Genomic DNA, 113,897 nt, shown 5'->3' on the forward strand with positions numbered 1-113,897 from the left:
CCTCCTGCGCTCAGGGGGTGGCGGGGTTACTGGCCGTCGCGGGGGACCTGCGAGGCGGCGTCGCGGCCGGTCACGGGGTAGGGGCCCGTCATGCCCTCACGGAGGCGGGCGGCAGCCAGGATGCGGTCGCGCTGCAGGTGCCACCCGAGCATCAACAGAGGGATGATCACGACGAGCGACATGACCGTGAACGACCCGATCGGCCAGTCGATCGCCATCAGGACGACGACCGCGGCCAGGAAGGCCAGCGTCAGGTAGCTCGTGACCGGCGCCCCCGGCAGCCGGAACGAGGGCTCCTTGGCCTTGCCCTGCTTCGCCCACTGACGCAGTCGCATCTGGCAGAGGATGATCGTGCCCCACGCCGTCAGGATGCCCAGAGACGCGATGTTCAACACGATCTCGAACGCCGTGTTCGCCCCCACGATCGCGTTCAGCACGACGCCCAGCAGGGTGATGCTCGCGGTCAAAAGGATGCCGCCGAACGGCACCCCGCCCTTCGACATCTTCGTCGTGAACTTCGGGGCCGAGCCGTTCATGCCCATCGAGTGCAATACGCGGCCGGTCGAGTACAGCCCGGCGTTCAGGCTCGACAGCGCGGCCGTCACGACCACGAAGTTCATGATCGACCCCGCGACGTCGCCCACCTCGGGGCTGCCGATGCTGCCGAAGAACGTGACGAACGGGCTCTCGCCCGCCTTGTAGGCCGTGTACGGCAGCAGGAGCGAGAGCAGCACCAGCGACCCGACGTAGAAGACCGCGATACGGATGATGACCGTGTTGATCGCGCGCGGCACGACCTTCTCGGGGTTCTGGGTCTCGCCCGACGCCGTGCCCACCAGCTCGATCGCGGCATAGGCGAAGACGACGCCCTGCACCACGATCACGGCCGGCAGCAGGCCGTTCGGCAGGATGCCCGACGACGCCACGAGGCCCCAGCCGGTGTCGACCGCGGCACCGTCGTGCGTCACGGGGAACGCCGCCGCGAGCCACACGACGCCGACCACGAGGAACACCACGAGAGCGGCGACCTTGATGATCGCGAACCAGAACTCCATCTCGCCGAAGACCTTCACGGCCAGCAGGTTGACCGAGAGCACCACGGCGAGGGCCACCAGGGCCAGCAGCCAGTCGGGTGCTGCGGTGAACGCGGACCAGTAGTGCAGGTACAGGGCGACCGCGGTGACGTCGACGATGGCCGTCATCGCCCAGTTCAGGAAGTACATCCACCCGGCCGCGTAGGCGAACTTCTCGCCGAAGAACTCGCGGGCGTACGAGACGAACGACCCCGAGGAGGGGCGGTGCAGCACCAGCTCGCCGAGGGCACGCAGGATGAAGAACGCGAAGACGCCACAGATCGCGAACACGATCGCGAGAGCCGGACCGGCCGAGGCCAGTCGACCGCCGGCACCGAGGAAGAGCCCCGTGCCGATCGCCCCGCCGATGGCGATCATCTGCAGCTGACGCGGCTTGAGCCCGTGCTGGAAACCCTCTTGCTCGTGCGAGAAGTCTTGCGGGAGGTGCGTCTCGGTGGAGGCGTCGCCGCCCCCGTTCGTGGGACTCGTCATCGGTCGACCGTAGCCCCTATCGCTTTCGCCCGCATCACCGCCGCGAGACGGGCGAACCCCCAGGAGGCGCGGTGCCGATTCACATGCGGGTAACGAATGGGTGACGATCACCAGGCCCACAGGCATGGGCGACACGCCGGGACACAGGGTGGCCGGGGTACACCCGCGGCGCCGTCGGGCCGGTTCGCAATTCGGATGGACGACGGATGTCGGCTACGGTCGTGGAGGCCCGGGAGATCGGGCCCGTCATCATCAGGACGCGCCGACCGATGGTCCGATCAGTTCGGGTTCCGGTCGTCGTACGGTCTGGTGGCGCGAGGGTCCGGTCCCATGACCGACCCGGCGGAGGACAGGTTCGCCCCGTGGTTCCACGGTGGGCTTGAGCCGACACGGTCCGCACGCGTCGTCGACCCGTTCGCCCGACCCGATCGCCGCCGACGGCGAACCGGCCCGAGCGGCCGGTGCCCCCTCGGCGCGCCTGGAGACACCTGTGACCACTACGCCTGCCGTGCGTGCCCGGAACCTGTACAAGGTGTTCGGCCGCCGACCCAAGGACGCCGTCGCCCGACTCGAGTCCGGCGCCTCCCGCTCCGAGGCCGCGGGCCTCGGCACCGCCGCCGTCATCGACGCGTCGTTCGACGTCCGGCCCGGCGAGATCTTCGTCGTGATGGGGCTCTCCGGCTCGGGCAAGTCGACCCTCATCCGCATGCTGAACGGCCTGCTCGAGCCCACGTCCGGCTCCGTCGAGATCGCGGGCTCCGCGATCTCGGACGTCCCGGCCAAGCGGCTCCGCGAGGTGCGTCGGCAGAACGTGTCGATGGTGTTCCAGCACTTTGCGCTGCTGCCGCACCGCACCGTCATCGACAACGTCGCCTACGGCCTCGAGGTGCAGGGGGTCGCGAAGGCGGCTCGTCTGGCCAAGGCTCGGGAGGTCACCGAGATCGTCGGCCTCGCGGGTTGGGAGGACGAGCTGCCGAGCCAGCTCTCGGGCGGCATGCAGCAGCGCGTCGGCCTCGCCCGCGCCCTCGCCGCCGAGACCGACATCCTGCTGATGGACGAGGCGTTCTCGGCCCTCGACCCGCTGATCCGCCGCGAGATGCAGGAGCAGCTCGTCGAGCTGCAGGCGAAGCTCGGCAAGACGATCGTCTTCATCACCCACGACCTGAACGAGGCGATGTTCCTCGGGGACCGCATCGCCGTGATGCGCGACGGCCGCATCGTGCAGATCGGCACGCCCGAGGACATCCTCACCGACCCCGCCAACGACTACGTCGCCCAATTCGTGCAGGACGTCGACCGGGCGCGGGTCCTCACGGCGGCCAGCGTCATGGAGCCCGCCCGGGCGGTCGTCCCGCTCACGGTCGGCCCCCGGGGCGCCCTGCGTTCCCTGCGCGACCTCCAGACCGCCGCCCTGTTCGTCACCGGCCGTGACCGCAAGCTCCTCGGCTGGGTGCGCGACCGGCACGTCATGCGCCAGGTCAAGGCGAACGACACCGACCTCGCCGCCATCGTCAACGCGGAGTTCTCGAAGGTCGGGCCCGAGGCCGCGCTGGTCGACCTCTTCGAGTTGGCGGTCGAGAGTCCGCTGCCGATCGCCGTCGTGGACGACGCCGACCGCCTGCTCGGCGTCATCCCGCGCGTGACCCTGCTCGCGGCGCTCGGCAACGTCGACACGACCACCTCGCCCATCCCCGTGCTCGAGCCCGTCACCCGCATCTCGGACGTCGAGCTCGACGCCACCCTCGAAGGAGCCACCCGATGAACGAGTACCTCCGCATCCCCTTCGGCTCCTGGGTCTCGGACGTCGTCGACTGGATCACCACCCACCTGGGCGGCTTCTTCGACGTCGTCCGCCTGGTCTTCACGTTCTTCTACGAGTGGGTCGCGTACTTCCTCGGCGCACCTCCCTTCTGGGCGGTCGTGATCGTGATCGCCGCCCTCGCCTTCGTCGCGAAGGGCTGGAAGTTCTCGGTCGGCACGGCCGTCGGCCTGCTGTTCATCGGAACGGTCAACCAGTGGGACAACGCGATGTCGAGCCTCGCCCTCGTGCTCGTCGCCAGCACGCTCGCCATCGCGCTGAGCATCCCGCTCGGCGTGCTCGCGGCGAAGTCGGGCGTCGCGTCGCAGATCATCCGGCCCGTGCTGGACTTCATGCAGACGACGCCCGCGTTCGTCTACCTCATCCCCGCCCTGCTCCTGTTCCGCGTCGGCGTCGTGCCCGGCATCGTCGCCACCATCGTCTTCGCCATGGCCCCCGGCGTCCGCCTGACCGAGCTCGGCATCCGCGGCGTCGACAAGGAGGTGGTCGAGGCCGGTCAGGCGTTCGGCTCGTCACCGTGGCGCATCCTGCGTCAGATCCAGCTGCCCCTCGCGAAGCCCAGCATCATGGCCGGCGTCAACCAGGTGATCATGCTCTCGCTCTCGATGGTCGTCATCGCCGGCATGGTCGGCGCGGGGGGACTGGGCGGCGACATCGTCGCGAGCCTCAACCGCATCGACGTCGGGCTGGGTGCCGAGGCCGGCATCTCGGTCGTCATCCTGGCGATCGTCCTCGACCGCATGACGGCGGCCCTCGGGTCCGACCGTCACGCCCGACGGCTGGCCCGGGCGCAGAACCGCCGGTCCGTTCCGCCGACCCCGGCTCCCGACCGCGCCGAGGCCGAGCAGCCCCTGCCCCCGGCCGACCGCCGCGAACCCGCGACGGCCTCGGCCTAGACCCCGACCACCTGCGGGACGGGAGCAGCACGTACCCACCCGACCCGCGCCTCCTGCACCACCCGAAAGGAACACATGAAGAAGCGCACCATCGCCGCATCGATCGCCCTCGGCACCACCGCCGTCCTCGGACTGGCCGCCTGCTCGCCTCCCGGCAGCGGCTCGTCGGCCGAGGGCGAGACCCTCGACAACGGCGACCAGGCCGTCGTCGACCTCGCCGTGTTCAACGGCTGGGACGAGGGCATCGCGGCCTCCTGGCTGTGGAAGACCGTCCTCGAGGACGAGGGCTACACGGTCAACCTCGAGCCGGCCGACGTGGCCCCCGTCTACAGCGGGCTCACCACCGACGACTACGACGTCGTGCTCGACACCTGGCTGCCGACCACCCACGCCTCGTACATCGAGCAGTACGGCGACGACCTGACCGATCTCGGCGCCTGGAACGACGGCGCCAAGCTCGCGGTCGCCGTGAACGAGGACGCCCCGATCGACTCGCTCGACGAGCTGGCGGCCAACGCGGACCTGTTCGGCGGCAAGATCGTCGGCATCGAGCCGGGCGCGGGCCTCACGGCCGCCGTCCAGGACGAGACCATCCCCACCTACGGCCTGAGCGACCTGCAGCTGCAGACCTCGTCGACCGCCGCCATGCTGACCGAGCTCAAGAGCGCGACCGACGCGGGCGAGAACATCGCGGTGACGCTGTGGAGCCCGCACTGGGCCTACGACGCGTTCCCCATCAAGGACCTCGCCGACCCCGAGGGCACCCTGGGCGACGCCGAGGGCATCCACTCGTTCGGTGGCAAGAGCTTCACGGCGGACTTCCCGCAGCTGACCGAGTGGCTGGAGGGCTTCGAGATGGACACCGAGACCCTGTCCTCGCTCGAGAACGCCATGTTCAACGGTGACGAGGTCGACGGCGACGACTACGCCCCCGTCGTCGAGAAGTGGATCTCCGAGAACCAGGACTACGTCGACAGCCTCACCAGCTGATCCGATCCGCCTAGGACGTCGCCCCGGCCGAGCCCCGCTCGTCCGGGGCGTCGTCGTACCGGGCGCCCGGCGGGGTGCCGGGGCGGGCCCGGATGGTGGGTGACGGAGCCGGGTGAAACCACAGCCGGACGACACCCGACGCACAGCGAACCCCGAGGTCACACCCCGGGAGGCGCGGGTAGCGTCGTCGACGGACGTCACCGAGACGTCGTCGCACCACCCGCACGAGCACCACGAGAGGCACCACCCGTGAGCACCACCGCACCGACCGACGTCCTGAGGAGAATGGCCCGCGTCATCACGCGCACCGTCTCGTCCGACCTCGTCCAGGTGTCGACCCCGGACCGCGTGCTCGGCCACGTCCGGGCCGAGCAGGGCGCCTTCGTCGCGCTCCGCGGCGCCGACCCCCGCTGGGGCGAGGTCGTCGGGCGGTACCCCTCCGAGGGGCTCGCCCTCGAGGCCCTGCGGCAGCGCAAGCGCTCGATCTGAACCGTCGCCTGGCCCGCCCGTCCGTGCGTCGCCGCCGGTAAGAGGCCCTCGGGGGCCTAGACGCCGACGCCCGCGAAGAACGACGTGAGCTGGCGCGTGATGCGCTCGCGCGCCTCCTCGTCCGAGATCGTGGCCGAACCGTCTCCGGACTGCGCGCCGTAGCTGCCGAACTGTGCGTGGTTCGACCCGTCGATCTCGACCATCGACGCGCTGCCCGGCAGCATGTCGCGGTAGGTCGCGATCTTCGCCGGGGTGCTGAGGCCGTCCTCGGACCCGCCGAGGCTGAGGACGGCCAACTCGTCGTCGTCCGAGAGGTCGGTCGTCGCGCAGTACGAGCCGAGGAGCACCAGGGCGTCCACCGACCTGTCGTCGGCGGCGTACTGACAGGCACGCACCCCGCCGAGCGAGTGACCGCCGACCGCCCACGCGTCGACCTCGGGGGCGAGGTCGGTGAAGGTCGACAGCGGGCGGGGGTCGAGGATGCCGAACCCGAGCGTGGGTCGTTCGACGACGACGGTGACGCCGGTGGCGACGAGCCCCGCGAAGGTCTGTTCGTAGGCCTGCGGGTCGACCCGGGCGCCGGCGACGAACACGAGACCCTGGCCGGTGGCGGCCGTCTCGGTCGGTCGCATCACGACCGTGTCGGGTCTGCTCGTCACCTCGACCCGTTCGTCGGCGGACACCGAGGCGAGCGAGGACGCCGTCGCCGACATCGGCGTCTTGGCCCAGACGAAGAACCCCGTGGCGGCGAGCACGACCACGGCGAACAGTCCGAGGGCCACGCCCTTGAGCACGCGCCGTCGCCGGGAGGCGTGACGCCGGGGAGGAGAAGGCGGGGCGGACTCGTGACGGGAAGCTGTGGATCGTCTCACCGTTCCATCGTCCCAGGGGCCAGCCGGGACGGAGCCGTGCGTCATGCGACAGGCTCGGGGGATGCCCTGGATACAACTCGTCATCTCGCTCGTCGCCGCCGTCGTCCTCACCTTCGTCATCTCGGCCGTCGTCGGCCTGGTCGTCGGCGTGGTCGCCAAGCGCAAGGAGTGGGCGCAGGCCTTCGTGACGCGCATGCGCCGCCCCTTCCGCGCCACGCTGCTCGTCGTGCTGCTCGTCGTCGCGCTGACCACGTCGTTCAACGCCCTGCTCCCCGCCGACTACCCGGGGGAGGGATGGGTGTCACAGGCCTTCCGCTGCGCCGTCATCGTCGTCGTCGCCTGGTTCGTGGGTGCCCTCGCGATCTTCTTCGAGGACCTCGGCCTGTCGCGCTACCGGGTCGACACCCCCGACAACCGGGTGGCGCGTCGGGTCCGCACCCAGGTGCTCATCCTCCGACGGCTGACCGTGGCCCTGATCGTGATCCTGGCCGCGGGCACCGTGCTGCTCGGGTTCCCGGGGGTCGAGGCGGTCGGTGCGAGCGTCCTCGCGAGTGCGGGGCTGGTCTCGGTCGTCGCGGGCCTCGCGGCGCAGTCGACCCTGGCGAACGTCTTCGCGGGCATCCAACTGGCCTTCAGCGACGCCATCCGCATCGAGGACGTCGTCGTGGTCGAGGGGCAGTGGGGCCTGATCGAGGAGATCACCCTGTCGTACGTCGTCGTCCACGTCTGGGACGACCGGCGTCTCGTGCTGCCGTCGACCTACTTCACGACCACGCCGTTCGAGAACTGGACGCGGCGCAACAGCGAGCTGCTCGGAGCGGTCGAGTTCGACCTGGACTGGCGGGTCGACCCGGGGGCCATGCGGAAGGAGCTCGACGTGATCCTCGCGGGGACGGACCTCTGGGACGGACGCACCAAGGTGCTCCAGGTCACCGACGCCCAGGCCGGCTACGTGCGGGTGAGGGTGCTCGTCACGGCCAAGGACGCACCGACCCTGTTCGACCTGCGCTGCCTCGTCCGAGAGGACCTGATCGCCTGGCTGCACGCGAAGAGCCCGCAGTCGATCCCGCGGACGCGGGTGCAGATGGTCGAGGCCGAACCGGCGCCGAAGGGACGGGCCCACCGGTCGACGTCGGAGGCCTCCGCCCTGTTCAGCGGCGACAACGCCGACTCCGAACGCACGGCGCTCTTCACGGCGGCCATCCCGATCCACGACGTCGCCGAGTACCAGGCCTCGCTCGGCGCCGAGGCGGAACACGACCCGCACGTCGCGGGACGACCCGGTGGCCTGCCGACCGGCCGTCCCGACGGCGACCCGGCCGGGCCGACGCCCGGCGTCGACGGGCGTCGCTGACGCGACCACACGGACGAGGAGGCGCGCCCCGCCAGAGCGGGACGCGCCTCCTCGGTGTCTCGGCGGACGTCAGTCGTCGTCGTTCGCGGCCTCGATGACGTTGCCCACGGCGATCGCGGTCGACGCCGCCCAGCTGATCGCCATGAGGGCGAGGCGCCAGTCACGAGGGCCGGCGCTCAGGCTCTTGAGGAGGCTGATGCCGGAGAAGATCGCGCTGATGATCGCGCCGTTGAAGAGGAATTTGCGCACGGTGGGGCTCCCAGGGGTCGTTTCGACCACGGTACCGCGTGACGTGGCACGAGTCCGGGTGGGGGTAGGTTGAGCTGCCCGGCGTCCCGTGCCGGTGCGTCCTGCGGTCGAAGGAGAATGCCGTGCGCACTGCCCTGCTCGGAGGCGTGTTCGTGTCGCTCGGCCTCGTGGCCGTGTTCACCGGCGTCCTGACCGGTGACGAACTGCTCGCGCTCGTCGAACGGGTCGCGCCCGTGCTCGGCTTCGTCGTCGGCCTGACGATCGTCGCGGAGCTCGCGGCGGAGGCCGGACTCTTCTCGTGGCTGGCGTCCGCCTCGGCCCGGCTGGCCGGAGGGCGGGTGCTCGTGCTGTGGCTCCTGGTCGTGGCGCTCGCGGTGCTCTGCACGGTGTTCCTCTCGCTCGACACGACGGCGGTGCTGCTCACGCCGGTGGTCGTGATCGTGGCCCGGCACGCCGGCCTGCCGCCGATGCCGTTCGCGTTGACGACGGTGTGGCTCGCGAACTGCGCCTCGATGCTGTTGCCGGTCTCGAACCTGACCAACCTGCTCGCGCTGCACGAGCTCGGATCACCGGCCCCCGTGCAGTTCGCCGCCTTGGTCGCACCCGCCGCCGTGGTGGGCGTCGTCGTCCCCGTCGTGGCCATCGGACTGCGCTACCGCCGTCAGCTGGTCGGCCGGTTCGAGGCGCCGGCGTCCGAGCCCGTGGCCGACCGCGTGCTCTTCGGCGTCGCCGCGGTCGCGACGGGGCTGCTCGTGCCGGCCCTGGTCTCGGGCGTCGAGGTCTGGATCCCCGCCGCCGTCGCGGCGCTCGTGCTCGTCGTCACCACGGCCGTCCGCCGCCGCGGCGTCCTCCGACTCGGTCTGGTGCCGTGGGGCACGCTGCTCTTCGCCGGCGGGCTGTTCCTCGTCGTCGAGGCCGCTCACTCGCTCGGCCTGGCCGACCTGCTCGGAGCCGTCGTGGGCACCGGCGACCAATTGCCCGACCTGCTGCGACTGGCGGGCGGCAGCGCGGTGGCCGCGAACGTGACCAACAACCTCCCGGCCTACCTCGCCCTCGAGCCGGTGGCCGGGTCGCCGCTGCGGCTCGTCGCCGTGCTCGTCGGGGTCAACATCGGCTGCCTCGTGACGCCGTGGGCCTCGCTCGCGACGCTGCTGTGGCACTCGCGCTTGTCGTCGATGGGCGTCGAGGTCGCGTGGGGGCGGTTCGTGCTCGCCGGCCTCGGGGTGGCGGCGGTCACCGTGCCGCTCGCGGTCGTCGCGACGGTGCTGTTCGTCTGACGGGCCGGGGCGCTCGCGGCCGACGCGGGTGCGGTCGCGAGGTGACGGCGCGCGAAGGCGAGGGTCCGCCGGAGCTGGCCGAGCCGCGCCTCCTCGTCCCCGTCGGTGTGCACCTCGGCGGCGACGGTGCCGGCCCACCCCGACCGGGCCAGGTGGGTGAGCACCTCGGCGACCGGCTGCGTGCCGCGACCCGGCACCCGGTGCTGGTCGTGCAGCCCGCCGGGGCGGGACGAGACGACGCCGTCGGTCAGGTGGACGTGGCGCAACCGCGGCCCGAGCGCCAGGGCGAGGTCGAGCGCGTCGCGCCCGGCGACGGCGGCGTGCGAGAAGTCGAGGGTGGCCGCCTCCACGTCGAGGGACGAGGGGTCGTGTCCCGGGCGGTAGGGGTCGAACCCGGCCGGACCGAACCTCACGGGGAACATGTTCTCGACGGCGAGGGTGACGCCCGTCTCGGCCGCGATCTCGCGGACGACGTCGACGAACCGCGCCGCGTAGGACCGCTGCCAGACGAACGGCGGATGGACGACGACGGTCGTGGCGCCCAGCTCGCGGGCCAGTCCGGCCGAGCGCCGCAGCTTGTCGACCTGGTCACGACCGAAGGCGAAGTGCGCGACGGGCAGGACGGGGGCGTGCACCGAGAGCACGGGCAGCCCCCACCGGGCGGTCGCCGCACGGAGCAGCTCGGGTCGTCGGGTCGCCCGGTCGGCCGTCACCATCACCTCGACCCCGTCGAAGCCGGTGAGCCGCGCGAGCCGGAAGGCCTCGTCGGTCGACAGCGGGAAGACGCAGGACGTGCTCATTCCGACCGTGATCACGCGGCCAGGCTACGACCGGGGCGTCTCGGCGGCGTCGACCCCGCGGTGAACAGTGCGGGAACGGCGGGCTACAGCCAGTCGCGGCGCTTGAACTGCCACCAGAGCAGGCCGCCGATCGCCACGATCAGCACGCACGAGGTGACGAAGCCGGCGGCGGACTGGAACCCCGGATACGGCACGTTCTGCCCGTAGAACCCGGTGATCGCCGTGGGGACCGCGATGATGGCCGCCCAGCTCGTCACCTTCTTCATGATGAGGTTCATGCGGTTGGACTGCAGGTTGAGGTTCGTGTCGAGGATGGTCGAGACGAGGTCGCGCAGGGAGTCGTTCTGCTCGGCCACGCGCAGCACGTGGTCGTAGACGTCCTGGAAGTACGGGTGCATGGCGGAGTCGACCTCCTTCAGGTCGCGGCGCAGCAGCGTGTTCAGCACCTCGCGCATCGGCGACGCGACCCGGCGCAGCTGGACGAGGCTCTTCCGCAGGGCGAACGAGCGCTTCTGCACGTCGATGGTCCGGGGCGCGGGGTCGAAGAGGTCGTCGGCGATGCCCTCGATCTCGTCGTCCAGCGCGTCCGTGGCGTCGAAGTGCCGGTCCACGACGCAGTCGAGCAGACCCCAGAGGAAGTACGAGACGCCGTGCGACGCCAGGTCGCGGTTCTGGTCGAAGGTCGCCTGCAGCCGGGTGACGTCGAACTCCGGATGGTGGATCGTCACGAGGGCGCGCTCCGTGATGAACGCCTTCACCTCGCTCGTGTCGAGCACGCCGCTGGCCCGGTCGAAGCGGACGTCGTAGAGAGCGGTGAACAGATGGTTGTCGTAACGGTCGACCTTGGGCCGCTGTCCGTCCTGCAGCGCGTCCTCGACGGCGAGCTCGTGCAGTCCGAGTTCGTCCTCGAGCGAGGCGAGGTCGTCGGTGGTCGGGTCGGTGAGGTCGATCCACACGTGACAGCCGTCCGTCTCGAGGTGGTCGCTCACCTCGTGCAGCGGGAAGTCGTGGGCGATCAGCTGGCCCCCTCGGTAGGCGCGCGTGACGATGGTCGTGTCGGGACGGGCACCGTCGTCGGCGGGGCCGCGGGGCCCCTCGGTGCGCGGGGGACGGGTGTCGGTCATGGGGCGCATGCTATTCCCGTGACCTCCTACACGAAGCAGCGTGCCGACGCCCCCGCCGGGTTCTTCGAGGCCGAGGCGGCCGGTCTCGCCTGGCTCGCCGAGGCCACGCCCCGAGGAGGCGCGCGCACGGTCGGCGTCCAGGCCGCGTCCCCGGGGCGCATCGACCTCGATCCCGTGCACGAGGTCCGTCCCACGGCGGAGGCCGCACGGGCCTTCGGTGAGGCCCTCGCGGTGACCCACGCGAGCGGCGCGGAGGCGTTCGGTGCGCCTCCTCGGGGGTGGGCGGGGCCGTGCTTCATCGGCAGCCGTCCGATGACGGTGCGACCCAAGGCGACCTGGGGGGTCTTCTACGCCGAGCAGCGGGTCCTGCCCTACGCCCGCGTCGCCGTCCGGGCGGGCGGTCTCGACCGGGCGGGCCTCGAGGTCGTCGAGCGAGCCTGCCGCCTCGTCGCCGAGGGCGCGTTCGACGACGACCTGCCCCCGGCCCGCCTCCACGGGGACCTGTGGGCCGGCAACGTCCTCTTCGACGCCGGGGGAGTCGTGCTCATCGACCCGGCCGCCCACGGCGGTCATCCCGAGACCGACCTGGCGATGCTGGCCCTGTTCGGCTGCCCGCACCTCGAGGACGTGTTGGCGGGCTACGAGGCGCGCTCGCCGCTGGGCGAGGGGTGGCGGGGTCGCGTGCCGCTGCACCAGCTCCACCCGTTGGCCGTGCACGCCGCCGGACACGGGCCGAGCTACGGGGCGTCCCTCGTGCGGGCCGCCGAGGCGACCCTGCGCCTCGTCTGACGATCGTCCGGGTGGGGTACGCCGGTCGCCAGGAGCCGTCTGGGGCACCGCTGATAATCTGGCCGTCCCGCGTCCGTGCGGGCGATGCGACAGGAGCCGACCCACCCCATGCCCGACACCCCCGAACGTTACGGCTTCGTCGTCGTCTCCAACCGCCTCCCCGTCGACCGGGTCATCGCCGACGACGGGTCGGCGTCGTGGCAGCACTCGCCCGGGGGTCTCGTCACCGCCCTCGAACCCGTCATGAAGGCCAACGACGGGGCGTGGGTGGGCTGGGCGGGCCAACCCGACCTCGAGTTCGAGCCCTTCGAGTCCGACGGCATCGAGATCGTCCCCGTGCCGCTCAGCGCCGACGAGGTGCAGCGCTACTACGAGGGCTTCAGCAACGACACGCTCTGGCCGCTCTACCACGACGTCATCGCCGCCCCGACCTACCACCGGGTCTGGTGGGAGTCCTACGTGCAGGTCAACCAGCGCTTCGCCGACCGCGCGGCCGAGATCACCGAAGAGGGCGGCACCATCTGGGTGCAGGACTACCAGCTGCAGCTCGTGCCGAAGATGCTGCGCGAGGCCCGGCCCGACGTCACCATCGGGTTCTTCAACCACATCCCGTTCCCGCCGCTCGGCATCTTCTCGCAGCTGCCCTGGCGGCAGCAGATCGTCGAGGGCCTGCTCGGTGCCGACGTCATCGGCTTCCAGCGGGCGGACGACGCGTCGAACTTCTCCCGCGCCGTCCGCCACCTGCTCGGGTACTCGACGACGCGCCCCTACATCGAGGTCCCGGTCGACGACGAGTCCGCGCCGGTCTCGCGCCGGGGCACCAAGGTCCGCCGGGTGCTGGCGAAGCACTTCCCGATCTCGATCGACGCCGCCAGCTACGAAGAGCTCGCCGCGCGCCCCGAGGTGCAGGCCAGGGCCCGCGAGATCCGGGAGGGCCTCGGCAACCCCAAGACGATCATGCTCGGCGTCGACCGTCTCGACTACACGAAGGGCATCCGGCACCGCATGAAGGCGTTCGGCGAGCTGCTTGCCGACGGTCGGCTCAGCGTCGAGGACGCCACGCTCGTGCAGGTCGCGAGCCCGAGCCGTGAGCGGGTCGAGACCTACAAGCTGCTGCGCGACGAGATCGAGCTCACCGTCGGCCGCGTGAACGGCGACTACGGCACCATGAGCCACACGGCCATCAGCTACCACCACCACGGCTACCCGCGCGAAGAGATGGTGGCGTTGTACCTCGCCGCCGACATCATGCTGGTCACGGCCCTCCGCGACGGCATGAACCTGGTCGCGAAAGAGTACGTGGCGGTGCGGCGCGACAACGACGGCGTGCTCGTGCTCAGCGAGTTCGCCGGCGCGGCCGACGAGCTCAAGAGCGCCCTGCTGATCAACCCGCACGACATCGGCGGCCTCAAGAACACCATCATGCGCGCCGTCGAGATGCCCAAGCGCGACCGCACCACCCGCATGCGGGCCCTGCGCCGTCGCGTCCTCGAGAACGACGTGGCCAAGTGGTCGGCGTCCTTCCTGCAGGCCCTCGAGAACGTACGACCCGGGCAGCAGATCACGCCCGCCCCGGCCCCGGCGACGACGGACGGTGACGTCTCGTGACCGGTTCCGACCCCCTGGCCCTGAGCGATGCGCTCGGTCGTCTCGCGACGACCCCGCGCCTCCTCGTCGCGCTCGACTTCGACGGCACCCTGGCGCCCGAGGTCGACGCGCCCCTGCGGGCCCGGGCGTTGCCCGCGGCCATGGACGCGATCATGCGCCTGTCGGCACTCGACCAGACCACCGTCGCCCTCGTGTCCGGGCGCGACCTCGCCTCGTTGATCGAGGTCAGCCAGACCCCCGACGAGGTGCTGTTGGTCGGCTCGCACGGCATCGAGGTCCGGGTCGACGGTCACGAGACCTCGTTGAGCGACGACGAGAAGGCCGGCCGTGCGCGCTTGTCCGACGCCGTCCACGGTGTGGCCGAGGGGCGTGAGGGCGTCTTCGTCGAAGAGAAACCCGCAGGCCTCGCCCTGCACACGAGGCTCGCGGACGCCGCGACCACCGAGGCCGTCCACGCGGCGGCCCGCGAGGCCGTCGAGGCGCTCGGCGGCATGCACGAGCGCGTCGGCAAGAACGTCCTCGAGTTCGCCGTCCGGGCGACCGGCAAGAACGACGGCATCGACCGGCTCCGGGAGGCCGTCCAGGCCACGGGCGTCCTCTACGCCGGGGACGACGTCACCGACGAGGACGGCTTCCGCGCACTCGGCGAGGGCGACCTGTCGATCAAGGTCGGCCCGGGCGAGACGGGGGCGATGCATCGCGTCGCCGACCCCGCCGCCGTGGCGGACCTGCTCGTCGAACTGGCCGGCCTGCGTGGGCATCTCGGTCATGCCTGACAGCGCATGCCTTGAACGGGTGTGATGGCCGGGTCTGAGCATTCCCAGGTGACTGCAAGGTAGTCTGGACACCCCGCCGCGACTCCCCGCCGCCGCTCAGCCGAGCCGGTCCGACGAGGTCGCCAGCCGACGGAGGTCCTCGTGGTCGTAGTCCTGACAGCGTTCGCCGTGGCGGCCGTCGTCGTGGCCTGCGTCGGCGGACGACTCGGCCGTTCGCTCTTCCTCTGGGCGTCCGTCGTCCCCTTCGCCGCCTTCGCCTTCACGGCCCTCCAGGGGCCCGCCGTGTTGTCGGGCGAGGTGCCCACCGAGGCCGTGCCGTGGATTCCGCAGCTCGCCATCTCGCTCACCCTGCGCATGGACGTCCTCGCCTGGGTCCTCGCGCTCGTCGTCACGGGCATCGGCGGCCTCGTGCTCGTCTACTGTGCGCGCTACTTCGAGCGGGACGAGGCCGGTCGGGCACGGTTCGCCGCCGTGCTGGTGGCCTTCGCCGGAGCGATGTACGGCCTCGTCACGAGCGACGACGTGTTCGTCCTGTTCGTCTTCTGGGAGGCCACGAGCGTCTTCTCGTACCTGTTGATCGGGCACTACACGGCGAAGCAGGCCAGCCGCGGGGCCGCGTTGCAGGCTCTCATCGTGACGACCGCGGGCGGGCTCGCGATGCTCGTCGGCCTCGTGATCCTCGCCGTCCAGGGCGGCACGAGCTCGTTGTCCCAGCTCGTCGAGCAGCCACCCACCGGGACGGTCGTCACGGTCGCCGTCGTGCTCGTACTCGTCGGGGCGCTGTCGAAGTCGGCACTCGTGCCGTTCCACTTCTGGCTCCCGGCCGCGATGGCGGCTCCGACGCCGGTCAGTGCCTACCTGCACGCCGCCGCGATGGTCAAGGCCGGCATCTACCTCGTCGCCCGTCTCGCCCCCGGCTACCACGATCAGCCCGGCTGGCAAGAGATCGTCGTCACCGTCGGGGTGGTCACGATGGTCCTCGGCGGGTACCGTGCGCTCCGTCAGCACGACCTCAAGCTGGTCCTGGCCTACGGCACGGTGAGCCAACTCGGCTTCCTGACGATCGTGGTGGGGTTCGGCACCCGCGACGCGGCCCTCGCCGGGCTAGCCCTGCTGGTCGCCCACGCCCTGTTCAAGTCGACGCTCTTCCTCGTGGTGGGGGTCATCGACCACCGGGCGGGCACGCGAGACCTGCGCAAGCTCTGCGGGCTCGGTCGACAGGCTCCCGTCCTCCTCGTGGTGACGCTCCTCGCGCTCGCCTCGATGGCCGGCGTGCCGCCGACCTTCGGCTTCGTCGCGAAGGAGGCCGTGCTCACGGCCCTCTACGACGACGCCGTGACCGGGTCGGCCTGGGGCGTCGTCGCCCTGGTCGGCGTCGTCGTCGGCTCGATCCTGACCACCGCCTACAGCCTGCGGTTCCTCTGGGGGGCCTTCGGTCGCAAGAAGGGCGTCGAGCCGGTCGACTTCGTCCGTGAGCACGTCGACTTCCTGGCGTCGCCGATCGTCCTCGCCGTCGCCGGCCTGGTGCTCGGCCTCGTCTCGTACCAGGTCGGTCCGGTCTTCGCTCGTTATGCCGACACGCTCCCCGCGGCCCCGGGCGAGCACGGCCCCTACTACCTGGCGCTCTGGCACGGTCTCGAGCCCGCGCTCGGCTTCACGGCGGTCTCGCTCGGGGTCGGGGCCCTCCTCTTCTGGCAGCGCGACCGGGTGTCGCAGGTGCAGAAGGCCGTCTCGTTCCTGCCCCGCGCCTCCGACGGGTACGTGCGGATCATGGCGACCATCGACCGGACGGCGTCGCGGACGACCGCGACGACGCAGCGCGGTTCGTTGCCCTTCTACCTCGCCACCATCCTCGTCGTGTTCATCGCCTCGTCGGTGGTGACGCTGGCGCTCAACAGCGACTGGCCGACCACCGCCGTGCTCTGGGACTACCCGGCGCAGCTGGCCATCGGCGGGTTGATGATCATCGGCGCCATCGCGTCGGCGCTCTCCAACAAGAGATTCCAGGCCGTCGTCCTGGTCGGGGTGACCGGCTACGGCATGGCCGCGCTCTTCGCGCTGCACGGGGCCCCCGACCTGGCCCTGACGCAGGCGCTGATCGAGACCATCACCCTCATCGCGTTCGTCCTCGTGCTGCGTCGGCTGCCGGCCCGTCTGGGCGAGCGAAACGGCCGCACCCACCGGGCGATCCGGGCCGTCATCGGCATCTCGGTCGGGTCCGTCATGGCCGCCATCGCCGTGGTCGCCCTGGGGGCACGCTCGATCCCCACGGTCTCCGGCGCCTTCCCCGACCTCGCCGTCGACGGCGGTCACGGCCGCAACGTCGTCAACGTGACGCTCGTCGACATCCGCGGATGGGACACCATGGGCGAGATCGCCGTCCTCATCGTCGCCGCGACCGGTGTCGCGAGCCTGGTCTTCCTGACCTCCCGCGCCGACGTCCTGCCCCGGCCCGAGCGGCGTACGCGTGCCCAGCGGTTCCTGGCACGGGTCCGGCCCGTGCGCGAGCCGGCGCCGGTCGTGCCCGTCGGCGGGGCGACGGCGCAGATCGGCGACAGCACCGAGGGCGACCGGCGCGCCTGGTTGCTGGCCGGGCGCAAACTCGCCCCGCAGAACCGGTCGATCCTGCTCGAGGTGGTCGTGCGGCTGATCTTCCACGCCATCATCGTCGTCTCGATCTACCTGCTCTTCGCCGGTCACAACCTGCCCGGCGGCGGCTTCGCCGGCGGTCTGGTGGCGGGCTTCGCCTTCGTGGCCCGGTACCTCGCGGGCGGTCGGTACGAACTCGGTGCGGCCGCGCCCCTCGATGCCGGCAAGCTCCTCGGTGCCGGTCTCCTGACGGTCGCCGCGACGGCACTCGTCCCGCTCTTCTTCGGCGTCGACGCCCTGACCTCGACCTGGGTCGAGGCCGAGGTGCCGTTGCTCGGCCACGTCGAGTTCGTCACGTCGACCTTCTTCGACGTCGGCGTCTACCTGGTCGTCGTCGGGCTCGTCCTCGACGTGCTCCGGAGCCTCGGAGCCGAGGTCGACCGTCAAGAAGAAGAGGACGCGTTCGGCCACCCGAGCGAGGTGTCCGAACCCGAAGAGGAGGCGCTCCCCGTGTCCGTCGCCGGTACGCCCCCGACCGAGCGGGGCCGCGCATGAGCGTCTCCCTCGTCCTGATCGTCGTCATGGCCGCGCTGTACGCCTGCGGCGTCTACCTGCTGCTCGAGCGCAGCATGACCCGTGTGCTGCTGGGCTTCCTGCTCGTCGGGAACGCCACGAACATCCTCATCCTCCTCATGTCCGGACGGCGCGGCGCGGCCCCCGTGGTCGACGGCAAGGCCGATCCGGCCGACTTCGCCGACCCGCTGCCGCAGGCGTTCGTGCTGACGGCCATCGTCATCACCTTCGGCATCTCGGCCTTCATGCTCGCGTTGATCTACCGGTCGTGGCGGCTGGCCCAGGGAGACACCCTCGCGGACGACGCCGAAGACCTCGAGATCGGGCGTCGCGGCGTCCCGGCCGAAGAAGAGTCCGAACAGGGCGACGGTGACGACGAGGCCGGTGGCGACAGCGAGTTCGGCAGCCGTGCCGAAGCGGCCGTGCCGACGGACGACCGGTCGCTGCGCGACGACCGGCCTCACCACGACGAGAAAGGGCACCGAGCATGAACCTCAGCTACCTCGTGCCGCTCGTCGTCCTCATCCCGCTGCTCGGAGCCGCGGCGGCCCTGATCGCCGGTCGGCGGCCCCGCTCGCAGGCCGTGGTCTCGATCGTCGCCCTGGCGCTCGTCGTCGTCATCAGCCTGGTGCTGCTCGTGGTCGTCGACACGCACGGAGCGATCGCCGTGCAGGTGGGCGGTTGGCAGGCGCCGTTCGGCATCACGCTCGTCGTCGACCGTCTCGCCGCTCTCATGCTCAGCATCTCGTCGATCGTCCTGCTGGCGGTGTTCGTGTTCTCGGTCGGGCAGGGCCAGGCCGACGGTGACGGCGAGGCACCGGTCTCGATCTACAACCCGACCTACCTCATCCTCGCCACGGGCGTGTTCAACGCCTTCATCGCGGGTGACCTCTTCAACCTCTACGTGGGCTTCGAGATCCTCCTGGTGGCCAGCTACGTGCTGATCACCCTCGGCGGCACCGAGCAGCGCATCCGGGCCGGCGTGGTCTACATCGTCGTCAGCCTGGTGTCGTCCGTCCTGTTCCTCGCCTCCATCGCGATGATCTACGGAGCGCTCGGCACGGTCAACATCGCCGACATCGCCCAGAAGATGGACACCATCCCGCCCGACGTGCAGACGATCATCCACGTCATGCTGCTCACGGCGTTCGGCATCAAGGCGGCGATCTTCCCGCTGTCGTTCTGGCTGCCCGACTCGTACCCGACCGCTCCCGCCCCCGTCACCGCCGTGTTCGCCGGCCTGCTGACCAAGGTGGGCGTCTACGCCATCATCCGCACCGAGACGGTGCTGTTCGTCGAGAGCAACGTCAACGTCTACCTGCTGATCATCGCGTTGCTGACGATGATCGTGGGCATCCTCGGGGCCGTGGCCCAGGCCGACATCAAGCGTCTGCTCTCGTTCACCCTGGTCAGCCACATCGGCTACATGATCTTCGGCATCGCACTCGGGACCGTCGAGGGCCTGGCCGCCACGATCTACTACGTCGTGCACCACATCACGGTGCAGACCACGCTCTTCCTCGGGGCGGGCCTGATCGAACGGCGAGGCGGCACGGCGTCGATCACCCGCCTGGGCGGTCTCCTCAAGGCGGCACCGATCGTCGCCGTCCTCTTCTTCATCCCGGCCCTCAACCTGGGCGGCATCCCGCCGTTCTCCGGTTTCATCGGCAAGGTCGCGCTCTTCGAGGCCGGTGCCCGGCTCGACGATCCCCTCGTGTACGTCCTCATCGGAGCCGGGGCCCTCACGTCGCTGCTGACGCTCTACGCGCTCATGCGTGCCTGGAACCTCGCGTTCTGGCGCCCGAAGGCCGATGTCGACGACCACGAGTCACCCTTCACCGAGCACCTCGAGGAGGCCCCGGGTCGGGTGGCCGTCCAGCGACGTCGCACCAACCCCCGCACCATGGTGGGCGCGACCGCGGGCATGGTGCTCGTCTCGCTCGCCCTGACCTTCGCCGCGGGCCCGCTCTACGGTGTCGCCGAACGTGCGGCCGGCCGGGTCTACGGCTCGAACGACTACGTGCAGACGGTCTTCCCGGGCGGTCAGGGCGAGACGACGTCCGACCCGTCGTCGCCCGAGCCCGAACCCGCCTCGGACTCCGCAGACGAGGGGAGCACCCCGTGACCGGCCGTCCCACCCGCGGCGAGGTCGGCCGCAGCCTCGCCCGCCAGCTCCCCCTGCTCGTCGGACTGGTCGTCCTCTGGATGGCCCTGTGGAACCAGTTCACCGTCCTGGCCTTCGTCACCGGCGTCGCCGTGGCGCTGCTCGTGACCCGGGTGTTCTTCCTGCCCCCGGTCGAACTGAGCGGCCGGTTCAACCTCTGGTACGCCGTGGTCTTCCTGGCGCACTTCGTGGTCGACCTGGTGCGCGCCTCCGTCATCGTCGCCTGGCAGGCCGTCCGACCTCGCGGCGTGACCTCGAACGCGATCGTCGCGGTGCAGCTGCACACGAGGTCGGACTTCATCATGACCCTCGTCGCCGAGGCGATCTCGCTCGTCCCCGGGTCGCTCGTGGTCGAGGCCGACCGCGAGCGGTCGATCCTCTACCTGCACGCCCTCGCGGTCGAGGACCTCGCCGGTGTCGAGGGCGTCCGCGACGGCGTCCTGGTCGTCGAGGCCCGGCTCGTCCGGGTGCTCGGCAGCGACGACGACCGCCGTCGCATCGCGGAGGGCACCCCGGCCGCGGCCGAGGTCCACGAAGCGGTCAGCCGTTCCTCGTCCCACGAAGGAGGTCCCTCGTGACCGTCGTCGCCTACGTCGTCGGAGCGCTCTTCGCGTTCGCCGGCCTCGCGTCGGTCATCCGCATCGTGCGGGGGCCGTCCATCCTCGACCGCATGATCGCGTCCGACATGCTGCTGACCACCCTGATCTGCGTCCTCGCCGCCGACATGGTCTTCAACGGCCACACCCGGACCATCCCGGTCATCCTCGCCCTCGCGCTGACGGCCGTCCTCGGCTCCATCACGGTCGCGCGCTACGTCTCGAAGCAGGATCCCTCGTGATCCCCGAGTCGGTCTACGACGTGGCGGCCTCGGTCATGCTCATCGGCGGGGCACTGCTCTCGGTCGCGGCGGGCATCGGCCTCCTCAGGTTCCCCGACGCCCTGTCGCGCATGCACGCCGCGACCAAGCCGCAGATCTTCGGCCTCATCCTGGTCCTGGCGGCGATCGCGCTCGACCAGCACACCGTGGGGACGATCGCGTCCCTGCTCGTCGTCCTCGTCTTCCAGATGCTCACCGCACCCATCTCGGCGCACATGATCGGTCGGGCGGGGTACCGCAACGGCGACCTCCTGCGCGATCGGTTGGTCGTGGACGAACTCGACGACGCCGTGGCCCGGGCAGCCGGCGAGATCGCCGAGACGACCGAGGGCGACGTCGCCGATCTCGACGTGTCCGACCTTCCCGTCGGATCGGCCGACGCGTTGGCCGTCGAGATGGACCGGGTCGGGGACTCGTCCGGGCTCGACGACAGGGAGGGTGACGACGACGCCCGCGACCACGAGGGTCGGCGGACGCGGTCGACCGGAGACGCCGCGGGGGAGCCGGGCGAGCTCTGAGGCCGTCGGCGACGGTGGACGGCACGAGCGCGGTCACGCCCTAAACTCGACCCATGCCAGAGAAGCCCACCCCGGACGGGATCGACATCAAACCCCGCAGCCGCGTCGTCACCGACGGCGTCGAGGCCACCACGTCGCGAGGCATGCTCCGTGCCGTCGGCATGGGCGACGAGGACTGGAGCAAGCCCCAGATCGGCATCGCCAGCAGCTGGAACGAGATCACCCCCTGCAACCTGTCGCTCGACCGTCTGGCCCAGGGTGCCAAGGAAGGCGTCCACGCCGGGGGAGGGTACCCGCTCCAGTTCGGCACCGTCTCGGTGTCCGATGGCATCTCGATGGGCCACGAGGGCATGCACTTCTCGCTGGTCTCACGCGAGGTGATCGCCGACAGTGTCGAGGTCGTCATGAACGCCGAGCGGCTCGACGGGTCGGTGTTGCTCGCCGGTTGCGACAAGTCGCTGCCCGGCATGCTGATGGCCGCCGCCCGGCTCGACCTCGCCAGCGTCTTCCTCTACGCCGGCAGCGTCGCCCCCGGTTGGGTCAAGCTCAGCGACGGCACCGAGAAGAACGTCACGATCATCGACTCGTTCGAGGCCGTGGGCGCCTACAAGGCCGGCAACATGAGCGACGACGACCTGAAGGCGATCGAGTGCGCCATCGTGCCGGGCGAGGGCGCCTGTGGCGGGATGTACACGGCCAACACCATGGCCAGCGTCGCCGAGGCCCTCGGCATGAGCCTCCCCGGTTCGGCGGCCCCGCCGTCGGCCGACCGCCGCCGCGACTACTTCGCCCACCGTTCGGGCGAGGCCGTCGTCGAGATGCTCCGTCAGGGCATCACGACGCGCGACATCCTCACCAAGAAGGCGTTCGAGAACGCCATCGCCGTGGCCATGGCCTTCGGTGGCTCGACCAACGTCGTGTTGCACCTGCTCGCCATCGCGTACGAGGCCGAGGTCGACCTGACCATCGACGACTTCAACCGCATCGGCGACAAGGTGCCGCACATCGGCGACCTCAAGCCCTTCGGCAAGTACGTCATGAACGACGTCGACCGCATGGGTGGCGTCCCCGTCGTCATGAAGGCGCTGCTCGACGCGGGTCTGCTGCACGGCGACTGCCTCACCGTCACCGGCAAGACCGTCGCCGAGAACCTCGAGTCCATCAAGCCGAAGCCGCTCGACGGCGAGGTGCTGCGGACGCTCGACAACCCGATCCACGCGACCGGCGGCCTCACCGTCCTCAGCGGCTCGATGGCCCCCGAGGGCGCCGTCGTCAAGACGGCGGGCTTCGACGCGTCGGTGTTCGAGGGGCCGGCGAAGGTCTTCGAACGCGAACGTGGCGCCATGGACGCCCTCACCGAGGGGCGCATCGAGTCCGGCGACGTGGTCGTCATCCGCTACGAGGGCCCCAAGGGCGGCCCGGGCATGCGCGAGATGCTCGCCATCACCGCGGCCATCAAGGGCGCAGGGCTCGGCAAAGATGTACTACTGTTGACGGACGGACGATTCTCAGGCGGCACAACCGGCCTGTGCATCGGCCACATAGCACCCGAAGCGGTCGACTCCGGTCCGATCGCCTTCGTGCGCGATGGTGACTTGATTCGGGTCGACATCGCCGCTCGCTCGATCGACCTACTCGTCGACGCCGCAGAGCTGGAAGCCCGCCGAGACGGCTGGGCACCGCTTCCCCCGCGCTACACCCGCGGTGTCCTCGCGAAGTACGCACGCCAGGTCCGCTCCGCGGCCGAGGGCGCCGTCACCTACTGACGCGTCCCACCGCCGGTCGAGCCGTCGCGACGTCGCACCCCGTGCACGGCCGCGTCCCGCACCGTCACCATCGATCACCGACCACGAACAGGGAACCGGCACTGATGCCTGCAGAGTCCACCCCCACGCCCGGCACCGCGACGCGGACGGCCCGGCCGAGCGCCGGCGCGTCCGTCGGGGCGCCGACCGCGCCTCCCGTGCTGACCGGGTCGGGCGCCATCCTCAAGTCGCTCGAGCACCTGGGCGTCACCGACGTCTTCGGGTTGCCCGGCGGAGCCATCATCCCGTTCTACGACGAGTTGATGGCCTCGACGGCGATCCGACACATCCTGGTCCGCCACGAGCAGGGCGCCGGGCACGCCGCCGAGGGCTACGCCGCCGCGTCCGGTCGCGTCGGCGTCGCGATCGCGACGTCCGGCCCCGGCGCGACGAACCTCGTCACGGCGATCGCGGACGCCTACATGGACAGCATGCCGCTGCTGGCCATCACCGGGCAGGTCTTCTCGACCCTCATGGGCACCGACGCCTTCCAGGAGGCCGACATCGTCGGCATCACGATGCCGATCACGAAGCACTCGTTCCTGGTGACCAAGCCCGAGGACATCCCGGCGACGCTCGCCGCCGCGTACCAGATCGCGAGCACGGGGCGTCCCGGCCCGGTGCTCGTCGACATCACGAAGGACGCGCAGCAGAACAGCGCACCCTTCATCTGGCCGCCCGTCGTCGACCTGCCGGGCTACCGACCGGTGACGAGGGCGCACGGCAAGCAGATCACCGCCGCGGCCCAGATGATCGCCGACGCCAAGCAACCCGTCTTCTACGTCGGCGGCGGCGTGATCCGCGCCGGGGCGTCGGCCGAGCTCAAGGCCCTCGTCGAGCTCACCGGGGCTCCCGTCGTCACCACCCTGATGGCCCGCGGTGCGTTCCCCGACACCCACCCGCAACACCTCGGGATGCCCGGCATGCACGGCACGGTGCCGGCCGTGCTGGGACTCCAGGAGAGCGACCTCATCATCGCCCTCGGCGCGCGCTTCGACGACCGGGTGACCGGCAAGGCCGAGCTCTTCGCGCCCGGTGCCAAGGTCGTCCACGTCGACATCGACCCCGCCGAGATCTCGAAGATCCGCATCGCCGACGTGCCCATCGTGGGTGACGCCAAGGTCGTCATCCCCGACCTCACGAGCGCGTTCGCCGAGGTCACGGGTGGGGTCAAGCCCGACATCACGGCGTGGTGGGAGCACCTCGAGGGTCTTCGTGAACAGTTCCCGCTCGGCTACACCCAGCCCGACGACGGCCTGCTGTCACCCCAGGCGATCATCCAGCGCATCGGGCAGCTCTCCGGCCCCGAGGCGATCTACGCCTCCGGCGTCGGCCAGCACCAGATGTGGGCGGCCCAGTTCATCGAGTACGAGCGCCCGCACGCCTGGCTCAACTCCGGAGGCGCGGGCACGATGGGCTATTCGGTCCCGGCCGCCATGGGGGCCAAGGTCGCCCAGCCCGACCGCGTGGTGTGGGCCATCGACGGCGACGGCTGCTTCCAGATGACCAACCAGGAGTTGGCCACCTGCGTCATCAACGACATCCCGATCAAGGTCGCGATCATCAACAACTCGTCGCTCGGCATGGTGCGGCAGTGGCAGACGCTCTTCTACGAGGGGCGCCACTCGTTCACCGACCTCAACACGGGTCACGAGACGCGCATGGTGCCGGACTTCGTCAAGCTCGCCGACGCCTACGGCGCCCTGGGCATCCGGGTCCGCACCGAGGACGAGGTCGACGCGGCCATCGAGCTCGCCCTCGCGACCAACGACCGCCCGGTCGTCATCGACTTCGTCGTCAGCCGCGACGCGATGGTCTGGCCGATGGTGCCGCAGGGGGTCTCGAACTCCGAGATCCAGCACGCCCGCGCCCTCGCTCCCGAGTGGGACGACGAGGCGCCGGGCACGAGCGCCTCCGACACCACCCGCGACGGCGACATGACCGGAGAACACGCATGAGCCACGTCCTGTCCCTGCTCGTCGAAGACAAGCCGGGTCTGCTGACCCGTGTCGCCGGCCTCTTCGCCCGGCGCGGCTTCAACATCGAGAGCCTCGCCGTCGGCAAGAGCGAGGTCGAGGGGCTGAGCCGCATCACGGTCGTCGTCGACGTCGAAGAACTGCCGCTCGAGCAGGTCACCAAGCAGCTGAACAAGCTCATCAACGTGATCAAGATCGTCGAGCTGGACTACTCGCAGTCCGTGCAGCGCGAGCACCTGCTGATCAAGGTGCGCGTCGACAACACGACCCGCTCGCAGGTGCTCGAGGCCGTCACCCTCTTCCGCGCCTCGGTGGTCGACGTGTCGACCGACGCCCTCGTCATCGAGGTCACGGGCGACACCGGCAAGACGACGGCGCTGCTCCGCGTGCTCGAGCCCTACGGCATCAAGGAGATCTCGCAGTCGGGCCTGTTGGCCATCGGCCGCGGCGCGAAGTCGATCACCGACCGCGTCTTCAAGAACTGAACCCGCGAGGGGTCGCGCACCGCGCCTCCTCGCCCCGACACCCCACCGTCACCACCCAAGGAGAACCACACCGTGACTGAAATCGTCTACGACAACGACGCCGACCTGTCGATCATCCAGGGCAAGAAGGTCGCCGTCATCGGCTACGGCTCGCAGGGCCACGCCCACGCGCTGAACCTCCGCGACTCGGGCGTCGAGGTCGTCGTCGGCCTCAAGGAGGGCTCGAAGAGCCGCGCCAAGGCCGAGGAGGCCGGCTTCACGGTGCAGACGCCCGCCGAGGCCTCGGCCTGGGGCGACGTCATCGTGATCCTCGCGCCCGACCAGGTCCAGCGTCACGTGTACGCCGACGACATCGCGCCGAACCTCGCCGACGGCAAGGCCCTGGTCTTCGGCCACGGCTTCAACATCCGGTTCGGCTACATCGAGGCGCCCGAGGGCGTCGACGTGGTCCTCGTCGCCCCCAAGGGCCCCGGCCACACCGTCCGTCGCGAGTTCGAGGCCGGCCGCGGCGTGCCCGTCATCGTCGCCGTCGAGAAGGACGCCTCCGGCGCCGCGTGGGATCTCGCCTGGTCGTACTCCAAGGGCATCGGCGGCCTGCGTGCCGGCGGCATCAAGACCACCTTCACCGAAGAGACCGAGACCGACCTCTTCGGCGAGCAGGCCGTGCTCTGCGGCGGGACCTCGCAGCTGATCCAGTACGGCTTCGAGACCCTGACCGAGGCCGGCTACCAGCCGCAGATCGCCTACTTCGAGGTGCTGCACGAGCTCAAGCTGATCGTCGACCTGATCTGGGAGGGCGGCCTGGCCAAGCAGCGCTGGAGCGTCTCCGACACGGCCGAGTACGGCGACTACGTCTCGGGCCCTCGCGTCATCACCCCCGACGTCAAGGACAACATGAAGGCCGTGCTCGCCGACATCCAGTCGGGCGCCTTCGCGAAGCGCTTCATCGAGGACCAGGACGCCGGCGCGCCCGAGTTCAAGGAGCTCCGCAAGAAGGGCGAGGAGCACCCGATCGAGGCCACCGGCCAAGAGCTGCGTGCCCTGTTCGCCTGGAAGCAGCAGGACTCCGACTACGTCGACGGCAGCGCTGCGCGCTGACCTCGACGCAGCACCGGAACCACCCGAGAGGGCCCCGCACCACCCGGTGCGGGGCCCTCTCGCCGTCCGCCGGCGCGGTGACGTCGTGGCATGATCTATGGCATGGCTCACAGCAAGAAGGCCGTGCACTTCGGCGCCGGCAACATCGGTCGGGGCTTCGTCGCCCAGTTCCTCCACGCGAGTGGTTACGAGGTCGTCTTCGCCGACGTGAACGACGACCTGATCGGGGCGCTGCAGTCGCAGTCGTCGTTCGAGGTGCACGAGGTCGGTGAAGACAGCCGTACGACCGTCGTCGACGGTTATCGCGCCATCAACAGCCGCACCGACGAGGCGGCCCTCGTCGCCGAGATCGCGACCGCCGACGTCGTGACCACCGCGGTCGGTGCCCGCATCCTGCCGTTCGTCGCACCGGTCATCGCCAAGGGGCTGGCCCAGCGGTCCGCCGATCGGGCGTCGCTCTCCGTCATCGCGTGCGAGAACGCCATCAACGCCACCGACTCGTTGGCGGCCGCGGTGCGCGAGCACGATCCGGCCGAGAACGCCGTCTTCGCGAACTGTGCCATCGACCGGATCGTGCCCGAGCAGGCCGGCGGCACGCTCGACGTCACCATCGAGTCGTTCTTCGAATGGGTCGTCGAGAGCACGCCGTTCGGCGAGCACCGCCCCGACATCGAGGGCGTCACCTGGGTCGCCGACCTCGAGCCCTTCATCGAGCGCAAGCTCTTCACGGTCAACACCGCCCACGCCGCGGCCGCTTATCACGGGTTCCGCAAGGGGCTCACGAGCATCCGTGAGGCCCTGGACGACGCCGAGGTCATGGCCGAGGTCCGCGGCGTCCTCGCCGAGACGAAGGGCCTGCTCGTGGCCAAGCACGAGCTCGACGCCGACGAGCAGCAGTCCTACATCGAGAAGAACCTCGTCCGCATCGCCAACCCGCACCTCCCCGACACGACCGAACGCGTCGGCCGCAACCCCCTTCGCAAGCTCAGCCGCCACGAGCGGTTCGTCGGCCCCGCGGCCCAGGCCGCCGAGCGTGGGCTGCCCTACGACGCACTCGTCCGCGCCGTTCGTGCCGCCCTCGACTTCTCCGTGCCCGACGACGTCGAGAGCGTCGAGCTGCAGTCGCTGCTGAGCTCGGGCCTCGCCGCCGACGAGCTGACGCGCACGCTGACCGGCGTCCAGGACGACCACCCGCTGTTCCCCGCGTTGCTCGCGGCGGTCTCGTCCAAGCTCACCGCATGACTCCAGCCGACCCGCGGGTGCCGACCGGCGGCGACGCCGACGACGCCCTGACCTGGGGTGACGAGGCCGACAGCAGCCACGTCGAGGGCCCTGCGCCGACGGGTCGTCCGCGTCGTACCCGGCGGTCGGACGGTGCAGGCGACGAGCCCGTCGACGAGTCCGACGACCCGGACGCAGAAGACGAGGACGACGTCGACGACGGCCCTGCGGTGATGAGTTCGGCGTCGCTCGTGGTCCACGGCGTCCTCGGCGGCGTGTTCCTCCTCTGGGCCGCGGGCTGGATCGTCGCCGTGGGCGACTTCACCAACCCGTTCACCGATGCGATCTCGTCGCTCATGTGGAACCTCGGCGAACTGTTCGCCGTGGTGGCCCCGATCGCGTGGTTCGTGGCGGTCATCGTCCTCGTCCCCGTCGATCGCACGGGCCGTCGCCTCGCGTGGATGGCCCTCGGCGCGCTCCTCGTGGCCCCCTGGCCCCTCGTGACGGGAGGCTCCGCATGAACGACCACGGCCACGACCACGGCCACGGCCACGACCACGATGCCGTCTCGGTGACGGCAGGCGACGCGAGCGAACCGGGCCGCGCCTCCTTCTTCTTCTACCTCGCCGTGGCGATCGTCTTCGCCGTCTTCTTCGCCTTCGACCTGTTCGAGGCCATCTCGAACCTCGTGCTCGTGCCGCAGGTCTTCACGCAGAACAACGAGTTCTACCGTGAGAACGGCCTCGACGGCCTGGTGGTCTCACCCCCGTGGGTGCCGCTCATCGTGGGTGTCGTCGTGCCGCCGCTGGCCTTCGTCGGGGCGATCGTGGTGGGGCGCCGTCGTGAACTGTGGAAGTTCACGCTGGCGCTGTTCGCGGCCCTGGGTCTCGTGGCGGCCGTGTCGCTGACCCTGACGGCCTACGTCACGACCGTCTGAGCGAGCCAGGAGGCGCGGCTCGGGTCCGTGACGCCGCCCACCGGGGACGTCGTCATGCGGACGTAACGATCCGCGCGAGTCGATAGAGTCGTCATCAGCCGCGCCCACGGCGCGTCGCGGCCCCTCACCGAACATCATCCAGAGAAGGACGTCCGCCCCGTGGCCAAGCCCGTCGTGTTGATCGCAGAAGAACTGTCACCCGCAACCGTCGACGCCCTCGGGCCCGACTTCGACGTGCGATCGGTGGACGGCACCGACCGCCCCGCACTGCTGGCCGCCTTGGCCGACGCCGACGCGATCCTCGTGCGGTCGGCGACGCAGGTCGACGCCGAGGCCATCGCCGCCGCCCCGTCGCTCAAGGTCGTCGCGCGCGCCGGCGTCGGGCTCGACAACGTCGACATCAAGGCGGCCACCACGGCCGGCGTCATGGTCGTCAACGCACCGACGTCGAACATCATCTCCGCCGCCGAGCTGACGGTCGGGCACATCCTCAGCCTCGCGCGGCACATCCCGGCAGCGCACTCCGCCCTGGCCCAGGGGCAGTGGAAGCGGTCGAAGTACACGGGCGTCGAACTCTACGAGAAGACGGTCGGCATCGTCGGCCTCGGCCGCATCGGCGCCCTCATCACGGCGCGCCTGCAGGCCTTCGGCGTGAACGTCGTCGCCTACGACCCCTACGTCACGCCGGCCCGCGCCCAGCAGCTCGGGGTCACGCTGCTGTCGCTCGACGAGCTGCTCGCCACGAGCGACTTCGTGACGATCCACATGCCCAAGACCCCCGAGACGACCGGCATGATCGGCCTCGAGCAGATGAAGGCGATGAAGAAGTCGGCCTTCGTCGTCAACGTCGCACGCGGCGGCCTCATCGACGAGGACGGCCTGTACGAGGCCCTGACCACCGGCGAGATCGCCGGTGCCGGACTCGACGTGTTCGTGAAGGAGCCCCCGGTCGACCAGAAGCTGCTGGGTCTCGAGAACGTCGTGGTCACCCCGCACCTCGGTGCCTCGACGGACGAGGCGCAGGAGAAGGCCGGCGTCTCGGTGGCCCGCTCGGTGCGGCTCGCACTCGGCGGCGAGCTCGTCCCCGACGCGGTCAACGTGGCCGGCGGCGTCATCGACCCCTACGTGCGACCCGGCATCCCCCTGGTCGAGAAGATCGGTCAGGTGTTCTCGGGCCTCGCCGACAGCCCGTTGACGAGCGTCGACGTCGAGGTGCGCGGCGACCTGGTCGAGTACGACGTCAGCGTGTTGAAGCTGGCGGCCCTGAAGGGCATCTTCACGAACATCGTCAGCGAGTCGGTGAGCTACGTGAACGCGCCGTTGCTGGCCGAGCAGCGCGGCATCACCGTGCGTCTGCTCACCGACCCGACCAGCGACGAGTACCGCAACGTCATCACGCTGCGTGGCTCGCTCAGCGACGGCTCGCAGATCTCGGTCTCGGGCACCCTGACCGGCACGAAGCAGGTCGAGAAGATCGTCGAGATCAACGGCTACGACGTCGAGGTCCCCCTCGCGGCCCACCACCTCGTGATGGTCTACACCGATCGCCCCGGCATCGTGGCGGTCTACGGTCGCGAGTTCGGTGACGCCGGCATCAACATCGCGGGCATGCAGATCGCCCGCCAGAGCGCCGGTGGCCAGGCGCTGAGCGTCCTGACCATCGACAGCCCCGCGCCCGACGAGCTCGTCGAGAAGGTGCGCGTGGCCATCGACGCCAAGACGCTGCGCGAGATCGACGTCACGCTGTAGTCACGGCGGCCGACGACGAACCGCCCCTCATCCGGTCAGGCCGGAGGGGGGCGGTTCGTCGTCGGGGAGTGCCCGTCGCGGGTGGGGCTAGAGCTCGATCGACTCGTGCGCCTCGAGCTTCACGGCGTCGCCACCGATCGACTGCGCGGACGCCTTCATGCGGTCGAAGTGCATGGCGAGCCCGGGGCCGGAGAGGGTCTGCTCGTGGGTGGGGAAGGCCAGTCGGGGCGCGACCGCCGCGACGTAGTCGATCACCTCGGCCACCTTGAGCCAGGGCGCCCCGACGGGCGTCGCGAGGACGTCGACCGGCACCGGCGGGACCGTGAACTGGTCACCCGGGTAGAACAGCGATCCGTCGACGAGCACGCCGACGTTGTCGACGACCGGGATGCTCTCGTGGATGACCGCGTGGCGCGAGCCGTGGAACGCCAGCGTGAAGGGGCCGACCTCGACCGTGTCTCCGTCGCCGACCACGTGCACGTCGAAGCCCTCGGCGGCCGTGGCCACACCCGCGGGGCCGTAGACCGTCGCGCCGGGGTTCGTGGCGAGCAGGTGGGTCAGCTGGTCGGGCGTCCAGTGGTCGGCGTGCTCGTGGGTGACCACGACGGCGTCGACGTCGTGCAGGTCGATGAGGGGAGCCGTGAACGACCCGGGGTCGACGACGAGCTTGCGCCCGTCCTTCTCGAGGATCAGGCAGGCGTGTTCGAGCTTCGTGAGGCGCATGACAGCGACTGTACGCGCGTCAGCTGGCTCGATCTCGACGCGCCGGTGCCTCGATTTGTGACGGGCTCGCGCGGTGTGGCATACTCGACGAGTTGCAAATACGGCCCCATCGTATAGCGGCCTAGTACGTCGCCCTCTCACGGCGGTAACACGGGTTCGAATCCCGTTGGGGTCACCAGCACCGATATGAAACCGCCAGGCTCTCGCCTGGCGGTTTCTTCGTTTCCGGTACACGGTCCGACACGGCACGGCCCCGCATGGTCCGACCCGGCACGGTCCGACCCGGCACGGTCCGACCCGGCACGGTCCGACCCGGCACGGTCCGGCGCAAGACCGGACGACATGACGAGAGACCGCCGGGCGATCGCCCGGCGGTCTCTCGTGCTGCGACCGGGTTCAGCCCTTCGTGGCGCCGGCCAGCAGGCCGCGGACGAAGAACCGCTGCAGGGCGAAGAACACGATGAGCGGCACGATGATCGAGATGAACGCCCCGGCCGTGAGCAGCTCCCACGACTGGCCGTACGACCCCGAGAGGTCCTGCAGCGCCTTGGTGATCGGCAAGCCCTGACCGGACGTGAAGACCGTGGCCACGAGGAGGTCGTTCCAGACCCACAAGAACTGGAAGATGCCGAACGAGGCGATCGCGGGCATCGACAGCGGCAGCACGATGCGGAAGAACACCTGCCCGTGACCGGCGCCGTCCATGCGGGCGGCTTCGATGACCTCGGCCGGGATCTCCGAGATGAAGTTGTGCAGCATGAAGATGGCCAGCGGCAGGGCGAAGATCGTGTGGGCGATCCAGACCTTCGCGAACGAACCGTCGAGACCGTTCACCCCGAGCCCCGGCAGGATGTACAGACCGCCGATGCGCAGACCGTCCGAGAACAGGCGCAGCAGCGGCACGAGAGCCATCTGGATCGGGACGATCTGCAGGGCGAACACCAGCACGAACATCGTGTTGCGTCCCTTGAAGTCGATCCAGGCGAACGCGTACGCCGCGAGACTGGCGATCGTGATCGGGATCAGCGCCGCCGGCAACGTGATCACCAGCGAGTTCACAAACGCCTTCCCGAGCGTGAGGCTGTCGCCCGAGTTGAGGGCGTTCACGTAGTTGTCGAGAGTGAACCCCGGGTTGGCGAAGACGGTCCACCATCCGGTGGTCTTGATGTCGTTCGCGGGCCGGAACGACGAGATGAACAGCCCGGCCGTGGGCAGCGTCCAGATCACGGCGATGATCAACGCGGCGATGGTGGCGCCGCGGCTGGTCGTGCCCTTCTTCAGCTTGCCGCTCGAGGTCTCGATCTTCGCGATTCCTCGCTTGAGCTGTCTCTCGGTGCCCGAGCCGACGGCGACCCCGACGGGGGTGGGTGTGGCAGTCATCGGATCTCCCTCTGCTTCTGGATCTGGCGGGCGTTGTAGATGACGATCGGCAGCACGAGCACGAAGAGGATGACCGCCAGCGCCGAGCTGTAGCCGGTACGGCTGCCGAGCTGGAACTGCCGGACCATCTCGAACGCGAGGATCGTCGTGTCGTTGCGTCCGCCGGTCATGGCCGAGACGATGTCGTAGACCTTCAGCGAGGCGATCGAGATGGTCGTCAGCACGACGATGATGGTCGTTCGGATGCCGGGGACGGTGATGTGCCGGAACGCCTGGAACCCGTTGGTGCCGTCGAGCGACGCCGCCTCGAGTTGCTCGGCGGGGACGCCCTTGATCGCTGCCGACAGCACGGTCATGGCGAATCCGGCCTGGGTCCAGATCAGCACGATCACGAGCAGCAGCGTGTTCCACGGTTCGAGCCCCAGCCAGTCGACCGGCTGGCCGCCGAAGGCGACGAGGATGCCGTTGAGCAGGCCGATCTGTTCTCCCTGACGGATGTCGTAGAAGAACTTGAAGATGATCGAGGCGCCGACGAACGAGATGGCCATCGGCATGAACACGAGCAGCTTGAGGAACTTCTCGCCCCGGCTCTTGTCGATGAAGACGGCGTAGGCGAGGCCGATCGCGGTCGCCGTGATCGGTGCGAGCAGCACCCAGACGAGGGTGTTGCCGAAGGCGGTCAGGCCGTCGGGGCTCGTGAACACCCAGACGAAGTTGTCCAGCCCGGCGAAGCCCGATCCGTCGTTCTTCATGAAGGCCTGGCCGGCGGTCGTGATGGTCGGGTAGATCAGGCCGATGACGAGGAAGAACACGGCTGGGGTCATGAAGGCGATCAGCTGCAGCGAGTAGCCGGCACCGCGTTTCGAGCGGTAGTCGAGCAGGAACAGTCCGCCTCCCAGGACGGCCGCGACGGCGGCGACCCAGATGACCGAGTTGTAGAGGCCGAACGCCAGCAGCACGACGACCGGGACGACCACGCAGACGGCCAGTCGGATGATCGTGTACTGCGTGCCTCGGCGGGGGGCGAACTCGACGAAGACGAGCACCACGGCCACGAGGGCGGTGAAGGCGATGAGGATCAAGGGGATCTGCGCCAGGGGCGGGATTCCCGCCAGCCACTGGAAGAAACTGGACATCTCTGTCCTTTCACGTTCGGGTCCGAGCAGGACGCGGCCCGTCGCCGCCGCCGCTCGGAGCGGCGAGCGGGGCGGCGAGCGGGCGCGGGGTCAGGGGCCACCGACGTGCGGTGGCCCCTGTGGCGCGGGTGTTACGAGGTGTAGCCGGCCTGGATCTCGTCGAGCACCGTGTCGGTGTCGGTGCCGTCGATCCAGTCGACCATGCCCTTCCAGAAGCTGTCGGAGCCGACCGACTTGGGCATCAGGTCGGAACCGTCGAAGCGGAAGGTGGTGTCGGTGCCCTGCAGGATCTCGACGGCGCCCTTCAGCAGGTCGCTACCGGCGTTCTCGGGGTCGAGTCCCTTGTTGGCCGAGATGACTCCGCCGAGCGAGACGCGGCTGTTCGCCCAGTCGGCGCTGGCGAGGTAGGCCTGCACCTTGGCGGTGTCGTCGTCGTTCGAGAACGCCGCGACGAACTCGCCACCGCCGGTGACGGCTGCGGGGTCGCCTTCCTTCATGGGCGGGGTGAGGAAGGCCCAGACGTCGCCGTCCTCGGCGACCGTCGCCGGCTGTCCGCTGGCGTTGTTCGCCGCCGTCAGGAAGCCCTCGAAGAACGAGGCCTGGTGGGTCAGGGCGCAGCTGCCGTTCGCCACGTTGGTCGCGACGTCTCCGAAGGCGGTCGAGTTGATCGACTTCACGTCGCCGTAGCCGGCGTTGACGAGGGTCGGGTCGAGCAGGATGTCGCCGACCGAGTCGAACGCGGCCTTGATCTCGGGGTCGGTGAACTTGGTGTCTCCCGCGACCCACGAGTCGTAGGCGTCGGGTCCGGCCTCGCGCAGGACGAGGTCCTCGACCCAGTCGGTGCCGGGCCAGCCGCTGGCCTCGCCCGAGTTGAAGCCGGCGCACCACGACGGGCCGCCGGTCTTCTCCTGGATGGTCTTGGACAGGGCGACGAGTTCGTCGTAGGTCTTGGGGACCTCGACGCCCCACTCCTCGAACTTGGCGGGGGAGTACCAGACGTAGCCCTTGACGCTCGCCATCAACGGGGCGCCGTACTGCTTGCCGTCGACCTGACCGTACTTCTGCCAGTCCTCGGACCAGCCCTCCTTGACGTTGGCCAGCGCGTCGGCGGGCAGCTCTTGTACCTTGCCCGAGGCGACCGTGTCGGCCAGCAGGCCGGGCTGGGGGAAGATCGCGAGATCGGGGGTGTCGCCACCCTGCACCTTGATGCCGATCTGCTTCTCGAACTCCTTGTCGCCCGTGTACTTGATCTCGATGTCGTTGGCCTTCTCCCAGTCGGCCCACGACTGCTCGAGCAGGGTCGCCTCGTCGCCGTTGATCGTGCCGTAGACGTTGACCACGCCGTCGGCGGTTCCGACGTCACCGGCACCCGCGCCTCCGGCGTTCGGGTCGTTGGGGTCGGCCGTGCCGGAGCATCCGGCCAACAGGAAGCTCGACGCCGCCAGGATGGCCAGGGGGCCCGTGAAGCGGCGGTGCAGGGATGCTCGCATTGGTGTCTCCTCATTGAGTCGCAAGAACGGACGGCCCGTGCTGTCGGGGTGATCGTCCGCCGCACGTCGTCGTCGACGCGCGTCGACGATGAGTGTCACATACTCGCAGGAGGCGCGCAACCGCGTCTGCTAGCGAGTCCGTTCCGACGGGGCGGCGGCCGACGTGCCCCGCACGACGAGACGGGGGGCGACGAGGACGTGGGGGGCGTCGTGGCGTCGACCCTCGATGCGGTCGACGAGGTCGTCGACCGCGGCGGCGGCGATGTCGGCTCCGGGAGGGTTGACGGTCGTGAGCGGCGGCGAGGTCATCTCGGCGGCGAGGTCGCCGATGCTCAGCGCGACGACCGTGAGGTCGTCCGGGATGGACCGGCCGGCCGCCGCCGCGGCCTGCACGAAGCCGGCGAGGGCCATCTCGTTGAACGCCAGCACGGCCGTGGGGCGGGCCGTCGAGGTGGCGAACGCGTCGAAGGCCCGGCGGCCGCCCGGGACGGAGTCGGTGGCGGCGTGCGTCTCGAGCGACAGGCCCCGCTCGTCGGCCGGGCCGCGCAACGCCCTCGTCGTGCGGTCGAGCGGACCCGACCCGCGCTCGGGGGCCCGGATGCTCTGACCGAGGAAGAACACGCGTCGGTGGCCGAGGTCGGCGAGGTGGTCGACGGCCTGTCGCGCCAGCGAGTCGTAGTCGGCGTCGACGAACCAGAGTCCCTCGACGTCGTCGGGGCGACCGATGTTCGTGAACGGCAGGCGCGACCGCGACAGCACGGCGACGCGGTCGTCGCGCGCGGTGAGCTCCATGAGGATCACGCCGTCGACGAGGCCTTCGCTGACGAGGCTGCCGAGTCCTTCGACGTCGTCGATGGGGTTCGACCACAGCAGCAGGTGGTAGCCGCGCTCTCTCGCCCGGTCGGTGGCCGCCGCCACGTACTCGAACTCGGACGACGTGACGCCGCGGCGTCCGTAGGGGTAGTGCAGGGCGAGGATGCCGCCCCGTGCGCCGGCGAGACCCCGGGCGAACGCGTTGGGGGTGTAGTTCAGCTCGGCCATCGCCGCCTCGACCCGGCGGCGGGTGGCGACGGAGATGGTCCGTCGCCCGCTGATGGCGTACGACACGGTGCTCGACGAGACGCCTGCCAGACGCGCCACGTCGTCACGGGTTGCCGGCATACTCGTCCACCTCGTCGTCGATCGTGTGCACAGCATACGAGCGACGGCCCCGTGGTCCGCGCGGCCGACCGGTCCGTCAGAGGCGCGCTAGGTCGGCCACACCGGTCGGAACTGCACGCTGATGCGTGGGCCGACGGCCTTCTTGGTCTTGGCGATGGCGTGCTCGTGGGTCCGCTGGCAGCTGCCGCCCATCACCAGGAGGTCGCCGTGGCCGAGCGGGAACCGTCGGGTCGTGCCGGTCGAGCGGGACCGCACCGCGAGCGTGCGGGGTGCCCCGAGCGAGAGGATGCCCACCATCGTGTCGCGGTCGATCGTGCGCCCCACGTGGTCGCCGTGCCAGGCGATGCTGTCGTCGCCCGTCCGGTAGAAACACAGCCCCGCCCGGTCGAAGCGCTGCTCGACGGGGGCGCCACGCTCGAGCGCGTAGTACGCGTTGAGGTCGTCTCGAGCCTGCACGAGCACCGGATCGGGGAGCGCGTCGCCCGCGTCGTAGGAGGAGACGAGCCGGGGCACCTCGACCACCCGGTCGTACATCTGGCGCCGGTCGGCTCGCCACGGCACGTCGGTCACGAGACGTTCGAAGAGGGCGTCGGAGTTCGACGCCCAGCCCGGGACGACGTCAAGCCAGGCGCCCTCGCCGAGGTCGAGGTGGTCGACGCGCGCGCCGGGCGGCGCGAGGTCGGGGCCGTCGGACAGGCCGTCGAGCAGCGAGGCGGTGAAGGGGACGCTCATGCCGACACCATACGCCCGATTCGAACACGCGTTCGAACGGGCGGCCGAGGCGTCACCCTCCGGACGAGCCCGCCGGGACCGCGACGCGCTCGGGGGAGACCAGCACCCGCGCGACCCCCTCGACGTCCACGTCCACCAGTCGCCCCGCCCAGGCGTAGACCTGCAGCTCCGCGGCGTGCTCCCAGAGGGCGCGCCCGCTCGAGAGGTCGAACGCGACGAGGGTCGACCGCCCACCCGAGGTGCCGTAGGCCAGGGCGTAGCCGACCGTCCGTCCCGCCGCCGCGAGGACGGCTCCGTCGGGCAGCGACAGGCGGGCGCCGGCCGAGCCGCTGGAGCCGTCGAGCGCACGGACCACCACGGGCCCCGGGCCTGCGGCGGTCGCCGTCGCGAAGACGCGGTCGTCGGTCTGGCCGGGCAGGCCGTCGACGGCGGACGAGCTCGACGCCGGGTCGGTCCACCGCACGTCTCCCGTCGCGAGGTCGAGGCAGGTCACCGTCTGCGCGCGCACGTCGGTGACGGCGAGACAGGAACGCGTCACCGAGTAGCCGCCCCGGACGTCCCGGTCCGAGCTCCAGAGGCGCTCGCCGTCGGCGGTCAACGCGACGAAGCCGGCGTCCCCTCGTCCCGTGGCCGCGCCTCCTCGGGGGGCGTAGACGACGTCGTCGTGGACGACGTAGCCGATGAGGCGGTCGAGCCGTGCCGCCCAGGGGCGCTCGGTACCGGTGGCGAGGTCGACCTGGACCGAGCCGTCGGCCCGCGCGACGACCAACCGGTCGCTCAGCGCGAGGGCGACGCCCGTGGTCGAGGCGGGTCCGCTCCACGTCACGCGGTCGAGGTCGCGGGCGTCGCGCAGGTCGTAGCGGTAGACGCCGCCGACGCCCTGCTGCCGACCGGTCACCACGACGGCCCCCACGGTCTGGAACTGGTCCCCGTCACCCGCCGAACCGGTCTCGACCACCTCGACGGGTCGCCCGGTCTCGACGGACAACGTCATCAGCACCTGCTCGCCGTCGACCGACGCCCGGACGAGCACGAGTCCCGCCTCGTGCACCGCCGTCACGGACGAGACGAGGGCCGGGCCGGTCAGGCCGAGCCCGGCGAGGTCGTCGGCGACGTCGTGCACCCAGCGGAAGGTGCCGCGGTCGACGTCGAGCGCTCCGATGCGCGTGCCGACCCCCTGGGTCGGGGTGGCGCAGTCGCCGTCGTTGGCGAATCCGTAGGTCCAGGCCCCGGCCGCGCTCACGAGTGCGAGCCCCTGCGCGACGGGCGTCGCCCGGTAGCGGAGGCACTCGGCGGGGGCCCCGGGGGCGAGAGCGGCACGGAGGTCGACGCGCCACCCGGTGGTGCCGGGTTCCTGCCGGAGGTCGTCGACGGCGATGCCCTGCCACGGCGGGTCCGACCCGTACTCGGGCTGCGTCGGCGCGACCAGCACCGTGGTCGCCAGCGCCGCCAGGACCACGGCGGCGTAGACCACGGCGAGGCGACGTCCCGCCCTCACGACGTCGCCCCGACGCGGGCGGTGTCCACGAGTCGTCGGGCGATCCCCTGGTCGTCGATGCGCACGAGATGACCGCCCCAGAACACCACGGTGCCCGAGGACGAGGTCGCCCACAGCGGCCGACCGTCGTCCAGGTCGAGGGCCGCGACGTCCCGCCCCGACGAGCGACCGTCCTCCGTCTGCAGGTAGAGCACCGACCGGCCCGCCGCCGCGAGGTCGTCGAGCAGCCCCACGGACGAGCTGAAGCGGGTGTGCCCGTCGGCGCCGTCGAGGGCGAGCAGGCGCGACCCGCCCGACCGCTGCACGACCACGAAGACGTCGGTCGCGCGCTGACCCGGCACGGCCTCGACCGCGAACGGGGCGCCGAGGTCGGTCCTCCAGCGGACCGAGCCGTCGCGGGGATCGAGGCATTCCGCGGCCGTGTCGCCGTCGGTGACGACGACCACGCAGGACGGCGTGACGGCCAGGCGGCGCCCGGAGGTGGGTCGGCTCCAGACGGCCTCCCCGTCCTCGTCGAGCGCCTCGACGGTGCCGTCGGCCCTGGTCCTCTCGATGCCGAAGGCGACGACGCGGCGCCCCTCCCCGGTCGTCACGGGCGAGCCGACGGGCGGCACGGCGATCTCGTCCGGTGAGGCCGCGAAGGGACGTTCCCGGCCCGTGGCGGCGTCGACGAACACGGTCTCACCGCCCCGTGACACGAGGGCGCCGTCGTTCAGCAGCGCCGGAGAACTGCCCGAGTCGACCCCGCCCTCCCACACCGGGTCGGCCAGACGCGAGGCCTCGACGAGTTGGTACCGATCGCCCGACCCCGCGATGCCCGAGAAGGTCCGCAACTGCAGGGGTCCCCGCGAGTCGACGCTCACGCTGGGCAGGTCGCGCCGGCCACGGGTCGACTCGACGAGCGAGCCGTCGCGCAGGTCGAGGGCGGCCAGCACGGTCGCCCCCGTCGTCTGCGTCTGGACCAGCACGCGACCGGCCGAGGGGACGACCTGCGTCGCGGGGATGCTCAGGGCGTCGGTGTCGGGGACGTCTCGGGCCAGGTCGTGCACCCAGCGGACCGTGCCCGTGGCCGTCTCGACCAGCCCGACGAGGCTCGTGCTCGCCTCGGACGCGTACGAGCGGCAGGCCGGCGCCCCCAGGGCGTCCCCGAAGTCCAGGTCGACCGAGGTGCCGACCGCCACGAGTCCGTCGACCGCGGGGGAGGTCCAGAAGTTCAGGCAGCGCCGCGGGGCGTCGGGGGCGAGCGTCGCCGCGAGGTCGAGCGTCCAACCGGTCGCGTCCGGCGACCGTCGGAGGTCGTCGACCGCGAGCCCCGTCCACGGGCGGCCGTCCCCGTAGTGCGGAGCCACCGAGACCGCCCCGGCGGCCACGAGCGTGGACGCCACGACCAGGGCGCCGAGCACGGCGGCGACGCGACGACCCGGGGAGGCGCGGTGCCAGCGACCGACGACCCGCGCCTCCCCGGGGTGGTCGCGTGCGCGCTCGGGGTGGCTCATGGTCGGCCTCCTCGTCGAGCGCAGCCGTCGTCCGCCCGACGGGTGTCGTCATGCTATTCGGAGCCCTCGTCCCACGCGCTCGCCGCAGCCCCCGGGTGCGCCGGGAATGACCGTCCTCGGGGCGGGGTTCACCCCACGACCGTCGAGAAACGTGCCGGAGGCACTGGCGTAGACTCCACGGATCATCTTTCCGTCGATACAGGAGAAGGGGCGTGCCCGTGGGTAGGACGCTGGCCGAGAAAGTGTGGGACGACCACGTCGTCGTCAAGGGCGAAGACGGCGCCCCCGACCTTCTCTACATCGACCTCCACCTCGTGCACGAGGTCACCAGCCCCCAGGCGTTCGACGGACTGCGCCAGGCCGATCGGCCGCTGCGTCGGACCGACCTGACGATCGCCACGGAGGACCACAACACACCCACCCTGGCGATCGACAAGCCGATCGCCGACCTCACCAGTCGCACGCAGATCGAGACGCTCCGTCGCAACACGGCCGAGTTCGGCGTCCGCCTGCACCCGTTGGGCGACGCCGAGCAGGGCATCGTGCACGTCGTCGGCCCGCAGCTCGGACTGACCATGCCGGGCATCACCGTCGTCTGCGGCGACTCGCACACCTCGACCCACGGGGCCTTCGGCGCCATGGCCTTCGGCATCGGCACCAGCGAGGTCGAGCACGTCATGGCGACGCAGACCCTGCCGCTGAAGCCGTTCAAGACGATGGCGGTCACCGTCGAGGGCACGCTGCGCCCCGGCGTCACCGCGAAGGACATCATCCTCGCCGTCATCGCGCAGATCGGCACCGGCGGCGGCCAGGGCTACGTGCTCGAGTACCGCGGCAGCGCGATCCGCGCCCTCTCGATGGAGGGGCGCATGACGATCTGCAACATGTCGATCGAGGCGGGTGCCCGGGCCGGCATGGTCGCTCCCGACCAGACCACGTACGACTACCTGCAGGGTCGTCCGCACGCCCCCACGGGTGCCGACTGGGACGAGGCGATCGCCTACTGGGACACCCTGCCGACCGACGACGACGCGGTGTTCGACGCCGAGATCTTCCTCGACGCCGACACGCTCGAGCCCTTCGTCACGTGGGGCACCAACCCGGGCCAGGGCGTGTCGCTCAGCGACTCCGTGCCCGACCCCGAGACCGTCGTCGACCCCAACGAGAAGGCCGCGGCGACGCGGGCGCTCGAGTACATGGCCCTCGAGGCCGGCACGCCGATGAAGGCCATCCCGGTCGACGCGGTGTTCATGGGGTCGTGCACCAACAGCCGCATCGAAGACCTCCGTGCGTTCGCGTCGATCATCCGCGGGCGCACCAAGGCCGAGGGCGTGCGCGTCATGGTCGTGCCGGGGTCGGCTCGCGTCCGCCTCGAGGCCGAGGCCGAGGGGCTCGACGAGGTCTTCACCGCCTTCGGTGCCGAGTGGCGCTTCGCCGGGTGCTCGATGTGCCTGGGCATGAACCCCGACCAGCTCGCACCGGGCGAGCGATGCGCGTCGACCTCGAACCGCAACTTCGAGGGTCGCCAGGGCAAGGGCGGTCGGACGCACCTCGTGTCGCCCCTCGTCGCCGCGGCCACCGCGGTGCGCGGGACGCTGTCCTCGCCGTGGGACCTCCAGGCCGACGACGACGCGGCGGCCTCCACGGCCGTCCGCACGTCCGACGAACCCGTCCTCGCCGACGGCACCGATCGGGCAGGGGTCCGCTGATGCAGAAGTTCACCACCGTCACCGGTGTCGCCGCGCCGCTGAAGCGCTCGAACGTCGACACCGACCAGATCATCCCGGCTCAGTTCCTCAAGCGGGTCACCAAGACCGGCTTCGAGGACGCCCTCTTCTTCGGGTGGCGCAACGACCCCGAGTTCGTGTTGAACCGACCCGAGTTCCAGGGCGCGCGCGTCCTCGTCGCGGGTCCCGACTTCGGCACCGGCTCGAGCCGTGAGCACGCCGTCTGGGCGCTGCGCGACTTCGGCTTCGACGTGATCATCAGTTCGCGGTTCGGCGACATCTTCCGAGGCAACTCCGGCAAACAGGGGCTCCTCGCGGCGGCCGTCGCCGAGGACGACGTCGAGCGCATCTGGGCCGAGATCGACCGGCAGCCGGGCGTCGAGATCACGGTCGACCTCGTGGCGCAGACCGCCACGGTCGGCAGCCTCACCGTCGGATTCGAAGTCGATGCCTACACTAAGTGGCGACTCCTCGAAGGCCTCGACGACATCGGCCTGACCCTCCGCGACGAAGCGGCCATCACAGAATTCGAATCCCGCCGCGCCGCCTGGCGCCCGAAGACATTGCCGGTGAAGTAAGTGAACTCTCTCGTCCAAGACGCAGCAGCAGCAGGTGCCCGTGTGGGGCTCACCTCCGATGAGATCGTCATCCGGGGCGGCAAACCGCTGATCGGTCGCATCGAGGTGCGCGGTGCCAAGAACCTCGCCACGAAGGCCATGGTCGCCGCCCTCCTGGGAGACACCCCCAGCATCCTCAAGGACGTCCCCGACATCAGCGACGTCAACGTCGTCCGCGGCCTCCTCTCGGTCCACGGGGTGCGCATCACCGACCCGGCCCGCGGCGAGATGATCCTCGACCCGTCCAACGTCGAGTCCGCCCACTTCGCCGAGATCGACGCCCACGCCGGGTCGAGCCGCATCCCGATCCTCTTCTGCGGGCCGCTGTTGCACCGCCTGGGCGAGGCGTTCATCCCCGACCTCGGCGGCTGCCGCATCGGCGACCGGCCCATCGACTTCCACCTCGACGCCCTCCGCGCCTTCGGCGCCGTCGTCGACAAGTCGTACAACGGCATCCACCTCACCGCGCCCGACGGGCTCACCGGTGCCAACATCGAGCTGCCCTACCCGAGCGTCGGGGCCACCGAGCAGGTGCTGCTGACCGCGGTCCTCGCCAAGGGCGTCACCGAGTTGCGCAACGCCGCCATCGAGCCCGAGATCATGGACCTCATCGCGATCCTGCAGAAGATGGGCGCCGTCGTCTCGGTCGAGCCGAACCGCGTGATCTTCATCGAGGGCGTCGAGAAGCTCCGCGGCTACACGCACCGGGCGATCAACGACCGCAACGAGGCCGCGAGCTGGGCCTCGGCCGCACTCGCGACCAAGGGCGACATCTTCGTCGAGGGCGCCGACCAGAAAGACCTGATGACGTTCCTCAACGTCTTCCGCAAGGTCGGCGGCGACTTCGACGTCCACGAGGACGGCATCCGCTTCTTCCACCCCGGTGGCGAGCTCAAGCCCGTCGTCGTCGAGACCGACGTCCACCCCGGGTTCATGACCGACTGGCAGCAGCCGCTCATCGTCGCCCTGACGCAGGCGCAGGGCACCTCGGTCGTGCACGAGACGGTCTACGAGAACCGCTTCCAGTTCACCGAGGCCCTCAACGACATGGGCGCCGACATCACGGTGCACAAGGACGGACTGCCCGACCACGACCGTCGCGTCGCGCGTCGCGAGTTCGAGCAGGCCGCGGTCATCAACGGACCGACGGCCCTGCACGGTGCCGACATCCGCGTTCCCGACCTGCGGGGCGGCTTCAGCCACCTCATCGCGGCCCTGACCGCCGAGGGCGAGTCCAAGATCAGCAACGTCGGCATCATCAGCCGCGGCTACGAGCACTTCATCGCGAAGCTGCGCAAGCTGGGCGCCGACTTCGACTTCAAGGGCTGATCGGCCGGTGTCGACAGCCGACCCCGACGCTCCCGTCGTCCCGGTCCCGGCGCGGAGGCGTCGCAAGGAGAAGGGTGCGTTCTTCCGCGTCCTCGCGACTCCGGCGGCACCGCTCTTCGACCTGATGGCCCGGATCGACATCGTCGACGGCGACAAGCTGCCGGCCGAGGGTGCGTTCGTGCTGACCCCGAACCACTACACGAACATCGACCCGGTGGTCGTGGGTCGGGTGATGTGGTCCCTCGGGCGGGTGCCGCGCTTCCTCGCGAAGGCGTCCCTCTTCCGGGTTCCCGTCTTCGGTCGCATGATGCATGCGATGGGGCACATCCCCGTCGAGCGGGCGGGTCGCACCCACGACCACGACCCCCTGGCGGCCGGGCGTCTGCTCGTCGCCCGGGGCGGTGGCGTGATCGTCTACCCCGAGGGCACCCTCACCCGCGACCCCGACCTCTGGCCCATGAAGGGCAAGAGCGGTGCCGTGCGCCTCGCCCTCGCCGCCGGGGTGCCGCTCGTCCCGATGGCGCACTGGGGCAGTCAGCACCTCATGGGTCGCTACTCGAGTCGGCTGCACGCCTTCCCGCGGAAGCGCATCACCGTCGTGATCGGCGACCCCGTCGACCTCTCGGCCTTCCGCGATCGTCCCCTCGACCAGGCCTCGGTCACGGCCGCCACCGCCCTGGTGATGGACGCCGTCACCGAGCTGGTCGAGCGGCTGCGGGGCGAGAAGGCACCCGCCGAACGCTGGAACCCCACCAAGAACCACCAGAAGGAGACAGGCCGCTTTGAGTAGCTCCGAGTCACGCGAAGGCGCCATCGAGGCCCTCGGAGAAGGGGCGGTCACGACCGAGGCGATCTCGATCGTCATGCGCGACTCGATCCCGCGCCGGGTCGCCGTCCTGGGGTCGGGCAGCTGGGGCACGACCTTCGCCAAGGTCCTCGCCGAGGGGGGCGCGGACGTCACGCTCTGGGCCCGCCGTCCCGAGGTGGCCCGCGAGATCACCGAGAGCAAGCGCAACAGCGACTACCTTCCGGGCATCAACCTGCCCCGCACCCTCGTCGCCACCCCCTCGGTCGAACAGGCCCTGGCGGGTGCCGAGCAGGTCCACCTGTCGGTCCCCAGCCAGACGCTTCGCGACAACCTGACCGCCATCCGCGGCATGGTCCCGTCCGGCGTGCCGGTCGTCAGCCTGATGAAGGGCGTCGAGAAGGCCACCGGGTTGCGCATGAGCGAGGTGATCGAGGCCGAGCTCGGCATCGACCGCGACCTGATCGCCGTCGCGTCGGGGCCCAACCTCGCCCTCGAGATCGCGAAGCGGCAGCCCACGGCCGCGGTCGTGTCGTCGTACAGCCTCGACACGGCGACCCTGGTCGCGGCCACCGCCACCAACCCGTACTTCCGTTCGTTCGTCAACACCGACGTGATCGGCACCGAGTTCGGCGGGGTCCTCAAGAACTTGATCGCCGTCGCCATCGGCATCGTCGACGGCGTGGGGTACGGCGAGAACACCAAGGCCTCGATCATCACGCGCGGGCTGGCCGAGATGACCGCGTTCGCGGTGTCGTTCGGGGCCAAGGCCGAGACCCTCGCCGGCCTCGCCGGCCTGGGCGACCTCATCGCCACGTGCGAGTCGCCCCTCTCGCGCAACAACACCGCGGGTCGACTGCTCGGTCAGGGTTACGCCTTCGGCGACGTCGTGCGCCAGATGAACCAGACCGCCGAGGGACTGGCCTCGGTCGCTCCGATCCTCGAACTCGCGCGGTCCCGCGGCGTCGACATGCCCATCGTCCAGCAGGTGGCCGAGGTGCTCGCCGGTACACTCGACCCGCGCAACATCGCCCCGCACCTGACCGAGACGGACGAGCCGCAGGGCGAGTGACCGCTGGTCGGCCGTGCCGGGAGGCGTGACGACCAGAGCCCGCCCACCGCGGGTCGGCCCGCGGGCCGTGACACCGACGAAAGGCCCCTCATGGCGAGCACCGAGCCCACCACGACCCCGCGCGTCGCCGCGAACGACGCCTCGTCCGTCGGTGCCTCGACACCCGGGGTGGCGAAGACCGTCGTGGTCGTACTCTTCGGCGGCCGCTCGAGCGAGCACTCGATCAGCTGCGCGACGGCCGGGGGAGTCCTCTCGGCGATCGACCGCTCCCGCTACGACGTGGTGCCCGTGGGCATCACCGTCGAGGGGGCGTTCACGCTCCAGCCCGACGACGCGGCACGGTTCGAGCTCGACGCCGAGACGCTGCCGACCGTCGTCGACAACGGCACCCGCATCCACTGGCCCGAGTCGTCCACCACCCGCGAGCTGACCGTCACCGAGCCCGACGGCACGACGCGTCTGCTGGGCGAGGTGGACGTGGTGTTCCCGATCCTGCACGGTCCGTTCGGCGAGGACGGCACGGTGCAGGGCCTGCTCGAGCTGACCGGGCTGCCCTACGTCGGCGCGGGCGTGCTCGCCTCGTCGCTCGGCATGGACAAGCACTTCACCAAGACCGTGCTGCAGGCCGCCGGCGTGGTCGTCGCCCCCTGGCGCACCGTGCGTCGTCGATACTGGGACGCCGCACCCGAGCGCGTGGCCGCCGACGTCGAGGCGCTCGGTTACCCGATGTTCGTCAAGCCCGCCCGAGCCGGATCGAGCGTGGGGGTGTCGCGCGTCGACTCGCCCGCCGGCCTCCCGGCGGCCATGCGGAAGGCCTTCGCCGAGGACCACAAGGTGCTCGTCGAGTCCGCGGTCGTCGGCCGCGAGATCGAGTGCGCCGTGCTCGGCGGACGCGACGGCGCGCCTCCCCGCACCTCGGTCGCGGGCGAGATCGTCCTCGCGGGCGACACGTTCTACGACTTCGAGTCGAAGTACCTCGGCGCCCCCGGGGCCGACCTGGTCTGCCCCGCCGACCTCGCACCCGGCGACCTGACCGAGATGCAGCGTCTCGCCGCTCTGGCCTTCGAGGCCATCGACGGCACGGGCCTCGCCCGCGTCGACTTCTTCTTGACCGAGGACGGCTGGGTCGTCAACGAGGTCAACACGATGCCCGGCTTCACGCCCATCTCGATGTTCCCCGCCTGCTGGCTCGCGAGCGGCCTCAGCTACCCCGAGCTGATCGACGAGCTCATCGCCCTCGGCCTCGAGACCGAGCGCTGACGGAACCCGTCCGTCCCGGCCACCGGGCCTACGGCGTGGGTGTCGCCGACGGGTCGTCGGCCGATCCGGCCGAGCCCGGCAGGTCGCCCGCACCGACGCACTCCTTGCCGTCGTTCGGCAGGTAACCGACCGAGTCGGCCAGGTCGCGCAACACGTTGCCGCCGTTCGCCTTGGTGGTGTCGACGATCACCTGAACGCCCGGCTCACGGCCGTACGTGGTGAGGATCGAGGTGTCGGCGTCGTCGGGGTCCTGGTCGACGAGCCAGTCCACGCCCTGGATGTCGTAGCAGGGCAGGTCGGACACGGCGGGCGTCTCGACGCCGCAGTGCAGCAGCACGCTCGTCGGCGAACCCCAGGCACCCGTCGCCTGCGCGTCGGTCTCGCGGCGGTCCTGACCGTCGTCGACGACCTCGGGCAGGTGGACGGTGACCTGCGCGCAGGCCGGGTCGTTCGCCCCCGCGGCGGGCTGCATCGGGACCGCTTGCGAGCAGCCGACGAGCGTCGTCGCGAGACCGGCCCCGACGAGCACGAGGGCCGGGACGCGAAGGCGGGGACGGAGGCGCGCGGTGAGGCGCGAGGACGGGTTCGACATCGCATCCAGGCTACCGTTCAGCACATGGAACGACGCTCCACGGACCCCCGCCCGGACGACGCCGACACCGTCGAGGGCGTCGGCGAGCTCGCCACCCTCGCCCGCATCCTGCCCCGCCTGCCCCGCGGCGACGACACGCTGCTCGGTCCCGGTGACGACGCCGCCGTCGTCGCGGCGCCCGACGGCCGGTTCGTCGTGACGACCGACCTCATGGTGCACGGCCCCGACTTCCGGCGCGCGTGGTCGACGTCGTACGACCTCGGTTGGAAGGCCGCGGCGTCGAACCTGTCCGACGTCGCGGCGATGGGCGCTCGGCCCACGGCGCTGGTGGTCGCCCTCGCGGTGCCCGGCGACACGGGCGTCACCGAACTCGAGGCCTTCGCGGACGGTCTGCGCGCGGGTTGTTCCGTGATGGCCCCGGGCGCGGGGGTCGTCGGCGGCGACCTCTCGGTGTCGCCGACCTTCACGGTCGCGGTGACGGCGTTCGGTGACCTCGAGGGGCGCGCGCCCGTGCGGCGGGACGGGGCGCGCGTCGGCGACGTCGTCGCCGTGTCGGGCGCGCTCGGCCGCTCGGCGCGGGGGCTCGACCTGCTGTTCCGTCTCGGCGTCGACCACGACGGGTCGCCCGACACCGCCGCGGCCGCCGCCCTGCGCGAGCGCGACCCGGACGTCGGCTGGCACCTCGCCCCGACCCCGCCCGTGGCCGACGGCCGCTCGGCGGCGCTGGCAGGGGCGACCGCCATGCTCGACCTGTCGGACGGCCTCGCCCTCGACGCCGGTCGGGTGGCCCGCGCCAGCGGTGTCGTGGTCGACCTGTGGGGCCCTGCCCTCGGCGACGACCCACGGCTCGCGCTCTCGGGTGGTGAGGACCACTCCCTGTTCGCCACGTTCCCGCCCGACGTGGCGTTGCCCGGTGGGTTCCGCGCCGTCGGCACGGTCCGTGACCCGGCAGGAGGCGCGCCTCGCGTCACCGTCGACGGTTCCGAACCCGGCGAGGCCGGCGGGTGGGACCCGTACCGCCTGTGGTCGGGGGCGCAGGGCTGACGAGCCGACCCGCGCCTCCTGCGGGGGGTCAGTCGCGCAGCGCGAACCAGACGGTCGTGTCGCCGTACTGCTTCTTCACGTCGAGGGTGAGGCCCTCGGGCCAGCCCGGTTCGCCGTCGCGCGAGGCGCGCTCGACGACGACGAGGGCCTGCTCGTCGAGCGAGGGCAGCAGGGCCGTGAGGTCGGCGGTGAGGTCGGCGGCCGACAACTCGTAGGGCGGGTCGAAGAAGACGAGGTCGACGAGAGCCGAGCCGCCCTCGAGGTAGGACCGCACGGGCTGGGTCACGACGTCGACGCGCGGGGGAGTGCCGCGCGGCGGGCGGGGAGCCCGGGCCAGCACCGACTCGACGTTGCGACGCAACACCTTCGCGGCGCCGGGGGCCTTCTCGACCAGCACGACCGAGGCGGCTCCTCGCGACGCCGCCTCGAGCCCGAGGCCGCCCGTCCCGGCGTAGAGGTCGAGCACGCGCCGACCCCGGATCTCGTCGCGCGCGTCGAGCGACGAGAACAGCGCCTCGCGGACCCGGTCGCTCGTGGGCCGCGTCCCGACCTTGGGGACGACGAGCGAGAGGTTGTCGGCGAAGCCGGAGATGATGCGGGACATGGGGTCAACCTTGCCAGGTCGACGCCCGCCACCCGTCGCCCGTCGGGTTCGAGCATCCCGACAACGCGCGACCGTCGACTCCCGCGCCCGGTCGTCGGACCTGCACAACCGAGTTGTCGCCGCCCGCCCGCGTCGGCAGCATCGGGTCCCATGACCAGCGTCGATCGCACCGTGAGGCCCTCGTTCACCAAGTCGCTGTTCGCGGGGCGCATCGCCTCCGAACTCGCCTTCCCGTACCCGCACATGACGGCGGCAGAGAAGTCCCGGGTCGAGACGGTGTCCGCGTCCGCCCGCGAGGTGCTCGCCGGCTACGACCCGCTGAAGGCCGAACGCGAGGGGTGGATCGGCGACGACCTGGTGCGCGAGCTGGGCGAGCGGGGCCTGATGGGACTCTTCGTCGCCGAGGAGTACGGCGGCCTCGGGCTCGGCCAGAGCGCCTACTGCCGCGTGTACGAGGAGTTCGGTCGGGTCGACGGCACCCTGGCCACGGTGATGGGGGTGCACCAGTCGATCGGCACCAAGCCGCTGCACCTCTTCGGCACCGACGACCAGAAGGCCCGCTGGCTGCCCGACCTGGCGAGCGGCCGCAAGCTCGCGGCGTTCGTGCTCACCGAGCCGAACGTGGGCAGCGACGCCTACGCGCTCGAGACCCGGGCCGAGCGGCAGAGCGACGGCAGCTGGCTCCTGAACGGCGAGAAGCGGTGGATCGGCAACGGCGACAAGGACGTCCTGACGGTCTTCGCGCAGAGCGACCTCGGGCACGTCGCGCTGATCGTCGAGAAGGGCATGGAGGGGCTGAGCGCCGGCCCGCGGTTCGAGACGCACGGCCTCAAGGCCAACCACCTGCAGCGCGTGCACTTCAAGGACGTCCGCGTGCCCGCCGAGAACCTGCTCGGCGAGCCCGGTGACGGCTTCCGCATCGCCGTCAACACGCTCAACAACGGTCGCATGTCGATGGGTACGGCCATCGCGGGCGGCATGAAGCGGTTCCTCGAGCTGAGCCTCGAGCACACGGAGGCGCGGCACCAGTTCGGCAGACCGCTCGCGGACTTCGAGATGGTCGGCGACAAGCTCGCGTGGATGACCCAGCAGATCTACGGCGTCGAATCGATGTCGTACCTGACCACGGGCCTCGTCGACCGCGGCGACACCGACTTCGCCCTGGAGTCCGCCCTGACCAAGGTCGCGGCGAGCGACACCGGCTGGTACGCCCTCAACCGGGCCGTCCAGCTGCACGGCGGCGAGGCGTACATGGAAGGTCACCCGCTGTCGAAGGCCCTGCGCGACTTCCGGATCTTCCCGATCTTCGAGGGGGCCAACGACGTCCTCCGCGCGTTCGTCGCCCTCAACGGGCTCAAGACGCTCAGCGAGGAACTGCCCGACGTGGCGTCGCTCCGCATCGGCGACCCGGGGCGGGCGCTCGGGGTGCTCGCGCCGTACGTCGCGGGCCGCGTCCAGCGTCGCATCCGGCCCGAACGGCCGGTCGGGGTCCATCCCGCGCTCGCCAAGCAGGCCGCCGAGCTCGGCGACCAGGTCTCGCGACTGCGCGAGCGCACCGAGGGCGCGCTCCGCAAGCACGGCAAGAAGGTGCAGGAGAAGCAGCTCGTGCAGAAGCGCCTCGCCGACGCGGCGAGCGGCATCTACGCGCAGACGGCCGTCCTGTCCCGCGCCTCGACGGCCCTCCAGGAGGCGCGGGCCGACTCCGACGCGGAGCGTCACCTCGCCGTCGGCTTCTGCAAGCAGTCCGCGCGCGGGGTGGGGCGGCAGCTGAGGGCCCTCGAGGTCAACGACGACGGGCACGGGGCCGACCTCGCGAAGGCGACCCGCGCCTCCGGCGGGTACTCCTTCACCCTCTGACGCCGGGAGGCGCGTCCGCCGGGGGCGGGCGATGTCGGGGGCGCGCGCTAGCGTGGTGTGCGTGCCCGACTCACCCCTCGACGCGTCGCTGGCCGGGGCCCTCGGCGGCCGGACGGCCACCGCCCTGCAGAAGGCCTTCGGCCTGCGCACGGTCGGCGACCTGCTGACGCACTTCCCTCGGCGCTATGCCCGCCGGGGCGAGCTCACGGCCCTCGACCAGCTGCCGCTCGGCGAGTCCGTCACCATCGTGGCCCAGGTGCTCGACGTCCGCGAACGCACGATGCGGGCCCGGCGCGGGTCGATCCTCGAGGTGCGCATCGGCGACGGCCAGGGCATCCTCACGCTCACCTTCTTCAACCAGGCCTGGCGGGCGAAGGACCTCGTGCCCGGCGCCCGCGGCATCTTCGCGGGCAAGGTCGGCGACTACCGGGGGCTCCGTCAGCTCGCGCACCCCGACTACGAGCTCTTCGACGCCTCGCACGAGGCCGTCGCCGGGGTCGGCGACCAGCAGGCCCAGAAGTGGGCGAAGCAGCCCATCCCGATCTACCCGGCCAGCGCCTCCGTGGCGTCCTGGCAGGTGCAGAAGTCGGTCGAGGTGCTGCTCGACGGACTGCCGCCGATCGACGACGCGGTGCCGGCGTCGGTCCGGTCCGAGCTCGACCTCATGCCCGTGTCCGAGGCGTACGAGCGCATCCACCGGCCCGAGAGCGATCGTGACCACCTCACGGCTCGTGACACCCTGCGGTTCGACGAGGCCTTCGTGCTGCAGAGCGCGCTGCTCCAACAGCGGGCCCTCGTGCGTCGATCGGCCGCGACCCCCCGTCGTGCCGCCCCCGACGGCCTGCTCGCCGTCTTCGACGCGGCCCTGCCGTTCGAGCGGACGGGTGACCAGCGCCTGGTCGGCGACGAGATCACCCGCGACCTCGAGGCCGAGGTGCCCATGAACCGCCTCGTGCAGGGCGAGGTCGGCTCGGGCAAGACCCTCGTCGCCCTCCGGGCGATGCTCGCCGTGGCCGAGAGCGGTGGGCAGTCGGCCCTGCTGGCTCCGACCGAGGTGCTCGCGGCTCAGCACCTGCGGTCGATCACGGCCACCCTCGGGCCCGACCTCGCCGCCCGACTGCGCCCGACCCTGCTGACCGGCCAGATGACGGTGGCCCAGCGCAAGAAGGCACTGCTCTCCATCGTCAGCGGGCAGGCGCACGTCGTGGTGGGCACCCACGCACTGATCAGCGAGGCCGTCGAGTTCTTCGACCTCGGCCTCGTCGTCGTCGACGAGCAGCACCGCTTCGGCGTCGACCAGCGCGAGGCGCTCCGCAAGAAGGGTGCCACGCCGCCGCACGTTCTCGTCCTCACGGCGACGCCGATCCCACGCACCGTGGCCATGACGGTCTTCGGCGACCTCGACGTCTCGACCATCGCCGAGCTGCCGAAGGGCCGTCAGCCCATCGAGTCGTTCGTCGTCCCCCTGGCCGACCACCCGACCTGGGGCGGCCGCATCTGGCAACGTTCGGCCGAAGAGGTCGCGAAGGGGCGACAGGTCTTCGTCGTGTGCCCGGCGATCGACGCGGTGACGGCCGAGCCGGGTGACCCGCCCGACGCCGAGGTCGCGCCCGGTGACGACCCCGACGGTGCCGAGCCCTCCGACGCACCGGCGCCGGAACGCGCCAGCGTCGAGGGGGTCATGGCCCGGGTGCCCACCATCCCCGTGTTGCAGGGCCTGCGGGTCGAGCCCCTGCACGGCCGCATGTCGTCCGACGAGAAGGACGACGTCATGCGCCGCTTCGCGGCCGGTGACATCGACGTCCTCGTCGCGACGACGGTCGTCGAGGTGGGGGTCGACGTGCCGAACGCCTCGACCATGGTCGTGCTCGACGCCGACCGCTTCGGCGTCTCGCAGCTCCATCAGCTGCGCGGCCGCGTCGGCCGTGGCGGCCACCCGGGCCTCTGCCTGCTCGTCACCCACGCGGCGGCCGACACCGTGGCCCGCGAGCGGGTCGACGCGGTCGCGGCCACACTCGACGGCTTCGAGCTCGCGCAGGTCGACCTCGACCTGCGCCGAGAGGGCGACGTGCTCGGCAACCTCCAGTCGGGCGGCCGCTCGTCGCTCCGGCTGCTGAGGGTCGCCCGCGACGGCGACCTCATCGGACTCGCCCGCGAGCACGCGGCCGAGGTCCTCGACGCCGATCCCCGCCTGGTCGACCACCCCGCCCTCGCCGCCGCCATCGCGCGGCGCCTCGACGACCGGGGCCGCGAGGCCATGGGCAAGAACTGAGCCGGTGGTGACGCGTGACGCGTCCTCGACCCGGTCCTCGCCCTGGGCATCCGTCCGGGGTCGGCGGGCTACAGTGACCGGATGAGCAGGATCGCCGTCGTCCCGGGTTCGTTCGACCCGGTGACCCTCGGTCACGTGGACGTGATCGCCCGGGCCGCCAACATCTTCGACGAGGTCCACGTCCTCGTGGTGCACAACCCCGAGAAGAGCGCGTTGTTGCCCCTGGCGCAGCGGGTCTCGTTGCTCACCGAGTCGCTCCGGGCGGCGGGGCTGCCCGACACCGTCACGGTGCACAGCTGGAGCGTCGGGTTGCTCGTCGACTACTGCACCGAGGTCGGGGCGAGCGTGCTCGTCAAGGGCATCCGCTCGCAGGTCGACGTCGCCTACGAGACCCCGATGGCGATCATGAACCGCAGTCTGGCCGGTGTCGAGACCGTCTTCCTGCTGCCCGATCCCGCCCACGCGCACGTGTCGAGCTCGCTGGTGCGACAGGTGGCCTCGCTCGGCGGCGACGTGTCGCCCTACGTGCCGGCGGCCGTCGCCGCCTACCTCAGCACGACCTGACCCCGACCCCACCCGACGAGGACGCCGCGATGACCACGACCAACGACCCCACCGTCGAGCCCGCCGCCGTCCGGGCGGCCGGCTCCGGTCCCACGATGTCGCTCGACGAGGTCCAGCAGCGGGCACGGGGCGTCCTCGAGGCCGTGGCCACCGTCATCGACGGCAAGGACGGCGCCATCTCGACGGCGCTCACCGTGTTGCTCGCCGAGGGCCACCTGCTGATCGAGGACGTCCCCGGCGTCGGCAAGACCCAGCTCGCCCGGGCGCTCGCCAAGGCCGTCGACGCGACCGTGACCCGCATCCAGTTCACCCCCGACCTGCTGCCGAGCGACATCACGGGCGTCTCGGTCTACGACCGGCAGAGCGGCGGCTTCGAGTTCAAGCCCGGTCCGGTCTTCGCCAACGTCGTCATCGGCGACGAGATCAACCGTGCCTCGCCGAAGACGCAGTCGGCGCTGCTCGAGAGCCTCGAAGAGCGCCAGGTGACGGTCGACGGCATCACGCATCCCCTCCCGTCGCCCTTCCTCGTCGTGGCGACGCAGAACCCCGTCGAGATGGAGGGCACCTACAACCTGCCCGAGGCCCAGCGCGACCGGTTCATGGCCCGCATCTCGCTGGGGTACCCGGACGCCCGCAGCGAGCTGCGCATGCTGCAGCAACGCGAGCGGGTCAGCCCTCTCGACACCCTGCGCCCGCTGGTGTCGCTCGACGAGCTCACGCGCATGATCGCCGCCGTCCGCACCGTCTACACCGCCCAGGCCGTCGAGGAGTACGCCGTGCGGATCGTCCAGGCGACCCGGGTCCACCCCGACGTGCGGCTCGGGGCCAGTCCCCGCGCGACCCTGCAGCTCATGCGCGCGGCGAAGTCCTGGGCCGCGCTCAACGGCCGCGGCTACGTGGTCCCCGACGACGTCGACGCCCTCTCCGGTCCCGTCCTCGGTCACCGGGTGATCCTCGCCGGTCGAGCCGGTGCCGGTGCCGCCTCGGCGGCCTACGACCTCGTGGCCGAGATCGTCGAGCAGACCGCCGTCCCGCTCGGCGACGCGGCCGACGCGCGCTGACCATGGGACGGGGTGGGGTCCCCAGGCCGACCGGCCGTGGCGTCGGCGTGCTCGCCGCCGGGGTGCTGGTCGTGCTCGTGGGCTGGCTGCTCCAGGCCCCCGCCCTCGTCTTCGCCGGCACGACCCTGGTCGTGCTCATCGTGGCCGTCACGATCTCCTTGCTGTTCCGCACGGCCGACGTGCGGGTCACCCGTCGCTTCACTCCCGACCGGGGCGTCGCGGGGTGGTCCGCCGTCGAGACGGTCGCGGTCCTCCCTCGTGGGGGACGGACCTCCGGCACCGTGCGGGTCCGCGAACAGCTGCCGTTCGGACAACTGTCCGATGCCGAGGCCGCAGCCGTCCTGCTGGTGCCGGGCCGCGCCTCCTCGGCGGTCTTCCGCCACCACGACCTGCCGCGCGGCCGACACCGCATCGGCCCGCTGCACGTCGACCTCGTCGAGTCGTACGGCGTGGCCCGTCGACGGGTCGTGGCCGCCGGCGTGGCGGAGTTCGTCGTGGCGCCCGAGGTCGTCGAGGTGGGACTCGGCCGCGAGTCCCGTGCGCTGGGCGACGGGTCGAGGCGCCAGCGCGAGCACAGCCTGGCCGGCGGCGAGGACGATCCGGTCACCCGCGAGTACCGCCGGGGCGATCCGATGCGACGGGTGCACTGGAAGGCCACGGCACGACACGGCGAGCTCATGGTGCGGCAAGAAGAGCAGCACGGCCTGCCGAGTGCGCGGGTCGTCATCGCCGTCGCGGCCGAGGGATGGCCGGACGCCCGTCCGACCCTGCCCCCGACGAGCAGGGTCGGGGTCAGGGCGGCGACGGCCGCGATCCCTCTCGTCAGCGACGCCTTCGAATGGGCGGTGTCGTTCGCCGCGACGGTCGCGGTCGAGGTGGGCCACGCGGGCTCGGCGACCGTGCTGACGACACCCGGCGGCACGCTCGTCGCCCGGCACGATCCCGACTCGACCACGATGTTCCTCGACGACCTCGCCGACCTGCGGCTCGACGACGCGCCCGGGGCGCCCGCTCCGGCCCCGTCACCCCGCGAGCCCGTCGTGGCGGTCGTCTCCGGGCTGGGCCGACCCGACCTCGACCTGCTCGTCGCCTCGAGGGCCCCCGGGTCGTCGGCGGTCGCGGTCGTCGTCACGGCCGCGCTGCCCCTCGGCGCCGGCCTGACCTCGCGACCCACCCGCCCCGCCGACGGTCGTGCTCGGGCCGACGACCGCGTGCTGGCCCCCGACGAGGTCGCCGGTGCGCTGCGCGACTCGGGCTGGCGGGTCGTCGAGACCGACTCGAGCGTCGACGTCGGCCGCCTGATCACGACGTCGGGAGTCCTCGATGACTGAGTCGCCGACCCGCACGGGGTTCTTCGGTGCCGAGCCCACGGGCGCCGTCCGCGGGCAGACCACGGCCCTGCTCTGGCTCGTGCTCGTCCTGTCGCTCGCGAGCCTGCACCCCGTCTTCGTCGGGATCGGATGGTGGGTGGCCGGGGCCGTGGTGGCCGCCGTCGTGCTGGGCGGTTCCCTCGTCGTGCGGGCGCTGGGGGGCGCCTCCTGGCTGGGCGTCGTCGGTGGGGCGGTGCTGGGCGCCCTCGTCACGACGGCCTTCGCCTCGGGCGGCACGGCCCTGCTGGGCGTCGTGCCGACGGGGGCCACGTTCGCGCGCCTCCCCGAGCTGTCCGCGCAGGCGAACGCGGCGATCGTCGAGGGCTCGGCCCCCGTCGAGGTCAACGACGGCCTGCTGGTCACGGTCGCCCTCTCGGTGCTCGTCGTCGCCGTCGTCACCGACCTGTTGTCGTCGGTGGGGCAGCTGCCGGTCGTGACCGGGGTCTTCCCCGCCCTCGTGCTGGCGGTGCCGACCTTCGTCCCGGGCGTCGTCACGAGCTGGCCCTGGGTGGTGGCCACCGTGCTGGCCTTCCTGGTGCTGCTGATGGTCTCCACCGGCCGACGGCCCTCCCGCGCCGGGCTCGTCGGAGCCGCCGCGTCGGTCGCCGTGGCGGGGTTGCTGACGGCCGTCGTCCCGCTCGCGGGCGTGGCGCCGCTGACCGGTTCGGGCACCGGGACCGGACTCGCGACCGGCGTCAACCCGATCATCGACCTCGGCGACGACCTCCGGCGGGGTGCCCCGGTCACCGTCCTGTCGTACCGGACCGACGACCCGCAGGGCAACTACCTCAAGCTCGTCGACCTCGTCGACTTCTCGGGCCGCACCTGGAGCCCCGCCGACGTGCCGCTCGACCCGCTCAACACGCTCGACGCGCTGCCCGACGCTCCCGGCATCGACCCCGGCACCGCTCGACGCGACGTCACGACCGACGTCACGATCGGGGCGCTCCGCAGCCCGTACCTGCCCGTGCCGGTGCCGCCCGCGACCATCGAGGGCCTGGACGACGGGTGGCGGTTCGTCGACGAGAGCGGCGTCACCGTCCGCAGCGATTCCGAGGGCACGCAGGGCCTCGAGTACGAGGTGACGAGCCGGCCCGTCGATCCCAGCCCCGAGCAGGTCGTCGCCTCGCTCGACGACACGGGGCCCGACATGGCGCCCTATCTCTCGGTGGACGAGGTGCCGCAATCCGTCACCGACCTCGCGGCGCAGGTGACGGCCGGTTCGGCGAACCCCTTCGACGCGGCCGTCGAGCTGCAGGACTTCTTCCGCGACGGCGACTTCACCTACTCGGAGGACACCCCGGTCGAGCGCGGCTACGACGGCAGCGGCCTCGACGCGATCGAGACGTTCCTGCAGGTCCGCAGCGGGTACTGCGTGCACTTCGCCTCGGCGATGGCCGTCATGGCGCGGACGTTGGGCATCCCGTCGCGGGTGGCCGTGGGCTTCCTGCCGGGCGACCTGCAGGGCGTCGGCGACGACGCCGCGTTCCGGGTCAGCAGCGACGACCTGCACACCTGGCCCGAGCTGTACTTCGCCGGGCTCGGCTGGGTCCCCTTCGAGCCGACCGTCGGCCTCGGCGCCCCGCAGCAGTACCTGCAGCAGACCGGCGTCGAACCGAGCGACGTCCCGAGCGACGACGCCAGCACCTCGCCCGACGCGAGCACGGCGCCCTCGGCGTCGGCCGCCCCGACGAGCGCGGCCCCGGGCGCGAGTGCCACGCCGACGTCCACCGCCTCCGGCCAGGGAGCCGGCGGCGGTCCCGTGCCGACGATCGCCCTGTCGGTGCTCGCGGCGCTCGCACTGGCGGCCCTCGTCGTCCCCTCGGGGCTGCGGGCCGGTCGCCGTCGCCGCCGCCTGTCGGCGTCGCCTCCCGACCTGGCCCTGCACGCCTGGCACGAGGTGGTCGACACCGCTCGGGACCTCGCCGTCCCGGTGACGGCCGCGATGACCCCTCCGGCCGTCGCCGACCTGCTGGCGCAGCGACTCGCGGTTCTCGGCGACGGTGCCGCGGCGACGACGTCACACGCACCGTCCGCCGGCCGGACGGCCACGGCCCGGGAGGCGCGGGCCGCGTCCGTCGCGCTGCTGGACGCCCTGCAGGCCGAGCGCTTCGGAGCCGAACCGGCCGGCCGACAGGTGCAGGCGGACGCGCGTCGGGTCATCGCCGGGCTCCGTGCCTCGTCGTCCGTGGGGCAGCGTCTCACCGCCACGATCGCGCCGCGATCACTCGTCGGGGGTACGGAGGCGGCGTCCGGCTCGACGGCGTAAACTCTTCGTTCGTGCCTCATTTCACCCAGACCCCCTACACCGTCCCGGTGTTCGACCTCGTGCACCGTCCGGGCGAGATGCGCGAGCACGAGCTCGACGTCGTCGTGCCCGAGAAACTCGGCGAGGGCCAGATCTCGGTGCCGAAGGGTGCCGAGATCGCGATCGACGTCAAGCTCGAGGGGCTGCACGACGGCATCCTGGTGTCCGCACACGTGTCGGGCACGGCGGTCGGCGAGTGCAGCCGGTGCCTCCGTGACATCTCCGAGCCCGTCGAAGTCGATTTCGCCGAGCTTTTCGCGTACGATGTCGACGAAGCTTTTGACTATCAGGTTCAAGACGATCACGTGGATCTTGAACCCGTGGTCAGAGACGCAGTGGTTCTGTCACTGCCCTTCCAGCCGGTCTGTCGGCCGGATTGTCCGGGCCTCGACCCCGAAACGGGCGAGCGCGTGGACGACATCCCCGACTACCAGCCCCGCGAGATCGCCGACCCCCGCTGGTCGGCACTGGCAGGGTTCCAGGCTGAATCGGCACCCGCCGACGGCACGTCACAGGGCACCGGTCACGACGACCAGCGCCCGGCCGACGAGCAGCACTGAACACCACCGCGTCACCCACCATCGTCAGACCCAGGCACCCGTGAGGGTGCCGACAGAGAGAAGAGAAACCCATGGCCGTCCCGAAGCGCAAGCAGTCACGCTCCAACACGCACGCTCGTCGTTCGCAGTGGAAGGCCACGCCGGTCCAGCTCGTCAAGACGATCGAGAACGGCAAGGTCACCTACAGCCTCCCGCACCGTGCCAAGGTCGTCGAGGACAGCGCCGGCACCGCCCTGTACATGGAGTACAAGGGCCGCAAGGTCGCCGACGTCTGATCACCGACGTGAACCCGTCCACCCTCGCGGTGAGCGCATGAGTCAGCCCGAGTCGAGCCCTGGTGCCGACCGGGCTGTTCTCTTGTCCCGACTGCAGATCGAGCTCAGCGACGACCTGATCGACCAGGCGCTGACCCACCGGTCGTACTCGTACGAGCACGGCGGCGTGGGCAACAACGAGCGCCTCGAGTTCCTCGGCGACTCGATCCTGGGCCAGGCCGTCACGGTCATGCTCTTCACCGAGAACCCCGACCTCGACGAGGGCGACCTCGCCAAGCGTCGGGCCAGCCTGGTCAGCACCGTCGCCCTGGCCGAGGTGGCGCGGATCATCGGCCTCGGCCCGCACCTGCGCCTCGGTCGCGGCGAAGAGCTGACCGGTGGTCGCGACAAGCACTCGATCCTGGCCGACACGGTCGAGGCCATCATCGGGGCGACCTACCTCGAGGCCGGCGGTGAAGCCGCCACGGCGCTCGTGCTGCGTCTCGTGGCTCCTCTGCTGGTCGACCCGGATCGCTTCGGCGCCGCGATGGACCCCAAGACCAGCCTGCAAGAACTAGCAGCGACCCTCGGCAGGGGCATGCCCTCGTACTCGGTGACCGACAGCGGGCCCGACCACGACAAACGGTTCCACGCCGTCGTCGCCCTGGGCGACGACCAGGGAGTCGCCGAGGGGTCCGGCAGCAGCAAGAAGCAGGCCGAGATGGCCGCCGCCCTCGGGGCGTGGACGTCCCTCAACGCGTCGGCTGCCGGCGTCGCCGCCGCCCGTCGGGCCGCCGCCTCCGTCGACTGACCGTGCCCGAACTGCCCGAGGTCGAGGTCGTCCGTGCCGGTCTGCACCCGGTGGTGTCCGGCGCCGTGGTGACGGCCGTCGAGGTGCTCGACCAGCGGTCGCTCAAGCGACACCGTGGTCCGAGCGACGACTTCGTCGACCGGCTCGTCGGCGGCACGATCGATTCGGCCGTCCGCCGGGGCAAGTTCCTCTGGTTCCCCTTCGAACCGGTCGAGCGGCACGAGCAGCCCCTGGCCCTGGTCGCGCATCTCGGCATGAGCGGGCAGGTGTTGCTCCGCAGCCGGGATGCCGAGCCCGACCGTCTGATGCGCATCCGGCTCAACGTCGAGAGCCCGTCGCTCGGCCCCGTGCGGCTCGCCTTCGTCGACCAGCGCATCTTCGGCTCGATGGCCCTCGACGAGACGGTGCCCACCCTGGACGGGCGCGCGGCGGGGTTCGCCGGCCCGCGCCTCCTGGGTTCCGACGTCCTGGCCGCGGGGGAGGCCACACCCGGCACCACGACCGCCACGACGACCGTCGGCACCGACGCCGACCCGGCCGCCTGGGTGCGCCGCGTCCCGCAGCAGGTCTCGCACATCGCGCGCGACCCGCTCGACCCGGCCTTCGACGAGGCGCGGGTGATCACCCGTCTGCTGGACCGCCGCACGGCGGTGAAGCGGGCGCTCCTCGACCAGGGTCTGCTGAGCGGGGTGGGCAACATCTACGCCGACGAGAGCCTCTGGGCCGCGCGGGTGCACCCCGAACAGCCCACCGAGTCGTTGTCGAGGGCTCGGGCGCGGGTGCTGCTGGCCGAGGTGCGGGTCGTGCTGCTCAAGGCCCTCGGCGAGGGGGGCACGAGCTTCGACGCCCAGTACGTCAACGTCAACGGCCAGTCGGGCTATTTCAGCCACAGCCTCGCCGCGTACGGGCAGCAGGGGCGTCCGTGCCCACGGTGCGGCACGCTCATCGTGCGCGAGGCCTTCATGAACCGGTCGAGTCACTTCTGCCCCCGCTGCCAGCGAGTGCGCACGCGCTGAACCCCGACGGCCGAGGGCGTCCGCCTCCCCGGTCCGCGGGGCCTCCGCCCCTATCCTTGAGCGCGGGTCACCACCCGTCACGAGTCCCGAGGAGGCGCGGCGCATGTACCTGAAGAGCCTCACGCTCAAGGGCTTCAAGTCGTTCGCCTCCGCGACCACGTTCGCCTTCGAGCCGGGGGTCACCTGCGTCGTCGGCCCGAACGGTTCGGGCAAGAGCAACGTCGTCGACGCCCTCGCCTGGGTGATGGGCGAGCAGGGGGCGAAGAACCTGCGCGGCGGCAAGATGGAGGACGTCATCTTCGCCGGCACGTCGACCCGCGGTCCGCTCGGTCGGGCGCAGGTCGTGCTGACGATCGACAACTCCGACGGGGCCCTGCCCATCGACTACACCGAGGTGACGATCAGTCGGACGCTCTTCCGCAACGGGGGCAGCGAGTACGCCATCAACGGCGAGGGCTGTCGGCTGCTCGACGTGCAAGAGCTCCTCAGCGACTCCGGCCTCGGCCGCGAGATGCACGTCATCGTGGGGCAGGGGCAGCTCGACGCCGTGTTGCGCGCCACTCCCGAGGACCGCCGGGGCTTCGTCGAGGAGGCCGCCGGCATCCTCAAGCACCGTCGTCGCAAGGAGAAGACCCTCCGCAAGCTCGAGGGCATGCAGACGAACCTCACGCGCCTCAGCGACCTCGCGGGCGAGATCCGCCGCCAGCTCAAGCCGCTCGGGCGCCAGGCCGAGATCGCCCGTGAGGCGCAGACCATCGCGGCGGTCGTCCGCGACGCCCGCGCCCGTCTGCTGGCCGACGAGGTCGTCGCCCTCCGCGAGTCGCTCACGGCCCGGTCGAGCAGCGAGGCCGAGCGCAAGAGCGAGCGCCTCGTCCTGCAGGGCCGCCTGGACGAGAACAAGCAGCGCGAGCACCGCCTCGAGCAGGCCATGGTCGGCGACGCCGTCGACGAGGCCCGTCGGGTCGTCTTCGGACTCGAGTCGGTCCACGAGCGCCTGCGCAGCCTGTCGAGCCTCGCGCAGCAGCGACTCCAGCTGCTCGCCCAGCAGGGGGACCGACCCGCCGTGGCGACCACCGTCAGCTCGGGCATGGTCGCCGACGCCCGCGACGAGGCCGAGCGCCTGCGCGGCGACGTCTCGCAGGCCGAGGCGGCGGTGGGGCAGGCCGGGGCCGACCTGGCCACGGCCCGGGCCTCCCTCGACGCCCTCGACGTCGAGATCCAGGCCCAGAGCGTCCTCGTCTCGCAGCACGACCTCGAGGCGACCCGCCTGCGCGGCGCCCTCGAGGCGGCACGGTCGGGGCTCGCGGCCGTCCGGGGTGAGCAGCTGCGGCAGCGCGCGGCACTCGAGGCCGCCGAGGCGCGTCGCGACGCCGGGCGGGCCGAGTACGCCGAGCTCGAGCAGCGGTCCCCGCGGGCCGACGCCGACGGCGTCGACCACGCCGCCGTCCAGGCCGAGGCCGAAGAACAGCTGTCGACCCTCACGGCGAGCGTCGACGAGCGGCGCGACCGCCTGCACGCGGCCGAGCGTGAGCGCGACGCCCTCGCGGCCCGCCGCAGCGCGCTCTCGCTGGCCCTCGACCAGAACGACGCCACGGCCGCCCTGGTCGCCGCGGCCCGACCGGGCATCCGCGGCCTGGTGGCCGAGCACGTGCAGGTGAGTCCCGGCTACGAGGCCGCCGTCGCGGCGGCGCTCGGCAGCGTGGTCGACTCGGTGCTGGCCGACGACGTCGAGGCCGCCGTCGACGCGGTCGCGCACGCCACCGAGGCCGAGCTCGGTCGGGTCGAGGTCGTCGTGGCCGAGCCCGAGCGGCTCCGGTCGACGCTCGACGTCGATCTCCCGGCCGGGACCGTCGCCGCCACGGCCGTCGTCACCGCGCCTCCCGGGGTGCTCGGACTGCTGGCCGCCACCGTCGTGGCCGACGACCTCGCGGTCGCTCGCTCGGCCTGGCGGGCACTCGCCGGCCACCCTGTCCCCGTGACCGTCATCACGCGGGCCGGCGAGGTGCTGACCGACTACATGCTGCGCGGCGGGTCGGGCGTCGAGCGGTCGCGTCTCGAGCTCGTCGCCGAGCGCGATGCGGCCGCCGAGCGGCTCACCGGCGTGGCCACCGAGATCGAGCGGCTCGCTCCCGGGCTCGCCGAGCTCCGGGAACGGCTCGCCACGACGCGTACCCGAGCGAAAGAGGCAGCGGCCGCCGCCCGGGACGAGGAGGCGCGGGTCACCTCCCACGGGCAGCAGCTCGGTCGTCTGCGTGCCCGGGTCGAGGCCGCCGAGGCCGAGGTCGATCGGCTCTCGGTCGCGCTCGACGCGTCGGTCGAGGCCGTCGACGCCGCGAGCCGCGCCGTCGACGCCGCGGCGGCCGCCCACGACGAACACGCCGCCCGCCCGCGTCCGCTGCTCGACGCGTCGGCGCGCGACGGCCTGCTGGCCGAGGTCGAGACGGCGCGCGCCGTCGAGACCGAGCGCCGCATCGCCCTCGAGACCGTCCGCGAACGGGTCCGGGCCGAGATCGCCCGGGCCGAGGCCCTGCAGCGTCAACTCGACGAGCAACGGGCGGCCGCCGAACTCCAGGCCCGTCAGACGGTGGTGCGGCATCGCCAGATGGCCGCCACGTCGTCGGTGCTCGAGGCCCTGCCGCCGACCCTGGACGCCGCGGCCCGGTCGGTGGCCGAGGCGCGCGCGGTCCTGGCGGAGGCCGAGGCGGCCCGGACCGAGCAGAACACCGAGCTGCAGGCGCTCCGCGGAGCCGAGCGCGAGCTGCGCGACCGGCTCGCCACCGTGACCGAGAGCGTGCACGGCCTCGAGATGGAGATCTACGAGAAGACGCTGCACCTGTCCGGGCTGCTCGAACGGGCCGGCTCCGAGCTCGGCCTCGTCGAGGACGTCCTCGTCGCCGAGTACGGACCGCACGTGCTCGTGCCGAGCGACGACGAGGTCGTGACCCGCCCGTCCGTGGACGACGAGGTCGACCTGGTCGACGTCGACGCCGCGGGCGAGGACGACGCCACGGGCGAGGACGACGCCGCGGGGGAGGGCGCTGGCCGTGCCGCCCGCGGACCCGACGGTGCCGCCGACCTCGACGACGCGACCCTCGCCGGGGCCGCCACCGCGCCTCCTCGGGGCGTGCCCTTCGACCGCGCGACGCAGCAGCGCCGGCTCGCCGTGGCCGAGAAGAAGCTCGCCCGGCTCGGCCGGGTGAACCCCCTGGCCCTCGAGGAGTTCGCGGCGCTCGAGCAGCGCCATCTCTTCCTGACCGAGCAGCTCTCCGACCTGACCGGCACCCGCGCGGACCTGCTGACGATCATCGACGAGATCGACGACAAGATGCAGACCATCTTCGCGAGCGCGTTCGCCGACACCCAGGCCGCCTTCGACCGGGTCTTCCCGATCCTCTTCCCGGGGGGCAGCGGTTCGCTCCACCTGACCGACCCCGACGACCTGCTGGCGACCGGGATCGAGGTGACGGTGAAGCCCGCCGGCAAGAAGATCGAGCGGCTCTCGCTGCTGTCCGGGGGCGAGCGGTCGTTGGCCGCCGTGGCGTTGCTGATCGCGATCTTCAAGGCCCGGCCGAGCCCGTTCTACATCATGGACGAGGTCGAGGCGGCCCTGGACGACGCCAACCTCGGCCGGTTGTTGACGATCTTCGAGGACCTCCGCGAGTCGAGCCAACTGATCGTCATCACGCACCAGAAGCGCACGATGGAGATCGCCGACGCCCTCTACGGCGTCTCGATGCGTCAGGACGGGGTCAGCGCCGTCGTCGGCCAGCGCGTCGTCGCCGAGCGCGGCACCGCCGCGGGCCCCCCGGCCGAGCGCGGCGTCGCCGACGCCTCCTGAGCCCCCCCGACGCGAAACGCAGGAGGCGCGACCTGCGTGGCCGCGCCTCCTGCGTTCTCGTCGCGCCCCGTGGGGCACCGGGGTGTCAGTCGATCGGCGTGTCGACGACCCCGCCGTTGATGCTCAGCACGTGCCAGGCGGTGCCGTCCCACTCGACGGTGTTCGCCGCGGCGTTCTCGATGTGCGGCACCTCGCGACCGAGGATCTCGGCGAGGGTGAACCGGATGATCGTGCCGTGGCAGACGACGACGATGTGGGCGTCGTCACCGTCGAGGGGCAGCCGCGTGTCGCGGATCATCTCGAGGGCGCCGAGGCCGCGGGCCGCGACCGACTCGCGCGGTTCGATGTCGGGGTAGTCCGCGTTCGGCTGGTCGGGGATCGGCGACTCGGGGGTGCGGCCCTCGTGCGACGCGTAGTCGCGCTCGATCAGTTCGTCGTAGGCGTCACCCAGCTCGATGCCCAGTTCGGCGGCGATGATCTCCGCGGTCTCGCGGGCACGCCCGAGCGGCGACGACACGATGGCGCTCCACTCGACGCCGGCCAGCAGGCGAGCCGCCTCGAGGGCCTGGCCGCGGCCCGTGTCGTTCAGGGGGATGTCCGAGGAGCCCTGGAGCTTGTCGGCGAGGTTCCAGTCGGTCTGACCGTGGCGGATGAGTTCGAGGCGCATCGGGGTGTTCCGTTCCGTGGTGCGGCCGCGGGGGTGCCGCGGGGAGTGGCGACGGGCGGCCCCGGTGGGGACCGCCCGTCGGGGGATCAGTGGTCGTCGTCGGTGCTCGCCGTGACGCCGGCCTTCGTCCGGGCGTCCCGACGGGTCTTCGCGAGGCTGGCGACGGTCGCGACGGCGATCGTCAGCACGATGAAGCCGAGGGAGAACCAGATCGGGATCTCGGGGATCCAGGTGATCGGCTCGCCACCGTTGATGAACGGCACCTCGTTGACGTGCAGGGCGTGGAACAGCAGCTTGACGCCGATGAAGGCGAGGATGACCGCGAGGCCCTGGGCGAGGTAGACGAGGCGCTCGAGCAGGCCCGAGATGAGGAAGTACAGCTGGCGCAGGCCGAGCAGCGAGAACGCGTTCGCCGTGAAGACGATGTAGGCCTCTTGCGTGAGGCCGAAGATGGCCGGGATCGAGTCGAGCGCGAAGAGCACGTCGGTCAGGCCGATCGCGACCATCACGAGGAAGAGCGGGGTGAAGAGGCGCTTGCCGTCGACCTTGGTGGTCAGCTTCTGGCCGTCGTAGTCCTGCGAGGTGGGGATGACGCGGCGCAGGGCGCGGATGAGCTTGCTGTCCGCCTCGTCCTTCTCGTCGTCGCCGTGGCCGCCCTTGACCTGGCTGTAGGCGAGCCAGAAGAGCAGGATGCCGAAGAGGTAGAAGACCCACGAGAAGTTCTCGATGATGACGACGCCCGCCGCGATGAACAGACCACGCGACAGCAGGGCGATGGCGATGCCGACGAGCAGCACCTTCTGCTGGTAGATGCGGGGCACCGCGAAGCTCGTCATGATGATCAGGAAGACGAACAGGTTGTCGACCGAGAGGGCCTTCTCGGTGATGTAGCCGGCGAAGTACTCGCCACCGAAGGTCCAGTTCGAGAAGACGCCGACCCCGACGCCGAACAGGACGGCGATGCCGATGTAGACGCCCGACCAGATGGCCGATTCGCGGATGGTCGGCTCGTGCGGCGTGCGCACGTGACTGAAGAAGTCGAAGAACAGCAGGCCGATGATGCCGGCGATGGTGATCGCCCAGGTCAAGAAGTGGACGTCCATGTGTGTACCTCCAGTACGCAGCGGGTACCGAAGGTCTCCTCCACTCGCGACGCGTCCTGATCAGGACGGCTGCGAACCGGTGCACCGGGTCGAGATCGGTCTCTTCCGTATTGACGACGCCACCGCGTGGGAGTACTCCCCTTCAACCTGGCGAGCTTACAGCCTCTGCACGTCTGCGGTCTCGCCCGGGGCCGAATATGCTGGCCCGCATGGCTTCTCCCTGGTCCCTCTCCGGTGCCCTCCGTGGCATGTTCGCCAAGAAGACGATCGACGAGACCACGTGGGACGACCTCGAGGCCGCCTTGATCGGCGCCGACTTCGGCCCGGACGTGACCGAGCAGATCATCGACGACCTGCAGGCGAAGGTGCAGCGCTACTCGACCACCGACCCCGCCGACCTCAAGCGCATGCTGCGCGAGACCCTCGAAGAGCGCCTCTCCAAGCTCGACTCGACCCTGAAGCTCAGCGCGCGACCCGCCGTCGTGCTCATGGTCGGCGTCAACGGCGTCGGCAAGACGACCACCATCGGCAAGTTCGCCAAGTTCCTCCGCAACTACGACCGCTCGGTCGTCGTGGGCGCGGCCGACACGTTCCGGGCCGCGGCCGTCGAGCAGGTCGCGACCTGGGCCGATCGGGCGGGGGCGCGCATCGTCCGCCCGCAGCAACAGGGGCAGGACCCCGCGTCCGTGGCGTTCCAGACGGTCGAGCTCGCCATGCGCGAGGGCATCGAGATCGTCCTGATCGACACCGCCGGGCGCCTGCAGACGAAGTCGGGCCTGATGGACGAGCTCGGCAAGATCAAACGCGTCGTCGAGAAGCAGACCGAGATCGCCGAGGTGCTGCTCGTGCTCGACGCGACGACGGGTCAGAACGGCCTCGCCCAGGCGCAGGCCTTCATCGAGCACGCCGGGGTCACGGGCCTCGTGCTGACGAAGCTCGACGGTTCGGCCCGCGGCGGCTTCGTCCTCGCGGTGCAAGAACAGACGGGCATCCCGATCAAGCTGGTCGGGCAGGGCGAAGGCATCGGCGACCTCACGGGCTTCACGCCGCACGTGTTCGTCCAGAACCTCATCGCGTAGCGAGCCCCGGCGGGCACGGGTCACACGGCCTGGCGCCCGGCCCCGGCCTCGAGCAGGTGTCGCAGGGCCTCGGGCACGACCTCGCCCCGCGCCTCGGTCGCCCTCGCCCAGAGGCGGCCCGCCCGGTACGACGAGCGCACGAGCGGCCCGGCCAGCACGCCGCTGAACCCCATGTCCTCCGCGATCTCCCGGAAGTCGACGAACTCGTCCGGGTGCACCCATCGCGCCACCGGCAGGTGTCGCGGGCTGGGACGCAGGTACTGGGTCAGCGTGACGACGTCGGTGTGCGCCTCCCTCAGGCGCTCGAGGGCGTCGATCACCTCGTCGCGATCCTCGCCCATGCCGAGGATGAGGTTCGACTTGGTGACCAGGCCGGCGTCGTGCCCCTGCCGGATGACGTCGAGCGACCGCTCGAAGGTGAACGCGGGGCGGATGCGCTTGAAGATGCGCGGCACGGTCTCGACGTTGTGGGCGAAGACCTCGGGACGGGCGTCGAAGACCTGCGCGAGCAGGTCGGGGCGACCGTTGAAGTCGGGGACGAGGATCTCGACCCCCGTGCCCGGGTTCAGCTCGTGGATGCGACGGATGGTCTCGGCGTAGAGCCACGCGCCTCCGTCGTCGAGGTCGTCGCGCGCGACGCCTGTCACGGTCGCGTAGCGCAGCCCCATCTCGCGCACCGACTCGGCGACCGACAGGGGCTCGCGGCGGTCGATCGGGCTCGGCCTGCCGGTGTCGATCTGACAGAAGTCGCAGCGCCGCGTGCACTGCGAGCCGCCGATCAGGAACGTGGCCTCCCGGTCCTCCCAGCACTCGAAGATGTTCGGGCAGCCGGCCTCCTGGCAGACCGTGTGCAGTCTCTTGTCGGCCACGAGCTCGGTCAGGGCGCGGTACTCGGGGCCCTGCCTCGCGGTCGTCCTGATCCAGGTCGGCTTCTTCTCGATCGGGGTCTCGGCGTTGCGGGCCTCGACGCGCAACAGGCGTCGTCCCTCGGGGGCGGTCGTCGTCATCGGTGGGCTCCCACGGGGTCGGGTCGGGCCGGCACGCGGCCGACGGTCTCGAGGCTGGTCAGGTAGGCGGTCAGGGAGGTCTCGAGGGCGTCCGCGACGTCGGTGACGGCCACGCGCCTCCCGGAGGCGCGGGTCAGGCTGGTCACGCCGGCGTCGGTGATGCCGCAGGGCACGATCCCGGCGTACGGCGACAGGTCGGCGTCGCAGTTGAGGGCGACGCCGTGCATCGTCACTCCCTCGGCGACCCGCACGCCGACCGCCGCGACCTTCTCGTCGCCGAGCGGTCCGCGCACCCAGGCGCCGCTGCGCCCCTCGACGCGGACGGCCGACACCCCGACGCCCGCGCACACGGCGATCAGGCACGCCTCGAGCGCCCGGACGTGGGCGACGACGTCCAGCGGTTCGGGCAGGCGGACGATCGGGTACGCCACGAGCTGGCCGGGGCCGTGCCACGTGATGCGTCCGCCGCGGTCCACCCGGGTCACGGGGGAGCCGTCGCGCGGCAGGTCGGCGGGCTGCGTCCGCGTGCCCGCCGTGTACACCGACGGGTGCTGGCAGAGGACGAGGGCCGAGTCCAGCCGGCCGGCCACGACGTCGGCGTGCAGCTCGCGCTGCAGGCGCAGGCCCTTGTCGTAGTCGAGTGGCGGGCCCGTGAGGCCCGTGCGTCGCGTCGTGGTCACACCCCGAGGCTAGGCCAATTGATGCACTCGGTACAACAACGACGGGCCGAGGAGGCGCGGCCACGCAGCACAGGAGGCCGACGGTCGGTTAAGATGGGCGCACCATGGCCACTTTTGGAACCCTCTCCGACCGCCTCGCGGAAACGTTCAAGAACCTCCGCAACAAGGGCAAGCTGAGCCCCGCCGACGTCGACGGCACCGTGCGCGAGATCCGTCGTGCCCTGCTCGACGCCGACGTCGCGTTCGACGTCGTCAAGGCCTTCACGAACACGGTCCGCGACCGCGCCCTCGGCGACGAGGTCAGCAAGGCCCTGAACCCGGCGCAGCAGGTCGTCCAGATCGTCAACGAAGAACTGGTGCAGATCCTCGGTGGTCAGCAGCGCCGGCTCGAGTTCGCGAAGAACCCGCCGACCGTGATCATGCTCGCGGGCCTCCAGGGTGCCGGCAAGACGACCCTCGCGGGCAAGCTGGCCAAGTGGCTCGCGAAGGACGGCCACACGCCCATGCTCGTGGCGGCCGACCTCCAGCGCCCCAATGCGGTGACGCAGCTGCAGGTCGTCGGTGAGCAGGCCGGTGCCCACGTCTTCGCGCCCGAGCCGGGCAACGGCGTCGGCGACCCCGTCAAGGTCGCGAAGCAGGCCATCAAGTACGCCCGCGACAAGCAGTACGACACCGTCATCGTCGACACGGCCGGCCGTCTCGGCGTCGACGCCGAGCTCATGAAGCAGGCCGCGAACATCCGCAAGGCGGTCGATCCCGACGAGGTGCTCTTCGTCATCGACGCGATGATCGGTCAGGACGCCGTCGCGACCGCCAAGGCCTTCCAGGACGGTGTGGACTTCACCGGCGTCGTGCTCTCCAAGCTCGACGGAGACGCCCGCGGTGGTGCCGCACTCAGCGTGGCCTCGGTCACCGGCCGCCCCATCATGTTCGCCTCGACGGGTGAGTCGCTCGACGACTTCGAGCCGTTCCACCCCGACCGCATGGCGAGCCGCATCCTCGACCTCGGCGACATCCTCTCGCTGATCGAGCAGGCCCAGCAGGCCTTCGACGAAGAAGAGGCGATGGCGGTCGCGCAGAAGATCGCGACCGACTCCTTCACGCTCGACGACTTCCTCACGCAGATGCAGCAGCTGCGCAAGATGGGTTCGATCAAGGGCATGCTCGGCATGCTGCCGGGTGCCAAGGGCATGCGCGAGCAACTCGAGAACTTCGACGAACGCGAGATCGTCCGCACCGAGGCGATCATCCAGTCGATGACCAAGCAAGAGCGAGCGATGCCCAAGCTGCTCAACGGCTCGCGTCGCCTCCGCATCGCCCGCGGTTCGGGCATGACGGTCACCGACGTCAACCAGCTCGTCCAGCGCTTCGAGCAGGCGTCGAAGATGATGAAGACCGTCGCCAAGGGCGGCGTGCCCCAGGTGCCCGGCATGGGGCCGATCCCTGGGGCCTCGTACGCCGGCAAGAAGGCGCAGCCCAAGAAGAAGGGCTCCAAGGCCGGCAACCCGGCCAAACGTGCCGCACAGAACGCCGCCCTCACCACCGGTGCCAGGCCGGCGTCCTCGGCTCCCGGCGGCTCGGGCTTCGGGCTCGGCGGCGGCGGGGCCGCCGCGGGTGGCGCGGCGCCCTCGCCCGAAGAACTCGCGTCGCTGCAGAAGATGCTCGGGCGCGGCTGAGCCGACCCGCGCCTCCTGACGGTCCTCGACGCCCGCCCCGCCTGATGCGGGGCGGGCGTCGTTGCGTGCCCGTCGCGCCGCAGGCGGCTGGTCATTCGGCTGCGGACAGCCCTTCGTCGAACTCGCGGACCAGCGACGCCACGACGGGGCGCAGGTCGCCCCCGTGCGCGGCGGCGACGGTGAGCTGGCGTTGGTAGCTGGCCCCGCGGTCGGTGATCGTCGCGAGCGAGTGCAGTTCGTCGAGGCAGCCGAGGCGTTCGGCCGCCGGCTCGAGCGACGTCACGAGTTCGCGCAGGTCGTCCGTCACCAGTCGTTCGTCGCCGGCCGCGTTCTGGATCACGATGGCGTCCATGCCGTAGCGGGCGGCGCGCCACTTGTTCTCACGGACGAACCACGGTTGCATGCTCGTCAGGGTCTCGCCGCGGTCGAGCCGCTCGGACATGTCGTCGACGAGGCACTGCACCAGTGCCGTCACGGCGGCGAGCTCGTCGGTCGTCGCGATGCCGTCGAAGACGCGCGTCTCGAGGGTGCCCCACTTCGGTGAGGGGCGGAGGTCCCAGCGCAACTCGCTGTGGTCGTCGATCACGCCGGTGTGGGTCATGTCGGCGACCATGGCCTCGTACTCGGACCAGGTCGCGAACTGGGGCGGCAAGCCCGCCGTCGGGAGCTGCTGGAACATCAGGGCGCGGTTCGAGGCGTACCCGGTCTCCTCGCCGACCCAGAACGGGCTCGACGCCGTCAGCGCCTGGAAGTGCGGCAGGTAGGTGAGCATGCCGTTGAGGATCGGCAGCACCTTGTCCTGGTCGTCGATGCCGACGTGGACGTGGACGCCCCAGATCATCATCTGGCGGCCCCACCACCGCGTCCGGTCGATCAGGGTGGCGTAACGCTCCTTGTCGGGCGTCACCTCCTGGTCGGCGTAGCGGCTGTAGGGATGCGTCCCGGCGCACATGAGGTCGGCGCCGAGCACGGAGGCCGGGCCCCGGACCAGGTCGATCGTGCCCCGGAGGTCGTCGACGGCGTCGGCGACCCGACGGTGCACGCCCGTGACGACCTCGACCGTGTTGGTGAGCAGTTCGGTGGTCAACCGTTCCGGACCGCCGTCGTTGACGTGGGCCAGGTCGGCGAGGATCGCCGGGGCGTGCGGCGCCAGTTCTCCCGACTCGTGGTCGACGAGGGCGAGCTCCCACTCGACGCCGAGGGTCGACCGCTCTGAGGTCGTGAAATCGATGCGCATCCGCGTGGCCTTCCCGTGGGCGTCAGGGCGGTTCCATCCTGCCAGTCGGGTGCCGGTCGGGGCCGTCCGGCGGGCCGGCCTGCGCCGCCCGTGACGTCCGGTGACGCCGAGGAGGCGCGGTGCCGGACACGACGAGACGCAATTCGTGCAGATGGCCTTTCGTCTGCAACAATGGGAGGTCGAGTCTTCTGTCGTCCGACCCTCTAATCAGACGACGTTCGACTCCCATCAGAGCTTTCGAGCCGAGTGTGCCCCCACGCTCACGGCTGGCAACTCGCCCACATCACATCACACAGGAGAATTGTGGCTGTCAAGATCCGTCTCAAGCGCATGGGCAAGATCCGCGCCCCCTACTACCGCATCGTCGTCGCCGACTCGCGCACCAAGCGTGACGGTCGCGTCATCGAAGAGATCGGCAAGTACCACCCCACCGAGGAGCCCTCGTTCATCGAGGTCGAGTCCGAGCGTGCGCAGTACTGGCTCGGCGTCGGCGCTCAGCCGACCGAGCAAGTCGCCGCTCTGCTGAAGCTCACGGGCGACTGGGGCAAGTTCAAGGGCGACGCCGACGCCGTCAGCACCGTCAAGACCAAGGCTCCGAAAGAGGCCTTCGTCGCCGACGAGAAGAAGAAGCCGGTCCTCGTGCCCAAGACCGAGAAGCCCGCGGCCAAGGCCGAGGCTCCCGCCGAGTCCAGCGACGACGCCGAGACCACCGAGGCGTAGTCGGTGCTCGCACCTGCACTCGAACACCTCGTCCGGGGGATCGTCGATCACCCGGACGAGGTGCAGGTCGTGGAGAAGAACTCCCCACGAGGCGACGTCCTCGAGGTGCACGTCCACGCGGACGACCTCGGTCGCGTCATCGGCCGTGCCGGTCGCACCGCCAAGGCCCTCCGGACCCTGATCACCGCGCTGGCCGACGGCAAGCGGGTCCGGGTCGACGTCGTCGACGGCGATCTCTAGAACCGTGCCGTCCGACCGCAAGACCGAACTCCGGGTGGGGCGCCTGACCAAGGCCCACGGCCTCAAGGGCGCCCTCAAGCTCGAACTCTTCACCGACACCCCCGAGCAACGCTTCGTGCCGGGTGCCGTGTTCCGCCTCCAGGTGCCCGCCGACAGCGCCTGGCACGACAAGACCCTCACCCTCACCGAGCTGCGCTGGTACAACAGCCACCCGGTGGGCTTCTTCGACGGGGTCGACGACCGCACGGCGGCCGAGTCGCTCGTCAAGGCGATCCTCTGGGTCGACCAGGACGCCGACGAACTGCCCCACGAGGCCGACGCCTGGTACGACCACCAGTTGGTCGGCCTCCGCGTCGAGCGTGACGGCGTCGTCGTGGGCACCGTGGCCCGGGTCGACCACCTGCCGGCCCAAGACCTGCTCGCGGTCGACACCGCGTCGGGCGAAGTCCTCGTCCCGTTCGTATCGGCCCTCGTGCCGAAGGTCGACGTCGAGGGCGGCGTGGTCGTCGTGACCCCGCCGCAGGGGCTCTTCGAAGAGCTGGCCGACGACACCGACGACGAGCCGGCCTCCGACGACGTCGACCGGTCGGTCGCCGACGGTGTCGACGAGCCGGCCTCCGACGGCGAGTCCGCTCCCGACGACGAGCGCTGACCCGTGCGCATCGACATCGTGTCGATCTTCCCCGAGTTCTTCGGGGTGCTCGACATCTCGCTGCTCGGCAAGGCGCGGCAGCAGAAGCTGCTCGACGTCGAGGTGCACGACCTGCGTGACTTCACGCACGACCGGCACCGCACCGTCGACGACACCCCCTACGGTGGCGGGGCCGGCATGGTCATGCGGCCCGAGCCCTGGGGCGAGGCGCTCGACCACGTCTTCGGCGAGACGTCCACGCCCGACGACACGATCATGATCGTCCCGTCGCCGGCCGGCACGCCCTTCACCCAGGCCACGGCTCGCGAGCTCGCGTTCGCTCCGCACCTGGTCTTCACCTGCGGCCGGTACGAGGGCATCGACCAGCGCGTCGTCGAGCACGCCGCCACCCGGGCGACGGTGCGCGAGATCAGCCTGGGCGACTACGTGCTGAACGGTGGCGAGGTCGCCGTCACGGCGATGATCGAGGCCATCGGTCGTCTCGTCCCGGGCGTCGTGGGCAACCCCGAGAGCCTCACCGAAGAGAGCCACGAAGACGGCCTGCTCGAGTACCCCAGCTACACCAAGCCGGCGTCCTGGCGGGGTCTCGACGTGCCTCCGGTGCTGCTGAGCGGCAACCACGCGGCGATCGCGACCTGGCGTCGCGAGCAGCAGCTCGAACGAACCCGCCGGGTACGGCCCGACCTGCTCGACTGATCGGGCCGAGCCAGCGCGCTCCGGGCGTCCCGGCTCGACCCGCCGAGGAGGGCCCGCCGTGGACGGCCCGTCCGGGTCATCCGCGCGCGGTGAGCACGAGAGGCCCGTCCTCGGTGACGGCGACGGTGTGCTCGACGTGCGCGGCCCGCGAGCCGTCGACGCTGCGGAGCGTCCAGCCGTCGGCGTCGGTCACGATCGCGTCCGTGCCGCGCATCAGCCACGGCTCGATCGCGACGACGAGGCCCGGTCGAACGGGCCACCCGCGTCCCGCACGTCCGTCGTTCGGCACGTGGGGGTCGCCGTGCATGGTGCGTCCGACCCCGTGGCCGCCGAACTGCAGGTTGACGCCGTAACCCGCCCCGCGAGCGACCTGTCCGATCGCGGCCGAGACGTCGCCGAGCTTGGCGCCCGGCCTCAAGGCCGCGATGCCGGCGTCGAGGGCCACCTCGCACGTCTCGATCAGGCGGAGGTCCTCGGGCGACGCCTGCTCGCCGACGACGAACGACACGGCCGAGTCGGCGACCCAACCGTCCACCGAGGCGGCGAAGTCGAGGCTGAGCAGGTCTCCGTCGCGCAGTCGGTAGCGATGCGGCAGGCCGTGAAGGGCCGCGTCGTTGACCGACGTGCAGATCACCTTGCCGAACGGGCTCGCCCCGAACGACGGGTGGTAGTCGACGTAGCAGCTCTCGGCCCCCGCCTCGCGGATCATGCGGTGCGCGAGCGCGTCGAGGTCGAGCAGGTCGACGCCGGGTCGCGCGGCCGCACGGGTCGCCTCGAGCACGCGGGCGACGAAGGCTCCGGCGGGTCGCATGCGTTCGATCTCGTCGGGAGTGCGCAGTTCGATCATGCAGCCATTCTTCACGAAGCCCTCGTAGCCTCGACCGCATGACGACGCGCCGGATCTTCTACCGCCTCCTCTGGGTGGCCGTCTTCGTGCTGCCGCTCTGGGTGCTGCTGGGTCGGGCGTTCTTCGGCGCGCCCTTGGGGCTGCAGTTCGTCGGCCAGTTGCTGCTCGTGCCCCTTCTCTTCATCGGGCAGGCGGTGGCCACCGGCGTGGTGGTGGGTCGCCGCAGCGTCCGGCGGGCGAAGGCCGTGTCGTGGGCCGACGCGGGTCTGCTCGCCCTGTCCTGGCTCGGCCAGCTCGGCCTGGGATTCTTCATCGTCGACAGCTCCGCCGAGTCCGCGTCCGCGTCGGCCTTCACGCAGGTCGCCGGCGGGGTCTCGTCCCTCGACCTCTCGACCGCCCTGTTCGCCCTCTGCGCCGTCGTCACGATCGCGGCGGGCGTGGGCCTGTTCGCCTGCGCCCTCTGGCAGTTCGTGAAGGAGGCGCGGGCCCGCATGGCCACGTCGCTCGCCGATCTCGAGCGGGTCGCGTCGGGCACCGGGGCCGCCGCGGGGCGTCGGCCCGGCTACGGCGACGACGGCCCCGTCATCACCATCACGCCGCGAGGCTGACACGGGTGCCCGCGCTGTGGCACAATAGGCGCTTGTGCCTGCGCACGACTCTGCCACAGGGGAGTCTGCCGATCCAGAGCACACCTTCTTCATCATGACGGGCGCGTGACGCGCCCCAGACACGCAGTCGACCTGTGGCGGTTGCAGAGAGCGAACGACAATGCACATCCTCGACGCGGTTGACTCCGCCAACCTCCGCTCGGACGTCCCCGACTTCCGCGCCGGCGACACCGTCAAGGTGCACGTCAACATCATCGAAGGCACGCGCTCGCGCGTCCAGGTCTTCCAGGGTGTCGTCATCGGCAAGCAGAACGAGGGCATCCGCGAGACCTTCACGGTCCGCAAGGTGAGCTTCCAGGTCGGCGTCGAGCGCACCTTCCCGGTGCACTCCCCGGTCATCGACCACATCGAGGTCGTCAGCCGCGGTGCCGTCCGTCGCGCCAAGCTCTACTACCTGCGCGAACTGCGTGGCAAGAAGGCCAAGATCAAGGAGAAGCGCGACAACTAGTCACGCCCCTCAGCGACATCACGCGAGCTCCTCGCCATCTAAGATGGCGGGGAGCTCGGGTGGTTAAATGACGAATGACACAGTGAGGCGCGCCCTGCGTCCTCGACGCGACGACGGCGGAAAGCGCGGCATCGGCACCTTCGTGCGCGACGTGCTCGTCATCTTCCTGGCGGCCCTCCTGATCTCGTTCCTGATCAAGACGTTCCTGATCCGGTCGTTCTTCATCCCCTCCGGGTCGATGGAGCAGACGCTCCAGATCAACGACCGCATCATCGTCAACGAGCTCGTACCCGACCTCGTCGACGTCAAGCGGGGCGACGTGGTCGTGTTCACCGACCCGGGCGGTTGGCTCGACGGCACGGCTCCCATCAGCACGACCACCGGCAACCCGGTGTCCGACGGCTTCTCGTGGTTCCTCACGCTGGTCGGGCTCGGCGCACAAGACAGCAACGACCACCTGATCAAGCGGGTCATCGGCCTGCCGGGCGACACCGTCGAGTGCTGCAACGACTTCGGCCAGATGTCGGTCAACGGCGTCCCCCTCGACGAGCCCTACGTGAACCTGCCCACGGGCGAGACCCGGGTCTCGGCCGACGACTTCTCGGTCACGGTGCCCGCCGACTCCCTCTGGGTGATGGGCGACAACCGCTACAACTCGAAGGACAGCCGCTACAACGGCGCCACCCCGAGCAAGGGGTTCGTCCCGATGAGCGACGTCGTCGGACGCGCCTTCGTCATCAGCTGGCCCACCGAGCGCTGGACGTGGCTCGGCGACTACCCCGACGTCTTCCGCGGCACCGAACGAGAGGGCGGATGAGCCCCGTCGTCGACCCCACCCTCGACTACGAACGAGAGCTGCACGCCGCCGGCGCGACCTGGGTGATCGGCTGCGACGAGGTCGGTCGGGGCGCCATCGCCGGGCCGGTCGCGGTCGGGCTCGGGGCGGTCCACATCGATTGCCTCGACGTCCCCGCGGGTCTGCGCGACTCGAAGCTCCTGTCCGAGAAGCGACGCGAGGCCCTCTACCCGCTGGCGACGTCGTGGGTGTCCCATCACGCGGTGGGCTTCGCCGAAGCGCACGAGGTCGACCGGCTGGGCATCGTCGTCGCCCTCGGGCTCGCCGGCAAGCGTGCCCTCACGGCGCTGCACCACGCCGGTGTGGGCATCATGCAGTCCGTGGTGGTGCTCGACGGCAACCACGACTACCTGTCACCCCAGCTCGCCACCCCTCCGCGCATCACGACCAGGGTCAAGGCCGACCGCGACTGCGCGTCGGTGGCGGCGGCGTCGGTCATCGCCAAGGTCGAACGCGACCGGCTGATGATCGAGGCCGACGGCGTCCACCCGGGCTACGCCTGGGCCGGCAACAAGGGCTACGGCTCGTCGGCGCACTACGGGGCCCTGTCCGAATTGGGTCCGTCGCCGCTGCACCGCCTCACCTGGCTGCACTGACCTCGAGCGCCTACGCCGGCAGCAGAGGGACGACGGCGACCGCTGCCCCGAGGGCCGCGTAAGCTCGACTCCGATGGACGAGGACGATTTCGAAGACTACGACCGCGAGGTCGAGCTCGCGCTCTACCGCGAGTACCGCGACGTGGTGTCGCAGTTCCGCTACGTGGTCGAGACCGAGCGGCGTTTCTACCTGGCCAACGAGGTCGACCTGGTCCGGCGTGACACCGAGCACGACTTCTACTTCGAACTGTCGATGACCGACGTCTGGGTCTGGGACGTCTACCGCTCCGACCGCTTCGTCAAGTCGGTCCGGGTGCTCACCTTCAAGGACGTGAACGTCGAAGAGCTCACGAGCCGCGACCTCGAGCTCCCGAAAGAACTCGCACTCGACGAGTAGTCGTCCGTCGCCACGCGACCTCCTGGCCCGGGACGCGCTGCGTCTCGACTCGGCTCGTCCCCAGCCGCGGCCGGGTCGGTGGCGTCCCCAGCCGATGCTCCGCCCGCCCTCCGAGGGGCGCGCCTCCGCCAGCCTGCTGGCAGGAGGTCAGACATGGCGAAGAAGGACGAATTGGGTCGGCGCGGCGAAGACGTCGCGGCCGAGTACGTCGAGGCGCAGGGCATGCGGGTCGTCGAGCGCAACTGGCGGTGCCGTGAAGGCGAGATCGACGTGGTCGCCCTGGACGGCGACGAGGTGGTCGTCGTCGAGGTCAAGACGCGATCGGGCACCGGCTACGGTCACGCGCTCGAGGCCGTGACGCCGGCCAAGCTGGCGCGTCTGCGACGGCTGGCGGGGGCCTGGTGCCAGGCGCATCCCACCTCGACGCCCCGGGGGGTGCGCATCGACGTCGTGGGCATCACGGTGGAGCGGTGCGCGGGGCACGAGCGGATCGACCACGTCCGCGGGGCCGGAGCATGAGCGTGGCGCGGACGCGGGCGGTCGCCCTGCTGGGCGTCGACGGAGCCCTGGTCGAGATCGAGGCGGACATGGGTGCCGGGCTGCCGGCGTTCGTGATCATCGGACTGCCCGACACGTCGCTGGGTGAGGCCCGTGACCGCGTCCGGTCCGCAGCGACCAACTCCGGGTGCGCCTTGCCGGCGCGCAAGCTGACCGTCAACCTGTCACCGGCGTCGCTGCCCAAGCAGGGGTCGTCCTTCGACCTCGGCATCGCCATCGCGGCCCTGGCCGCAGCCGAACTCGTCCCCGCCGAGTCCGTCGAGGGCGTCGTCCACCTGGGCGAGCTCGGGCTCGACGGCCGGCTCAGGCCCGTCGACGGAGTCCTGCCCGCCGTGTTGGGTGCGCGCCGGGCAGGGGCCGCCACCGTCATGGTGCCGACCGACAACGCGGACGAGGCCGCCCTCGTCCCCGGCATCCGCGTGGTGGCCGTGCCGAGCCTGCGCGAGGCGGCGATCTGGCACGGTGCAGGGCTCGAACCCGAGCCGGTCGTGGCCATCACGCGATCGCGCACCGAACCGGCAGTGCCGGCCGAACTCGACCTCGCGGACGTCATCGGCAACGTCGACGCCGTCGAGGCGCTCGTCGTCGCCGCGGCCGGCGGCCACCACCTCCTCATGGTGGGGCCGCCCGGCGCAGGCAAGAGCATGCTGGCGGCCCGTCTGCCCGGTCTGTTGCCCGACCTCGACGCCGATTCGGCCCTCGAGGTCGCTTCGATCCGTTCGTTGGCCGGGGTCGCCGTCACGGGCGATCTCGACCGGAGGCCGCCGTTCGAGGCGCCCCACCACACCTGCAGCGCGGCGGCCCTGGTCGGCGGGGGCAGCGGGGTCATCAGGCCCGGTGCCGCGTCGAGGGCGACCCGGGGCGTGCTGTTCCTCGACGAGGCGCCCGAGTTCCGACAGACGGTCCTCGACTGTCTTCGCCAGCCCCTCGAGTCGGGCGAGACCGTCGTCCACAGGTCACGGGCGGTGGCGCGTTTCCCCGCGAGGTTCCAACTGGTCGCGGCGGCGAACCCCTGTCCGTGCGGGCAATACGGCTCTCGCGACTCCGACTGCAGTTGTTCCCCGCACCAGCGGCGTCGCTACCTGAGCAAGCTCTCCGGGCCTCTCGTCGACCGCATCGACCTGCAGTTGCGGGTGGCCCGCATCAGCTCGTCGCAGTTCCGAGCCTCGGCCGACGTCGTCCCGACGACGACACGCCAGGCCCGCGAACGCGTCGACCGGGCGCGCGGCCGTGCCGCCCGCCGACTCGAGGGAACACCCTGGCGGTCGTCCGGCGAGGTCCCGGGAACCTGGCTGCGTGATCCGGCGAACCGCCTGGCCGTGGCGGACTCACAGCCCGTCGACCGGGCGCTCGAGACCGGTGCCCTGACGATGAGGGGTTACGACCGCGTGCTGCGGGTCGCCTGGACCCTCGCCGACCTCGACGACGAACCCGCCCCCGTCCGCCGTCACGTGGTCCGGGCCCTGAGCATGCGGCAGTCGCTGTGAGCGACCTGCTCCGGGCGACCCCCGCCGAGCTGGCCGACCTCGTCCGGCCCCTCCTGCCCGGCGCCCACGAGTTCAGCGAGGCACAGACCCTCGAGGCGTTCGCCCTGGGCGCCTGGACAGGTGTGGTCGAACCGGGTGACGCGGTGGGTGGCGTCGTCCGGTCCCTGCTCGGGCCGACCGTGGGGCTCCGCCTCGTGCTCGAAGCGGCGGTCGGTCACGACGACCCCCTCGCGGGTCTGCTCGCGGGTGCCCTGGTCGAGGCAGGGGCCACCCGCGACGACGTGGAGCGGCTCGACCTCGTACGGGCGCTCACGAGATGGCGGCCCCGTCTCGAGACCAGCGTGATCCTCCGGTCGTTCCGCACGGCGACCGTGGTGGGATCGAGGCTGCTCGTGCCGGGCACCCCGCTGTGGCCCGAGGCCCTCGACGACCTCGGCCATCACGCTCCCGTGGCCCTGTGGGCACGAGGTCCGGCGTCCGTTCCGGCGCCGACGTCGAGCATCGCGATCGTCGGCTCGCGGGCGGCGACGGCCTACGGCGAGCAGGTGTCGGCCGAGCTCGCCGGCGGCGTGGCCGACCGGGGTCTCGCGGTCGTCTCGGGTGCCGCCTACGGCATCGACGGTGCCGCCCACCGGGCGGCCCTGGCCGCCTCGGCGACGACGGTGGCCGTCATGGCCGGGGGAGTCGACCACCTCTACCCGGCCGGTCACGACGCCCTGCTGCGACGCGTCATCGAGACGGGGCTGATGATCTCGGAGGCTCCGTGCGGGGGCAAGCCGTCGCGGTGGCGGTTCCTGCAACGCAACCGGCTGATCGCGGCGTTGACGGCCGCGACCGTCGTGGTCGAGGCCGGCGGCCGCTCGGGGTCGCTGAACACGGCCGCCCACGCGCAGTCGCTTGGTCGTCCGGTCGGGGCCGTGCCCGGCCCGGTCACCTCGCCGTCGTCCGTCGGCTGCCACGCCCTGATCCGGTCCGGTCTGGCCGAGTGCGTGACGGGTGCCGACGAGGTCCTCGCACTCGCAGGGGTGTCGACCGACCTCGTCGTCGCCTCGTACGAGGGCCGACGGCTCGACCCCGAGACGATGCGGGTGCTGGACGCGCTCAGCACGACGGCGACCCGGGAGACCGACGAACTGGCCGTCGCGAGCGGGCTGTCGCTCGAGACGGTCCGCGACGTGCTCGCCGAGCTCGACCTCTCGGGTGCGGCCCGGCGCTCCGGCTCGGGGTGGCGACGAGTGAGGGGGCGCCGCGATGGTTAGCCTGTCGGCATGCACGAGCCGGGGTCGAGACGCGAGGGGCGGATGCTGCCGTGACGCGCCTCCTGGGCGAGGTCGAACGGTTCGCCGACCACCTGCACGACGGCCGGGGGCTCAGCGACCACACGGTGCGGTCGTACGCGGCCGACCTCGACTCCCTCGTCGCCTTCGCCGAGAACCGGCTCGGTCGCCCGGGTGAGGTGGTCGACCTCGACCTCGACCTCCTTCGCGACTGGCTCTGGCAGGGCACGCAGGCCGGGCTCGCCCGGGCCACCCTCGCCCGGCGGTCGGCGAGCGTCCGGGCCTTCACCCGGTGGCTCGACGAGACCGACCGCACACCGGTCGACGTCGGTGCCCGACTGCGTTCGCCGAAGCCCGAGAGTCGCCTGCCGCGCGTCCTCACACGCGAGCAGGTCGACGGCCTGTTGGCGTCCCTCGCCGTCCGGGCGGACACGGGCGACCCCGGGGCACGCCGGGACCTCGCGGTCGTCGAACTGCTCTACGGCGCGGGCCTGCGCGTGTCGGAGCTCGTCGGGGCGGACCTCGGCGACGTGGACCTCGAACGGCTGACCGTGCGGGTGACCGGCAAGGGGGCGAAGCAGCGCGTCGTGCCGTTCGGGGTGCCGGCGGCCGAGGCCCTGGGGCGGTACGTCGACCTCGCCCGCCCGACGCTCGTCACCCCGGTCACGGACGCCGCCTTCTTCGTGGGGTCGACCGGCGGGCGGCTCGGCACGAGGGCCGTCTACCGACTGGTCGCCGGGCTGCTCGCCGACCTCCCGGGCGGCGGGCCGGCGGGGCCGCACGCGTTGAGGCACACGGCCGCCACCCATCTGCTCGACGGAGGGGCCGACCTCCGGGCCGTCCAGGAGCTGCTCGGTCATGCGAGCCTCGGCACCACGCAGATCTACACGCACGTCTCGACCGACCGTCTGCGCGACAGCTACCGGTCGGCACACCCGCGCGCCTGACGACGCTCCACCCGACGACGCCCACGACGCCCGAGGACCCTCCGAGCACCCGACCGTGCTGCGGTCGTCGGCCCGGCCGGTGCCGGCCGGTGCCGGGCGGTGCTCAGCGGGGCGTCGTCGGCAGCAACACCGACGGCTCGATCCCGCCCAGGAACAAGAGGGGCGAGACGTACTCGCCGTCGATCCGCGCCCCCAGGTGCAGGCACGGTCGGTCGGGGCAGTGCCCTCGCTCGAGCACACCGACGGTCTGCCCCCGCGTGACGGCGTCGCCCTTCGAGACACCGGCCACCACCGGTTCGAAGCTGCTCAGCACCCCGCCCGAGTGGGCGATCGACAGCACCGGCCGGTCCACCACGACCCCGGCGAAGTGCACGACGCCGTCGTCCGGGGCGGTCACGACCGAGCCCTCGACCGTCCCGACGTCGAGGCCGCGGTGCCCCGGCGACCACGGGTTCGGCGGCCCGACGAAGGGCCGGACCACCGGATGGGGCGAGGCGACCGGCCAGGCCCACACCGCGTCTCCTGCGCTCGCTGCCCGGGGGTTCGCTGTCCGGGGGTTCGCGACCGCGGGCGTGACCGAGAGCGACCCGGCGAGGACCGTGACGAGGGTCGCCGTCGTGAGGGTGACGAGAAGCCGCGTCGTCGGCCGCAGGTGAGAGCGCATACCGGCACCTTGCCGGTTGCGCAAGCTTTCTCGGCGAGGCGTAAGGTTCACCCGTGCACGAACACCCCGTGCACATCGTTTGTGGGGGAGTCGTGGCCACGAGCCCTGCTCCTCGAGCCGTGAAGGAGTACAGGTGTCGAACACCACTGCAACGACGAAGAGCTTGAACAGGCGGGTGACCGCGCTGGCCGTGGCGGCGGCCATCGGCGGGTTCCTGTTCGGTTTCGACTCGTCCGTCATCAACGGCGCGGTCCAGTCGATCACCGACGAGTTCGGTCTCACCGAGTTCGCCTCGGGCTTCGCGGTCGCGTCGGCCCTGATCGGTTGTGCCATCGGTGCCTACGTCGCCGGCCGCCTCGCCGACAAGATGGGTCGCATCAAGGTGATGCTGATCGGTGCCGGTCTGTTCCTGATCAGCTCGATCGGTGCGGCCGCGGCCTTCGCCGTCTGGGACCTCGTCCTCTGGCGCGTCATCGGCGGCCTCGGCATCGGCATCGCGTCGGTCATCGCCCCCGCCTACATCAGCGAGGTGTCGCCCAAGGCGATCCGCGGTCGCCTGGCGTCGTTCCAGCAACTCGCCATCACGCTCGGCATCTTCGCCGCCCTGCTGTCGGACCAGCTCTTCGCGGTCACGGCGGGCGGCGCATCCGAGCCGTCGCTCTTCGGCCTCGCCGCGTGGCGCTGGATGTTCCTGGTGGGAATCGTCCCGTCGGTCGTCTACGGCGTCCTGGCCTGGCGTCTGCCCGAGTCGCCGCGGTACCTCGCCGGTGACGGGCGCGAGGCCGAGGCCAAGAAGGTCCTCCAGACGATCGTCCCGGCCGAGACGGTCGAGACGAGCCTGAAAGAGATCACGGACTCGATCCGCACCGAGGCAGAGCTCGAGAAGAAATCGTCGATCCGCGGCACCCGCTTCGGCCTCCAGCCCATCGTCTGGGTCGGGATCATCCTCGCCGTGCTGCAGCAGTTCGTCGGCATCAACGTGATCTTCTACTACTCGACCACCCTCTGGCAGGCCGTCGGCTTCCAGGAAGAGGACTCGTTCCTCATCTCGACCATCACCGCGGTCGTCAACGTCGCGGTCACGTTCATCGCGATCGGGCTCGTCGACAAGGTCGGCCGTCGGCCCATGCTGCTCACCGGCTCCATCGGCATGTTCGTCAGCCTCGCCGTCACCGCCCTGGCCTTCAGCCAGGCGACCACCTCGGCGAGCGGCGACCCGTCGCTGCCCGGCGCCTGGGGCCCCGTGGCCCTCGTCGCGGCCAACCTCTTCGTCGTGTCGTTCGGTGCCACGTGGGGCCCGCTCATGTGGGTGCTGCTCGGCGAGATGTTCCCCAACAGCATCCGTGCCACGGCACTCGGCGTGGGCAGCATGGCCAACTGGATCGCCAACTTCATCGTGACGGTGTCCTTCCCCACCCTCGCCGCCCTCAGCCTCACGCTGTCGTACGGCATCTTCGCGTTCTTCGCGCTCGTGTCGTTCTTCTTCGTGCTGGCGAAGATCCCCGAGACGAAGGGGCGCTCGCTCGAGGAGATGGGCACCTCGGCCGTCCAGGCCGATGCGGGGCGGTCGGCGAAGGCCTGAGTCCGACACGATCCACGAACGTCCCGTCCAGATCCTGGGCGGGACGTTCGTGCACGTCGGGGTCCCCGCCCGGGGTCGACCTCCACCTCACCGGGCCCGTGGTGGTGCTAACATGAGCGATGCAGCCTGCTCAGCAGGCTGACTTCGCGTGCCCTGTGCGTCCTCGGACGCACCGACGTCGAGGCGACCTGGTCGCCTCGCGCCGCTCCCGGCCTCCACGTCCATTCGGTCCGAACCGCCTCACGGTGGGCTCGGCGGACGTGTGCCCGGGCACCAGGCAGTGGCGACCGACCGGTCGCCCGACAACCGACAAGCAGGCGCACCCGCGGGTGCGCCCAGAAACAAGGAGAACGACCATGGCCGTCGTCACCATCCGCCAGCTGCTCGACAGCGGCGTCCACTTCGGACACCAGACCCGCCGCTGGAACCCGAAGGTGAAGCGCTTCATCCTCGCCGAGCGCTCGGGCATCCACATCATCGACCTGCAGCAGTCGCTCGGCTACATCGACAAGGCGTACGACTTCGTCAAGGAGACCGTCGCCCACGGCGGCACCATCCTCTTCGTCGGCACGAAGAAGCAGGCCCAGGGTTCCATCGCCGAGCAGGCGAACCGCGTCGGCCAGCCCTTCGTCAACCAGCGTTGGCTCGGTGGCCTCCTGACCAACTTCCAGACGGTCTCGAAGCGCCTCGCCCGCATGAAAGAGCTCGAGGACATCGACTTCGACGACACCACGCAGGGCTTCACCAAAAAAGAGCTGCTGATCAAGAAGCGTGAGCTCGACAAGCTCCACAAGACGCTCGGCGGAATCCGCAACCTCACCAAGACGCCGTCCGCCCTCTGGGTCGTCGACACCAAGAAAGAGCACCTCGCGATCGACGAGGCCAAGAAGCTGGGCATCCCGGTCATCGGCATCCTCGACACGAACTGCGACCCCGACGAGATCAACTTCCCGATCCCGGGCAACGACGACGCCATCCGTTCCGTCGGCCTGCTGACGCGCATCGTCGCCGACGCTGCCGCCGAGGGCCTGGTGCAGCGTCACCAGAAGCCCGAGGACGCCGACCAGCCCGTCGAGCCCATGGCCGAATGGGAGGCCGAGCTGCTCGCGCAGGGCGAGGCCAAGGCCGCCGACGCCGCCGCCGAGGCACCTGCTGCCGAGGCCCCCGTCGCCGAGGCCCCCGTCGAGGAGAACGACGCCGACGCACAGGTCGCCGCGAAGCCCCTGGGCGAGCCGGTCGTCGAGCCCGTCGCCGAGGCGACCGAGGCCACCGCGGCCGAGCCGGCCGACGCCGACTCGAAGTAGTCCTCTCCTTCACCCTTCCGACTCCACGAAAGGAAGTCAGACACATGGCCAACTACACCATCGCTGACGTCAAGATCCTCCGTGACCGCCTCGGCGCGGGCATGGTCGACAGCAAGAACGCCCTCGAAGAAGCCGACGGCGACATCGAGAAGGCCGTCGAGATCCTCCGCGTCAAGGGACTGAAGGGCGTCGCCAAGCGCGAGGGCCGTCAGACCACCGCGGGTCTCGTCGCCGCCAAGCCTGGTTCGGGGTACGCCACGCTGATCGAGCTCGCCAGCGAGACCGACTTCGTCGCGAAGAACGAGAAGTTCGTCGCCTTGGCCGACCAGGTCCTCGAGGCGGTGCACGCGGGCGGAGCCTCCAGTGCCGCCGAGGGCAACGCCGCCGCGATCGTCGGCCAGACCGTCGAGGCCTTCGTCAACGACGAGGCCGCGCTCATGGGCGAGAAGGTCGAACTGCGCACCGTCAACCGCATCGAGGGCGAGCAGTTCGCCATCTACCTGCACAAGACCTCGAAGGACCTGCCCCCGCAGGTCGGCGTGGTCGTGGGCTACACGGGTGACGACGCCGAGACCGCTCGGTCGATCGCTCAGCACATCGCCTTCGCCGCGCCGACGTACCTGTCGCGCGACGACGTGCCGACCGAGCAGGTCGACAAGGAGCGAGCCATCGTCGAGGAGACCGCGAAGAACGAGGGCAAGCCGGAAGCGGCCCTGCCCAAGATCATCGAGGGACGCCTCACCGGCTTCTTCAAGGAGATCGCCCTGCTCGACCAGGCCTACGCGAAGGACAACAAGTTGTCCGTCGCCAAGGTGGTCGCCGAGGCCGGACTGACGATCACGGGCTTCGCCCGCATCAAGGTCGGCGCCTAGACAGCACCGTGACGGGGTCCGAGACGAACGTGTCTCGGACCCCGTTCCCATGCCCGGCCGAGGTGACGACGTCGGGTGCATCATCGGCGACGGACGGCGACCAGCCCGAACTCGCTAACCTGGCTACGGCCACGACGAGACGGAGACTCGCATGACATCGGAAACGACCGGACGACGACGCGTCCTGCTGAAGCTCTCGGGTGAGGCCTTCGGCGGCGGCCAGCTCGGCGTGAACCCCGACGTGGTCGGCTCCATCGCCCGTGAGATCGCCGACGCGGCGACCGACGTCGAGATCGCCATCGTGGTCGGTGGCGGCAACTTCTTCCGCGGTGCCGAACTCAGTCAGCGCGGCATGGACCGGGGAAGGGCCGACTACATGGGCATGCTCGGCACCGTCATGAACGCCCTCGCCCTCCAGGACTTCCTCGAGCAGGCCGGCGCTGCGACCCGCGTCCAGTCCGCCATCGCGATGACCCAGGTCGCCGAGCCGTACATCCCCCGTCGCGCCGAGCGGCACCTCGAGAAGGGGCGCGTCGTCATCTTCGGTGCCGGCGCCGGCCTGCCGTACTTCTCGACCGACACCGTCTCGGCCCAGCGAGCCCTCGAGATCGGGGCCTCCGAGGTGCTCGTCGCCAAGAACGGCGTGGACGGCGTCTACTCGGCCGACCCCCGACACGACCCGTCGGCGGTCAAGCTCGACCAGCTCACGTACCAAGAGGCGCTGATGCAGGGGCTCAAGGTCGTCGACTCGACCGCCTTCAGTCTCTGCATGGACAACGGCATGCCCATGCACGTGTTCGGCATGGAAGGCGAGGGCAACATCGCCCGCGCCATCCGCGGCGAACGCATCGGAACAATCGTCAGCAACTAGACGACTAAACTCGACCGCGAACCGAACAAGGAGCACCAGTGGCGATCAACGACGTACTCACCGAGACGCGCGAGAAGATGGACAAGGCGCTCGACGCCGCCAAGAACGACTTCGGGACGGTGCGCACCGGCCGCATCAACCCCGCTCTGTTCCAGAAGATCCCGATCGACTACTACGGGACCCCGACCCCGCTGGCCCAGCTCGCCTCGCTGCAGGTGCCCGAGGCGCGCACCATGATCGTCACCCCCTACGACAAAACGGCCCTCAAAGAGATCGAGAAGGCCATCGCGACCTTCCCGAACCTCGGGGCCAACCCGACGAACGACGGCACGATCGTCCGAGTCACCATCCCCGAGCTGACGCAAGAGCGTCGCAAAGAGTTCGTCAAGCTCGTGCGCAGCAAGGGCGAGGACGCCAAGGTGCAGGTGCGCAACGTCCGTCGCAAGTCGAAAGAGGCGCTCGACGCCCAGAAGACCGAGGTCGGCGACGACGAGGTCGCTCGTGCCGAGAAAGAGCTCGAGTCGATCACCAAGGGGTACATCGACTCCATCGACGACGCGTTGAAGAAGAAAGAAGCGGAGCTGCTCGAGGTCTGATGAGACAGCGACCCGACGGCGCCGGCCCCGACGACTCGTCACCGGCTCAGAAGAGCACTCTCGGTAGTCGCCGGGCCGACTTCGACGCTCGAGCGCAAGCGGCCCGCCACGACATCGAGAGCCAACTGCGGGCAGGCAAGGCGCGCCTCGACTCGCGCAACGAGAAGTTGACGGCGCGTACCGGTCGCAACCTTCCGGCCGCCATCGCCGTGGGTGTCCTGCTCGGGGCCGCGGTCTTGTTGAGCCTGATCTTCGTCAAGGCGTTCTTCATCATCGTGGCGGCGGCCCTGATCGGTTCGTTGTGCTTCGAACTCGCCAGTGCCCTGCGCTTCGCCGGGCGTGACGTGCCCCGCCTCCCGAGCGTCCTCGCCGGCGTGGCCGTGGTCCCCGCGGCCTTCTACGGCGGAGCCGGCGGCCAGTGGGCCGCTCTGGTGGGCGGCATCGTCGTCGTCTCCGTGTGGCGCCTCGTCGAGACGGCCCGTCCGTCGCACCGAGCCGGCGCCTCCGCGCTGGGTCGTGATCTCGGTGCCGGTGCGTTCGTCCAGATCTACTGCTCGTTCCTCGGCAGCTTCATGGCCCTCATGGCTGCTCGACCCGACGGCCAGTGGTGGACCCTGTCGGCTCTCATCGTCGTGATCGCGGTCGACACCGGTGCGTATGCGACCGGCCTGAACTTCGGCAAGCACCCGATGGCGCCCCGCATCAGTCCCAAGAAGACCTGGGAGGGCTTCGCCGGTTCGGTGGCCGCCAGCCTCATTGCGGCCGTGCTGCTGTCGGTCTTCCTGCTCGACGAGCCGTGGTGGTTCGGTCTCGTCTTCGGTGGCGTCATCATCGTGACCGCCACCATCGGCGATCTGTCCGAATCCCTCATCAAGCGCGACCTGGGCATCAAAGACATCAGCACCTGGCTTCCCGGCCACGGGGGGTTCCTCGACCGGCTCGACAGCACGTTGCCCTCGGCCGCCGCGGCCTACGCCCTGTACCTCCTCTTCGCGTGACGCCCGTCCGCCGGTACTGACCGGCCGCGCGTCCAGCGGCTTGCCATCGGCCCATGCGGCATGATGGTGGCCGTGAGCAGCACATTCCCGATCGTTCCCAAGGGCAAGCGGGGTTACGACGTCGACGAGGTCGACGCGTTCCTGGTCGAGGCCCGGAAGGCCTACGCCGGCGAGACCGGCCTCGGCATCGACTCCGCCCGCATCCGACGCACGGCCTTCGGGTTGACCAAGAACGGGTACTCGACGGCACACGTCGACGCCGCGCTCGAACGTCTCGAGGACGCCTTCGCCAGTCGGGAGCGCGAACGGGCCGTCTCGTCGGGCGCCGAGTCGACCTGGTTCTCGACCGCGCGCTCCGGGGCGGAAGACATCGTGGCCCGTCTCGAGCGACCGCAGGGCCACCGCTTCGACAGGGTGGGCATCCTCACGACCGGCTACCACCCGCGAGACGTCGACCGCCTCACCCGGCGGCTGCACGGCTACTTCACCGACGGCCGCCCCCTCAGCATCGACGACGTCCGGGCTTCGGTCTTCCGGGCGAAGCGCGGCGGTTACCGCGAGAGCCAGGTCGACCTGGTGCTCGACACGGTGGTCGACGTCATGCTCGCCGTTCGCTGACGGTCACGGCCGGTCGTCTCCTCTTCCTTCCGTGCCACCGACACGCTGACGGGTCGTCCCTGGCCCTCGGGCGTCCCATCGGTTACCCTGGACGGACTCATGGGCAGGCACGCAGCGAATCCGACCCCCGGTCCCTCTCGACGAGAGCACCCGGCCGCGGTCGAACGACCCTCGACCCGTCGGCGCGTCCGCGTGCCGGCCTCGCAGAACGTCGTCCGACGCCCTGCAGCCGGCTCCCTCGCGTTCACCGGTCCCGTCCGCGGTGCCGTACCGGCCGCTCGTCGAACCGGATTCCCTCGACGCGTGGCAATTCCCCTCGTCGGTTTCTGTGCGTCGTTCGCCTTCGTGTCGGCCTCGCTCGTCAACCCCTTGGCCGGTGCCGAGGCCGCGACGACCGTTCCGGGCGCTGCGTCGGTGCTGACGGCCCCCGGTCAGACCCTCACGGTCGCCGGTGCCGCCGTGACCGTCGCCGACCGGGACGCCTACGGCGTGACCGAGTACGTGCCGCCGCCGCCCCCGCCCGTCGTGGTGGCCGAGACCGAGGAGCCCGCGGCCCCGTCGGGTGCGACGTCCGGCTCTGCCAAGAAGTCGTCGTCTGCTCCCGTGGCGGGTACCCCTGACCCGGGCAGCGCGAAGGCCGTCGCCGCCGAACTCGTGGCCGCTCGCGGCTGGGGCTCCGACCAGTACGACTGCCTGGTGTCGCTGTGGCAGAAAGAGTCCAGCTGGAACGTCTACGCGTCCAACCGGTCGAGTGGTGCCTACGGCATTCCCCAGGCCCTGCCGGGTAGCAAGATGGGCTCCGTCGGTGCCGACTGGCAGACCAACCCCGCCACGCAGATCACGTGGGGGCTGAACTACATCGGCGGCCGCTACGGCAACCCCTGCGGTGCCTGGGCCCATTCCGTCGCCAACAACTGGTACTGATCCGTCGCACGGCCCTCGACCTCGGGGGCCGTTGCTACGCTGGTCGTCATGCCCCGCAGCAACCGCTCCCGTCGCTCGCGCGACCGGCGTGACGCCGACGAGGCCTACGACGTCACCCGAGCGTCGTTCGGCGGATTGACGGTCGAGACCAAACACGGGCGTTCGTTCAACGTCCAGTCGGTCTCGGCGACGTCGGCCGTCAAAGAGTACGTCTGCCCCGGCTGCTCCTTGGGCATCGCTCCCGCGACGCCGCACGTCGTGGCCTGGCGTGCCGACGGGCTGTTCGGTGCCGAGGACGACCTGGCGGCCCGCCGCCATTGGCACACCCACTGCTGGAGGATCTCGTGACGACCCCCGACGCCGACTCTCTCGAGATCCGCGGGGGCGTCCTGTTGCCCGCGCGCCGCGAGGACGTCCAGCTGCACACCGGCGACGGTCTGACCCTGGTGGGCGAGCTGAGCCTCCCGGCGGACCGCGAGCCCGTCGGCACGATCGTCGCGCTGCACCCTCTGCCCACCGCCGGCGGGTTCATGGACTCCCACGTCATCAGGAAGGCCGCGGCCCGTCTTCCGGCCCTGGCCGACCTCGCCGTGCTCAGGTTCAACTTCCGCGGGGTGTCGTCTCCGCGAGGTCGGTCCGAGGGCGAGTTCGGCGAGGGGGTGGCCGAAGCGGCCGACCTCGCCGCCGCCGTGGCCTTCGTGGGCGATCGCGGTCTGCCCACCCCGTGGTTGGTGGGTTGGTCGTTCGGCACCGAGGTCGCCCTGAAGCACGGCCTCGACGTCGAGGTGGCGGGCGTCGTGCTGCTGTCCCCACCACTGCACCGCACGTCCGACGCCGAACTCGGGGCGTGGCACGACTCCGGGCGGCCCGTGGTGGCCGTCGTGCCCGAGTTCGACGACTACCTGCGTCCCGACGAGGCGCGACGTCGCTTCGCCCTCGTTCCCGAGGCCGAGGTGGTCGCGGTCGAGGGAGGCAAGCACCTCTGGGTCGGCGAGAAGCAGACCAGTCGCGTGCTGACCGAGATCGTCCGTCGGGTCGCGCCCGGTGCCCTGCCGCTGCCGTCCACCTGGCCGCCCCGCGCCTCCTGACGGTGCGTCCGCCGTCGGCGGGCGGTCCGCCGCGCCGGGCCCGGAGCGACCGGGGCGTGGCGCGTCTCAGAGCTGGTTCTGGCGTGGCACGTAGACCTCGCGGATGATCAGCAGGATCGACGCGGCGACGGGGATGGCGATGAGTGCGCCGAGCACTCCCAGCAGGGTGCCACCGACGAGGGCCGCGATGACGACGATCACGCCCGGGACGCGGACCGCCCGCCGCATGATGCGCGGGCTCAGCAGGTAGGCCTCGACCTGCATGTAGACCAGGTAGTAGACGGCTGTCGTCACCCAGGTGGCCGGTGATTGGGGCAACAGCGCGATCTGCGCCAGCACGATGATCGCCGAACCGCTGATGGTGCCGACGAGGGGGATGATCGACCCCAGGAACGCGATGAACGCGAAGACCGCCGGCTGTTGGGCTCCGATGATGGTGAGGAACACGAAGCTCAGGATGCCGTTGAGCGCCGCGAGCGTGAACTGGCCGATGACGTACCGACCCACCGATTGGCTGATCTGTTCGGAGATGTCGACGAACGTGGCCCGCTTCGAGGCCGGGACGAGCTGGTAGAGCGCGCGCTTGACGCTGTTGATCGACGAGGTGAAGTAGATCGTCAGGATGACCACGACGATCGTGCCGAAGAGGCCGTTGCCGATCGCGACGCCGACGGCGAGGACCCCGCCGCCGATCGTGACGACGTTGTCGGGGTTGGTCAGGAAGTCGACGATGGAGTCGAGCGCGTCCTGCACGTCGAAGACGTTCTGGGGGACGAGTTCTTGCAGGTTGTCGACGAACTGCTGGGTGGTGACGCTCTGCAGGTACGACGTCAGCGCCTGGATGAGGCTCGTGGTCTGTTGCACGATGACGGGCACGATCGCGAAGACGACGCCCACGAAGGCGCCCACCACGGCCACGAGGACGATCACGATGGCGATGCCCCGGGGCACCCGGCGCTTCTCGAGCCACGAGACGACCGGGTCGAGCCCCAGCGAGATGAACAAGGCCGCGCCCACGTAGGTCAGGATCGTCGAGAGCTGCCCGACGGCGCCCCCGATGACGAGGGCGACGAGCACTCCCAGCCCCGCGAGCAGACCGATGCGGAACGGGTTGTGGATCTTCACGGGCGGGCTCCTGTCGACGGCACGGGCCGGTCGAGGTCACGGCGGCACCGACTGCCCGACACGGCCTGTCGCCCTACTCTGACGTACCGCCGCCGACTTGTCCGATCATGCCACGCAGGTTCTCGAAGTACTCCGCGACGGCGTCGCGTTCGGCCGTGATCTCGGCCAGGCGTTCTTCGGCGTCGCCGATGAGGTCGTCGGCCCGCTGCTGGGCGTCGGCCAGGATCGACCGTGAACGTTCGTCGGCGTTGGTGAGCACGTCGTGGGCCGTCTCGTCGGCGTCCGTCCGGGTGGTGCGGGCGTACTCGAGCGCGGTGCGTTCGAGGTCGTCGGCCTCGCGCCGGACCTCGGTGGCGCGACGGGTGGCCTCGGCGAGCTGCTCGGCCGCCGCGTCGAGCAGCTCCTGGGTCTCGGCGACGGCGTGCTGGTGTCGCTGCGTGAGCTCGACCTCCGCCTCGTCGCGACGGGCCAGCAGTTCGACCTCGAGGTCGGCGCGCCCATGGTCGACGTCGCGGCGCAGGTCGGCGATGGCCCGTTCGCGGTCGGCCTCGAGCCCGGCGCGGACCCGGACGTCGTCGGCGGCCAGGCGGGCGCGCTGGGCCTCGGTCTCGTCCGCCAGGGCGGCGCGTGCCTCGGCGGCCTCGGCGGCGAGTTCGGCGCGTGCCTGCTCGATCTCGGTCGCGAGTTCGGCCCGCCGGTCGGCGTCCTCGCGGGCGAGACGGTCGGCCTGCGCCTCGCTCTCGCGGGTGAGGCGCTCGTCGGTCTCGACGGTGATGCGCGCGATGCGTTCGCGTGACGTGGTCTCGGCGAGGTCGAGTTCGTCGCGGCGGCGCCGGGTCTCGCGGTCGAGCTCGGTGCGGGCGTCGCCGACCTCTTTCTCGAGTTCGGCACGGGCCTGTGCGATCTCGGCCGCGAGGCGGTCACGACCGGTCGCGATCTCGCGCTCGAGCTCGACCCGGGTGGATTCGACCTCGTCGGTGAGGTCGGCACGGGTGGCGTCGACGTCGCGGGCGAGGAGCGCGCGGGTCTCGGCGACCTCGTGGGCGAGCTCGGCACGGGCCGCGGCGACGTCGCGTTCGAGTTCGGCGCGCTGGGCCGCGACGTCGTCGGCCAGCTCGGCGCGGGCGGCCGTGATCTCGCGGTCGAGTTCGGCGCGGCGGGCGCCGACCTCGGCGTCGAGGTCGGCGCGGGTGGTCTCGTCGAGGCGGGCCAGCTCGGCGCGGACGGTGAGGCCCTCGCGCTCGAGGTCGGCGCGCTGCCGCCCGGAGTCGCTCTCGAAGACGGCTCGGGCCTCGCGCGTGTCGGCGGCGAGGGTGTCGGCCTCGTCGCGGGCCTCGGCGAGGTCGCGGGCGACGGCGGCCCGCTGCTCGGCGACCTCGTGCTCGACCTCGGCACGCAGCGCGGCTGCTTCGCGTCGAGCCGTCGAGACGTTCTGGGCCGCCTCGGTGGCGGCCGAGCCGCGGATCGAGATGGCGTCGCGCTGGGCCTCTTGCAGCAGGTCGCGTGCTTCGGCCTTGGCGCGTGCGACCAGACGGTCGGCGTCGGCGGTGGACTCGGCGACCTGCGCCGCGGCGCGGCCCCGGGCGTCGTCGAGCACGGACGTGGCCCGTTCGCTCGCGTCGTCCAGCAGGCGCTTCGCCTCGGCCGTCGAGGACGAGCGCAGGGCCTCGGCGTCGATGTCGGCCTGGCTGATCACCAGGGTGGACTGCTGTTCGGCCAGACGCAGGGTCTGCTCGAGCTTGCTGCCGAGACCGGAGTACGTGGGGGTGCCGGCCTCTTCGAGCTCGGCACGGATCTCGTCCACCCGCTGCTGGAGGAACGCGACCTCGCTCGCCCGGTCGGCCCGGTCGGCGTTGGCCTTGATGAGCTCCCGCCGCAGGTCGCCGAGCACCCGGTCGACCTCGTCCTTGCGGTAGCCCCGGAGTTCGATGCCGAAATCGGCTTCGTCAGCAGCCACGGTGTCTCCTTCGATGCAGGGTTCGGACCAGGGGAGCGCGGCCCGCGACACGATGCTAGTGGGAGGCCCTCGACGGACCCCGATCCACGGGTTAGGTGCCTCTCAGCCTCGTCGGATACGCTGAGCCGTCTTAAATTCTGCTGCCGCGCCCGGCCCCCTGGCCAGGCTCGTGCGAGGCCCGTCGTCGACCACGACGGTTCCTGGCGCCCCGACCGGGATGGTGGCTCGGAGGGAGAGAAACGTGCGTTTCATCGTCGCAGTCGTCGTCGTCGTCCTGGCGGCGGTGATGGTGGCGTTGGGCTTCGCCCAGCGCACCGTCTTCGCACCGCCGCCGAGCGTGTCGTCCCAGGTCGACACCGCCGACTCCGACGCGACCGTCACGGTCGTCCCGGCCTCGGCGCTGCACGGCCGCGACGGGCGTCAGACGGTCTCGGTGTCGGGCGGCGACACCGCCTTCGCCGCCTACGGCCGCACGTCGGACGTCCTCGGGTGGGTCGGCGACGCCAGCTACAACGAGGTCGAGTACGACGAGGCGTCCGGTCGGCTCGTCAGCCGCACGATCGCGGGCGACACCACCGAGGTGCCCGACCCGACCGACTCCGACCTCTGGTTCGACCAGTTCGCGGGCAACGACCTCACGTTCTCACTCGACGCGCCCGACGACGTCTCCCTCGTCATCGTCTCGGACGGCACTCAGCCCGCCCCGTCCGACGTCCGCATCACCTGGCCGCTCTCGACCGCGACGCCCCTGGCCGGGCCGCTGATCGTCGGTGGGCTCGTGGTCCTGCTGATCGGCATCGGCCTGTACGTCTGGGCGATCCTGCACCACCGCCGGACGCGCGGCCCCCGTCGGCGCTCGGGTGACGGGAAACGACCCCGCCTGTCGCGTCGGGCCGGTCGCAAGGCGGTCAAGGCGCTCGACGCCGCCGGCACCGAGACCCTGGCGCCCGGCCGTGGTCGTGCCCGCGGCATCCGTCGGTTCGTCGCCGTGGCGCCGATCGTGCTGGTCTCCTCGCTCGCCCTGTCGGCGTGCACCGCCGACTACTGGCCGCAGCAGGCGCCGGCGGCGGGTTCCGACTCGTCCACCCCGACCCCGACGCCCACCTCGACCGACGGCACGGACTCCGGCGACCAGGGCAACGCGCTGCAGCCCCCGGTGATCAGCGTCGCCCAGGCCAAGCGCATCGTCGAACGCATCTCGGCCACGGCGACCGAGGCCGACGCCTCGCTGAACGCCGACCTCGCCGCCACCCGTTTCACGGGTCCGGCCCTCGAGCAGCGTCAGGCGAACTACACGATCCGTTCCAAGGACGCCGCCGCCGCCGCGCCCCTGGCGATCCCCACCGGCACCGTCACGCTGACGCTGCCTCAGCAGGCCGACTCCTGGCCGCGCTCGGCGTTCGTCGTCGTGCAGGACGCCGACGCGAGCGTGGCGCCCGTCGCCCTCACCCTCGAGCAAGAGAGCGCCCGCGACCCGTACAAGGTCGAGTACGCGGTCAGCCTGCAGACGCAGACCCCGTTGACCGTCGCACCCGCCTCGATCGGCGCCGCCCGGCTCTCGCCCGACGTCAAGCTGCTCACGCTGCAGCCCGACCAGCTGGCCGAGGCCTACGGCGACATCCTGCGCAACGGCGACGAGAGCCAGTACGCCGCCCAGTTCCAGACCGAGGGCGACACGCTGCGCGAGAAGATCGGCAAGGCCTACAAGGACGCGAAGCGTGCGGCCCTGCCCACCACGGCGTCCATCGACTACACGTCCCAGGCCGACGACGAGACCCCCGTCGCCTTCGCCACGAACGACGCCGGTGCCATCGTCTCGGTCGCGCTGAACGAGATCGAGACCGTCAAGCCGACGGCCACGGGTGCCAAGGTCAATCCCGAGGGCACCGTCAAGACCCTGCTGGGGCTCGACGAGTCGTCGAAGGGCATCGAGGCGACCTACGGCGTCGAGCTCTTGTTCTCCGTCCCGCCCGTCGGCAGCGACGACCCCATCGTCCTGCTCGGTTTCAGCCAGGCCCTCACCTCTGCCAAGGAGCTGCCATGACCAACCTCCCTCCCGTCCCCGCCGGTCTCCGCGGCGCCGTCGACCTCTCGTCGCTCGTCAACCGTCCGCCGGCCCCCGCCCCGGCGGGTCCGTCCGCGGGGGCGCCCGTCGACGGCGCGCCCGCGGGAGGCGCGGGTGGCGTCCCGGCCCCGTCCGCCGGTCAGATCGCGGTGCCGGGCCTCGTGCTCGACGCCACCGACGCCACCTTCACGCAGGTCCTCGAGATCAGCAACACCGTCCCCGTGATCGTCGACCTGTGGGCGGAGTGGTGCGGCCCGTGCAAGCAGCTGTCGCCCGTCCTCGACAAGCTGGTCGCCGAGTACGCCGGCCGCCTGCTGCTCGTCAAGGTCGACGTCGACGCCAACCCCCAGCTGACGCAGGCCTTCCAGGCGCAGTCGATCCCGGCGGTCGCCGCCGTGATCGGCGGTCGTCCCGTCCAGCTCTTCGTCGGAGCCCTGCCCGAGGCCCAGGTCCGCGACGTCTTCGAGCAGGTGCTCGAGCTGGCCGCGCAGAACGGCGTCACCGGCACGGCGGTCGTCGACGGCGCCCCGGTGGGCGAGGCCGACGAGGTCGAGCCCGAGCCGGAACCGCTGCCCCCGCACCACCAGGACGCCTACGACGCGATCGACCGGGGCGACTACGCCGCGGCCATCACGGCCTACAAGACCGCCATCGCGCAGGACCCTCGTGACCAGCTCGCCGTGGCGGGCCTCGCCCAGGTCTCGCTGCTCGAGCGACTGCAGGGCGCGTCGCTGGCCGACGTCCGTGCGGCGGCCGCGGCTGCGCCCACCGACCTCGACGCCCAGCTCGCCGTGGCCGACCTCGACCTCAGCGGGGGGCACATCGACGACGCCTTCGACCGCGTGCTGACCGTGTTCCCGTCGCTCGACCCCCACGGCCGTGACGCCGCCCGGGCCCGCCTGCTCGAGTACTTCGAGATCGTCGGGGTGGACGACCCCCGGGTGGCGACCGCCCGTCGTCGTCTGGCGATGCTGCTGTACTGAGCCGCGCCTCCTGCACGGACGACGGAACCCCCGCGACCCGGAAGGGGCGCGGGGGTTCCGTCGTGTGCCGGCGTCGGATCAGCGGCGCAGCTTCAGCCAGACGACCCCGAGCGGCGGCAGCTGGACGTCGGCGGCCGCGGGTCGACCGGCCCAGGGCTCGTCGGTGGCGGTGACTCCGCCGAAGTTGCCCACGCCCGAACCGCCGTAGACCTCGGCGTCGGTGTTGAGGATCTCGTCCCAGCGACCGGCCTCGGGCAGACCGAAGCGCATGTGCACCGGTTCACCCGAGAAGTTCGCCAGGACGGCGATCGACTCGCCCGAGCCGGACTTGCGCATGAAGGCCACGACGCTGTGCTGCGCGGCACCGCCGTCGATCCACTCGAAGCCGTCGGTGTCGAAGTCGTGCGCCGACAGAGCGGGCTCGTCGCGGTAGACCTCGTTGAGGCGGGCCACCAGGCCGTGGAGCCCCTGGTGGGCGGGCTGGTCGAGGATCCACCAGTCGAGCCCTCGTTCTTCGCTCCACTCGCCGGGCTGGCCGAACTCGCTGCCCATGAAGAGCAGCTGCTTGCCGGGGTGGCCCCACATGTAGGCGAGGTAGGCCCGCACGTTGGCGAGCTTCTGCCACTCGTCGCCGGGCATCTTGTTGAGCAGGGACCCCTTGCCGTGCACGACTTCGTCGTGGCTGATCGGCAGCATGAAGTTCTCGCTGAACGCGTAGACGAACGAGAACGTGATCTCGCCGTGGTGGTGCGAGCGGTAGAGCGGGTCCTCGGCGACGTAGCCGAGGGTGTCGTGCATCCAGCCCATGTTCCACTTGAGGCCGAAGCCCAGGCCGCCCTCGCTGGTCGGGCGGGTGACGCCGGGCCAGCTCGTGCTCTCTTCGGCGATCATGACGATGCCGGGGTGGCGCTTGTACGCCGTCGCGTTCGCCTCTTGCAAGAAGCTGATCGCCTCGAGGTTCTCGCGCCCGCCGAACTCGTTCGGCAACCACTCGCCCTCGTTGCGGCTGTAGTCGAGGTAGAGCATCGAGGCGACGGCGTCGACGCGCAGCCCGTCGATGTGGAACTCCTCGAGCCAGTACAGCGCGTTCGAGACGAGGAAGTTGCGCACCTGCGAGTCGCCGAAGTTGAAGACCAACGTGCCCCAGTCGGGCTGCTCGCCGCGGCGGGGGTCGGAGTGCTCGTAGACGGCGCGACCGTCGAACTTCGCGAGGGCCCACTCGTCCTTCGGGAAGTGCCCGGGCACCCAGTCCATGATGACGCCGATCCCGGCCTGGTGCAGGCGGTCGATCAGGTAGCGCAGGTCGTCCGGGCTGCCGAAACGGCTGGTCACGGCGTAGTAACCGGTGACCTGATAGCCCCAGGAACCGCCGAAGGGGTGCTCGGCGAGCGGCATGAACTCGACGTGGGTGAACCCGAGCTCGCCGACGTACTCGATGAGCTGGTCGGCGAGTTCGCGGTAGTTCAGACCCGGTCGCCATGAGCCGACGTGCAGCTCGTACACGCTCATCGGTCCGGAGTGGACGTCGTTCTCGGCCCGGGCGGTCATCCAGGCGTCGTCGGCCCAGGCGTGGGCGGCCTTCGTGACGACGGAACCGGTGAGCGGCGGCACCTCGGAGGTGCGCGCCATGGGGTCGGCGCGCTCGACCCAGACGTCGTCGGGGGTGAGCACCTCGTACTTGTAGATCCCGTCCGTGACGCCGGGCACGAAGAGCTCCCAGACGCCGTTGCCGTCGAGGCGGCGCATCGCGTGCCGCTCGCCGTCCCAGCCGTTGAGGTCGCCCTTGACGCGGACGGCGCGGGCGTGCGGCGCCCAGACGGCGAAGGAGGTGCCGGTCACGCCCTCGTGCTCGCGGACGTGGCTGCCGAGCATCTTCCAGAGCTGCTCGTGGCGCCCCTCTCCGAAGAGGTACAGGTCGAACTCGGTGACGGTGGGGGTGAAGCGGTAGGGGTCGTCCGAGACCCACGCCGCGCCTCCTTCGTAGGCCGCCTCGACGGTGTAGGCGCCCACGGGCTCGTTCGTGACGCCCTGCCAGAGGCCGTGGGCCACGTGCTCGAGGGCGAAGGACGACCCGGAGGCGCCGGTCACGGTGACGGTGTCGGCCAGCGGTCGGACGACGCGGACGGCGGTGCGACCGCCGCGGGGGTGGGCACCCAGGACGGCGTGCGGGTGGCCGTGGGTGCCGTTGGCGGCCGAGAAGACCTCGTCGTCGCCCAGGGCGAAGGAGGTGTCGGGCTCGGTCGGGGGAGTGGTGGTCATCGGGTCGCTCCTACGGGGCTCGGTTGAGGTCGACGGAGAGGACGTGCACCGGTTCGACGAAGGCGTCCAGTCGGACGTAGTTGTCGTCGCCCCAGGTCCACGACTGACCGGTGATCAGGTCGCGCACGGTGTAGGTGCCACCGGGCTGCAGGCCGAACTTCGTGACGTCGAGGTGGACGGTCGTCTCGCGCGCCGAGTGCGGGTCGACGTTGGCGACGACGATGATGCCGTCGGCGCGTCCGCTGCGGGTGTGCGCACGGGACAGGTACTTCGAGAACACGAGGATCGACTCGTCGTCGCTCGAGTGGATCTCGAGGTTGCGCAGCTGGCGCAGGGCCGGGTGGGAGGCGCGGATGCGGTTGAGCTGCGTCAGGTACGGCGCCAGCGAGGCCCCCGCCTCTTCGGCGGCGGCCCAGTCACGGGGCTTGTACTCGTACTTCTCGTTGTCGATGTTCTCTTCGCTGCCCGGGCGGGCGACGTCCTCGAAGAGCTCGTAGCCCGAGTAGACGCCCCAGGTCGGCGAAGCCGTCGCGGCGATCGCGGCACGGATCTTGTAGGCCGCGGGACCGCCGAACTGCAGGTAGGGGGTCAGGATGTCGTGCGTGTTGACGAAGAAGTTCGGGCGCAGCCAGGCGCTCGTCTCCTTCGACAGCTCGTCGAGGTACTCCTCGAGCTCCCACTTCTCGTTGCGCCAGGTGAAGTACGTGTACGACTGGTGGAACCCCACCTGCGCCAACGCCTGCATCATGGCCGGCTTCGTGAACGCCTCGGAGAGGAAGATGACCTCGGGGTTCGTCTGCCGGATCTCGTGCAGCAGCCACTCCCAGAAGCGCACGGGCTTCGTGTGCGGGTTGTCGACCCGGAAGATCGTGACGCCGAGTTCGATCCAGTGACGGACGATGCGCAGCACCTCGCGGCTGACGCCCTCGTAGTCGTTGTCGAAGTTCAGGGGGTAGATGTCCTGGTACTTCTTCGGCGGGTTCTCGGCGTAGGCGATCGTCCCGTCGGGCAGGGTCGTGAACCACTCGGGGTGCTCGGTGACCCAGGGGTGGTCGGGCGAGCACTGCAGGGCCAGGTCGAGCGCGAGTTCGAGACCGGCGTTCTTCGCCGCGTCGACGAACCAGCGGAAGTCGGCGACCGTGCCGAGGTCGGGGTGCACCGCGTCGTGCCCGCCGTCGGGCGAACCGATCGCGTAGGGCGACCCGGGATCGTTCGGCCCCGCGGTCAACGTGTTGTTCGGGCCCTTGCGGAAGGTCGTCCCGATCGGGTGCACGGGCGGGATGTACACGACGTCGAAGCCCATGCGGGCGATCGAGGGCAGGCGGCGGGCCGCGGTGCGGAACGTGCCGCTCTTCCAGGTGCCGTCGGCCTGCTTGCGGGCGCCCTCGCTGCGGGGGAAGAACTCGTACCAGCTGCCGAGGCCGGCGCGGCTGCGTTCGACGCGGAGCGCCTCGGGGGCGCTGCGCGTGACGAGGCTCGCGAGCGGCGTCACCAGGAGGACCGCGGCGAGGCGCGGATCAGTGGCGACGCGGAGTCGCGAGGCGGGGGAGAGGGCGGGGTTCGCGAGGGCCTTGGCCGCGTCGCGGATCAGGGTCGTGTCGGGGTAGTTCTCGACGGCCTCGGTCAGCAGTCGACTGCCGAGGGCGAACGTGACCTCGACGTCGAGACCGGCCGGCACCTTGATCTCGGCCGCGTGCAGCCACGTGGCCCAGTCGTCGGTGTAGGCCTCGACCTGCCAGGACCAGTCGCCCTCGACCTCGAGCTGCACCTGGGCCGTCCATCGGTCGGTGCCGGGGATGCCGGCGACCATCCGGTGCCGGGTCTCGGCGCCCTCGGGGTCGATCGTGACGAGGTCGGCCCCGATCAGGTCGTGACCCTCGCGGAAGACGGTCGCCCCGAAGGTGACCACCTCGCCGGAGAAGGCCTTCGTCGGGAACACTCGGTCGGGGGTCGTCGGGGTGAGGCCCGTGATGGGGATCCGCCCGACTCTGGGTTCGTATGCTGTCGCCACGTTGTCGACCGTACCCGGTCTGGCCCGCCCGGTCCCGGCCCGGGGCCCCGCAGGGCCGACGGTCGTGGATCGGGGTGCGGAAGAGGCGTTTCGGGGTACAAAAGTGTGTCCGCCCTGTCGCCGACAGACACTCCGGTCCGTTTTGTCCCCCCAACTGGGTGCATGCATCGGCATGAATCCCCTGTCGGCACTTTGGGGGACCGCGTAATGTCGATCCTGTCGTCGCGGCCTGCCCGCCCGAAGAACCCGAACTCCTCGAGAGCCCGGCGCCCGACGACACCGATCGGCCGCCCGACCCGGAGCCGACAGCCCCTGCAGCGCCGTGCGCCACCCCGAAGTCGACCCGACCGACGGCGCACGGCGGTGCTCGAGCGCGCCACGGCGCGCGGAACAGGACCGACATGAACAAGCTCGTCACGGGTGCCGTCGCCGGTGCCGCCGGCATCGCCCTCCTCCTCGGCGGCGCCGGGACCTTCGCCCTCTGGAACGCCAGCACCGAGGTCAACGCCGCCAGCGTCGCCTCGGGCACGCTCTCGCTCACCCAGTCGTCGGCGGGCAGCTGGACCGACGTGACGAACGGTCGCAGCACGGCCCTCACGGCCGCCCAGGTCGCCGCCTACAAGATCGTCCCGGGCACCAAGCTGCAGTTCACGCAGCCGATCACGATCGCCGCCTCGGGCGCCGACCTGCGCGCCGACCTGACCTACGACGCGGCCTCGGTCACCGGCAGCCTCAAGCCGTACGTGACCAACACGATGGCCCTGTCGACGGCCGCCGGCGGCACGACCCTGCCCTCGGGCGTGACCGCGGGCAGCACGGCCGGCAGCTACGTCGTGGCTCCCGTCTCCGCGGGCAGCACCTCGGCCGTCGTGACCTTCGTCGTCGAGCTGCCCTCGACGGTGTCCGACGCCGCCAGCCAGGGCGGCACGCTCGACCTGAGCAAGCTGACCTTCACGCTGAAGCAGCGCGCCATCGCGTAGCGGGTGTCGGCGGCCCGACGGCCACCGCACCCCGTCACCCACCGGCGACCGGACCGCACCCGACGCGGTCCGGTCGCCCCCTTCCGTCCGTCCGTCCCGCCCAGGGACCCACGGGCCGCCGCCTCGCACGATCGACCACCAGGGGGTGAGACGTTGACCGGACCGTCCCGCGGACGCGCGCGTCACCGCTCGGTCGAGCGCGCCTCCTCGTCCCGCCGTCCGCTGCGCTCCCTGTGGGCGGCGACCGCCGTCGTGGCCGGCGCGGTCACCGTCGCCCTCGTGGCGACCGGGGGGACCTACGCGCTGTGGAACTCCTCCGTCAAGCCGACGGCCGTCACGGTCGGGTCGGGGACGGCGGGCCTCTCGGTCGGCGCCGTCAAGGCCCTCGACACGTCCGCGCTCGGCCCCGGCGGCTCGACCGCGGGGACGTTCACCGCGACCAACACGGGGTCGGTCGACCTGGCCATGCGGGTGTCGGCCGGGACCACCACGGCGTCCGCGTCCGCCCTGCCCGGCGAACTGACCGTCAGGCTCGCCGCCGTGGCGAGGGCCGCGGACTGCGTCGTCGGCGTCGGCGGCTACTCGGCCCGGCCCGCCGCGTTCGACACGGGGAGCGGGTACTTCACCTTGCCGGCCGGAGTCACCGTCACCGGCTGCGTCGTCGTCACGCTCGACTCGGACGTCCCGGCGACCCTGCAGAACCAGACCTCGTCGATCGGGCTCGTCCTGACCGGGACGCAGGTGGCCCCGTGACCGGGCGCCGCACCGTGACCGGGCGCCGCACCATGAGCGGGCGTCGGCCCCGGACGACCACGCGATCGACGCTGGCCGCCGTCGTCGTGGGCGTGATCGTCGGTGTGGCCCTGGCCTCGGGAGGCGCGGCGTCCGCCCTCTGGACGGCGTCCGCCACCGTCACCGAACAGGTCAGGACCGGCGCCGTCGGCCTCACGGCCGGCACCCTCGACGCCCTGCAGGCCGACTACGCCGGATCGACCAGGTCGCTCACGGCGCCCTGGACGTTCACGAACTCGGGGACGGTCGCGGCGTCCTACTCGACGAGCGGCAGCCTGAGCTCGGGCAGCTCCGCCGCCCTCGCCGCGTCGATCGCCGTCGTCGCGTGGCCGGTGACCGCCGCGTCCGCCTGCACGTCGACGACCGCCGTCGGCCCGGGCAGCGTCAGCGGCACCTGGTCCGCCGTGCCGAACCTCATCGGGACGTTGGCGAGCAAGGCCGCCGCGACCTGGTGCCTCCGCACCTCGATCGCGACGTCCTCTCCCACCGGGCGCGTGAACCCGGTCCTCACGGTGTCGCTCGCCTCCGGGTCGTGGGCCGCCACGCCGCAGGACCGCCGGATCGTCCAGAACAACACGATCGTCCCCCCGCAGACGGCGGTCTGCCGCACCGACGGCGAGGCCTACGCCTGGCTCGACTTCGACCCGTCGACCCGGGCGACCGCGACCCGGTACGCGACCTTCGTCGGCGGCACCCGGATCTCGAACGACGAGCGGACCGGCGACTACCCGCACTTCGCGTTCACCCGCGACAACCTGCCCAGGGACCCCTTCGGCGACGGCCCGATCCACGTCGACATCCGCGTGATGGTCGACGGGCAGCCGACCGACCTCATGGCCGTCGGCACGGTCACGGTGGTCTACGACCAGTACGGCACGAGGAACATCCAGTGCGGGTGACCGGCGGTCGGGCGGTCGCGGTCGTCGTCGCCGTCGCGGCGGTCGTCCTGGGCCCCGGCGTCGTCTCGGCCGCGGCTCCCGCCACGGCCTCGACCGCGCCCCGCCTCATGGTGAGCGACGACGGCCGACACTGGCAGGGTCGCCTCGACTCCGCTCTCTTCGGCGACGGGCTGCGGCTCGTCCCCGGGGCAGGCACGACGGGCACCTTCTTCGTCAAGAACCTCTCGAGCGAGCCCGCCGTGCTCAGCGCCCGCCTCGTCGACGTCACGACCTCGTCGCCCGCGTTCGCCGAGGCGGTCACGGTCCGTTCGCACTCCGACCTCGACGTCGGCGACCTGCCGCCCGTCACCCTGTCCGGAGACGGGTGCACCCCCGTGCTCGCGCCGGTCCGCCTCGCCGCCGGGCAGGAGGCCCCGGTCACCGTCTCGGTCGACCTCGACGCCTCCGCCGCCGCGGGCACCGGTGACCAGACCCTGGACTTCGCCGTGCTCGTCACGCTCACGGGGCTGGCCGGGTCGGCCGTGCCGGCGGGCTGCGCGTCGGCCGGGACCGCCGGCGCGGCGGACCCCGCCGAGACGAGCACAGGAGGCGCGGGAGGCGACCGTGCCTCGAGCGCGACGATCGAGGCGCTGGCGACCCGCGCCTCCTCGGCCGGTGCGGCCGGCGGGACGGCGCCCTCCGTCGGCGACGGCGCCTCGCGCGGGGCCGCAGACGGGTCGGGCGCGGACACCGAGCTGCCCGTCCACTCCCTGGACGTGCTCGACGACTTCGTGCCGGAGCCCTTGCGGGGCAGTTGGCTGCCGCTGCTGATCGCGGCGATCGCGGTGCTGTCAGGCGCTTTCGTGGCGGTCGGACGCCGTCGCCCGGACGAGGTCGACCCCTCGGGGGAGCAGCCGTGAGCGGCCGCCGCGCCGCGGTGAGCGGTCGCCGCGCCGCCGTGAGTCAGAAGGGCCTGCTGCACGCTCTCGGCCTCGGCCTCAGTGCGGGGCTGTTCGTGCTCGTGCTCGGCCTCGCGACCGTGTTGGTCGTCGTGCCGAAGGTCGCGGGGGCGACGCCCCTGACCGTGTTGACCAGTTCGATGGAGCCGCGGCTGCCCCCGGGCACGCTGATCGTGGTGAAGCCGACCCCGACCGACGAGATCCGGATCGGTGACGTCGTGACCTACCAGATCGAGAGCGGCCGCCCCGAGGTGATCAGCCACCGGGTGACCGAGATCGTGTCGTCGTCGGACGGCGGCACGGCGTTCGTCACCCAGGGCGACAACAACTCCGAACCCGACGAGGCGCTCGTGCTGCCCGAACAGGTCCGCGGCACGCTGTGGTACTCGGTGCCGTGGCTCGGCTTCGTCAACCAGGTCGTGAACGGCGACGCCCGGTCGTGGATCGTGCCGCTGCTGGCGATCGCGCTGCTCGGCTACGCGGGCTACTCGCTGGCCGCCGGCCTCGTGGAGGCGCAGCGACGGCGGGCGGGGACGCGGAAGGCCCGCCCGGCCCCGCGCTGAGCGGGGGCCGGACGGGCCCGGGGGAGGCGTCTACTTCGTGAAGCCGACGACCGTCCAGTCCACGTCGCTGGCACCGGCGCGGGCGCCGAAGTTCGCGAGCTCGGGGCTCTGGAACGAGATGTACGGCGCCTGGATGATCGGCATCGAGTGCCCGATCTCCCAGATCTTCTCGTCGGCCTGGTTGTACAGGTCGGCGGCCTTCTCGGGATCGCCCTCGGCGACGGCCTGGCTGAGCAGGTCGTCGATCTCGGGGCTCGAGACGCGACCGTAGTTCTGGCCCTGCTCGTCCGAGTTGTAGATGCTGACGCCGGACGCCTGGTAGCCGGTACCGGCCCAGACGAAGATCGTCATGTCGTAGTTGCCCGGGGTGACGTTGTCCTCGAAGAACGAGTCGACGCTGACGGCGTTGATCGTCAGCTTGATGCCGACCGCGGCGAGCTGGCTCTGCATGACCTCGGACAGCTGCTGCGAGATGGGCGTGCCGGACGGGATCGTCACGGCGATCTCGAGCTGCTTCCCGTCCTTCTCGAGCACGTCTCCGTTCAGCTCCCACCCGTCGTCGGCCAGGATCTTCTTCGCCTCGTCGACGTCGTAGTTCCCGGTCTCCTTCGCGTTGTCCTGGTAGGCGCCGTCGGTGCTGAGGAACAGGTGGTTGTTCAGCGTGGTCAGCTCGTAGGGCAGGGTGCCCGTGATGACCTTGCCGAGCGCCTCGCGGTCGACCGCGTGCTGGATCGCCTGACGGATCTTCTCGTCGGCGAGCACGCCCTTCGTGCTGAAGTCGACGTGCGTGTAGCGAGCCGACGGTGCCGCCCGGATGTCGGTGTCCTTCGCGTCCTTCAGGCGGTCGTAGCGCTCCGACGAGTTGCCCGTGACGAAGTCGATCTCACCGTTCAGGTAGGCGTCGACGTCGGCGTCGCTGTCGAGGGCGCGGAAGACCACCGAGTCCAGCTTCGGCGCGTCGCCCCACCAGGTCTCGTTGGGCACGATCGTGACCGTCTGGGCGGTCGTGTCGATCTTCTCGACCTCGTAGGGGCCGCCCGAGACGGGCAGGGTGTCGACGTAGGCCGTGTTGAAGGCGTTCGGGTCGTTGTAGAGGCTTGCCGGGTAGAGCGGCGCGAACATGCTCTTCCAGTCCGAGAACGGCTCGGCGTAGGTCACGACGACCTGCTTGTCGCTCGAGCCCGCCTCGACGGAGGCCATGCGGTCGGGGCCGAGGGTGCTGCCGACGAGGTACTCGGGGTTCGAGCCGTCGAGTGCGGTCTTCCAGGCCTGGAAGTCGGCGACCGTGATCGGGGTGCCGTCGTTCCACACCGCGTCGGGGTTGATGTCGTAGGTCACGACCAGCGGGTCCTCGCTGGTGGCCTCGGCACTCGTGACGAGGTTCTCGTCGATCTGCGCGACGCCCTTCTCGTCGATGCGGAACGGCTGGGGCAGCACGGCGCTCTCGATCAGCGAGGCGTCGGCCAGGGCGCCGTCGAGCTGGCCGTAGTTCCACTGCGAGGGCAGTTGGCTGAGCGGCAGGGTCAGCGTCCCGCCCTGCTCGACGTCGGCCGCCGCCGTGGCGTTGATGTCGCCGTCGGGGGACAACTGGCCGTTCTTCGCGGCTCCGTCGCCGTCGTTGCCGCCGCCACCGCTGCACGCCGTGACGACGAGAGCGATGCTGACGAGGCCGGCCGCGAGGCCGAGCTTCTTCGTGATCTTCATGGCACTCCGAACTGAAGGGTGGTGAAAAGTGCTGATCAGACGGGATGCTGCATTGTCGTCGACTCGTGTGGGCACGCGTCGCGACACCTCCCGAGAGCTGACCGCGTGTGCCCAAATGTACGGACGCCTTGAATCCACGCAAACTTTCATGTGAATTTGTTACACGCTCGAAACCTGGCCAGCTGGTCGGGCCGCGGGGTACGTCTAGTGTGATCTGCCATGGCTCGATTCCTCGCCCGCCGGCTGGTGTACTACGTCGCCCTGGTCTTCATCGCGACGTCGCTCACCTACTTCCTCGCCTCGGCGACCCTCAACCCGCGCTCCGTCTACGCCGACCGCAACCCGCGTCCGTCCACCGAGATCGTCGACGCGAAGCTCAGCTCGATCGGGGTCAACGACAAGGACCCTCTCGGCGAGCGCTACGTGCACTGGGTCGGCGGCGCCCTCACGGGCGACCTCGGGCAGACCATCCAGGACAAGCCGGTGGCGCAGGAGTTCGGGCCGAGGCTGGGCGTCAGCCTGCGCCTCCTGCTGGTGGGATCGATCCTCGGCATCGTGCTGGCCGTCGTGGTCGGCACCTGGAACGCCATCCGGCAGTACGCGTTCTCGGACCGCGTGTCGTCGGTGCTGTCGTTCGTCCTGATCTCGACGCCGGTGTTCCTCACGGCGGTGCTGCTCAAGATCGGGGCGACGAAGCTCAACGACGTCCTGGGGTACCAGCTGATCACCTTCACGGGCGAGGCGACGCCCAACCTGACCGGCGGGCTCGGCACGATCGCCTGGGACCGCATCGCCCACCTGCTGCTGCCCACCATCTCGATCGGCGTCGGCCTGATCGCCGTCTACAGCCGGTACCAACGGGCGACGATGCTCGACGTGCTGCAGGCCGACTACATCCGCACCGCCCGGGCCAAGGGCCTGCGACGTCGGCCGGCGATCTTCAAGCACGGGCTGCGCACCGCGCTCATCCCGATGACGACGCTGTTCGCCTTCGCGTTCCTCGGGGTGCTGACCGGTGCGACCTTCACCGAGAAGATCTTCGCCTGGAACGGTCTCGGCGCCTGGTTCATCGACGCCGTCCAGGCCAACGACATCAACGTCGTCGTCACCTACACCCTCTACAGCGCCGTCGTCGTGCTGCTCGCCGGCTTCGTGTCGGACGTGCTCAACGCGGTGCTCGACCCGCGCGTCCGAGCGCAGAAGTAGGGCCGCGCCATGACCCGGTTCACACCCGACCTGCTCGAGGGGCCGTCCGACGCCGTCGTGCCCGAGTCGCGAGAAGAGGTCGCCGCCACGTCGACGAACCGCTTCGCGCTGACCTTCCGTCGCCTGTTCGCCAACCGCGGGGCCACCGTCGGGCTCGTGACGATCGTGCTGCTCTTCGTCTTCGCCTTCGTCGGCCCGCTCGTCTCGCCGTACGCCTACAACTACATCGACTACACGGCCCTGTCGTCGCCGCCGACCGGGGCGCACTGGTTCGGCACGAACAACATCGGCCAGGACGTCTTCGCGCAGACCGCGCGCGGCCTGCAGAAGTCGCTGCTGATCGGCCTGCTGGTCGCCCTGTTCTCGACGGTGATCGCGGGCATGCTCGGCGCGATGGCCGGCTACTTCGGCGGCTGGATCGACCGGGCCGTGATGGTCTTCGTCGACCTGCTGCTCGTGCTGCCGTCGTTCCTGATCATCGCGATCCTGTCGCCGCGCCTCAAGCAGTACGGCTGGTTGATCCTGGTGGCCCTGCTCGCCCTGTTCGGCTGGATGATCACGGCCCGCGTGGTGCGCTCGCTCACCCTCAGCATCAAGGAGCGCGAGTTCATCCGCGCCGCCCGGTACATGGGCATCGGCCACTTCACCATCATCGTGCGGCACATCCTGCCGAACGTGGCCTCGTTCCTCGTGATCGACGCCACCATCGCCATCGGGGCCGCGGTGCTCACCGAGTCCGGGCTGTCGTACTTCGGCTTCGGCGTGCAGCCGCCCGACGTCTCGCTCGGCACGCTGATCGCCCAGAACCAGAGCGCGGCGACCACCAAGCCGTGGCTGTTCTTCTTCGCGGCCGGTGCGCTGATCGTCTTCGCCCTCGCCAGCAACCTGCTGGGTGACGGGCTGCGGGACGCGCTCGACCCGACCTCGACGGCCGGGCGCACCGGTCGTCGCCGTCCCACCCGCGGGCGGACGGCCGAGAGCCGAGGAGGCGCGGTGCCGCTCGGGCGCACCGGCGGCGTCTCCGAGGCCGCGAGCCCCGCCCCCGGGGCCGACGTCGGCTCGCCGGCGCCGACCCGTACGAACGACGAGAAGGGGGAGCGCGCATGACGCTCACCGAACCGGTCGACCGCACCCGCGCCTCCTCGGCTCCGGTGCTCGAGGTGCACGACCTCACCGTGACCTTCCCGACCCCGGACGGCGACGTGCGCGCCGTGCGCGGCGTCGACCTGACGCTGCGCCGCGGCGAGGTGCTCGGCGTCGTGGGCGAGTCGGGCTCGGGCAAGTCGGTCACGAGCCTGGCCGTGCTCGGCCTGCTGCCCGCCACGGCCAAGGTGACGGGGTCGATCACGCTCGACGGCGAAGAACTGCTCGGCCGCGGCGACAAGGCGATGTCGGCGATCCGCGGCAAACGGATCGCGATGGTCTTCCAGGACCCGCTCTCGGCGTTCACCCCGGTGTACACGGTCGGTCAGCAGATCGCCGAGACCGTCCTGATCCACCGCGGCGGCACGAAGAAGCAGGCTCGTGAGCGGGCGATCGAGCTGCTGGGGCTCGTGGGCATCCCCGAGCCGGAGCGACGCGTCGACTCGTTCCCGCACGAGTTCTCGGGTGGCATGCGGCAGCGCGCGATGATCGCCATGGCGATCGCCAACGACCCCGACGTCATCCTCGCCGACGAGCCGACCACGGCCCTCGACGTGACGATCCAGGCGCAGGTCATCTCGGTGCTGCGCACGGCGCAGCGCGAGACCGGGGCCGCGCTGCTGTTCGTCAGCCACGACCTCGGCGTCATCGCCGGGTTCGCCGACCGCATCGCCGTGATGTACGCCGGCCGCGTCGTCGAGACGGCGACGGCCGACGATCTCTTCGCCCACCCGCGCATGCCCTACACCGTGGGTCTCATCGGCGCGCTGCCGCGCCTCGACCAGCGGTCGGACCAGCCGCTCGTGCCGATCCCCGGCACGCCGCCGTCGCTGTTGTCGCTGGCGCCGGGCTGCCCGTTCGCGGCGCGGTGCCCCCTGGCGACGGCCGAGTGCCGGGTCGACGAGCCCGCGCTCGAGCAGGCTCCGGCGGTCGAGGCGGGTCACCGCGCGGCCTGCCTGCACGCCGACCAGCTGGTGGGCGAGGGCACCGACCCCGAGGACGTCTACGACCTGCCGCCCGTGCCGACCTCGGGCCTCGCTGCCGTCCCGCGGGCGGAGCGGGACCGGGTGCTGCACGTCGACGGGCTCGTCAAGACGTTCCCGCTCACCAAGGGGTCGGTCTTCAAGCGACGCGTGGGCAGCGTCTGGGCGGTCGACGGGGTCGACCTCGACGTGCGCGAGGGCGAGACCCTCGGCCTGGTCGGCGAGTCCGGCTCGGGCAAGAGCACGACGCTGCACGAGATCATGGACCTCCGGGTGCCCGAGGCCGGCACCATCGAGCTGCTCGGCACGGCCCTCGACCGAAAGCTCGACGGGTCGACGGTGAAGAGGCTGCGCGGTGCCGTGTCCATGGTCTTCCAGGACCCGATGGCCAGCCTCGACCCGAGGCAGCCGGTCAGCGACATCATCGCCGAGCCGTTGCTCGCGATCGGTCGGCCCCGCGACGAGGTGTCGCGTCGGGTGCCCGAGCTGATGCGCCTCGTCGGGCTCGAGCCCGCCGCCGCGACGCGCTACCCCCACGAGTTCTCGGGTGGCCAGCGGCAGCGCATCTCGATCGCGCGGGCGCTCGCCGCCGATCCGAAGCTCATCGTGCTCGACGAGCCGGTGTCGGCGCTGGACGTGTCGATCCAGGCCGGCGTGCTGAACCTGCTGGCCGAGCTCAAGGCGAAGCTCGACCTGTCGTACCTCTTCGTGTCGCACGACCTCTCGGTCATCCGTCACGTGGCCGACCGCGTCACGGTGATGTACCTCGGCCGCACCGTCGAGACGGGCCCGGTCGACGAGGTGTTCGAGCACCCGCTGCACCCGTACACGCAGGCGCTGCTGTCGGCCGTGCCGGTGCCCGACCCCGTCAAGGAGCGGGCACGCGAGCACATCGTGCTGCCGGGCGACCCGCCCACGCCGACCGTCAAGCAGACCGGCTGCCGGTTCCGCAGCCGCTGCCCGCTCTACGCGATGCTGCCCGAGGCCCAGCGGTCGCGCTGCGAGGACGAGGTCCCCGCGATGCTGCCGCACGGACGCGACGGGGCCGACCACACGGCCGCGTGCCACTTCGCCCGCGAGAAGCAGTTGGTCTGAGGCCCGGACGCTAGCCGACGAGCGCGGAGGCCGCGGTGACGGCCGCCACGTTCACGGCGACCGTGCCCCAGAAGGCGAGCTGGAACGACCGCTTGCTCGTCTTGTGCCGCAGCAGTTGTTGCGCGGCGAGGGCCCCGGCCCAGCCCCCGAGCAGGCCGAGCAGCAGAAGCGTCCGCTCCGGCATCCGGCGCCGTCCTCTGCGGGCCGCGGACTTGTCGAGTGCGTAGACGAGGGCCGTCAGCGCGTTGACGCCGACGAGTCCGCCGACCAGCCAGGGCGCGAGTCCGTCGAGTTGGGGGGACGTCGAGTCGCGGGTCAGGGCCCAGGCGGCTGCGGCGACGCCGAGCGCGACCACCAGCCCGACGACGAGGGCGACCTTGCCGGACCGCGTGGGACGGGGCGCCCGGGCACGTGGTGCCGACCAGCGCGAGCCCACGGCGGCCACCCGCACGGCCGCCGGGCCTCGGTCACCGTGGCGGTCGACCTCGTACGAGAACGTCTCGCCGAGCCGTGGTCGAGCGGTGCCGCGACCGAACGCCGTGATGTGGACGAAAGCCCGGCCGCGTCCCGAGGCCGGGGTGAGGAACCCGAAGCCGCGGTCGTCGTCCCACGAGGTGAGCGTGCCCTCGACCCGGGCCGGGCTGCCGGTCATGCGCCCGACC

The 113,897-nt window shown here is 71.1% G+C and carries 103 protein-coding genes, 1 tRNA gene and 1 pseudogene; 77 read left to right on the top strand and 28 right to left on the bottom strand.

The genetic code is table 11. The features are described from left to right. Positions 1 to 26: 26 nt before the first annotated feature. Entirely contained in the window at positions 27 to 1,565 is a 1,539-nt protein-coding gene (locus ARTHRO9V_RS06400) for an amino acid permease (protein ID WP_123570384.1), read from the bottom strand. Between the two features lie 490 nt (positions 1,566 to 2,055). Here ARTHRO9V_RS06400 and ARTHRO9V_RS06405 point away from each other — a divergent pair, with 490 nt between their 5' ends. From ARTHRO9V_RS06405 to ARTHRO9V_RS06420, 4 genes are all read left to right on the top strand, one after another. Continuing rightward, positions 2,056 to 3,327: a glycine betaine/L-proline ABC transporter ATP-binding protein gene (locus tag ARTHRO9V_RS06405; RefSeq protein WP_159826203.1), complete on the top strand. Its 1,272-nt coding sequence runs from the start codon at positions 2,056 to 2,058 to the stop codon at positions 3,325 to 3,327. Next, positions 3,324 to 4,280: a proline/glycine betaine ABC transporter permease gene (locus tag ARTHRO9V_RS06410; protein WP_082460290.1), complete on the top strand. Its 957-nt coding sequence runs from the start codon at positions 3,324 to 3,326 to the stop codon at positions 4,278 to 4,280. The genes ARTHRO9V_RS06405 and ARTHRO9V_RS06410 overlap by 4 nt, the downstream gene beginning before the upstream one ends. Before the next feature lie 75 nt (positions 4,281 to 4,355). Beyond that, positions 4,356 to 5,270, top strand: coding sequence for a glycine betaine ABC transporter substrate-binding protein (locus ARTHRO9V_RS06415; protein WP_159826205.1), 915 nt, complete (start codon positions 4,356 to 4,358; stop codon positions 5,268 to 5,270). 249 nt (positions 5,271 to 5,519) lie between these two features. Next, positions 5,520 to 5,759 carry a hypothetical protein gene (locus ARTHRO9V_RS06420; RefSeq protein WP_148053626.1) on the top strand — a complete coding sequence of 80 codons (240 nt, stop codon included), beginning with the start codon at positions 5,520 to 5,522 and terminating at the stop codon, positions 5,757 to 5,759. 56 nt (positions 5,760 to 5,815) lie between these two features. Here the strand turns inward: ARTHRO9V_RS06420 and ARTHRO9V_RS06425 are convergent, their stop codons facing one another. Next, complete coding sequence (locus ARTHRO9V_RS06425) at positions 5,816 to 6,553, bottom strand: alpha/beta hydrolase (protein ID WP_233568355.1); 738 nt, start codon at positions 6,551 to 6,553, stop codon at positions 5,816 to 5,818. 139 nt (positions 6,554 to 6,692) lie between these two features. Here ARTHRO9V_RS06425 and ARTHRO9V_RS06430 point away from each other — a divergent pair, with 139 nt between their 5' ends. Beyond that, complete coding sequence (locus tag ARTHRO9V_RS06430; RefSeq protein WP_159826207.1) at positions 6,693 to 7,985, top strand: mechanosensitive ion channel family protein; 1,293 nt, start codon at positions 6,693 to 6,695, stop codon at positions 7,983 to 7,985. Positions 7,986 to 8,054: 69 nt separating this feature from the next. Here ARTHRO9V_RS06430 and ARTHRO9V_RS06435 read toward each other — a convergent pair whose 3' ends face one another. Next, on the bottom strand, positions 8,055 to 8,234 hold the full coding sequence (locus ARTHRO9V_RS06435) for a hypothetical protein (RefSeq protein WP_043593989.1): 180 nt from the start codon (positions 8,232 to 8,234) through the stop codon (positions 8,055 to 8,057). 122 nt (positions 8,235 to 8,356) lie between these two features. Between ARTHRO9V_RS06435 and ARTHRO9V_RS06440 the strand changes: the two genes are divergently transcribed. Beyond that, on the top strand, positions 8,357 to 9,511 hold the full coding sequence (locus tag ARTHRO9V_RS06440; RefSeq protein WP_159826209.1) for an SLC13 family permease: 1,155 nt from the start codon (positions 8,357 to 8,359) through the stop codon (positions 9,509 to 9,511). 71 nt (positions 9,512 to 9,582) lie between these two features. On the opposite strand, the pseudogene ARTHRO9V_RS06445 reads toward ARTHRO9V_RS06440, so the two are convergent. Both ARTHRO9V_RS06445 and ARTHRO9V_RS06450 read right to left on the bottom strand, forming a co-directional pair. Next, a pseudogene (locus ARTHRO9V_RS06445) lies at positions 9,583 to 10,311 on the bottom strand (sugar phosphate isomerase/epimerase family protein); the annotation flags it as partial. An 83-nt stretch (positions 10,312 to 10,394) separates the two neighbouring features. Further along, entirely contained in the window at positions 10,395 to 11,435 is a 1,041-nt protein-coding gene (locus ARTHRO9V_RS06450; RefSeq protein ID WP_159826211.1) for a magnesium transporter CorA family protein, read from the bottom strand. A gap of 18 nt (positions 11,436 to 11,453) precedes the next feature. Between ARTHRO9V_RS06450 and ARTHRO9V_RS06455 the strand changes: the two genes are divergently transcribed. The 17 genes from ARTHRO9V_RS06455 (at position 11,454) to serA (ending at position 30,600) form a co-directional block, all read left to right on the top strand. Continuing rightward, on the top strand, positions 11,454 to 12,224 hold the full coding sequence (locus ARTHRO9V_RS06455) for a fructosamine kinase family protein (RefSeq protein WP_123570379.1): 771 nt from the start codon (positions 11,454 to 11,456) through the stop codon (positions 12,222 to 12,224). Between the two features lie 108 nt (positions 12,225 to 12,332). Continuing rightward, a complete protein-coding gene (otsA, locus tag ARTHRO9V_RS06460) occupies positions 12,333 to 13,832 on the top strand; it encodes an alpha,alpha-trehalose-phosphate synthase (UDP-forming) (protein ID WP_159826213.1) in 1,500 nt (499 codons plus the stop codon). Continuing rightward, on the top strand, positions 13,829 to 14,608 hold the full coding sequence (gene otsB / locus ARTHRO9V_RS06465) for a trehalose-phosphatase (protein ID WP_159826223.1): 780 nt from the start codon (positions 13,829 to 13,831) through the stop codon (positions 14,606 to 14,608). Before otsA ends, otsB begins: the two co-directional genes overlap by 4 nt. 141 nt (positions 14,609 to 14,749) lie before the next feature. Then, on the top strand, positions 14,750 to 17,752 hold the full coding sequence (locus tag ARTHRO9V_RS06470) for a Na+/H+ antiporter subunit A (RefSeq protein WP_159826225.1): 3,003 nt from the start codon (positions 14,750 to 14,752) through the stop codon (positions 17,750 to 17,752). Continuing rightward, on the top strand, positions 17,749 to 18,261 hold the full coding sequence (locus tag ARTHRO9V_RS06475; RefSeq protein WP_159826227.1) for a Na(+)/H(+) antiporter subunit C: 513 nt from the start codon (positions 17,749 to 17,751) through the stop codon (positions 18,259 to 18,261). Before ARTHRO9V_RS06470 ends, ARTHRO9V_RS06475 begins: the two co-directional genes overlap by 4 nt. Then, the gene (locus ARTHRO9V_RS06480) at positions 18,258 to 19,895 is read left to right on the top strand and encodes a Na+/H+ antiporter subunit D (protein WP_159826229.1); all 1,638 of its coding nucleotides are present in this window, start codon (positions 18,258 to 18,260) and stop codon (positions 19,893 to 19,895) included. Before ARTHRO9V_RS06475 ends, ARTHRO9V_RS06480 begins: the two co-directional genes overlap by 4 nt. Next, positions 19,892 to 20,512: a Na+/H+ antiporter subunit E gene (locus ARTHRO9V_RS06485; protein WP_056046254.1), complete on the top strand. Its 621-nt coding sequence runs from the start codon at positions 19,892 to 19,894 to the stop codon at positions 20,510 to 20,512. Before ARTHRO9V_RS06480 ends, ARTHRO9V_RS06485 begins: the two co-directional genes overlap by 4 nt. Further along, the gene (locus ARTHRO9V_RS06490) at positions 20,509 to 20,772 is read left to right on the top strand and encodes a monovalent cation/H+ antiporter complex subunit F (RefSeq protein ID WP_054145652.1); all 264 of its coding nucleotides are present in this window, start codon (positions 20,509 to 20,511) and stop codon (positions 20,770 to 20,772) included. The genes ARTHRO9V_RS06485 and ARTHRO9V_RS06490 overlap by 4 nt, the downstream gene beginning before the upstream one ends. Continuing rightward, the gene (mnhG, locus tag ARTHRO9V_RS06495) at positions 20,769 to 21,329 is read left to right on the top strand and encodes a monovalent cation/H(+) antiporter subunit G (protein ID WP_236556953.1); all 561 of its coding nucleotides are present in this window, start codon (positions 20,769 to 20,771) and stop codon (positions 21,327 to 21,329) included. The genes ARTHRO9V_RS06490 and mnhG overlap by 4 nt, the downstream gene beginning before the upstream one ends. A gap of 53 nt (positions 21,330 to 21,382) precedes the next feature. After that, positions 21,383 to 23,095: a dihydroxy-acid dehydratase gene (gene ilvD, locus ARTHRO9V_RS06500; protein WP_056046252.1), complete on the top strand. Its 1,713-nt coding sequence runs from the start codon at positions 21,383 to 21,385 to the stop codon at positions 23,093 to 23,095. Between the two features lie 104 nt (positions 23,096 to 23,199). Continuing rightward, on the top strand, positions 23,200 to 25,092 hold the full coding sequence (locus tag ARTHRO9V_RS06505; protein ID WP_159826231.1) for an acetolactate synthase large subunit: 1,893 nt from the start codon (positions 23,200 to 23,202) through the stop codon (positions 25,090 to 25,092). Further along, on the top strand, positions 25,089 to 25,595 hold the full coding sequence (ilvN, locus tag ARTHRO9V_RS06510) for an acetolactate synthase small subunit (RefSeq protein WP_043593980.1): 507 nt from the start codon (positions 25,089 to 25,091) through the stop codon (positions 25,593 to 25,595). The genes ARTHRO9V_RS06505 and ilvN overlap by 4 nt, the downstream gene beginning before the upstream one ends. Before the next feature lie 72 nt (positions 25,596 to 25,667). Next, entirely contained in the window at positions 25,668 to 26,693 is a 1,026-nt protein-coding gene (ilvC, locus tag ARTHRO9V_RS06515; RefSeq protein ID WP_159826233.1) for a ketol-acid reductoisomerase, read from the top strand. Positions 26,694 to 26,795: 102 nt separating this feature from the next. After that, positions 26,796 to 27,935, top strand: coding sequence for a mannitol-1-phosphate 5-dehydrogenase (locus ARTHRO9V_RS06520; RefSeq protein WP_056046248.1), 1,140 nt, complete (start codon positions 26,796 to 26,798; stop codon positions 27,933 to 27,935). Continuing rightward, positions 27,932 to 28,435: a hypothetical protein gene (locus ARTHRO9V_RS06525; RefSeq protein ID WP_159826235.1), complete on the top strand. Its 504-nt coding sequence runs from the start codon at positions 27,932 to 27,934 to the stop codon at positions 28,433 to 28,435. The genes ARTHRO9V_RS06520 and ARTHRO9V_RS06525 overlap by 4 nt, the downstream gene beginning before the upstream one ends. Next, a complete protein-coding gene (locus ARTHRO9V_RS06530) occupies positions 28,432 to 28,851 on the top strand; it encodes a hypothetical protein (RefSeq protein WP_159826237.1) in 420 nt (139 codons plus the stop codon). Before ARTHRO9V_RS06525 ends, ARTHRO9V_RS06530 begins: the two co-directional genes overlap by 4 nt. 159 nt (positions 28,852 to 29,010) lie before the next feature. After that, positions 29,011 to 30,600, top strand: coding sequence for a phosphoglycerate dehydrogenase (gene serA, locus ARTHRO9V_RS06535; protein WP_056046242.1), 1,590 nt, complete (start codon positions 29,011 to 29,013; stop codon positions 30,598 to 30,600). 87 nt (positions 30,601 to 30,687) lie between these two features. Here serA and ARTHRO9V_RS06540 read toward each other — a convergent pair whose 3' ends face one another. Further along, a complete protein-coding gene (locus ARTHRO9V_RS06540; protein ID WP_159826239.1) occupies positions 30,688 to 31,323 on the bottom strand; it encodes an MBL fold metallo-hydrolase in 636 nt (211 codons plus the stop codon). Between the two features lie 102 nt (positions 31,324 to 31,425). Between ARTHRO9V_RS06540 and ARTHRO9V_RS06545 the strand changes: the two genes are divergently transcribed. Further along, a tRNA-Glu gene (locus tag ARTHRO9V_RS06545) sits at positions 31,426 to 31,501 on the top strand. Positions 31,502 to 31,719: 218 nt separating this feature from the next. On the opposite strand, the gene ARTHRO9V_RS06550 is transcribed toward ARTHRO9V_RS06545, so the two are convergent. The 7 genes from ARTHRO9V_RS06550 to ARTHRO9V_RS06580 form a co-directional block, all read right to left on the bottom strand. Further along, positions 31,720 to 32,703 (bottom strand): carbohydrate ABC transporter permease, encoded by a 984-nt coding sequence (locus tag ARTHRO9V_RS06550; protein ID WP_159826241.1) that lies wholly within the window; start codon positions 32,701 to 32,703, stop codon positions 31,720 to 31,722. Further along, a complete protein-coding gene (locus ARTHRO9V_RS06555; protein ID WP_056046238.1) occupies positions 32,700 to 33,839 on the bottom strand; it encodes a carbohydrate ABC transporter permease in 1,140 nt (379 codons plus the stop codon). Before ARTHRO9V_RS06555 ends, ARTHRO9V_RS06550 begins: the two co-directional genes overlap by 4 nt. A 131-nt stretch (positions 33,840 to 33,970) precedes the next feature. Beyond that, the gene (locus ARTHRO9V_RS06560; RefSeq protein ID WP_159826243.1) at positions 33,971 to 35,329 is read right to left on the bottom strand and encodes an ABC transporter substrate-binding protein; all 1,359 of its coding nucleotides are present in this window, start codon (positions 35,327 to 35,329) and stop codon (positions 33,971 to 33,973) included. A gap of 129 nt (positions 35,330 to 35,458) precedes the next feature. Further along, positions 35,459 to 36,490, bottom strand: coding sequence for a LacI family DNA-binding transcriptional regulator (locus ARTHRO9V_RS06565; RefSeq protein ID WP_159826245.1), 1,032 nt, complete (start codon positions 36,488 to 36,490; stop codon positions 35,459 to 35,461). An 87-nt stretch (positions 36,491 to 36,577) separates the two neighbouring features. After that, positions 36,578 to 37,222, bottom strand: a complete 645-nt coding sequence (locus tag ARTHRO9V_RS06570; protein ID WP_159826247.1) for an alpha-ketoglutarate-dependent dioxygenase AlkB — start codon at positions 37,220 to 37,222, stop codon at positions 36,578 to 36,580. Between the two features lie 52 nt (positions 37,223 to 37,274). After that, entirely contained in the window at positions 37,275 to 38,720 is a 1,446-nt protein-coding gene (locus tag ARTHRO9V_RS06575; RefSeq protein ID WP_159826249.1) for a PQQ-binding-like beta-propeller repeat protein, read from the bottom strand. Continuing rightward, positions 38,717 to 40,216, bottom strand: coding sequence for a PQQ-binding-like beta-propeller repeat protein (locus tag ARTHRO9V_RS06580; RefSeq protein ID WP_159826251.1), 1,500 nt, complete (start codon positions 40,214 to 40,216; stop codon positions 38,717 to 38,719). Before ARTHRO9V_RS06580 ends, ARTHRO9V_RS06575 begins: the two co-directional genes overlap by 4 nt. A gap of 218 nt (positions 40,217 to 40,434) precedes the next feature. Between ARTHRO9V_RS06580 and leuC the strand changes: the two genes are divergently transcribed. The 6 genes from leuC to ARTHRO9V_RS06610 all read left to right on the top strand — a co-directional run bounded on the left by leuC (position 40,435) and on the right by ARTHRO9V_RS06610 (position 47,026). Next, positions 40,435 to 41,925 carry a 3-isopropylmalate dehydratase large subunit gene (gene leuC / locus ARTHRO9V_RS06585; RefSeq protein ID WP_159828509.1) on the top strand — a complete coding sequence of 497 codons (1,491 nt, stop codon included), beginning with the start codon at positions 40,435 to 40,437 and terminating at the stop codon, positions 41,923 to 41,925. Continuing rightward, entirely contained in the window at positions 41,925 to 42,521 is a 597-nt protein-coding gene (gene leuD / locus ARTHRO9V_RS06590) for a 3-isopropylmalate dehydratase small subunit (RefSeq protein WP_056046227.1), read from the top strand. Before leuC ends, leuD begins: the two co-directional genes overlap by 1 nt. Beyond that, positions 42,522 to 43,889, top strand: a complete 1,368-nt coding sequence (murA, locus tag ARTHRO9V_RS06595) for a UDP-N-acetylglucosamine 1-carboxyvinyltransferase (protein WP_043593953.1) — start codon at positions 42,522 to 42,524, stop codon at positions 43,887 to 43,889. Between the two features lie 7 nt (positions 43,890 to 43,896). Next, the gene (locus tag ARTHRO9V_RS06600) at positions 43,897 to 44,679 is read left to right on the top strand and encodes a 1-acyl-sn-glycerol-3-phosphate acyltransferase (protein ID WP_233568353.1); all 783 of its coding nucleotides are present in this window, start codon (positions 43,897 to 43,899) and stop codon (positions 44,677 to 44,679) included. Between the two features lie 73 nt (positions 44,680 to 44,752). Beyond that, complete coding sequence (locus tag ARTHRO9V_RS06605; protein ID WP_159828511.1) at positions 44,753 to 45,766, top strand: NAD(P)H-dependent glycerol-3-phosphate dehydrogenase; 1,014 nt, start codon at positions 44,753 to 44,755, stop codon at positions 45,764 to 45,766. A 168-nt stretch (positions 45,767 to 45,934) separates the two neighbouring features. Next, a complete protein-coding gene (locus ARTHRO9V_RS06610; protein WP_236557082.1) occupies positions 45,935 to 47,026 on the top strand; it encodes a D-alanine--D-alanine ligase family protein in 1,092 nt (363 codons plus the stop codon). A 28-nt stretch (positions 47,027 to 47,054) separates the two neighbouring features. Here ARTHRO9V_RS06610 and ARTHRO9V_RS06615 read toward each other — a convergent pair whose 3' ends face one another. Then, entirely contained in the window at positions 47,055 to 47,618 is a 564-nt protein-coding gene (locus ARTHRO9V_RS06615) for a DUF3515 family protein (protein ID WP_159826255.1), read from the bottom strand. A gap of 24 nt (positions 47,619 to 47,642) precedes the next feature. Between ARTHRO9V_RS06615 and thiL the strand changes: the two genes are divergently transcribed. Next, a complete protein-coding gene (gene thiL / locus ARTHRO9V_RS06620) occupies positions 47,643 to 48,662 on the top strand; it encodes a thiamine-phosphate kinase (protein WP_159826257.1) in 1,020 nt (339 codons plus the stop codon). A 28-nt stretch (positions 48,663 to 48,690) separates the two neighbouring features. On the opposite strand, the gene rsmD is transcribed toward thiL, so the two are convergent. Next, positions 48,691 to 49,266: a 16S rRNA (guanine(966)-N(2))-methyltransferase RsmD gene (gene rsmD / locus ARTHRO9V_RS06625; protein WP_159826259.1), complete on the bottom strand. Its 576-nt coding sequence runs from the start codon at positions 49,264 to 49,266 to the stop codon at positions 48,691 to 48,693. Between the two features lie 150 nt (positions 49,267 to 49,416). On the opposite strand from rsmD, the gene ARTHRO9V_RS06630 reads away from it, so the two are divergent. The 11 genes from ARTHRO9V_RS06630 (at position 49,417) to ARTHRO9V_RS06680 (ending at position 65,177) form a co-directional block, all read left to right on the top strand. After that, a complete protein-coding gene (locus ARTHRO9V_RS06630) occupies positions 49,417 to 51,123 on the top strand; it encodes an acyl-CoA dehydrogenase family protein (RefSeq protein ID WP_159826261.1) in 1,707 nt (568 codons plus the stop codon). 31 nt (positions 51,124 to 51,154) lie between these two features. Then, positions 51,155 to 53,395: an ATP-dependent DNA helicase RecG gene (locus tag ARTHRO9V_RS06635; RefSeq protein WP_123570361.1), complete on the top strand. Its 2,241-nt coding sequence runs from the start codon at positions 51,155 to 51,157 to the stop codon at positions 53,393 to 53,395. Between the two features lie 81 nt (positions 53,396 to 53,476). After that, positions 53,477 to 53,959 (top strand): pantetheine-phosphate adenylyltransferase, encoded by a 483-nt coding sequence (gene coaD, locus ARTHRO9V_RS06640; RefSeq protein ID WP_056046215.1) that lies wholly within the window; start codon positions 53,477 to 53,479, stop codon positions 53,957 to 53,959. 29 nt (positions 53,960 to 53,988) lie between these two features. Continuing rightward, entirely contained in the window at positions 53,989 to 55,020 is a 1,032-nt protein-coding gene (locus tag ARTHRO9V_RS06645; RefSeq protein ID WP_369794384.1) for a MoxR family ATPase, read from the top strand. Positions 55,021 to 55,022: 2 nt separating this feature from the next. Then, positions 55,023 to 56,351: a DUF58 domain-containing protein gene (locus ARTHRO9V_RS06650; protein WP_159826263.1), complete on the top strand. Its 1,329-nt coding sequence runs from the start codon at positions 55,023 to 55,025 to the stop codon at positions 56,349 to 56,351. Continuing rightward, positions 56,344 to 58,659 carry a DUF3488 and transglutaminase-like domain-containing protein gene (locus ARTHRO9V_RS06655; protein ID WP_159826265.1) on the top strand — a complete coding sequence of 772 codons (2,316 nt, stop codon included), beginning with the start codon at positions 56,344 to 56,346 and terminating at the stop codon, positions 58,657 to 58,659. Before ARTHRO9V_RS06650 ends, ARTHRO9V_RS06655 begins: the two co-directional genes overlap by 8 nt. A gap of 77 nt (positions 58,660 to 58,736) precedes the next feature. Then, on the top strand, positions 58,737 to 59,258 hold the full coding sequence (locus tag ARTHRO9V_RS06660; protein ID WP_082452364.1) for a DUF177 domain-containing protein: 522 nt from the start codon (positions 58,737 to 58,739) through the stop codon (positions 59,256 to 59,258). 71 nt (positions 59,259 to 59,329) lie between these two features. Then, complete coding sequence (gene rpmF / locus ARTHRO9V_RS06665; RefSeq protein WP_043593937.1) at positions 59,330 to 59,533, top strand: 50S ribosomal protein L32; 204 nt, start codon at positions 59,330 to 59,332, stop codon at positions 59,531 to 59,533. A gap of 37 nt (positions 59,534 to 59,570) precedes the next feature. Further along, positions 59,571 to 60,323: a ribonuclease III gene (rnc, locus tag ARTHRO9V_RS06670; RefSeq protein WP_056046210.1), complete on the top strand. Its 753-nt coding sequence runs from the start codon at positions 59,571 to 59,573 to the stop codon at positions 60,321 to 60,323. A gap of 2 nt (positions 60,324 to 60,325) precedes the next feature. Then, positions 60,326 to 61,339: an Fpg/Nei family DNA glycosylase gene (locus ARTHRO9V_RS06675; RefSeq protein WP_159826267.1), complete on the top strand. Its 1,014-nt coding sequence runs from the start codon at positions 60,326 to 60,328 to the stop codon at positions 61,337 to 61,339. Between the two features lie 103 nt (positions 61,340 to 61,442). After that, positions 61,443 to 65,177, top strand: coding sequence for an AAA family ATPase (locus ARTHRO9V_RS06680; protein ID WP_159826269.1), 3,735 nt, complete (start codon positions 61,443 to 61,445; stop codon positions 65,175 to 65,177). 85 nt (positions 65,178 to 65,262) lie between these two features. Here the strand turns inward: ARTHRO9V_RS06680 and ARTHRO9V_RS06685 are convergent, their stop codons facing one another. After that, positions 65,263 to 65,844: a histidine phosphatase family protein gene (locus ARTHRO9V_RS06685; protein ID WP_056046205.1), complete on the bottom strand. Its 582-nt coding sequence runs from the start codon at positions 65,842 to 65,844 to the stop codon at positions 65,263 to 65,265. Between the two features lie 86 nt (positions 65,845 to 65,930). Continuing rightward, on the bottom strand, positions 65,931 to 66,947 hold the full coding sequence (locus ARTHRO9V_RS06690) for a TerC family protein (protein ID WP_159826280.1): 1,017 nt from the start codon (positions 66,945 to 66,947) through the stop codon (positions 65,931 to 65,933). Positions 66,948 to 67,144: 197 nt separating this feature from the next. On the opposite strand from ARTHRO9V_RS06690, the gene ftsY reads away from it, so the two are divergent. Beyond that, on the top strand, positions 67,145 to 68,026 hold the full coding sequence (gene ftsY / locus ARTHRO9V_RS06695; protein ID WP_369794381.1) for a signal recognition particle-docking protein FtsY: 882 nt from the start codon (positions 67,145 to 67,147) through the stop codon (positions 68,024 to 68,026). 20 nt (positions 68,027 to 68,046) lie between these two features. Here the strand turns inward: ftsY and lipA are convergent, their stop codons facing one another. Beyond that, positions 68,047 to 69,033 carry a lipoyl synthase gene (gene lipA / locus ARTHRO9V_RS06700; protein ID WP_159826282.1) on the bottom strand — a complete coding sequence of 329 codons (987 nt, stop codon included), beginning with the start codon at positions 69,031 to 69,033 and terminating at the stop codon, positions 68,047 to 68,049. After that, complete coding sequence (gene lipB / locus ARTHRO9V_RS06705; protein WP_159826284.1) at positions 69,030 to 69,713, bottom strand: lipoyl(octanoyl) transferase LipB; 684 nt, start codon at positions 69,711 to 69,713, stop codon at positions 69,030 to 69,032. Before lipB ends, lipA begins: the two co-directional genes overlap by 4 nt. Before the next feature lie 104 nt (positions 69,714 to 69,817). Here lipB and ffh point away from each other — a divergent pair, with 104 nt between their 5' ends. Further along, positions 69,818 to 71,389 carry a signal recognition particle protein gene (gene ffh / locus ARTHRO9V_RS06710; protein WP_123570353.1) on the top strand — a complete coding sequence of 524 codons (1,572 nt, stop codon included), beginning with the start codon at positions 69,818 to 69,820 and terminating at the stop codon, positions 71,387 to 71,389. 91 nt (positions 71,390 to 71,480) lie between these two features. Here ffh and ARTHRO9V_RS06715 read toward each other — a convergent pair whose 3' ends face one another. Continuing rightward, on the bottom strand, positions 71,481 to 72,626 hold the full coding sequence (locus ARTHRO9V_RS06715) for a glutamate--cysteine ligase (RefSeq protein ID WP_123570352.1): 1,146 nt from the start codon (positions 72,624 to 72,626) through the stop codon (positions 71,481 to 71,483). A gap of 303 nt (positions 72,627 to 72,929) precedes the next feature. On the opposite strand from ARTHRO9V_RS06715, the gene rpsP reads away from it, so the two are divergent. The 4 genes from rpsP to trmD are packed head-to-tail and all read left to right on the top strand — an operon-like array spanning position 72,930 to position 74,934. Further along, a complete protein-coding gene (gene rpsP / locus ARTHRO9V_RS06720; RefSeq protein ID WP_123570351.1) occupies positions 72,930 to 73,346 on the top strand; it encodes a 30S ribosomal protein S16 in 417 nt (138 codons plus the stop codon). Positions 73,347 to 73,349: 3 nt separating this feature from the next. Further along, positions 73,350 to 73,586: an RNA-binding protein gene (locus ARTHRO9V_RS06725; protein WP_043596309.1), complete on the top strand. Its 237-nt coding sequence runs from the start codon at positions 73,350 to 73,352 to the stop codon at positions 73,584 to 73,586. 4 nt (positions 73,587 to 73,590) lie between these two features. Further along, positions 73,591 to 74,238, top strand: a complete 648-nt coding sequence (rimM, locus tag ARTHRO9V_RS06730) for a ribosome maturation factor RimM (protein ID WP_233568352.1) — start codon at positions 73,591 to 73,593, stop codon at positions 74,236 to 74,238. Between the two features lie 3 nt (positions 74,239 to 74,241). Beyond that, positions 74,242 to 74,934: a tRNA (guanosine(37)-N1)-methyltransferase TrmD gene (gene trmD, locus ARTHRO9V_RS06735; RefSeq protein WP_054145618.1), complete on the top strand. Its 693-nt coding sequence runs from the start codon at positions 74,242 to 74,244 to the stop codon at positions 74,932 to 74,934. A gap of 76 nt (positions 74,935 to 75,010) precedes the next feature. Here trmD and map read toward each other — a convergent pair whose 3' ends face one another. After that, positions 75,011 to 75,781, bottom strand: coding sequence for a type I methionyl aminopeptidase (gene map / locus ARTHRO9V_RS06740; RefSeq protein WP_123570350.1), 771 nt, complete (start codon positions 75,779 to 75,781; stop codon positions 75,011 to 75,013). A gap of 38 nt (positions 75,782 to 75,819) precedes the next feature. Between map and ARTHRO9V_RS06745 the strand changes: the two genes are divergently transcribed. From ARTHRO9V_RS06745 to ARTHRO9V_RS06785, 9 genes are all read left to right on the top strand, one after another. Further along, on the top strand, positions 75,820 to 76,389 hold the full coding sequence (locus ARTHRO9V_RS06745) for a hypothetical protein (protein ID WP_159826286.1): 570 nt from the start codon (positions 75,820 to 75,822) through the stop codon (positions 76,387 to 76,389). 160 nt (positions 76,390 to 76,549) lie between these two features. After that, the gene (gene rplS, locus ARTHRO9V_RS06750) at positions 76,550 to 76,897 is read left to right on the top strand and encodes a 50S ribosomal protein L19 (RefSeq protein WP_043596315.1); all 348 of its coding nucleotides are present in this window, start codon (positions 76,550 to 76,552) and stop codon (positions 76,895 to 76,897) included. A 67-nt stretch (positions 76,898 to 76,964) separates the two neighbouring features. Next, positions 76,965 to 77,714: a signal peptidase I gene (gene lepB, locus ARTHRO9V_RS06755; protein ID WP_159826288.1), complete on the top strand. Its 750-nt coding sequence runs from the start codon at positions 76,965 to 76,967 to the stop codon at positions 77,712 to 77,714. Next, positions 77,711 to 78,349: a ribonuclease HII gene (locus ARTHRO9V_RS06760; RefSeq protein WP_159826290.1), complete on the top strand. Its 639-nt coding sequence runs from the start codon at positions 77,711 to 77,713 to the stop codon at positions 78,347 to 78,349. Before lepB ends, ARTHRO9V_RS06760 begins: the two co-directional genes overlap by 4 nt. Before the next feature lie 73 nt (positions 78,350 to 78,422). Further along, positions 78,423 to 78,746: a DUF2469 domain-containing protein gene (locus ARTHRO9V_RS06765; RefSeq protein ID WP_056046179.1), complete on the top strand. Its 324-nt coding sequence runs from the start codon at positions 78,423 to 78,425 to the stop codon at positions 78,744 to 78,746. A gap of 153 nt (positions 78,747 to 78,899) precedes the next feature. Beyond that, positions 78,900 to 79,265 (top strand): YraN family protein, encoded by a 366-nt coding sequence (locus ARTHRO9V_RS06770; RefSeq protein WP_123570347.1) that lies wholly within the window; start codon positions 78,900 to 78,902, stop codon positions 79,263 to 79,265. Then, positions 79,262 to 80,791 carry a YifB family Mg chelatase-like AAA ATPase gene (locus tag ARTHRO9V_RS06775; RefSeq protein ID WP_159826292.1) on the top strand — a complete coding sequence of 510 codons (1,530 nt, stop codon included), beginning with the start codon at positions 79,262 to 79,264 and terminating at the stop codon, positions 80,789 to 80,791. Before ARTHRO9V_RS06770 ends, ARTHRO9V_RS06775 begins: the two co-directional genes overlap by 4 nt. Then, positions 80,788 to 82,050 (top strand): DNA-processing protein DprA, encoded by a 1,263-nt coding sequence (gene dprA / locus ARTHRO9V_RS06780; RefSeq protein WP_201298920.1) that lies wholly within the window; start codon positions 80,788 to 80,790, stop codon positions 82,048 to 82,050. Before ARTHRO9V_RS06775 ends, dprA begins: the two co-directional genes overlap by 4 nt. Positions 82,051 to 82,100: 50 nt before the next feature. Continuing rightward, complete coding sequence (locus tag ARTHRO9V_RS06785) at positions 82,101 to 83,015, top strand: tyrosine recombinase XerC (protein WP_159826294.1); 915 nt, start codon at positions 82,101 to 82,103, stop codon at positions 83,013 to 83,015. A 103-nt stretch (positions 83,016 to 83,118) separates the two neighbouring features. On the opposite strand, the gene ARTHRO9V_RS06790 is transcribed toward ARTHRO9V_RS06785, so the two are convergent. After that, positions 83,119 to 83,679: a murein hydrolase activator EnvC gene (locus ARTHRO9V_RS06790; protein ID WP_159826296.1), complete on the bottom strand. Its 561-nt coding sequence runs from the start codon at positions 83,677 to 83,679 to the stop codon at positions 83,119 to 83,121. 133 nt (positions 83,680 to 83,812) lie between these two features. On the opposite strand from ARTHRO9V_RS06790, the gene ARTHRO9V_RS06795 reads away from it, so the two are divergent. The 10 genes from ARTHRO9V_RS06795 to ARTHRO9V_RS06840 all read left to right on the top strand — a co-directional run bounded on the left by ARTHRO9V_RS06795 (position 83,813) and on the right by ARTHRO9V_RS06840 (position 92,532). Continuing rightward, positions 83,813 to 85,261, top strand: a complete 1,449-nt coding sequence (locus ARTHRO9V_RS06795; RefSeq protein WP_159826298.1) for a sugar porter family MFS transporter — start codon at positions 83,813 to 83,815, stop codon at positions 85,259 to 85,261. 356 nt (positions 85,262 to 85,617) lie between these two features. After that, the gene (gene rpsB, locus ARTHRO9V_RS06800; RefSeq protein ID WP_056046166.1) at positions 85,618 to 86,565 is read left to right on the top strand and encodes a 30S ribosomal protein S2; all 948 of its coding nucleotides are present in this window, start codon (positions 85,618 to 85,620) and stop codon (positions 86,563 to 86,565) included. A 44-nt stretch (positions 86,566 to 86,609) separates the two neighbouring features. Then, entirely contained in the window at positions 86,610 to 87,437 is an 828-nt protein-coding gene (tsf, locus tag ARTHRO9V_RS06805; RefSeq protein WP_159826300.1) for a translation elongation factor Ts, read from the top strand. A 151-nt stretch (positions 87,438 to 87,588) separates the two neighbouring features. Then, positions 87,589 to 88,308 (top strand): UMP kinase, encoded by a 720-nt coding sequence (gene pyrH, locus ARTHRO9V_RS06810; protein ID WP_056046162.1) that lies wholly within the window; start codon positions 87,589 to 87,591, stop codon positions 88,306 to 88,308. A 77-nt stretch (positions 88,309 to 88,385) separates the two neighbouring features. Beyond that, a complete protein-coding gene (gene frr, locus ARTHRO9V_RS06815) occupies positions 88,386 to 88,904 on the top strand; it encodes a ribosome recycling factor (RefSeq protein ID WP_054145670.1) in 519 nt (172 codons plus the stop codon). Then, positions 88,904 to 89,902, top strand: a complete 999-nt coding sequence (locus tag ARTHRO9V_RS06820; RefSeq protein WP_082460278.1) for a phosphatidate cytidylyltransferase — start codon at positions 88,904 to 88,906, stop codon at positions 89,900 to 89,902. Before frr ends, ARTHRO9V_RS06820 begins: the two co-directional genes overlap by 1 nt. Before the next feature lie 63 nt (positions 89,903 to 89,965). Beyond that, entirely contained in the window at positions 89,966 to 90,520 is a 555-nt protein-coding gene (locus tag ARTHRO9V_RS06825) for a DivIVA domain-containing protein (RefSeq protein ID WP_056047652.1), read from the top strand. Positions 90,521 to 90,823: 303 nt separating this feature from the next. Then, on the top strand, positions 90,824 to 91,444 hold the full coding sequence (locus ARTHRO9V_RS06830; protein WP_236556955.1) for a lytic transglycosylase domain-containing protein: 621 nt from the start codon (positions 90,824 to 90,826) through the stop codon (positions 91,442 to 91,444). Between the two features lie 48 nt (positions 91,445 to 91,492). Continuing rightward, on the top strand, positions 91,493 to 91,792 hold the full coding sequence (locus ARTHRO9V_RS06835) for a hypothetical protein (protein WP_056046157.1): 300 nt from the start codon (positions 91,493 to 91,495) through the stop codon (positions 91,790 to 91,792). Next, the gene (locus ARTHRO9V_RS06840) at positions 91,789 to 92,532 is read left to right on the top strand and encodes an alpha/beta hydrolase (protein ID WP_236556957.1); all 744 of its coding nucleotides are present in this window, start codon (positions 91,789 to 91,791) and stop codon (positions 92,530 to 92,532) included. The genes ARTHRO9V_RS06835 and ARTHRO9V_RS06840 overlap by 4 nt, the downstream gene beginning before the upstream one ends. 66 nt (positions 92,533 to 92,598) lie before the next feature. Here ARTHRO9V_RS06840 and ARTHRO9V_RS06845 read toward each other — a convergent pair whose 3' ends face one another. After that, positions 92,599 to 93,657, bottom strand: a complete 1,059-nt coding sequence (locus tag ARTHRO9V_RS06845; RefSeq protein WP_123570340.1) for an AI-2E family transporter — start codon at positions 93,655 to 93,657, stop codon at positions 92,599 to 92,601. Positions 93,658 to 93,730: 73 nt separating this feature from the next. Further along, entirely contained in the window at positions 93,731 to 95,614 is a 1,884-nt protein-coding gene (locus ARTHRO9V_RS06850; RefSeq protein WP_159826302.1) for a DivIVA domain-containing protein, read from the bottom strand. A 241-nt stretch (positions 95,615 to 95,855) separates the two neighbouring features. On the opposite strand from ARTHRO9V_RS06850, the gene ARTHRO9V_RS06855 reads away from it, so the two are divergent. Both ARTHRO9V_RS06855 and ARTHRO9V_RS06860 read left to right on the top strand, forming a co-directional pair. Then, complete coding sequence (locus ARTHRO9V_RS06855) at positions 95,856 to 97,658, top strand: hypothetical protein (protein ID WP_159826304.1); 1,803 nt, start codon at positions 95,856 to 95,858, stop codon at positions 97,656 to 97,658. Then, positions 97,655 to 98,662 (top strand): tetratricopeptide repeat protein, encoded by a 1,008-nt coding sequence (locus tag ARTHRO9V_RS06860; RefSeq protein ID WP_159826306.1) that lies wholly within the window; start codon positions 97,655 to 97,657, stop codon positions 98,660 to 98,662. The genes ARTHRO9V_RS06855 and ARTHRO9V_RS06860 overlap by 4 nt, the downstream gene beginning before the upstream one ends. A gap of 78 nt (positions 98,663 to 98,740) precedes the next feature. Here ARTHRO9V_RS06860 and glgB read toward each other — a convergent pair whose 3' ends face one another. Continuing rightward, positions 98,741 to 100,921, bottom strand: a complete 2,181-nt coding sequence (gene glgB / locus ARTHRO9V_RS06865) for a 1,4-alpha-glucan branching protein GlgB (protein ID WP_159826308.1) — start codon at positions 100,919 to 100,921, stop codon at positions 98,741 to 98,743. Positions 100,922 to 100,931: 10 nt separating this feature from the next. Next, the gene (locus ARTHRO9V_RS06870; RefSeq protein WP_236556958.1) at positions 100,932 to 102,932 is read right to left on the bottom strand and encodes an alpha-1,4-glucan--maltose-1-phosphate maltosyltransferase; all 2,001 of its coding nucleotides are present in this window, start codon (positions 102,930 to 102,932) and stop codon (positions 100,932 to 100,934) included. A gap of 401 nt (positions 102,933 to 103,333) precedes the next feature. Here ARTHRO9V_RS06870 and ARTHRO9V_RS06875 point away from each other — a divergent pair, with 401 nt between their 5' ends. The 5 genes from ARTHRO9V_RS06875 to ARTHRO9V_RS06895 all read left to right on the top strand — a co-directional run bounded on the left by ARTHRO9V_RS06875 (position 103,334) and on the right by ARTHRO9V_RS06895 (position 107,104). Further along, positions 103,334 to 103,912: an alternate-type signal peptide domain-containing protein gene (locus tag ARTHRO9V_RS06875; RefSeq protein WP_159826312.1), complete on the top strand. Its 579-nt coding sequence runs from the start codon at positions 103,334 to 103,336 to the stop codon at positions 103,910 to 103,912. Between the two features lie 153 nt (positions 103,913 to 104,065). Further along, positions 104,066 to 104,665, top strand: coding sequence for a TasA family protein (locus ARTHRO9V_RS06880; RefSeq protein WP_159826314.1), 600 nt, complete (start codon positions 104,066 to 104,068; stop codon positions 104,663 to 104,665). Further along, on the top strand, positions 104,662 to 105,603 hold the full coding sequence (locus ARTHRO9V_RS06885; RefSeq protein WP_159826316.1) for a hypothetical protein: 942 nt from the start codon (positions 104,662 to 104,664) through the stop codon (positions 105,601 to 105,603). Before ARTHRO9V_RS06880 ends, ARTHRO9V_RS06885 begins: the two co-directional genes overlap by 4 nt. After that, complete coding sequence (locus tag ARTHRO9V_RS06890) at positions 105,594 to 106,502, top strand: hypothetical protein (protein WP_159826318.1); 909 nt, start codon at positions 105,594 to 105,596, stop codon at positions 106,500 to 106,502. Before ARTHRO9V_RS06885 ends, ARTHRO9V_RS06890 begins: the two co-directional genes overlap by 10 nt. Beyond that, complete coding sequence (locus ARTHRO9V_RS06895) at positions 106,499 to 107,104, top strand: signal peptidase I (protein ID WP_159826320.1); 606 nt, start codon at positions 106,499 to 106,501, stop codon at positions 107,102 to 107,104. Before ARTHRO9V_RS06890 ends, ARTHRO9V_RS06895 begins: the two co-directional genes overlap by 4 nt. Positions 107,105 to 107,134: 30 nt before the next feature. Here the strand turns inward: ARTHRO9V_RS06895 and ARTHRO9V_RS06900 are convergent, their stop codons facing one another. Further along, positions 107,135 to 108,808 (bottom strand): ABC transporter family substrate-binding protein, encoded by a 1,674-nt coding sequence (locus tag ARTHRO9V_RS06900; RefSeq protein WP_159826322.1) that lies wholly within the window; start codon positions 108,806 to 108,808, stop codon positions 107,135 to 107,137. Positions 108,809 to 109,027: 219 nt separating this feature from the next. Between ARTHRO9V_RS06900 and ARTHRO9V_RS06905 the strand changes: the two genes are divergently transcribed. The 3 genes from ARTHRO9V_RS06905 to ARTHRO9V_RS06915 are packed head-to-tail and all read left to right on the top strand — an operon-like array spanning position 109,028 to position 113,235. Beyond that, complete coding sequence (locus ARTHRO9V_RS06905) at positions 109,028 to 110,014, top strand: ABC transporter permease (protein ID WP_056046129.1); 987 nt, start codon at positions 109,028 to 109,030, stop codon at positions 110,012 to 110,014. A gap of 9 nt (positions 110,015 to 110,023) precedes the next feature. Continuing rightward, positions 110,024 to 111,121 carry an ABC transporter permease gene (locus ARTHRO9V_RS06910; protein WP_159826324.1) on the top strand — a complete coding sequence of 366 codons (1,098 nt, stop codon included), beginning with the start codon at positions 110,024 to 110,026 and terminating at the stop codon, positions 111,119 to 111,121. Beyond that, a complete protein-coding gene (locus ARTHRO9V_RS06915) occupies positions 111,118 to 113,235 on the top strand; it encodes an ABC transporter ATP-binding protein (RefSeq protein ID WP_159826325.1) in 2,118 nt (705 codons plus the stop codon). The genes ARTHRO9V_RS06910 and ARTHRO9V_RS06915 overlap by 4 nt, the downstream gene beginning before the upstream one ends. A 10-nt stretch (positions 113,236 to 113,245) precedes the next feature. Here the strand turns inward: ARTHRO9V_RS06915 and ARTHRO9V_RS06920 are convergent, their stop codons facing one another. Further along, complete coding sequence (locus ARTHRO9V_RS06920) at positions 113,246 to 113,887, bottom strand: DUF1294 domain-containing protein (RefSeq protein ID WP_159826327.1); 642 nt, start codon at positions 113,885 to 113,887, stop codon at positions 113,246 to 113,248. Between the last annotated feature and the right edge of the window lie 10 nt (positions 113,888 to 113,897).

Origin of the sequence: Frigoribacterium sp. 9N, from assembly GCF_902506305.1 — a bacterium.
Classification (GTDB): Bacteria; Actinomycetota; Actinomycetes; order Actinomycetales; family Microbacteriaceae; genus Frigoribacterium.

Coding starts and splice junctions, on each gene's coding strand:
- ARTHRO9V_RS06820 (WP_082460278.1), top strand. CDS start 88,904: ATGAGACAGCGACCCGACGGCGCCGGCCCCGACGACTCGTCACCGGCT.
- coaD (WP_056046215.1), top strand. CDS start 53,477: ATGAGCAGGATCGCCGTCGTCCCGGGTTCGTTCGACCCGGTGACCCTC.
- ARTHRO9V_RS06525 (WP_159826235.1), top strand. CDS start 27,932: ATGACTCCAGCCGACCCGCGGGTGCCGACCGGCGGCGACGCCGACGAC.
- thiL (WP_159826257.1), top strand. CDS start 47,643: ATGGAACGACGCTCCACGGACCCCCGCCCGGACGACGCCGACACCGTC.
- ARTHRO9V_RS06430 (WP_159826207.1), top strand. CDS start 6,693: ATGCCCTGGATACAACTCGTCATCTCGCTCGTCGCCGCCGTCGTCCTC.
- rpmF (WP_043593937.1), top strand. CDS start 59,330: ATGGCCGTCCCGAAGCGCAAGCAGTCACGCTCCAACACGCACGCTCGT.
- ARTHRO9V_RS06635 (WP_123570361.1), top strand. CDS start 51,155: ATGTCGGGGGCGCGCGCTAGCGTGGTGTGCGTGCCCGACTCACCCCTC.
- ARTHRO9V_RS06760 (WP_159826290.1), top strand. CDS start 77,711: ATGAGCCCCGTCGTCGACCCCACCCTCGACTACGAACGAGAGCTGCAC.
- ARTHRO9V_RS06825 (WP_056047652.1), top strand. CDS start 89,966: ATGGTGGCCGTGAGCAGCACATTCCCGATCGTTCCCAAGGGCAAGCGG.
- ARTHRO9V_RS06410 (WP_082460290.1), top strand. CDS start 3,324: ATGAACGAGTACCTCCGCATCCCCTTCGGCTCCTGGGTCTCGGACGTC.
- ARTHRO9V_RS06745 (WP_159826286.1), top strand. CDS start 75,820: ATGACGACGCGCCGGATCTTCTACCGCCTCCTCTGGGTGGCCGTCTTC.
- ARTHRO9V_RS06910 (WP_159826324.1), top strand. CDS start 110,024: ATGACCCGGTTCACACCCGACCTGCTCGAGGGGCCGTCCGACGCCGTC.
- ARTHRO9V_RS06615 (WP_159826255.1), bottom strand. CDS start 47,618: ATGTCGAACCCGTCCTCGCGCCTCACCGCGCGCCTCCGTCCCCGCCTT.
- rsmD (WP_159826259.1), bottom strand. CDS start 49,266: ATGTCCCGCATCATCTCCGGCTTCGCCGACAACCTCTCGCTCGTCGTC.
- ARTHRO9V_RS06790 (WP_159826296.1), bottom strand. CDS start 83,679: ATGCGCTCTCACCTGCGGCCGACGACGCGGCTTCTCGTCACCCTCACG.
- lipA (WP_159826282.1), bottom strand. CDS start 69,033: ATGACGACGACCGCCCCCGAGGGACGACGCCTGTTGCGCGTCGAGGCC.
- ARTHRO9V_RS06775 (WP_159826292.1), top strand. CDS start 79,262: ATGAGCGTGGCGCGGACGCGGGCGGTCGCCCTGCTGGGCGTCGACGGA.
- frr (WP_054145670.1), top strand. CDS start 88,386: ATGGACAAGGCGCTCGACGCCGCCAAGAACGACTTCGGGACGGTGCGC.
- rplS (WP_043596315.1), top strand. CDS start 76,550: ATGCACATCCTCGACGCGGTTGACTCCGCCAACCTCCGCTCGGACGTC.
- ARTHRO9V_RS06875 (WP_159826312.1), top strand. CDS start 103,334: ATGAACAAGCTCGTCACGGGTGCCGTCGCCGGTGCCGCCGGCATCGCC.
- ARTHRO9V_RS06660 (WP_082452364.1), top strand. CDS start 58,737: ATGCGCGAGCACGAGCTCGACGTCGTCGTGCCCGAGAAACTCGGCGAG.
- ARTHRO9V_RS06680 (WP_159826269.1), top strand. CDS start 61,443: ATGTACCTGAAGAGCCTCACGCTCAAGGGCTTCAAGTCGTTCGCCTCC.
- ARTHRO9V_RS06915 (WP_159826325.1), top strand. CDS start 111,118: ATGACGCTCACCGAACCGGTCGACCGCACCCGCGCCTCCTCGGCTCCG.
- ARTHRO9V_RS06530 (WP_159826237.1), top strand. CDS start 28,432: ATGAACGACCACGGCCACGACCACGGCCACGGCCACGACCACGATGCC.
- ARTHRO9V_RS06475 (WP_159826227.1), top strand. CDS start 17,749: ATGAGCGTCTCCCTCGTCCTGATCGTCGTCATGGCCGCGCTGTACGCC.
- ARTHRO9V_RS06505 (WP_159826231.1), top strand. CDS start 23,200: ATGCCTGCAGAGTCCACCCCCACGCCCGGCACCGCGACGCGGACGGCC.
- ARTHRO9V_RS06905 (WP_056046129.1), top strand. CDS start 109,028: ATGGCTCGATTCCTCGCCCGCCGGCTGGTGTACTACGTCGCCCTGGTC.
- ARTHRO9V_RS06630 (WP_159826261.1), top strand. CDS start 49,417: ATGACCAGCGTCGATCGCACCGTGAGGCCCTCGTTCACCAAGTCGCTG.
- ARTHRO9V_RS06520 (WP_056046248.1), top strand. CDS start 26,796: ATGGCTCACAGCAAGAAGGCCGTGCACTTCGGCGCCGGCAACATCGGT.
- ilvN (WP_043593980.1), top strand. CDS start 25,089: ATGAGCCACGTCCTGTCCCTGCTCGTCGAAGACAAGCCGGGTCTGCTG.
- ARTHRO9V_RS06655 (WP_159826265.1), top strand. CDS start 56,344: ATGACTGAGTCGCCGACCCGCACGGGGTTCTTCGGTGCCGAGCCCACG.
- ARTHRO9V_RS06580 (WP_159826251.1), bottom strand. CDS start 40,216: ATGAGCCACCCCGAGCGCGCACGCGACCACCCCGGGGAGGCGCGGGTC.
- ARTHRO9V_RS06900 (WP_159826322.1), bottom strand. CDS start 108,808: ATGAAGATCACGAAGAAGCTCGGCCTCGCGGCCGGCCTCGTCAGCATC.
- ffh (WP_123570353.1), top strand. CDS start 69,818: ATGGCCACTTTTGGAACCCTCTCCGACCGCCTCGCGGAAACGTTCAAG.
- pyrH (WP_056046162.1), top strand. CDS start 87,589: ATGACATCGGAAACGACCGGACGACGACGCGTCCTGCTGAAGCTCTCG.
- ARTHRO9V_RS06690 (WP_159826280.1), bottom strand. CDS start 66,947: ATGGACGTCCACTTCTTGACCTGGGCGATCACCATCGCCGGCATCATC.
- ARTHRO9V_RS06555 (WP_056046238.1), bottom strand. CDS start 33,839: ATGTCCAGTTTCTTCCAGTGGCTGGCGGGAATCCCGCCCCTGGCGCAG.
- ARTHRO9V_RS06835 (WP_056046157.1), top strand. CDS start 91,493: ATGCCCCGCAGCAACCGCTCCCGTCGCTCGCGCGACCGGCGTGACGCC.
- ARTHRO9V_RS06550 (WP_159826241.1), bottom strand. CDS start 32,703: ATGACTGCCACACCCACCCCCGTCGGGGTCGCCGTCGGCTCGGGCACC.
- glgB (WP_159826308.1), bottom strand. CDS start 100,921: ATGACCACCACTCCCCCGACCGAGCCCGACACCTCCTTCGCCCTGGGC.
- ARTHRO9V_RS06605 (WP_159828511.1), top strand. CDS start 44,753: ATGCGCGACTCGATCCCGCGCCGGGTCGCCGTCCTGGGGTCGGGCAGC.
- ARTHRO9V_RS06565 (WP_159826245.1), bottom strand. CDS start 36,490: ATGCCGGCAACCCGTGACGACGTGGCGCGTCTGGCAGGCGTCTCGTCG.
- ARTHRO9V_RS06480 (WP_159826229.1), top strand. CDS start 18,258: ATGAACCTCAGCTACCTCGTGCCGCTCGTCGTCCTCATCCCGCTGCTC.
- ARTHRO9V_RS06645 (WP_369794384.1), top strand. CDS start 53,989: ATGACCACGACCAACGACCCCACCGTCGAGCCCGCCGCCGTCCGGGCG.
- lepB (WP_159826288.1), top strand. CDS start 76,965: ATGACGAATGACACAGTGAGGCGCGCCCTGCGTCCTCGACGCGACGAC.
- ARTHRO9V_RS06770 (WP_123570347.1), top strand. CDS start 78,900: ATGGCGAAGAAGGACGAATTGGGTCGGCGCGGCGAAGACGTCGCGGCC.
- ARTHRO9V_RS06560 (WP_159826243.1), bottom strand. CDS start 35,329: ATGCGAGCATCCCTGCACCGCCGCTTCACGGGCCCCCTGGCCATCCTG.
- otsA (WP_159826213.1), top strand. CDS start 12,333: ATGCCCGACACCCCCGAACGTTACGGCTTCGTCGTCGTCTCCAACCGC.
- ARTHRO9V_RS06415 (WP_159826205.1), top strand. CDS start 4,356: ATGAAGAAGCGCACCATCGCCGCATCGATCGCCCTCGGCACCACCGCC.
- ARTHRO9V_RS06860 (WP_159826306.1), top strand. CDS start 97,655: ATGACCAACCTCCCTCCCGTCCCCGCCGGTCTCCGCGGCGCCGTCGAC.
- ARTHRO9V_RS06570 (WP_159826247.1), bottom strand. CDS start 37,222: ATGAGCGTCCCCTTCACCGCCTCGCTGCTCGACGGCCTGTCCGACGGC.
- ARTHRO9V_RS06685 (WP_056046205.1), bottom strand. CDS start 65,844: ATGCGCCTCGAACTCATCCGCCACGGTCAGACCGACTGGAACCTCGCC.
- rpsB (WP_056046166.1), top strand. CDS start 85,618: ATGGCCGTCGTCACCATCCGCCAGCTGCTCGACAGCGGCGTCCACTTC.
- ARTHRO9V_RS06920 (WP_159826327.1), bottom strand. CDS start 113,887: ATGACCGGCAGCCCGGCCCGGGTCGAGGGCACGCTCACCTCGTGGGAC.
- leuD (WP_056046227.1), top strand. CDS start 41,925: ATGCAGAAGTTCACCACCGTCACCGGTGTCGCCGCGCCGCTGAAGCGC.
- rnc (WP_056046210.1), top strand. CDS start 59,571: ATGAGTCAGCCCGAGTCGAGCCCTGGTGCCGACCGGGCTGTTCTCTTG.
- ftsY (WP_369794381.1), top strand. CDS start 67,145: ATGCTGGCCCGCATGGCTTCTCCCTGGTCCCTCTCCGGTGCCCTCCGT.
- ARTHRO9V_RS06400 (WP_123570384.1), bottom strand. CDS start 1,565: ATGACGAGTCCCACGAACGGGGGCGGCGACGCCTCCACCGAGACGCAC.
- ARTHRO9V_RS06650 (WP_159826263.1), top strand. CDS start 55,023: ATGGGACGGGGTGGGGTCCCCAGGCCGACCGGCCGTGGCGTCGGCGTG.
- ilvD (WP_056046252.1), top strand. CDS start 21,383: ATGCCAGAGAAGCCCACCCCGGACGGGATCGACATCAAACCCCGCAGC.
- ARTHRO9V_RS06715 (WP_123570352.1), bottom strand. CDS start 72,626: ATGCGCATCGATTTCACGACCTCAGAGCGGTCGACCCTCGGCGTCGAG.
- ARTHRO9V_RS06765 (WP_056046179.1), top strand. CDS start 78,423: ATGGACGAGGACGATTTCGAAGACTACGACCGCGAGGTCGAGCTCGCG.
- map (WP_123570350.1), bottom strand. CDS start 75,781: ATGATCGAACTGCGCACTCCCGACGAGATCGAACGCATGCGACCCGCC.
- tsf (WP_159826300.1), top strand. CDS start 86,610: ATGGCCAACTACACCATCGCTGACGTCAAGATCCTCCGTGACCGCCTC.
- ARTHRO9V_RS06450 (WP_159826211.1), bottom strand. CDS start 11,435: ATGACCGACACCCGTCCCCCGCGCACCGAGGGGCCCCGCGGCCCCGCC.
- ARTHRO9V_RS06540 (WP_159826239.1), bottom strand. CDS start 31,323: ATGCGCCTCACGAAGCTCGAACACGCCTGCCTGATCCTCGAGAAGGAC.